Raw genomic sequence first — 110342 nt, forward strand, 5'->3', positions numbered from 1 at the left:
ACGCGGGCCTACTCGGTGACCATCACAGGATCAATCGGGAAGGTACGCCCTTCGCGTCCAACCCGAGATTGATCCACAGGTCTTGAGCATTGCTCCTGTACATGTCGAACCAGTTCGCCGACGTCCCGTTGCCGTTGTTCATCGAAGGGCGCAGCACGGTGAGATAGAGCTGGTAGGCCTTGTCGGCGTCCTTGAGCCGCGACCAGCACAGTGACCGCCAGGCGCAGGCCCAGCCGAAGCTGTCCATTCCTCTGGCCGTGAGCAAGGCGCGTACGCCGTCCACCAGTTCGCGCGGGCTGGTGTCGACGGATATCCGGTCGCCGGGGAAGAATCCGATGAGGGGCGACAGGTGGCGGTGTGTGGTCTCACCGAGGTTGTCGGGACTCATCCACTCCTCGAGCCAGCCGGTTTTCGGGCTGACCCGGGGAAGGTAGAGCTTGGCCTGCATCGCTTCCAGCTCGGCGGCCAGGTCCGCGTCGCGCTTCAGAACGCGGGCCGCGACGGCGAATTCCCGGAAGAGTTCCCACGCGAGTTCCTGCGCGTAGGTGTTTCCCTTGCCGTCCGGTCCGTGCTCCGGCGACCAGGAGGTGTCGTCGATCAGGACGTCGCGCGACGAACCGTCCGAATCGGTCACCTTGGTGGTGATCAGCCGCGCTTTCCAGAACTCGGCCGCTCCCTTCAGCACCGGATAGATCGTCTCCAGGTACTCGCGGTCCTGGGAGTACTCGTAGTGGCGCCACAGCGTGGCGCAGAGCCAGGCATTGCCCGAGGGGTGCCAGGCCCAGCCGCTGCCGCCGTAGATGTTGGTGGAGAAGGCGATGGCCCAACCGGCCACTTTGCCCGTGCTGTTGCGGAAGCGGTTGTCGGGGTTGTTGTAGAGCCGCCCGGTCACATCGGTCCAGACCGGCAACTGGGACCGGCAGTAGCGTGCGAGAGCGTGTGCGCTGTCGCCCAGTCCCCCGGGGTCGGCCAGCCAGTAGTTCATCTGCACGTTGATGTCGGTGTGGTAATCGGCGTACCAGTCAGGGTTGTTGTTGTGGATCCACAGTCCCTGGAGGTTCATGGGCAACCAGTCCCTGGACCCGGTGATGGTGAGGTAGCGGCCGTATTGGACGTAGGCGGCCTCCAACTCCGGGTCAGGGGTGGACGCGTCGGTGTATCTGACGGCGATGCGCGACCACGAGTCCAACGACCGCTGCACCGCCGAGGATCTACCGAGATCGATCGTGAAGCGGTCGTAGAGGCGCCGGTAGTCGGCCACATGAGTGGCGAGCAGCGCGGCGCCGGAGACCTTCGCCGCGGCGGCGGTCTTCGTACGGGCCACGGTGAGCGGGACCATGGACGCGTCCCGGAAGTCCTTGCCCGCGTCGGGTGAGTAGTCGGTACCCGCGCAGACGGCTATCAGCAGTTCGCGGCACCCGGAGAAGGACAGCTTTCCGTTCTCCGCCTTGATGGTTCCCGTGCTGCTCACTGCGGTGACCGAAGCCGCGTACCGCAGGCCGTTCTTGAGAGTCGCGGCGAACGAGAGCTGTTTCCCGTCCGCCGAGGTGTCCTCACCGTGCGTGCCTTCCAGCGAGATCACACCGGTGTGGGTGCCGCTTCCGGATAGTCGGACCACGATCACGTCGTCCGGGTGGCTGGCGTAGATCTCCCGGCGGAAACGGGCTCCGCGGTGTTGATAGGTCGCCGACACCACGCCGTTGCTCAGGTCGAGGCTGCGTCTGTATCCGCTGGTCTCCTGCGCGGTGTGGCCCGGCAGCGTGACCCGGAGTTTGGCCAGCAGTCCGAAACTACCGAAGTCATCGGCGCCGTAGGGAAGTTGTCCGTCGCTGGTGGGGGTGTCGTTGCGCCCGCCCGTCCAGAAGGAACCGTCCGTGATGTAGACGAAGTCGTCCGCGGGGTCACAGCCGACCAGGGCGCCCATCCTGCCGTTGCCCACGGGAAGCGCCTCTTGGATGATGTGCGACTCGTCGGCCGGCTTCCGGTACCAGAGGGTGGTGGCCTCGCTCTCCGGAACGATGTTCGCGTGAGCAGGGCGATCGGGGTCGGCGCGCGCCACGAACGGGGGCAGGCCGCCGAAGGCGGCGAGACCACCCCCGGCGACACCGGTCAGACGAAGGAAGTCACGGCGGGAGGAAGGGCGCACTGCGGGTCTCCTCGGGCGAGTCGTTCGAGATTAATTCGTAAATTAGTGAGACGCCGAGGAGCTAGGCAATGGGCATGCACGCAAAAGATCCGACCTTTGAAGCAGGCTCGTGGTCCCCTAAGAGGGCATACCCGAATATTTCGGGCCACTTGTCGGATGAATAGGCACCGTTGATCGACCGGACGGCTCCGACCTCACCGGGTCGCGGGCACACTCCAACTGGCGAGCAGCGCCAGGGTCTGGGCGGAGGAAGAGCCGGGTTCTGCGGTGTACAGACACATGGTGTGATCCGGGTCGGACGAGAAGTTCAGCGCTTCGTGGTGCACGGTCAGGTCCCCGACCACGGCATGGTGGAGCAGCTGGGTTCCGTGGCTGCAGTCGTCCAGGTGGTGACCCGCCCACCAGCCGTTGAACTCCGGCACCTTGACGCAGGCCTCGCCGATCAGTTCGTTGAGCCGGGTGTCGTCGGGATGGTGCCCCGAGGACAGCCGGAGGTTGGCCACGATGATCCGCGCGATCGCATCCCAGTCGTCGTACAACTCCTTCGCCGCGGGAGAGAAGAGCACGAAGCGCGCGAAGTTGCGCTCCCGGGTCGGCAGCGCGTCGAAGTCCGTGATGAGGGCGCGGACCAGGTGGTTGGAGGCCAGCACGTCCAGGCGGTGGTTGACGACGAAGGCCGGTGAGACGCTGCCCAGTACCTCCAGCATCTGATGCACTTCCGGCCGTACCCGCTCGGGGCGCGCGCGTTCCCGTGAAGGGTGGGTGACCCGCGGACGCGCGATGTGGAAGAGGTAGTCGCGCTCGACCGGGCCCAAGCGCAGGGCGCGGGCCACGCCGTCCAGCACGCCCTCGGAGACACGGGGATGCCGCCCCTGTTCCAGCCGGGTGTAGTAGTCGGTGCTCACGTCGGCCAGACGGGCCACCTCTTCGCGGCGCAGACCCGGCACCCGGCGGCCACGGCCGCTCGTCCCCACTCCGACCGCCTCGGGAGTCAGGCGTGCCCGGCGAGAACGGAGGAACTCCCCCAGCTCGGTGTTCTGGTCCATACACCCATTGTGTGCCCACCACGGTGTGGCTTCGGAGTCGATCGTGGCCCAGCTGGACCTATGTTCGGCTGGGCCTCCGCCGACGCCTTTTCGCCGCTCTCACGGTGCCAATCTCGATATTGCTGCTCGTCAGCCATGACTTGTCAGCCATGAAGAGAAACCGGAGCATCACATGACCACCACCTCAACGTCGAAGATCGTCCTGGTGACCGGAGCCAGCAGTGGCATCGGCGAGGCCGCCGCAAGGGCCCTCGCCGCCGGCGGGCACCACGTCGTACTCGGTGCCCGCCGGGTCGACCGCCTTGCCGAGATCGCCGACAGCATCAAGGCCGCCGGCGGCTCCGCCGACTACTCCGAGCTCGACGTCACGAGCCTCGACAGCGTGAATGCCTTTGTGAGCACGGCCCACGAGCGCCATGGGCGGATCGACGTCCTGGTCAACAACGCCGGTGTCATGCCGTTGTCGCCCCTGATCATGGGGCGCACGGACGACTGGGACCGGATGATCGATGTCAACGTACGGGGCGTGCTGCACGGCATCGCGGCGGCGCTGCCTCTGATGAAGGCCCAGGGCTCCGGTCACTTCGTCAACATCTCCTCCACGCTGGGGCACGAGGTGTCGCCCACCACGGCCGTCTACAGCGCGACCAAGTACGCGGTGCGGGCCATTTCGGAGGGCATCCGCAAGGAGAACAGCGATGTCCGGGTGACCGTCGTCAGCCCCTCCTTCGTGGAGTCGGAGCTGATCCAGGGCGGCGACCCGGGCACCATGGCGTGGGTTCAGGGAATGGCGGACAAGCTCGCGCTGCCCACGGTCGCCATCTCCGATGCCATCGTCTACGCCGTAAACCAGCCCGAGCAGGTCGACGTGGGCGAACTCGTGATCCGCTCGGTTCTCGACGCCGCCGCCTGACGATCCGCCGCCTACCGGCACCCCGCGCCCCTCTCTTTCCGGAAGACCAGCTCCGGATACCTCGGGTGGGCCCGTCCAGGAGGGGCACGATGAACTCCTGTACGGGCTTGGCCGGTACCCATGGATCGCGCCGGGTCCGGTCGACCAGCCGCAGGGTGTGGGTGCCGATCGCGTGCCGGCCCGTCGGCGCGGGCAGTACGAGGCGCTGACGTCACGACTATCTACGACAACTGTCATGACGGGCCTTCAGAGTGATCCACAGAATCGGAAGTAACGTTTCCTAACAAATCTATTGACGGTCACCTCCGCGACACCGCACGATCTCGTGTCATGTCCCCCACACGAAGCAGGACTTGGGCCGCCCTGTGCGCGGCCACCCTTGCCAGTGGTCTCATCGCCGGGTTCGGCGGAGCCTTCCCGGCCTCCGCCGACAGCGCTGCCGTCAACGCCAACATCCCGTTCGGCAGCCACACCTTCCCGTACGCCACCGGCACCATAAAGGTGTCCGGGAACCAGGCCGCCAACGACGCGAAGGTGGTCGACTACTACAAGAAGTGGAAGGCCGCGTTCGTCACCTCGAAGTGCGGAAACGGCTGGTCGGCCATCGCCTCCACCGACGCCGACCACCCCTACGTCGCCGAGGGCCAGGGCTACGGCCTGACGATCCTCGCCACGATGGCCGGCGCCGACACAGCGGCCAAGGACTCCTACGACCGGGTCCTGAAGTACGTCCTCGACCATCCGTCGGTCAACAACCCCGACCTGCACGCCGCCGAACAGAACTCCAGCTGCAAGAGCGTCAACGGCTCGGACTCGGCCACCGACGGAGACCTGGAGATCGCGTACTCCCTGCTGCTCGCCGACAAGCAGTGGGGCAGCTCGGGAACGTACAACTACAAGCAGCTCGCCGTGCGCCGGATCAACGCCATCAAGGCGAGCGAGGTGGTCTCCGGCACCAAGTTGATGAACCTCGGGGACTGGTCCGACGGCAACTACGACACCATCAGCCGCAGTTCGGACTGGCTGCCCGGCCACTTCAAGGCCTTCCGCAAGGCGACCGGTGACGCGACCTGGGACCAGATCCTTGCGGCCCACCAGAAGCTCATCGACACCCTGCAGACCAAGTACGCGTCCTCCACCGGCCTGCTCCCGGACTTCGCCGTCAACACGAACACCTCCACCCCGAAGCCGGCTCCCGGAAAGGTCCTGGAGTCGTCCTTGGACGGCGCGTACTCCTGGAACGCATGCCGTGACCCGTGGCGGCTCGGCGTGGACGCGCTGACCACCGGGGACTCCAGTCCCTCGCCTCGGTGCGGAAGATGAACTCCTGGATCAAGCAGACCACCGGCGGCGACCCCAACAAGATCGCGTCGGGCTACAAGCTCACCGGTTCAGTCGCGGAGTCCGGCGAGTCGGTCGCCTTCATCGCCCCGTTCGCGGTCGCGGCGGCCACCGACACGGGCAGCCAGGCGTGGCTGGACGCCCTGTGGAACAAGCTGAACTCCGTGCCCCTCGACTCCTCCAGCTACTACGGATCCAGCATCCAGCTCCAGGTGATGATCGCCATCACCGGCAACCACTGGCTCCCCTAACCGGTACGGGCCCCGGCGCCCGGCCCGCAGGACACGGCGCCCGTATCCCTGAACACATCGGGATACGGGCGCCGTCACGTCCGCCCGCATCAGCGCTACACCCGCCCGAATCGGCGATAACAGATAGCTGTTGCCATCGATAACACCACCTGTTATCGTCGATTGCATGGATACGAGATCAGCGCTAATCGAAGCGGCGGCGGAGCTCCTCGCCCAGTCCCCCGGCGGCGATGTGTCGACCCGCGCGATCAGCGAGGCCGCGGGCGTCCAGCAGCCGGTGCTGTACCGGCTGTTCGGCGACAAGAACGGACTGCTCACGGCCACGGTCGACTACGTGTGGGACCAGTACCTGGGCAGCAAGCGGGCCGCCGAGAAGTCCCCGGACCCGCTACAGGACCTGCGGGCGGGATGGGACAGCCACACCGCGTTCGCGCTGGCCCACCCCAACGCCTACAAGCTGATGTTCTCGTCGGCCCTGGGCGAGCAGCCCGAGGCCGCGACGGAGGCCATGCGCATCCTGCGCGGGGTCCTAGACCGGCTCGCTCAGCAGGGCCGCCTGCGCGTGGCACCCGACGTGGCCGCTCGCATGGTCATGTCGGCCAACACGGGCGTCGCCCTCGCCCTGATCACGCGTCCCGCCCTGTACCCGGACCTGAGCCTCTCCGTCATGGTCCGCGACGCGATCCACCGGGACATCCTGCTCGACCTGGCAGCGGACACCGCCACGCAAGACGCCCGGCAGGCGGCCGCCACCACGCTGCTGGCCTCGGCGGACGAGTTCACGCCCCAGCCCTTCACCCCCGCCGAGTCCGCCCTGCTCAAGCAGTGGCTGGCGCACCTGGCGGGACCCGGCCGGAGCAGCTGACCTGCCCGGACCGCACCACCCGGCCCGCCTTTCACCTCCATCGATCGACAACAACACCGAAGGAAACGTCATGAGCAACGACAGCACCAACCGTGTAGCCCTCGTCACCGGTGCCTCCGGCGGTATCGGCCGCGCGGTCGCCGAACGCCTCGCGGCGGACGGCATCGCCGTCGGCGTGCACTACGCCGGCAACAAGACCAAGGCCGACGAGACGGTCGCCGCCATCACCTCGGACGGCGGCCGGGCCATCGCGGTGGGCGGTGACGTCGCCGACGAGCACGCCATGTCCGCCGCCTTCGACACCGTGGAGCGGGAGTTCGGCGGCATCGACGTGGTCGTCAACACGGCCGGCATCATGCTGCTCTCCCCCATCGCGGACCTGGACCTCGACGACCTCGACCGCATGCACCGCACCAACATCCGCGGCACCTTCGTCGTCTCCCAGCAGGCGGCCCGGCGCGTGCGCGGCGGCGGCGCGATCATCAACTTCTCCACCTCCGTCACCCGCCTCCAGTTCCCGTCCTACGGCGCCTACGTGGCGAGCAAGGGCGCGGTCGAGGCCATGACGCTCGTCCTCGCCCGGGAGATGCGCGGCAAGGACGTCACCGTCAACGCCGTGGCACCGGGCCCGACGGCCACCCCGCTGTTCCTCGACGGCAAGGACGAGGCCACGATCGCGAACCTGTCCAAGGCGGCACCCCTGGAGCGCCTTGGCACCCCGCAGGACATCGCGGAGACGGTGGCCTTCCTCGCCGGACCGGCCCGCTGGGTCAACGGCCAGATCCTCTACACCAACGGCGGCATCGCCTGACCGCTCCTCCACACCGCCTCACACCAGCCCACCCACACATCACCCCACGCCCCTCCACGCTCCGAAGGAGACGGAAACCATGAGCAACATCGTCGTCATCACCGGCGCCTCCAGCGGATTCGGCGCCCTCACCGCCCGCGCCCTGGCGGACGCCGGCCACATCGTCTACGCCGGAATACGGCAGACCACCTCCCGCAACGCCCCGCAGGTCGCGGCCGCCGCCGAGTACAGCAAGGAACACGGAGTCGACCTGCGGTCCGTCGAACTCGACGTCACCTCACAGGAGTCCGTCGACGCGGCGATCAGGCAGATCCTCGACGAGCACGGCCGTATCGACGTCCTCATCCACAACGCCGGCCACATGGTGACCGGCCCGGCCGAGGCCTTCACTCCCGAACAGCTCGCCGACCTGTACGACGTGAACGTCCTGTCGACCCAGCGCGTCAACCGCGCCGCCCTGCCCGCGATGCGCGAGTCCGGCCGGGGCCTGGTGCTCTGGGTCTCCAGCAGCAGCGTGAAGGGCGGCACCCCGCCCTACCTCGCGCCCTACTTCGCGGCCAAGGCGGCCATGGACTCCCTCGCCGTCAGCTACGCGGCCGAACTGGCCCGTTGGGGCGTCGAGACGAGCATCGTCGTACCCGGCTCGTTCACCAGCGGCACCAACCACTTCGCCCACTCCGGCCGTCCCACGGACAAGGACGTCGAGGCCGAGTACGAGACCAAGTACGCCGGTCTCGTCGGGCAAGTCGCGGAGAAACTGGCCGCGTTGGCCCCAGAGGGCGCCGAGGCTTCTCTCGTCTCCGACGAGATCACGCGCATAGTCGGCCTCCCCGCCGGCCAACGCCCCTACCGGGTCACCATCGACCCCGCGAACGACGGATCCGAGGAGGTCTCGGACCTCGCCGACCGCATCCGGCGTGAGTTCCTCACCCGCGTCGACCTCGCCGACCTGCTCACCGTCCACCCGGTGAACAGCTGAGACCGAGGAACCGCTGACGTACGCGGACGCGACGTCACTCAGGAACGACCGGTCACCCGCGACTCACGCTGTTCAGGGTTGCGCGGAGCCGAAGAGCAGTCCCGCGAGGGAGTCCTCCCCGAGGAACTCCGACAGCTCGGCCCGGTTCGGTGCTGTGGCAGGACCGCGGCGGGTCACCGCGAAAGCCGCTACGGCGTTGGCCCCACGGGCGGCCGTCAGCGGGTCGTGGCCCTGACCGAGCAGGGCGAGAAACGCACCGACATGCGCGTCACCCGCGCCGTTGCTGTCCACGGCGTCCACCGGGAATCCGGGTACGTGGACCGGCGGCCCGCCGGAAGCGGCGAGCCAGCACCCGTCCTTGTCGGCCCGCACGAGCACACCCGCACCCGGTGACAGCCTCCCGCGCAGCGCGTCCGCCGCGGCGCCCGGCTCCGGGAGACCGCTCATCAGCCGAGCCTCCCGCGCGTTGACGCTCAGCCAGTCGGTGCGCGCGAGCACCGGAGCGAGGACCTCGTCGGGAATGTCGGCCACCAGAGGACCGGGGTCGAGGCAGAGGGTGACGTCCGCCGGGAGGTCGGCCGTGAGTCCGGCCAGCAGGGGCCCGGTGCCGGGCAACACCAGCGCGTAGCCGGAGAGTTGGAGCAAGTCACCATCGCTCAGCCCGGCGGCAATCGTCCGGGTGTCGGCGGCGGTGAGATCGGTTTCGACGCCGAAGCTGGTGACGAAGGTCCGTTCACCCCCGTCGTCGACCAGGGCGACGGTGAAGCCGGTGTCGCGGTCGGTGCGCGCGGGCAGCAGGGTCGCGATGCCTTCGGCGGCGAGGGCCGTGCGGACGAGGTCGCCGTAGGGGCCGGTGCCATGGAGACCGGCGAAGACGGCCTGGGTGCCGAGGCGCGCGGCGGCGGCCAGGGTGTTGAATCCGCCGCCCGCGGTGGTCTCGGTGCGGGTGCCGAGGACGTCACCACCGCGCTCGGGCAGCGCCGGTACCTCGATGACCAAGTCCGCGAGGACGTTTCCGGCGAGGACGAGACGGCCGCTCATCGTGCGGCCTCCTGAAGAGAGGCGGACGACGACGAGGAGGGATCGGCGACCAAAGAACCCCTGCGGGGACCGCACACCGCGTAGACAGCGCCGGCGACGACCATGGCGATGGCCCAGCCCAGCCCGTTCACACCGAGCCAGGTGTCGGACAGGGGGCCCGCGAACCAGACGTCGTCGGCGCTGGTCGACGCCTTGGTGAACAACAGCCCGGCCACGATGGCGCCGGCCCAGCCCAGCACGGCGGGCAGATGGAAGCCACCGGTGTACCAGTAGCGGCTGGTGCTGCGGGTGTCCATGATCGCTTCGGGGTCGTAGGAGCGGCCGCGCAGCGAGTCCACCGCGACCACACCGATCCACGCCGAGATGGGCACGGCCAGCAGCGTCAGGAAAGTGGAGAAGGGACCGTAGAAGTCGTCGGCGATCAGCATGAAGTAGATGCCGCCCGCGAACATGAGCACCACGTCGAAGGTGACGGCGAGGGCGCGCGGGACGCGCAGGCCCAGGGTGATCATCGTCAGTCCGGCGGAGTAGGTGGAGAGGTGGTTCGACATGAGCAGGCCGCCGAAGGCCGCGACGAGGTAGGGGATCGCCATCCAGGAGGGCAGCATGGCGTTGATCGCCGCGACCGGGTCGGAGGAGGTCGCCAGCGTCCCGTCCCCCGCGGCGAGCAGTGAGCCAAGGGAGATCAGCAGGACGAGGGGGATGCCGGCGCCGAACGCCGAGGCCACCACCAGTCGTCGGCCCGGGATGCTGCGGGGCAGGTAACGGGCGTAGTCGGCACCGGCGTTGGCCCAGCCGATGCCCGTGCCCGCGGCGATGAACCCGATGCCCGCGACGACTCCGCTCGTCGCGCCGGCCGGGGTGTCGAGCACGCGGGTCCAGTCGACGGTGGCGACGAGGAAGCCCATCACGATCAGGTTGAGGACCCCGAAGACGACGGTGGCCCACTTGTTGATCCACATGATGGTCGCGTGCCCGAGGCCGCTGATCAGCAGCGTGCAGGTGATGAAGAACAGCAGGCACACGAGCGTGAGGACCGTGCCCCGGCCGACGCCGAACGCGGTGTTCAGCAGGGCCAGCAGCGCGTATGCCGCCGTGGTGGTGGTGATGGTCTCCCAGCCGACCCGGCTGAGCCAGGTGATCAGCGTCGGACCCGCGTTGCCCCGCTGGCCGAAGACCGCACGCGAGAGAGTCAGCGCCGGCGCGCCGCCCTTCTTGCCCGCGAGGCTCAGGGCTCCCACCAGAGCGAAGGAACCGAAGGAGCCGACTACGGCGACCAGCGCCGCCTGCCAGATGTTCAGGCCCCGGAACGCCACCAGGGTGGCGCCCAGCGGCAGCCCGAGGATGCTGATGTTGGCGGCGAACCACGTCCAGAACATCTGTCCGGCGTGGCCGTGCCGCTCGCTGTCGGGGACCGGTTCGATCCCCCGGGTCTCAATGGTGCCGACGCGATCGTTCGTCTTCGAAGCGGTCATGACGGAACCTCCTTGCGGGTGCGGAAAGCGCGGATGGCAGAAGGGAGTTGGGAGAGGGGGAAGGTGATGGAGAAGGCGGCGTCGGCTCAGCGCAGGGTGAGCAGGCGGGCGGTCAGGGGTTCCAGTTCCAGGGAGTTGACGGTGCGCAGGGTGCGTACGGCGTCCGCGGGCAGGCCCGAGAGGCCGGTGACCGAGCCGGCGACGGCGCCCGCGATGGCCGCGATGGTGTCGCTGTCGCCGCCGAGGTTGGCGGCGAGCAGTGCGGCCCGCCAGGGTTCGCCGTCGGCGACGGTGAGCACCGCGAATGCCGCGGGTACCGACTCCTGGCTGGCGACGCTGGTACCGACGAGGTCGACGATCAGGTCCAGTGCCTCGGCCTCCGGCAGGTCGCGCACCAGGCCGCGTACCCACTCGATACGGGCGGCGATGTCCGCCCCCGCCACCCAGTGCCCGCGCCGGGCACCGGCCTTGGCGGCGGTCACGGCGGCGGCGACGGCCTCGTCCAGCGAGCCTCCGCCCACTCCGGTGCTGACCGCGGCGGCGACCGCTGCGGCGCCCGCGATCCCGACGTTCGTGTCGTGGGTGACCTGGCAGGACTCCACGACGTGGTCGAGGAAGGGCTCCAACGGCTCGGCGGGGAAGGCGATCCCGACCGGGGTGACCCGCATCGCGGCGCCGTTCGTCGTGCCGGTGCGGCCTGCCTCACTGACGGAGGCGCCGGCGGCCACCGCGTCGAGTGCGGCCTTGGTGGACGGGCCCAGCAGGTCGAAGGAGCCCTTGGCCTTCATCTCCTTCTCCCAGGCGAGCAGTTCGTGGGCAAGGCGCAGCGGGTCGATCCGGCCGTGGCCCTCGTCGATGAGGCGTCCGACGATGACGGCCTGGTCGGTGTCGTCGGTGACGGATCCGGCGGGCATGCCCGCGCTGACGGGGTTGTCGGGGCGGGCGGGTTCGAAGCCGGCGAGGGTGCCGTAGACGCGGACGACGTCCTGCCGGGACATCACCTGGGTGGGCATGCCGAGGGCGTCGCCGAGGGCGAGTCCGTAGAAGGCGCCGAGGGCGCGGTCGAGTCGGTCGGTCACTGTCGGCCTCCTCGACCGGAACGTACGTGCAGTTCGAATCGGGCCGGGTCGAGCAGGCTGGTGACCTGTTCGACGACCGAACCGTCGGCCGCCCGGTAGACCTGGTTCAGGCGCAGGAAGGACTCGCCGGGCGAGCGGTGCAGTGTCTGTGCCTCCGCCGCGTCGAGTCCGCGCACCGACACCACTCCCTCGCCGGAGTCGGTGATGCGCCCGGCGCCGACCAGGACCCGGCTGAGCGAGCCCTCCTCCAGGCCGCGCGCGGGCAGGCCCGCCAGGCTTCCGGTGGCCGGGACCCGGCTGCGCTCCAGCGACACGCCATGGCCGTCGGGGAGCCGCCTGACGCGGTCCAGCGCTATGAACGCGGCGGACGTGAGCCCCAGTTCGGCGGCCAGCTCCGGGTCGGTGACCTCCTCGAAGCGCAGGGTCTCGGTCGTCAGCTCGGTGCCCTGCTGCGCGAGCGCTTTGGTCCAGCCGAGCCGGTGGTCGAGCGGTGTTCCGTCGAAGGTGACGAAGGAGCCGATGCCCGCGTGGGTGGCGATGAGGCCCTCCTCACCGAGCACCTGAAGAGCCTGCCGCAAGGTGGTGCGGCTGACCCCGAACCGCTCTCTGAGGGAGTGCTCGCCGGGGAGTCTGCTGCCGTCGGCGTGCACACCCGAGCGGATCTCGTCGGCGAGAACGCGGGCGACGTGATGATGCTTGTGAACCTGTCCAGGCATGTCTAGACAGTAAGTGAACAAGTCCCCGAGGTCCATAGGCACACGGAAACCGTAAAGACCTCCCCAGCTAACTTCTATCCATCAAAGTCAGCCTGCTATTGTCCTGGCTATGCCTATACAAAGTCAGAAGTCGGCAGGCCCGGGCACTCGGACCGCCCCACCTCTCCCCGGGACCCAGGAGGGAGGCACCGTCCCTCGCCGGTGGCTCGGCCTGATGGTGGTGTGCCTCGGCGTGATGATGGCGTTCGTCAACATCACCGGCACCATCTCGGCCCTCGGCCGCATCCAGGCCGACCTGCACATCTCGTCGGCCACCCTGGTCTGGCTGACCAGCGCCTACAGCCTGGCCGTGGTCAGCCTGGTGATGTCCGCGGGGACCCTGGGCGACCTGATCGGACGGCGACTGACCTTCATCCTCGGCGCGCTCGTCTTCACCGCCGGCAGCGCGCTGGCCTTCGTCGCCGACAGCCCCGGAACGCTCATAGCCGCGCAGGCGGTCATGGGCGTGGGAGGCGCGGCCGTTCTGCCGTCCAGCCTCACGATCGTGAGCACCACGTTCACGGATCCGCACGAGCGCACCACCGCGATCAGCGCGTGGGCGGCCTGTTCGGGTCTGGGTCTGGCCGTCGGACCCCTGATCGCCGGCGTCCTGCTGGAGCACTTCTCCTGGCACTCGGTCTACCTCACCAACCTGCTCGTCGGCGCCCTCGCCGCCGCGCTGGCGCCGGTGTTCGTACACGAGAGCAAGCACCCCTCGCGCCGACTGGACCTGGCGGGCGTGGTGCTCGGCACGGTGACCCTGGCCTCCGCGACCTACGCGATCATCCAGGGCGGGGCGTCCGGCTACGCCGAGCCGTCGATCATCACCATGTACGTGGTCTTCGCCGTGTCGGCGGCCCTCTTCGTGCGGGTGGAACTGCGGCACCCGGACCCGATGCTCGACCTGCGCCTCTTCCGCAGCGCCTCGTTCAGCGCGGTGATGGGCGTGGCCGCCGCGGCCATGTTCGGTTTCGTCGGGGTGGCGCTGCTGAGCGTGCTGTACATGCAGCGCGTCCGTCAGTACACGACCCTCGGTGTCGGCGTCCGGCTACTGGTCCTGTTCGTCACCTTCATCGCCGTCAGCGCGATCGCACCGCGTCTGGTGCGCCGGTTCGGGTTCACCCCGGTGCTCACCGTGGGCCTCGTGGCCATGGGCGCCGGCGCGCTCGCCCTCCTTTCGGTGGGTCCCTTCGACGGGTACGGAGCGATGTGGCCGGGCCTCCTCGTGGCGGGCATCGGCGGCGGACTGCTGGTCGCCCCGTCGTCCGCGGCGGCCGTCAGCAGCGTGCCCGCGCTCCAGGCCGGGATGGCCGCGTCGGCCATCAACATGGCCCGTCAGCTCGGGAACGTCCTCGGCCCCAGCGTGCTGGGCACCATCGTCACCACCCGCTTCCCCGACAACCTGCACGAGCGGCTCGTCGACGCCGGGATTCCCGGCCCGGACGCCGACCGCGTCGTGGCCGGCGCGGCACACGGGGGCGGCGGGGCCGGACTGCCGGCGTCCCTCGCCCGGACCGTCGCCGAAGCCGTGCCGCAGGCCTTCACGGACGCCGTCCACCGAGGACTGCTCGTCGGCGGGATCACGCTGCTGGTCGTCGCCGTCCCGTCCGCGCTCTTCGTACGCCACCGGCTGCCGAGCGCGTCGACCCCGACCGCTGCTTCTGCCAACGGCCCTGACTCCAAGAAGCCGTGACTTCGGCCAACAATAGTCAGTGGGTAGGCTGCTCTCATGGATGACCTGTCGAAGCGCCCAGACGCGCTGTCCCTGGCCAACTGCCCGGTCTCCCGCACGCTCGACGTGGTCGGCACCCGCTCGTCGCTGCTGATCATCCGCGAGGCCTTCTTCGGAACCCGCCGGTTCCAGGACTTCACCGAGCGGGTGGGCATCGGCGAGGCCGCCACGGCAGCGCGTCTCAAGGACCTGACCGCCTCCGGATTCCTCGAGAAGGTGCCGTACCAGGAGCCCGGTCAGCGCCAGCGCTTCGAGTACCGACTCACGGACCGGGGCCGGGACTTCTTCGCCGCGATCATGTCCCTGCGCGACTGGGGCGAGACGTGGGTGTCCGAGGGACACCGGGCTCCTTGGCGGTTCATGCACCGGGACTGCGGCGCGGAGGTCCACACGGTGACGCGCTGCTCCGCCGGTCACGATGTGCACGCGGAGGACTGCGTCGCCGTACGGGAACCGAGGCCCGCGTCCGCCGAGACGGCTTCCTGACAGGGCGGACCGGCCGAGCTCAGGGCCAGGCCGACACGATGGTGCCCGTCAGGATCACGCACAGGGTCAACTGGACTGTTCCGGTGACCCGGTGACCGATCCTCAGCAGGAGCACACCCGTGACACCGGTGGCCGGCGCGAGAGTGCTCCAGCACCACACCGGCGTCCAGTCCGTCGGCGCCGGCTCCACCGTCCTCCGTCCGGCGCCGCCGTCCCCCTGGCCCAGCCCGTGCATCGCCATCACGATGACCGCCAGACACGCGCCCATCGCGTCCGCCATCAGCACGAGCAGCAGCAGGCAGCCGCCGAGGGCCGCATCGGCCCGACCTGAGATCTCCGGTTCGGCAGGTGGGGACATGCCCCTGCTGTCGTACGGAACGCACCCCTCCGAACCGGCCGCGGGCAAGTCGTCGGCAGCGCCTACACCTCGATGTGCGAGCCCATGATGACCGTGCGGTCCTGGGGAAGGCCGAAGTGCTCGGCGGCGTCGGCCGTGATGTAGGAGGTGGCGATGAACAACCGTTTGCGCCAGGGGGCCATCGTCGGCGCCTTGCCGCGCTGGAGCTCGATCTTCGACAGGAAGTAGGACGCCTGGTCGAGACGCAGCGGCCCTTCGGTCCGGGCCGGATCCACCAACGCCAGCGTGCCGGGGACGTCGGGTGTCTCCATGTATCCGAACCGGGCGGTGACGTGGATGATCCCGTCGTCGCCGTACCCGAGGCCGTCGACGACGGTCCGCTGGTCGTCCGGGACGCGGGGCACCGGCTCGGTCTCGATGGACAGGATCACGACCTGTTCGTGGCGTACGTGGTTGTGTTCCACGTTGGCGCGCATGGCCAGGGGCGCCGTCTCCTTGCCGCGGTTGAGGAAGACGGCCGTGCCGGGGACCTCGAGCACCGGCCGCTCCCCGCTGCGGAGTTGGTCGACGAACTCGCGCAAGGAGCCTTCGTGGCGTGCTCGTTCCGCGGTGACGATCGCGCGGCCGCGCTGCCAGGTCGTCATGACGGTGAACGCGGTGAGGCCGATCAGCAGCGGCAGCCACGCGCCGTGCACCAGCTTGGTCAGGTTGGCGGCCACGAACAGCAGGTCGACGGTGAACAGCAGGGTCGCGCCGGTCGCGATGAGCCAGACGGGAGTGCCCCACTTCGCGCGGGCGACGTAGAAGAACAGCAGGGTGGTGATGGTGATGGTGCCGGTGACCGCCATGCCGAAGGCGAAGGCCAGCGCCGTGGAACTGCGGAAGGCGAAGACCAGGGTGAGGACCGAGACCATCAGCAGCCAGTTGATCCAGGGGACGTAGATCTGGCCCATGGTGGATTCGGAGGTGTGCGCGATCCGCAGCCTCGGCAGATAGCCGAGCTGGGCCGCCTGGGAGGCGACCGAGTACGCGCCGGTGATCACCGCCTGGGAGGCGATCACCGTGGCCGCCGTGGCCAGCAGAACCACCGGCCACCGACCCCAGTCGGGTACGAGCAGGAAGAACGGGCTGCTGATGTTGTCCGGGTCCTCGAGGATCAGCGCGCCCTGACCGAAGTAGCTCAGGACGCAGGCGGGGAAGACCAGGAAGAGCCAGCCTCGGGTGATGGCGCGGCGGCCGAAGTGCCCCATGTCCGCGTAGAGCGCCTCCGCTCCGGTGACCGCGAGCACCACCGCCGCGAGCGCGAAGAAGGCGGTGCCGAAATGGCCGAAGAAGAAGCCCAGGGCGTAACTCGGCCACAGCGCCCGGAGGATGCCGGGGTGGTCGGCGATGCCGACCACCCCGCACGCGCCGATGACCGTGAACCAGAGGATCATGATCGGCCCGAACACCCGGCCCACCGCCGCGGTTCCCCGGCGCTGCACCAGGAACAGCAGCACGATGATCACCGCAGTGATGGGTACGACCGCACTGCCCAGCGACGGCTCGACGACCTTGAGCCCCTCGACCGCCGACAGCACCGAGATGGCCGGGGTGATCATGCTGTCGCCGAAGAACAGCGACGCGCCGAAGATGCCAAGTCCGGCCAGGACGACGGCGGTTCGCCCGCCGCGCTGTGAACTCCAGCGCCGCAGCAGGGTGATGAGCGCCATGATGCCGCCCTCGCCCTCGTTGTCGGCACGCATCGCCAGCAGGACGTAGGTGACCGTGACGATGACCGTCACCGACCAGAAGATCAGTGACACCACGCCGTACACGTTCTGCGTGCTGACCGGGACGGGGTGCGGGTCGGCCGGGTTGAAGACGGTCTGGAGGGTGTAGATCGGGCTGGTCCCGATGTCACCGAAGACCACACCGAGAGCACCGATCACCACGGCGAGCCGCACCGCGTCCCGCGCAGACGCCCGACGCCCCTCCGGCGGCCGCGTCGCGGATGCCTCGTCCGCCGCGCCTTCGTCCCCACGATCCGCCATGGTGAACCTCCTCATCGCGGACCGCGATGTCGCAGGCCCGGTGCGTCGGAGCGGACACTACCGATGCACCGACGCGATCTCCCGCAGGGGTGCGCCGTTTCGTCGCGAACATGGTCGGGGCGGCTTCACTGTGCGATCGGTCGAGACAGGGGCTTGTCGGTCAGGACAGGATCTCGTCGGCCGAGGTAGGACCTCTTCCGTCAGGACAGGATCTCGTCGGTCAAGGCAGGACTTCTTCCGTCAGGACAGGATCTCGACGTACCCGTCGCTGCCGTGCACACGGATCCGCTGCCCGTCCCGGATCCGTCGCGTAGCCCCCTCCACGCCCACGACGGCCGGCAGTCCGTACTCCCTGGCGATCACCGCGCCATGGGTCATCAGCCCGCCCACTTCCGTGACCAGGCCCGCGACGGCGACGAACAGCGGCGACCAGCTGGGGTCGGTGAAGGTCGTGACCAGGATGTCGCCCGCTTCGAGATCGGCGTCCGCCATGTCGAGGACGACCCGGGCCCTCCCCTCGATGGTCCCGGCGGACACCGCGAGTCCGACCAGGGCGTCGGCCGGCACGTCGTCGCGCCGGTGCGTGCCGCTGACTGCCACGCCGTCCGAGGTGAGCACCCGTGGCGGGGTGAGCGCGAGGTAGGACCGGAACGCGTCCTTGCGCTGCCGCACGAGCCCGTCGTCCACCTGGTGCGAGCGCACGACATCGCGCAGTTCCTGGAACGTGAGGTAGAAGATGTCCTCCCGCTCGGTCAGCACGCCTGCCTGCACGAGCCGTTCGGCCTCTCCCAACAGGGCCCGCTTGTAGACGAAGTAGCGGCAGACGATGGCGTACTTCGGGAACTCCCGGTATCCGATGAAGGTGCGGACCCGGTCGATCATCCGCTTGGTCTCGTCGGCCTTCCGCTCTCCGTCCGGGAGGGCCCGCAGGCGGGTCAGAACGTCCCGCTCCCCCTCCCGCGCCTTGCGCAGCCCCTCCTCGAAACGCCGCTCGGCGGCGCCCGGTCGGAAGTTCCTGACGTTGTCGAGGATCACCGGTACGAGCGTGCTGGGGCGCTCGCACCAGCGCGGTCGTGTGATGTCGATCTCGCCGACGCAGCGCATGCCGTACCGGTCGAGGTAGCCCTCGATGGCGTCGCGCGCCTCGGTCCCGCCCGCGAGCTTCGGCAGCTCGTCCAGGAAGTCCTCGTCCTCGACGCCCCGCAGGAACGCCACGACTTCCGGATGCGGGCGGATCGCGTCCGCGACGTCGAGCAGCGCGAGTCCCATCTCAGAGGTGATGTTGTCGGGGGCGGAGAGCGTGAGCGTGTCCGCCGCGTTCTTCTCGCCGAGCCACTCCCCCAGGTTGTCGTTGAGCCACCAGGTGGACTCCATCCCCGCCATGATCGCCTGGATGTTCAGCGGATCACCGAGGACCCTCTTGTGCTCCTCGAAGGCCTCCAGCAGGAAGTCGAACAGCGCCGGTCCGCTCTTGGTGCTGATGTCCCGCTCCAGGGCGGCGATGGAGGTCCGGCTGCGCTCGATCAGCCCGGTGACGACGGTCGGGTCGGTCTCGATCGGGGCGGGTCCACCGCCGGCGGGCGGCCCGCCGGGAACCACGTCCGGGACGGACGGGACGAAGTCGTCGCCCTCCAGGACGGTCTCCAGCGCGTCCCTGACCAGCGGATCGCCTCTCTCCATGAGGTCCAGGAGGACGCTGCGGCTCGCGGGCGAGGCCAGGCGCCGGGTGACGTCGACGAAGAGCCTCCCGCCGGCCTCGTGCATCGGCACCATGGCCGTCAGCCGCCACATGGACAGCCCCAGGGGCTTCATGGCGTCGGTCATCATCTGCTGATGCCCGACGGAGACGTAGACGTGGTTGTCGTCGTCGCCGGATTCGGGCACGGGGAACAACGTCGTGATCGGCCGGCTCTGCACGATCTGGAAGTCCCCGTCGACCAGGCACCATTCGATGTCCTGCGGGCGTCCGAAGTCCGCTTCGATGCGCCGCCCGAGGTCTACGAGTCGCACGACCTGCTCATCCGTCAGCGCCGGCTGCTCCTGGCGCTCCGCGTCGATCGCCACTTCCCGCGTACCGCCGGCCGGCAGAGCCTCCACCGCACGCTCTTTCGCGGCGATCCCCCTGGCGACGACCTCTCCGTCCCGCACCTTGAAGACGTCCGGGTTCACCAGCCCGGAGACCAGGGCCTCGCCCAGGCCGAACCCCGCGTCCACGGTGGCGACCTTCCGGTCACCCGTGACGGGATCGGCCGTGAACAGCACACCGGACGCATCCGGGAACACCATCCGCTGCACGACCACGGCCATGCGGACCGCGCGCTGATCGACACCGTTGCGCAGACGGTAGGCCACGGCCCGCTCGGTGAACAACGACGCCCAGCACCGGCTGACATGCTGCAGAATCGCCGCCGGCCCCACCACATTCAGATACGTGTCCTGCTGACCGGCGAAGGAGGCCGTCGGCAGGTCCTCCGCCGTGGCGCTGGATCGCACGGCATAGGCGTCCTGCTCCCCGAACCGGCCGAGCGCGCCGGTGATCGCCGCCGTCAGATCGCCCGGAACGGCGATCTCCTCGATGCTCCGACGGATCCGTGCGCTGAGCGCGCCGATCGCCTCCCGGTCGTCGGCGTTCAGGCGCGACAGCTCGTCGAGCAGATCGTCGACCGACGGCGCTTCCGCGACGATTCGCTGATAGGCGTCCGTCGTCACACAGAATCCGGCCGGTACACGGATGCCGTCGATCCGCGACAGATCGCCCAGGTGGGCACCCTTGCCGCCGACGACCGCGAGCTGCGTCTCGTCGACCTCCTGAAGATCCCGCACGTACCGTTCGGTCATCGCGACACCTCCGAAGCGGCCGTGTTCCGCCGCACTGCCGATCCCGCCCCTGATCCGACGTCACCGCGTCCCTCGGACGTCGCCAACACTCGCACGTCGTGCCCTCATTTCCGCAGGTTGTGGCCTTGGCGGACGATTGTGCGCTGCGACCGGGGCCTTGCCGCAAGCCCCCCACTCCGCTATAACTTGAGACAGGCGAGGAGATCCATCTCCTCGCCTTTGTCATTTCCCGTGCGCCGAACGAGACCTCTTACGGCCGGAACCCGTCGATCGCCAGCTCCATGTGGCGCTCGGCCTGGGCGGCACCTTCGGGGTTGTCCGGGGTTCGCCACAGGCAGCTCAGCAGCATGATGACGTCCATGGGGTCGAGGCCGGGACGTACCGCGCCAGCGCGTTCGCAGGCGTCGAGGAGGCGGCCGACCGTGGCGGTCACCGCGATGGACATCGTGCTGACGACCTCCTGTGCGGCGGCGGTGTTCAGCGCGTCGCCGAGGCCGTGCTTGAGGCGTACGTAAGCGGCGAGGGTGGTGAACAGCGGCTCCTCGGCTGGACGCCCCGCCCCATCGACGACACCGCGGAGAGCCTCCTCGCGCACAGCGTGGCCTCGGGAGAGTGAGAACCCCCTTGACCTGCAACGGAGTTGGCCCCTCCCGGTAGCCGGCGCGGGTGGCGGTTCAGCCGTGCAGGGTCGGACGGTAGACGAGTTCCTGAATGCCGCCTTCGAACGTCCTGTGCTCGATCAGTTCCAGGTCGAAGTCGGCCGCGCCCTGGAAGATCGGAGCCAGCCCGGTCCGGCCGGTGATGACGGGGAAGATCGTCACCTGGAGGCGGTCGACCAGGCCGGCGGCCATCAGCGCACGGTTCATGGAGAGGCTGCCGTGCGAGCGCAGCGGCACCTCGGACTCCTTCTTGAGCGCGGCGACGACGTCGACGGCGTCACCGTTCGCGACGACCGCGTCCGCCCAGTCGAGGGGCTCCTTGAGCGTGGTCGACACCACCGTGGCTGGCAGGCTCAACATCCGTGTCACCCACGGGTCGTGCACCTCGGACTCCTCGGTGCTCGCGGCCAGCATCTGCACGAACTCCCGGTGCGTGGTGGCCCCGAAGACCATCCGCTGCTCCTCGCGGTACTGGCCGAGGCGGTGGTCGAGGAACTCGGGGCCCTGCTTGCCCCAGTAGCCGGTCCAGTCGCCCTCGGCGGCGCCGAAGCCGTCGAGGCTGGAGAAGACGTCGAAGGTGTACGTGGCGGTCATGATGATCTCCCAAAGACCGAAGCCCTATGTCCGAAGTGCCGTCCAAAGCCTGTCGGGGATACAGACCGGCGATCACGTCGAGACTCATCGCTCTTCGAGGCGCCGCTTCGAGGCGCCGTTCCGAGACCGGTCCCGAGAACCGTCTCGGGAGGGGTCCCGAGCCGGGCCGTCTAGAAATGCCAAGCGGAATTCCGCCTCGGAACTGGAGGTCCATGATGAGCACGACCATGCGCCGGCGAGCCACGACGACTGCCGTAACTCTGACCATGACAGGCGCACTGGGCTTCGGCCTGATGACACCGGTGGCATCCGCGGCCGCCCACGGGCCCTGCTACGACGGACGGTGCAAGATCACCGTGACCGCGCCCAAGACCATCAAGGTCAACAGCCGCAAGTTCGGGTTCGCGAGCCTGAAGATCACGAGCGTCAGCTCCCGCTCCGTGAAGATGTCGGCCACCTCGGGCCGAGTGCACCTGAGCGGCAGCACCAGCCCGGGCGGCACCGTCCAGCTCAACAACCTGAAGGTCTGGGTGAAGTCCGTCTCCGGCCGCAAGGCCAAGCTCCAGCTGTTCCCCACGTCCCGCTGAGCCCACACAGAACAGGGTCTGTCCCGCACACCGTGCGGGACAGACCCTGTGATCGAGCGCCGGGCAGGCCTTGCACCTGCATTTCCCCACGGGAAGCGGGGCGTCTTTCCTTGGACCACCGACGCAGCACCGGCCGACCGGAGTTGATGCGGTCAGCTCAAGATCCAGTGTAGCCCATGGATGTGAGCCGAACCGCCGCCGGAGGAGATCGCGCACCTCGGAGTCAGGCCGCGAACTGGTGCGCCCCGTACGTCAGATAGCCCGCGTCGCCGCCCTGGTAGTAGGTGGCCTCGTCGACGGGGGCGATCGGGAGACCGCCCCGCAGCCGCTCGACCAGGTCGGGGTTGGCGAGGAAGGCGCGGCCGAAGCTGATGAGATCGGCGCCCAGGCCGAGCCAGTGGTCGGCGTCGTCCCGGCCCGTCTGCTTGGGGCCCATCGGAAGCGTGGGGTTCATGACGAGGGTGCCCGGCCACGACCGCCGCAGGGCCACGAGCAGTTCTTCGTCGGCGGTGGCTTCGAGGTGGACGTAGGCCGGTTCGAGAGGGGCCAGTTCCGTCAGCAGCGTCGTGTAGAGGTCGCGGACCTCCGTCTCCTCGACTCCCCAGAAGGTCCCGCCCGGTGAGAGCCGGATGCCGGTCCTGTCGCCGCCGACGGCCTCGACGGTGGCGGCGACGGCCTCGACGGCGAACCTGATCCGGTTGGCGATCGGGCCTCCGTAGCGGTCCGTGCGCAGGTTGGCGTTGGACGAGAGGAACTGCGAGATCAAGTAGCCGTTCGCGCCGTGGAGTTCCACACCGTCGAAGCCCGCGTCCACGGCCCGGCGGGCGGCTTCGGCGTACGACCGCGCGTGCTCGGGCACTTCGGCGGTGGCCAGTGCGCGTGGCATCGGAGCCGGCTGCGGCCCGGTCGGGGTGAACACGTCGCCGATCGCCGGTACCGCCGAGGGCCCGACCGGCTGGAGTCCGGTGGTGTCGGGGTGGGAGACCCGGCCGCCGTGCATGAGTTGGGCGAAGATGCGGCCGCCGTTGGCGTGGACGGCCGCCGTCACCGGGCGCCACGACTCCACCTGCTCGTCGGTGTGCAGTCCCGGTGTGCCGGGGTTGGACTGCCCGATCACGCTCGGCTGCACCCCCTCGCTCACTATCAGCCCGGCCGTGGCCCGCTGGGCGTAGTAGGTCGCCATCGACGGCGTCGCCAGACCACCGGCAGCGGCCCGGACCCGGGTCATCGGGGCCATGACCATTCGGTTGGGCAGGGTGAGTCCGCCGAGCCGGTAGCTGGTGAAGAGGGTCGTCATGTCAGGGCTCCTTCGCATGGCCGCCGTACCCGTCTCCCGGGTACGACGGCTACGCTAAAACCTCACACCGATGTCAGAGGCAAGCACCTGTGACGCAGGACTCAGTGCGGAACCAGGCAGGCAGAACCCGTCGAACAGAACCAAGCAAGGAGGGCTTCGTGCGGATCGGCGAACTCGCGTCACGCTCCGGGGTCAGCGTCCGGTCCGTGCGCTACTACGAGGAACAGGGCCTGCTCACCAGCACCCGCAGCGCCAGCGGGCAGCGGCACTACTCGGACAACGAGGTCGAGCGGGTCGCCTTCATCCAGGCGCTGTACGCCGCAGGCCTGTCCAGCCGGACGATCGCCGAGTTGCTGCCCTGCGTCGACGCACCCAGCGAGGAGAACTCCGACTCCGCGTTGGAACGGATGGCACTGGAGCGCGAGCGGCTCTCCACGCACATCGCGGACCTCGTGCAGACGAGGGACACGCTCGACAGGTTGATGGCCAGGGCCCGGGCGCACCGCGAGCAGTTGGCGGGCGCGACCACGAAAACAACGGCGGCGGCCGGCTGAAGCGCCCCTGTCACTCCTGCAGGTTCAACTGCCAGGACACCCCGAAGCGGTCGTTGACCCACCCGAACTTCGCGCTGAAGCCGTACGAGCCCAGAGGCATGAGCTCCGTGCCCTCCGCGGCGAGGGCGGCATAGAGGCGGTCGAGTTCGGCCTCGGTTTCGCAGTCCACGAACAGTGACACCGCCGGGGTGAACCCGAAGGCGTGGTTGACGTAGCTGTCGATGCACATGAACCGCTGTCCGGCGAGCGCGAACGTGGCGCGCTGGACCGTGCCCTCCTTGCCGGGGCCGTCGGCACCGTAGCGGGAGATGTCGACGATCTCGGCGTCCTCGAACAGCGACATGTAGAAGGTCAGGGCCTCCTCGGCCCTGCCCTCGAACATCAGGAATGTGGTGATCTTCTGTGGCGTCGAGGCCATCGCGCTGTCCTCCGGGGACTGGTTTCCGTTCCTTGGAGGACAACGCTAGGGCCCGCCTCTGACATCGGCGCGGGACGTCAGCCCGTCGTCGCCTCGGAGCGGCGCGGAAGCTTCCAGTTCGGGCGCGGGAAGTGGCAGGTATAGCCGTTCGGGTAGCGCTCCAGGTAGTCCTGGTGCTCCGGCTCCGCCTCCCAGAAGTCGCCCACCGGCTCGACCTCGGTGACCACCTTGCCGGGCCACAGGCCGCTCGCCTCCACGTCGGCGATCGTGTCCACAGCGACGCGGTGCTGCTCGGCGTCGGTGTAGTAGATCGCGGAACGGTAGCTGCGGCCGATGTCGTTGCCCTGGCGGTTCTTCGTGCTCGGGTCGTGGATCTGGAAGAAGAACTCCAGAATGTCCCGGTAGCTCGTGGCGGTGGGATCGAAGACGATCTCGATCGCCTCGGCGTGATCGCCGTGGTTGCGGTAGGTGGCGTTCGGGGTGTCGCCGCCGGTGTATCCGACCCGAGTGGAGACCACGCCCGGCAGCTTGCGGATCAGATCCTGCATGCCCCAGAAACAACCGCCGGCCAGCACGGCTCGTTCGGTTCCCGCTGTCATCAGACACTCCTTCGTGGTCGAACCTTCGTCGACGTTATAACCAGACCGGGTGTATGGGTGTTCCCGCGCGCGGAGGTGCCGCACGGCCATGACGACCAGGGTGCCTCCCGCGCGGCCGTGACGACGAGAGTGCCTCCCGCCCGATCGACGTCTACCGTGAAACACGGCCGTGTCGCTGCGCCACCGAGCGCTGACCCCACCATGGACATGGAGTCGTGATGGTGCTCGCCGTGCTCTTCGCCGTCCTGGGCGCCGTCAGCAATGCGGTGGGGACGGCGTTCCAGCGCAAGGCCGCCTCCACGGTGTCGCGGGGCGGCGGCGTGCGCCTGCTGCTCGCTCTCGTACGGCGTCCCGCCTGGGCCGTCGGTATCGCCGGAGTGACCGGTGCCGCCCTGTTCCAGGCGCTCGCCCTGGTCAACGGACCGATGGCCCTCGTCCAGCCCCTCTTCATGCTGGAACTGCCCTTCGCCCTGCTCATCGCGGCGCCGCTGCTGCACCGTCGACTGAGTTCGCAGGGCTGGTGGGCGGTCGTCGGCGTGGTGGCCGGGCTGGCCCTTCTCCTCGCTTCGGCGGCTCCGGCGGGGAACAGGGAGCAGGCGTCCATGCTGCGCTGGATCCCGGTCCTGATCCTCACCCTGGGCGCGATCGTCACCGCGGTGCTGCTCGCACGATCCTCGACCTCGCCGCTCTTCCGTGCCGCCACCCTGGCGACCGGTGCCGCGATCGGCAACGCGCTGACCGCCGCGCTCATGAAGTCGGCCACGAGCCGTCTCGCCGACGCGGGCCTGCCGGCCTTCCTCACCACCTGGCAGACCTACGGTTTCGCACTCACCGGCATCGCGGCACTCCTGCTCCTGGAGAACTCCCTCCAGGCCGGTCCGCTCGCCGCCTCGCAGCCCGCACTCACGATCGGCGACGCGGCGGTGAGCCTGCTGCTGGGCGTGGTCCTGTTCGACGAGACGATCCGGACCGGCTGGTGGCTCCTGCCCGAGGCGATCGGCGCGGGCCTGATCCTCTGGGGTGTGGTGCGGCTGACGCGTGTGGTGCCCCACCTCGTCGACATCGTGCGATAAGCCCCGGTCGACACGTCAACACACCCCCAGAGTCCACAACTTGAAGGATTTCTGGTTCCGAGGGGTTGTCGTACAGGCGAAGTCATCAGTTAAATCAAGTCTTGAACTAAGCCATGGACCGCTTTTATCTGGCTTTCGACCGACATGGCACCGCGTCGGCCGGTGGGCGGTCCTTCACCTCATTTCCAGAGGCACCTCACCCGCAGAGGAACATGGCATGAGACTCAGATCCTTGGGTGTCGCGCTCGCCGCCACGGCAGCGTTGATCACCCTGCCCACGATCCAGTCGCCGACGGCCTCGGCCGCCGACACCAACCTCTCCCAGGGCAGGACGGCGACGTCCTCCTCGACCGAGAACGCCGGCACTCCCGCCGCCTCCGCGGTCGACGGCGACACCGGGACGCGGTGGTCGTCCGCGGCGACCGACGACCAGTGGCTCCAGGTCGATCTCGGCACCTCCGCGACGATCAGCCAGGTCGTCGTCAACTGGGAGACGGCCTACGGCAAGGACTACAAGGTCCAGGCCTCCACCGACGGCAACACCTGGACCGACCTGCAGTCCGTCACCGGTGGGGACGGCGGCCTCGACACGCTCGCCGTCTCCGGTCAGGGCCGGTACGTGCGGTTGCAGGGTGTGCACCGGGCGACCCAATGGGGCTACTCCGTCTGGGAGTTCCAGGTCTTCGGCACCAACGGCACCACCCAGCCCGGCACCTGCTCGACCGCCAACTCGGCCCAGGGCAAAGCCGCTTCCGCCTCCTCGACGGAAAACGCCGGCACCCCGGCGTCCGCCGCGTTCGACGGCAACGACGCCACCCGCTGGTCCAGCCAGGCCTCGGACCCCCAGTGGCTGCGCGTCGACCTGGGCTCCGTCCAGGACGTCTGCAAGGTCGACCTGAACTGGGAAGCCGCGTACGCCAGGGACTTCCAGATCCAGGCCTCCACCGACGGGCAGAACTGGAACACGCTCAAGACCGTGACCGGCGCGACCGGCGGACGGGCCTCCTACGACGTCAGCGGTTCGGGACAGTACGTCCGGGTCCTGGGGACCGCGCGGGCGACCGGCTACGGCTACTCGCTGTGGGAGTTCGCCGTCCACACCGGATCCGGTGGCACTCCCCCGGTCGAGGGCGGCGGTGACCTGGGCCCGAACGTGATCGTCGTGGACCCCTCCACCCCCAACCTCCAGGCCAAGTTCGACCAGGTCTTCGCGCAGCAGGAGTCGGCGCAGTTCGGCTCCGGGCGGTACCAGTTCCTCCTCAAGCCGGGTACCTACAACGGCATCAACGCCCAACTCGGTTTCTACACCTCGATCTCCGGGCTCGGGCTGAACCCCGACGACACCCAGATCAACGGTGACATCACCGTGGACGCGGGCTGGTTCAACGGCAACGCGACGCAGAACTTCTGGCGTTCGGCGGAGAACCTCGCGATCACGCCGTCCAACGGCACCGACCGCTGGGCCGTCGCGCAGGCCGCGCCGTTCCGCCGTATCCACGTCAAGGGCGGGCTCAACCTCGCGCCCAACGGCTACGGTTGGGCCTCCGGCGGCTACATCGCCGACTCGAAGATCGACGGTACGGTCGGTCCGTACTCGCAGCAGCAGTGGTACACGCGGGACAGTTCGGTCGGCGGCTGGACCAACGGCGTGTGGAACATGACGTTCACGGGTGTCGAGGGCGCCCCTGCCACCAACTTCGACACCGGCCCGTACACCACGCTGGACACCACGCCGACCTCCCGCGAGAAGCCGTTCCTCTACCTCGACGGCAACGACTACAAGGTCTTCGTGCCCGGCAAGCGCACCAACGCGCGCGGTGTGTCCTGGCCCGCCAACGCCGGTGGGACCTCGCTGCCGCTCAGCCAGTTCTACGTCGTCAAGCCCGGCGCGACGGCCGCCACCATCAACACCGCGCTCGCCCAGGGCCTGAACCTGCTCTTCACGCCCGGCGTCTACCACCTGGACCAGACGATCAACGTCACGCGGGCCAACACGGTGGTGCTCGGGCTCGGCCTGGCCACGATCGTGCCCGACGGGGGCGTCGACGCCATGCACGTGGCGGACGTCGACGGTGTCCGGCTCGCCGGATTCCTCATCGACGCCGGTGCCGCCAACTCCGACACGCTGCTGCAGATCGGCCCCGCCGGCGCCGGTGCGGACCACTCGGCGAACCCGACCACCATGCAGGACGTGTTCGTCCGGATCGGCGGTGCCGGTCCCGGACTGGCCACCAACTCCGTGGTCGTCAACAGCGACGACGTCGTCATCGACCACACCTGGCTCTGGCGCGCCGACCACGGCGACGGCGTCGGCTGGGACACCAACCGGGCCGACTACGGCCTCAAGGTCAACGGCGACGACGTATTGGCGACCGGCCTGTTCGTGGAGCACTTCAACAAGTACGACGTGCTCTGGAGCGGCGAGCGCGGCCGCACGATCTTCTTCCAGAACGAGAAGGCCTACGACGCGCCGAACTCCGCCGCCATCACCCACGACGGCATCGTCGGCTACGCGGCCTACAAGGTCGCCGACACGGTGAACGTGCACGAGGCCTGGGGTCTGGGCAGCTACTGCAACTACACGTCCGACCCATCGATCGTGCAGCACCACGGCTTCCAGGTGCCCGTCAAGACCGGGATCAAGCTGCACGACATCCTGGTCATCTCCCTTGGCGGAAAGGGCCAGTACGCGCATGTCGTGAACGACACCGGGGCGCCGACCTCGGGCACCGACACCGTCCCCTCGAAGATCACGCAGTTCCCGTGATCCGGGACGTGTGATCCGGGACGTGTGATCCGCCGAGCCGGATCCGATCTGCTGCGGGCCGTCAGCCTCCCCTTTCGGCCCGCAGCAGCGGCAGGCATCAGAACGCGGACAACGTCAGGGTGAAACCCGTCGGGGCGGTGTCCTGGATGTAGGAGGCGAAGTCCGCCACGTCGTCGAAGGCGAAGCCGTAGGCCTTGCCGTCCTCGGTGGCCGCGTGGATCGCCTTCGCGTAGTGGTTGGTCAGGTCGCCCTGGTAGAAGGCGGCGGGGTCGGTGGTGGGCTGGTCACCGCTGCTGAGCAGCGTCGACCGGTTGAAGCCCGCCCCCAGGACCGCGGCGACCGGTCCGGTGGTGCCGTCGTTGGGTGCGGCGAGATTGCCGTCGCAGAAGAGGACGTCACGGGTGGTGGGCCTGGCGAAGGACACCGACGCCGGGCCGTCGAAGGTGAGGCGGTCGCCGCGCACCCGGCCGGTGAACGTACCCGCGTTGGTGGTGACCTTGAGGTCCTTGCCCGTGTACGTGCTCCACACCTCGTCGATGTAGGGCGCGAAGTAGTCCTTGGCGAAGATGCCGGCGTCCAGGCCGTGGCCGGGAGCGATGATACGCGTGTCGTCGACGATCAGCGGAGCGAACTCCTCGATCTGCTTGACGGCGGCGAAGGCGGCGGCCCGGCCGCCCGCGCGCAGGGTGCCTGTCGTCTGGTCCTTGTCGCCGGTGAGCCGGATGCTCATCGGCACACTGAACATGTCGACCATGGTGGTGTTGCAGAACATGCCGTCCGCGTTGTGCGTGAACTCCGCGCAGTCGTGCAGCACTCCGTAGTTGGGGTCCGACTCGACCCACCCTGCCGGGTACTGCAGGGCCGCGGCGCCGTTGCCGTCGGTCACGGCCTTGAACTTGAGCTTCTGGCCCAGTGCCACATAGACGCGGCCCGACATGTACGGCAGGGACAGCGTGGTGCTGCCGCTGCCCGCGAGCGGGATCGCGTAGTCGGTGAATCCGTCGGCGCCGTTGTCGGAGACCGCGATGGGGACGGCCTCGCCCTCGGGGGTGAGCCTGACCTGCCGGCCGCCCAGGTTGCCCACGACGTACAGGTGCACGGAGGCGTTGTCGAACGAGCCGCTGTTGTTGACGACGGTCACGGGCAGCGGTCCCGCTGCCGCTGCGGCCTCACCCGCCGCCTGGTCGGCGAACGCGTGCGGAGCGATGGCGGCGATCGCCGGAGCGGCCACGGCCGCACCTCCGAGGGCGAAGATCATCTTGCGTCGGGTCAGGTTGCGCTGGTGACGGGGTGTCATGGCGGGAACTCACCTTGTCTGTGGGGGGCGTTCAGGCCGAGCCGTGACGGCGCGCCGCCCGCGTGTGTGCGCACCGCGACCTGAGAGCGCTCTCAACCGCACGCCGTGCGCCGTCGACGGGGCCCGACGATACGCACGATCGTTGCTCCCGCCAACCGGAACGCGAAGGCACCAAACTCCCCTGACCTGCGGCTACTTGAGGAGCGGGCGGAAGTCCACAAACACATAAGGCGCGTTTAACGCGCGCTTAAGCACCCAGCTTCGCATCCCTCCTGGTGAGCCGGGCCGTGAGAGATCAAGAAGGCGACCTCCTCTCACGGAATCTCACCGAGCGCCCCCATGGAAGTCACCCCACTTCTCTGCAGCCTCACGCATGTCTTCCACGTCGACGTGGACGTACTTCTTCTTCGTGAAGGCCGCATTCGTGTGGCCGGCCCACGCTGCCAGGATGTGGTCCGGGACGCCGTTGTTGGCCAGGTAGCTCAGACATGAGTGGCGCGCGTCATAAAGGCGCACCTTGCGCATGCCGAGCCTCTCCATGACGCGGTAGACGTAGCGGCGCAGCTGCTTGGTGCTGAGAGGAAGCCCGAGCTCGTCGACCACCACCCATCCGGTGTCGGCGTAGGCCTCTCCTGCAGCGAGTTTCTCGCGGGCCTGGGCGAGCTTGAGCCTCTTCAGCGCGGACCCGACCGGCCCGGGCAGCGGCAGTACGCGCTCGCCGGCTTCCGTCTTCGGATCCTTCTCCACGGTCTCGTTGCCCACCATCGGCCGCGTGATGACGATCTCCAGAGTGGCGAGGGGCAGATCCAGGTACTCCCACTGCAGGCCTACGACCTCGGCCGGCCTGAGGCCCATGAGGCTCATCAGCAGGGGCGCCTCGAGACGGTCGTTCTCGATGCCCGCGATGAAGAACTGGACCTCGCTCACCGACCACGGCTTAACCTTCGGCCTCAGACGCCTGTCAGCCTTCTTGTCGGCCAAGCTGACCCGTACACCCTGAGCCGGGTTGGTGGTGCGCAACCGGCACACGACGGCAGAAGAAAGAACCTCCCGGAAGCGGTTCAGCGCATATTCCGCCGTTGAGGCGGCCAACCGCGTGCCCTTGGGCCCCCTCGAGCGTCGGCCACGCGCAACGATGTCGTCAACACAGTCGCGCACCTGGTCGGTGGTGAGGTCCTGAAGTTTGGTCCCTCCGAGGCGGTCGACGATGTGCACGAGGGTGTTGCGGTAGGTGATGATGCTCGTCAGTTCGACGTCGCGCTCTTTCATCTTGAGCCACTCGTCGATCCACTGCGCGACCGTGATGTTGCTGGGGAGAACCAGAGTCCCGTTCTCCTTCTGGGCGATGATGCGACCGTACTCAGCCCGCGCCTCGGTCTCAGATTCTCTGGTGACAGTCAGCTGGCGGCGGTCGCCGTTCGGGTGCCTCCCTACATCGACGACGAAGCGGTAGCGGATCTTGCCACTCGCTAGCCGAACCTCCTTGACCGGGTCAGGCACGAGGTCCCCCCGCGAGCCAACGGCGCACCAAGGCTGCCGTGAGAGACCGCAGCGGTACTCCGGCAAGTTCCCACAAGAGAAGCCGGGTCCGCAGGCCCTCAAGCCCGGGCCGCGCCGGCGTCATGGTGGCGCGTGGATCGACGTAGGAGTGACGGACGTATCTGCGCCGCGCTGCGCAGGCCTTTGACATGGACCCCCCTATTCGGGTCGGGCCCGACCAGTTGGTCGCCCCAGCGACCGCTGGTCATCTGCGGTTCTGGGCGACGCCTCACCGGTATCGGGACTGGATCTTGAGCGGACCGGAGCAGCCTGTTGGACTGCGCTCGGGCGGAGCCCGGTCCGCAACTTGCACGCATGGGAGTTAGTTGCACGCTTCCCGTATGGTGCCTTACTGTCCGGTGACGTCCAAATTGTGACGGGCCTTTCCAGCCCCGTCCGGACTTTCCATGACCTCGAGGATCGGAGCAGCAGATGGCAGCCAAGAGACCAGCGCCCACTCTCGAGGAGATCCGAACCTGGGGTGCGACCGTCGACGTCACCACCGCAGCACCCGCCCTCGGAATCTCCCGGACAAAGCTGTACGCACTCATCGGGAAGGGGCAGTCACCTGTCCGCATCCTTCGCGTCGGCGAGCGGCACCGCGTGGTGACGGCGTCTTTGGTACGGGTCCTCGAAGGTGCCCAGGCGTAGCTCCCGGCCTGGGCCCGGCGGCGCGGCCGCCGGGCCCAGATGCACGGCTCCTCCGGGCTTTTGCGGAGCATGGGGAGGAGTCGCTCACCATCCGCTGTCGCAGAATGGCAAGTTTTGCGCCAAGCGCAGATCTTGGCGGAATTCAGCATTTAAGCACCTTTGAGACCGGCTGAAAAGTGCCCAGCTGGGCACTGACTCTTGATCTTTTAGCCACCACGTTTGTGGGGTGCCTGAGCAAGAACCGGTCTGGAGCCTTCTCCGCCGCCGCGATATCGGAGAGCGAATCCGCACGGTTCGCCTTCACCGACGCCTGACGCAGGAGCAGTTGGCGCATCTCATCGGGATCGACCGGCGCACCATCCACCGCTACGAGACAGCACAGAGGGACCCGTCGCTGTCGATGCTGCTGCGGATCGCGGACGCACTGGACGTCTCACTGTCGCTCCTGCTGTCCGGTTCGCTCGAGCTGGACCTGCGCAACGCCAAGCGGGATGAGCGGCCCGCAGGGTAGTTAGATCTTGCGGAGAAACGCTCGTTGGCCGTTGTGGAAACGCACGGTCAGACCGAGGTGGCCCGGCTGCGCGCGGGGCGACGCCGACCACACCTTGATCTGCTGGATCTCCGGTGACTCGCCTGCGGCGATTACAGCCGCGAGCCAGTCATCGTCCCTCCCGGTGGGGCCGGCCGGGGTGTAGGGCACGGGCCGCCCTTCCACTGGCCGTGCGGGGGCGTCGTGATCTTCGCCTTCCGTGATTTGACCGACGATCTGCCACCGCGCCTCGCAGCCGCCGACGGTGACAACGAGCCCGTACGGATGACGGATGTCTCCCGCTTCCTCAAGGCTCTGCGCGCGCTGTACGGCTGGCGTGCGCTGGCAGCGCTGGATCACGAAGGCCTGGAAGGTCTCAGGGCGCACCGCTTCTCGGTCCTCTCGCAACACCCTTGCCGCTCCCTACACGACCCTGGGGTCTCGTCTCTGCTGCCCTCATGGCGCGCCTGATCCGGTATCCGGCATCGCAGTACGCCTCGGTTGTGCAGGGGTGGTAGACGTTGCGGTGTCTGCGCCAGCCCTCTTCGAGGTCGCCGGCCTGGGTCATGGACACTCCGCAGGCATCAGGTGATTCAGGCCGGTGGCGATGAGCTCGCGGACGGACTGGGGGCGGCAGAGGTCGCCCTCGTAGTGGGGCGGGACAGCCCAGTGGGGGCCCGGCGGCTGAACCCGATGTAGCGCCGGGACGCCGAGGTAGACGCCCTTGCCGAGACAGGGCGCGTCGGCTTCGAGGTCCCACACGAGGCCGGCGTGCTGCTGGATGAGGGCGTAGTAGGTGACGTCCGCGGCGAGTGAACGGTCGCGAATCACCGCGCCGTTCAGGCATGCGCCGAGGGCGCCCGCGACAACTTCGCGTTCGTCGGTGCCGACTGCGGCGTGGACGAGTGCGCCGCTGAGGCGGATCGCACTCATGGTGACGCCCAGGGGCAGCAGGGCGATGCCGTCTGAGTCCCACTCTGCGATGGCACGGCGGGGGGTGTCGTGGGTCCGGGCGAGCCACTGGACGATCAGGTGCGTTGGGGCGGTCATTGCTCGGTGCCTTTCGTCAGGTGCCTGTGCCTGCCGACGGCGGCGAGCTGCAGGGCGGCGTCCAGTTGGCAGAGGTTTCCGGGTTCGAGCATCGGAACGGCCCAATAGGAGGCGTGCCCGTGGAGGCGCGGGTCGGTGAGGTCGGGACGCGGCACCATGAGGAGCGCGGACTGGCCGAGGTACTCGATCCCGGCCGGGAGTTGCCGTACAGGCCCGGCTGATGGGGTCAGGGCGAAGTAGGAGGTGCCGTCCGTACTCACCACGACCGGGCCTCCGAGCAGAGCGTCGACCAGGCGCTCGGCGATCGCGGCCGGCTCGCGTCGGTTGGCGGCGGCTTGGACAACAGCTGCCGGAATGCGGACGGCTGAAAACGAGTCACCGCACGGCAGGACGGTCGTACCAGTGAGTCGCCAGTCCTGCAGTGCCTGCGAGGTGTCCGGCGCTGCGAACAGGAGCCATTCCGCGACGGCGACCGACGACAGCGCCTCAGCTCCATGTGCCCCCGTTACAGGCTCAAGGTCTCTCGGCTCCGTCATCGTGAGCTCGGGATGAGTGCGTCGGCTAGTTGCCTGCTGGCGTCTTCGAGAGCGGCCCGAAGAGCGGGGGTATCGGTGAGCCAGCGATGCTCACCGGGGCAGACGCGCCAGTGGGCGGCGGGGCCGGTCGTGACTCGATGCGGCGGGATGATGACCTGGTTCCGCGAGCTGGTCAGGAGCCGCGTGGAGGGCACGTTCCAGCCCTCGGCGGATCCCGGTTCAACGAACCAGATGAGCTCCCCGCCGTCGTTGATCGCGGCGCCGCAGCGGGTGCCGAGAATGGCAATCGCTGGAAGGCCGAGGTTCAACGGCGCGAGAATGAGGTGGGGCTCGCGGCTGCTTGGAATGGGTAACGGGTCGCAGATGGTGGGCATGTTGGCAGTCCTCCGTCGAACAGCAGGGCCGCGCCTTCGCGGTGACTCAACCTTGGCCCTGCAAATGTCCTGATTCCAGGACTTCAAGAGGACTTTCTAAGCAACCAAAGCGGACTTTCAGCGCATCTATCGGGCGATTGATAACCTCTAAGAGGACTCGCCTTGACCACTGGCGAGCGCCTCGACCCTGGGAGAACCGCCGTGGCCGCACGCTCCTCCGGCAACCAACTCTTCAAGGCCGCCCGCATCGCGGCCGGCTATGCGAGCCAGGACGCGTTCGCCGACGCCGCCGGCGTAAACGTGCGGCAGGTGCGCCGCTGGGAATCGGACAACCCGCCCTGGCCCCAGCCCTCTGTGGGACAGAAGATCGAGCGCCTTCTCGGCCAAGGCCTCAGGGCTCTCGGCTTCACTCCGCCCGCCGGCGTCGCCGACGAAAGCTCTCCACGGGCGCTGCCAGGGGCACTGCCTGTGACCGCCTCCGCGGTCGGTCTCGCCTCCGTTCCCACCCAGGTGGCCGGGAACCTCCAGCCCGCCACTGCTGCGATCGACTTCGCCACCATCACTCGCGCGCAGCGCAGGCTCTACTGGTCCGTGGCGCCCGCCACCCTGCACCCCACGATCGTCGAGCACTCCAAGCTGGGCTGCGCCCTGCTCGTGGACACAGCAGGCCAGACCCGGCGGTCTGTGGCCGCAGCCCTCGCCGAGACGTATCTCCTCGCTGCCCGGATCGAGTTCTTCGACCTACGAAACGACAAGGCGACGCAGACATTGGTCCTGGCCCTCCAGGCCGCCGCAGAGGCCGACGACCCGCTCATGGCCACAGCCGTCCTCGCCCACATGGCGTTCCCTCCCGCCTGGTCGGGGCATCGGGAAGAGGCGATCGAGCGGATGGTCGCGGCGCGGACCTACGCACGCCGCGGAGCGGCGCCGGCCCTGCTCATGGCCTGGCTGGACTCGGTGGAAGCGGAGTGCGAGACGCGGTGCGGCAACACCCGCACCGCGCTCAACCTGCTCAATCACGCCGAGGACCTCCTCGCCGACGGCCCGCAGCACGCCGTTCCCGAGTGGCTCGACTGGTTCACGCCGGTCAGGCTGGCCGCTTTCAAGGGCAACACGGAGCTCAAGGCCGGGCATCTGCCTCAGGCGCGCGCAACCCTCCTCCGGGTCCTTGAGGACCTCGACCCGAGCGAAGTGAAGCAGGCCTCGGTCATCCTCGGTGACCTGGGAGCCGTGGAAGCTGAGGCAGGCCACCCGGAGGAAGCGTGCGTGTATGTGCTGCGGGCGCTCGACCAGCTGGAGCGGACCTGGTACGCGATGGGCATGGACCGCGTCCGGGAAGTGCGGCGCGCGCTCGCGCCGCACCAGCATGAGCGATGCGTGCGCGAGCTAGACGACCGGCTGTACGGGTGGGCCTCGACGGTCAGCGCGTTCAGCGGTTGAACTGGCTGATGAGCGGGGCCAGTTCGAGAAGGCTGTCGACCCGGAAGGTCGGGATCTTCTGTGCTGCCTCGCTCCGCCACTGGATGGTCGCCCATGGTCCGCGGTGGACGAGCGCTGTGTGCATGCCTGCCTCGCGGGCGGGGCGGATGTCGTTGTCGACGCGGTCGCCGACGTAGAGCATCTCGTCGACGTCGAACGGAACGACCTCCGCCACGCGGTGGAAGAACGCCGGGTCAGGCTTGCTGGCGCCCCAGTCGTCCGATGTGCCGATCAAGTCCACGTCGGAGGAGAACAGTTCGCGCAGGAGCTTGCCAGCTCGCACGGTCTGATTGCCGGCGATCCCGAGCCAGAGTCCGTCGCCGCGCAGTTCGGCGAGGGCCTGGCGGACGTCCACGTAGAGGTCGCTCTCGCCGAAGTGCTCCGGTTTCCCGGCTTCGGCGCGGGCGTCTCGCTCGGCGTAGAGGTCGAAGCCGGGCCGGAACTCCTGGAACACGTCCCGGTAGTCGCGGCCTTGGGCGATGACGGCGCCGAACATGGAGTGGAAGGTGTGGCGCGGGACGCCGAGCCAGTCGGCCCAGGTGCCGTACTCGGTCGTCTCGTCCACGAGGCACTCGCCGACGTCGAAGATCACTGCGCGAATCATGATGGAAGGCTACCCGCCCAGGGGAAACGGGAGTTGGGCCCCTCTCCGCTGTGCGGAGAGGGGCCCAACTTGCTTTCGGAGACGCCAGACGGGCGGCTTCCTTAGATGCGCGTTACAGGTGTGCCCATGCGCCTTGGTGCTATCGGTTGTCGCGGGCTGCGATGAGTTCCGGGTCCATCGGGACAGGAGGGATGCCAGCCTCGCGGAGGAGTTCGTCCTGGCGGCCGATGTGGACCAGCGCCAGGCTCAGGAGCCGGTCCGTGCGGTCGCCGCGGGACCGGGCGGTCGCGAGGTCTGACCGAGCGGTCCGCAGGTCGTCCTCCAGGGTTCGCATCCGCTGGTGGAGCCCCGTCATCTGATCGGTGAACCACCGGTACATCTCCGGGGACACCGTCCATGTGCCCTCTGGCTGCTGCGGTGCCACCGGGAGTGCGTCGGCCGGCATGTCCTGCTCGGTCGTGCGGGTACGGCCCATCCAGGCCCCGTACGCGGATCCGAGGGTGGAGACGAGGACTGCGAGGAGTCCCAGCCAGCTAGTCGGCTCCACTCGGCACCGCCTTCGGGACGATCAGGCGTGGGCTGGTCAGGTAGGCCACGATCTGGATGAGGAGTGCGTGGGAGGCCCAGGGTGCGACGGCGCCCCACGCGGTCGACGAGGTGCCCGTGATCGCGCCGAGCGCGTACGCCACGGCCCACAGGAGCGGCGGGGCCATGGCGGCGCCGATGCCGGGCAGGTCTCGTCCTGGGCGGACGAGTGCGTAGGCGACCGCGACGGTGCCGGAGGTGATCCAGAGCCAGCCCCACGCGGTCATGGGCAGCAGGTCCAGGAGGACGCTGATGCCCCGCACGGTGCCGTAGCGGGGCTGGACGGTCAGCGATGCGCCGTAGCTGACCCAGGAGAGGCCAGAGGCGAGCAGTGCGAAGCCGCGCCATCCAAGGCGCGTCCACAGCCAGCAGATGAGGTGCCTCATCCTGCGTCGGCGGCCGGGCGACGGTTGGGCTCGCACTATGCGGCCCGGGGCGGTGATCCGGCATCGGGGCGGCCGGTGGTGGAGGTGGCGGCCTCGATTCGGGGTGCGATTCCCGAGGGGCGCCAGAGAGTTCGGTAGGCGACGCCGATCGCCACGGCGGCAGTCAGGATGCCGGTCACGATCGGACGACCGGTGAACTCGTCGTTGAAGTAGGCGGTCCCGACGCCGTCGCCGGCGGCGACCAGGAGCATGAAGATGCCCTTGGCCGGGCCGGACCAGCGGGGCTGGATGACGATGGCGATGACGGGGGGCAGCAGGTAGCCGAGAGCTGCGGCCCACAGTTGTGCGTCGGTGGGGTGCATCGAGTTCCCTTTCGTCGGGCGACGTCGGCGCGGCGGGTACCGGGCCGGTGGGACTGTCTGCGGGCGGTACGGGGTTAGTTGGTGGGCCAGGTGAGCGCGGTCAGGACGGCGCTGCGGACCGTGACTGGGCCGGGGGCGTTGTTGAGGAGGCGGACGCGCATGGTCCGGCCTCGGGCGAGGTGTTTGACGAGCGGGGTGATGTGGTGGCTGCCGCCCTTGGTGCCGATGACCTCGTCGATCGGGTGGTCTGCGATGTGCCGGGTGCCGGCGTACTCGGACATCCGGACCTGGACCGTCTCGCCGACGGGCAGGCCCTCGACGTAGAGGCTGAGGGACCCGGTGAACCGGCAGGCGCCGGCCGCGAAGATGGCACTGGCGGGCGGGTGCTGGGCCTCGGTGTCGGTCCACTCGGTCGTCAGCGCCACGTCTTCCCAGGCGCCTGGTGCGAGGGTGTACGGCTTGGCGATGCCGAGGTTCACTTCGCCGGGCACGAGGTCCTCCTTGATGGTGGTGGTCTCGCCGACGGCCCAGGCGCGCAGGGCGGGCTCGGAGAGGTACGCGATGGACCGGTCCAGTGGGGTGTCGGTGAACTGCCAGATCAGAGGCCGGTATGTGCTCTGCGGGGCCGCCTCGGCACGCGCGTAGTCAGCGGCGCCCCAGGGGTAGGCGGGGTACCAGAGCGGCAGTCCTGCGGGGACGCGGCCGGCGTCCAGGTCGCTGCCCGAGGTGTAGATCCCGACCCTCTGCGTGGGGAACGCGGCCTGAACAGTGGTGACCCATGTCTGCACCCAGCCGTGAATCTGGTCGGCTGTCCGACCGCGGTAGTTCCGGCTGTCCGGGTACGCCTCGAGGTCCAGCCAGTGCACGAACGAACGGATGCTGCCGGCGGGTCCGGCGACGGCGCTGATGTAGTTCGCGGCCTCCGCCAGCGGGTCCTGGTTGGGCCAGGCGAAGTGGTAGGCGCCGACGAGGAGCCCGGCCGCGGCAGCTCCGCGTAGGTGCGCGCCGAATGCCGGGTCGTGGGTGTGTTCACCCTCGCTGGCCTTGACGAAGGCAAATACGACGCCGCCGCGTCGGTGGGCCGCCCAGTCCTGGGTGCCCTGGTGGGCCGAGACGTCGATTCCGCGGCAGTTGGTCTCGGACATCAGACACCGCCGTTCGCAGCGCGAGCGGCCTCGAGCTGGATGGCATCCGCAAGATTGCTGGGCGGGGGCTGGGGCATCGTCGTCTCCCTGTGTGGTGCACCGCATTTGGATCTTGGCTTGAGAGCTTCTTGAGCGGTCACTGCGCCGGAGGCGTGTTCCCGCGCCCTCTCCGTCAGGCCGGTCACGAATGCAGCCCGGGTAGTCCTCAGCCACAGAAAGCACGCCACGGCGATAGCGGCAGATGACTGGGCTGGCGCGCGTGTGTCTCGGGCAACCCCCGCCGGTCTCAGCCACGCTGCTGATCTTTTGAAGACCTCGGCCGTCGAACGCCCGCGCGCGAGGGGGTTGCTGTGGTCGCGGGGAGCCGCGGGGTGGGGGTTGCTCAGCCAGGTACTAGTGCAGGCCCGGTGGACCCCCCGGCGGGAACGGGTTCCGGAACCCGTCGCAGAACGGGTTCCGGGGTCGTCCGGGGTTCGGAACCCGTTGCGGAACGGGTTCCGGAACCACCGGCGGGAACGGGTTCCGGACGGTCTGGAACCACCGGCGGGAACGGGTTCCGGAACCCGGTGCAGAACGGGTTCCGGGGTCATGGGCTGCGGACGGCGGAACCCGTTCCGCGACGGGTTCCGGAACTGGAGGTGCGCGGCGTCAGCCGCCGAGCCACCACACACCCATGGCGCAGGCGACGTCGGTCGCTGAACTCGTGTTGAGCGCCCCGCCCGAGGTCTGGAGGCCCTGGAGCTCGATGTAGTCGCCGACTGCGAGAACCGCCTGGGCGTGGAACGCGGCGCCGCTGGAGTGCGTGGCGGTCGCGGCGAGGCCCTTGACGAAGCTGCCAGGCACCGCGGTGCCGTTGACGGTGATGCGGCCGGCCCTGTTCCCGGTCGCGTTCGCCGCGAAGGAAACCATCCCGGTGATCGCGTACGTTCCGGCGACCTGGATGGTGTAGCGGCTGGTGTTGGTGGACGTGGAGTGACCGTTGTCGCTGTCGAAATCCTCCGTGTCGAGGGTCAGGGGGGTCCAGGTGTTGTCGGCGATGGACTGCACACTGGCCTGGCGGCCGCGGAACCGAGGCACGCCGTTGGTTCCAGATCCCAGGAGCCAGTCGCTCATCGCCTTGACGGACGCGGTCCACAGCGCTCCCGTCAGGTAGTTGCCGGGGCTCTGGGTGCCGATGACCGGGACCACGCGAGGCATAGGGACCCTCCTGTCAGTAGGCGAAGACGATGGAGTCGAACTGGCAGACGGAGTCCCACGTCGTCGGGTCCGTGACTCCGGCGGGCAGTGGCTCGCACACCGTGTCGTTCGTGGTGTGGGCCTTGGTGGTTGCGGCGGTGAGGGTGAGGGTGGCGGTGGTCCATCCCGGGCTCGTCGCCCCCACCGACAGGACGGTGACGGTCTCCTGGTTGGCGGTGCCCTGCCCGAGGACGAGCTGCTGCCCGGGCGCGATCTGCGCGGCGAGGAGGTTGGTGTTGTCCTGGCCGTTGCGGATGGTGACCGAGGTGACGCCCGCTGACGGGGATGTGGCGAGCGTGGTGTGCCAGGCGGCGAAGATGCCGTACGGGCTGAGGTCGACCGGGGAGCACTGGAGCGTCTGCGTGACCTCCAGGTCCTCGCTCCACGACCATTCGATGTTCTCCACGAACATCTCCACCGTCGTGGCCGGTACGCCGGGGGGCCTGCGCATCGCGCGTGCCCGTGTGCCGAGTTCGAGTCCGAGGCAGACCGGCCACAGGGCCGGATTCGCGGAGGGGTGGAGGACGAGCGAGTTGATGCGGGTGGCGGGGCGTCGGTAGCGGGAGATCAGGTAGCCGGCGGCGTCCTGGCACTCGCCCGAGTCGGTCGAGTTGACGGTGCGCGTGATCGGCCGCTTGAAGAAGGCGGTCTGGCTGGCGCTGTCGTTGTCGTAGAAGACCTGGCCGGTGGACTCCTGGGTCACCTCGGCTGAGTTGGACAGGTGGGTCGAGTCGAAGTCGGTCTCAAGCGACTCGTACGGCCACTCGCCCGGGGCCTCCAGCTCGCCGAACACGTACGCCGGAGTGAGGGAGTTGTAGCGGTCCGAGCGGGCCTTGAAGTTGACCGTGCCGTCGCGGGCGACGAAGTGGGCGCCGTTCTCCGTCGCGACAACCGCTTCCAGAGCGCTGACCGCGTCCTGGCCGTCGAGCGCCGCGGGACCCATGGAAGTGGTCAGCCCGGGCTGGATGCTGGTGGGGCCGGTGTATCCGGCGTAGCGCAGGATCCGCCGGTAGCGGTCGTCCGTCGACTCCCCGGTGCACGATGACTTCCACGCCTGGTAGAGGTTCGTCCGGGCGCTGGCGCTGAGGTAGGACGGGAATTCCGCGCAGAAGCTGACGTCGCCCTTCCAGTTGCGGATGGTCCCGTTGCCGACGGTGGGGTCGACGTAGGCGCCGATGTTGTCGCTGATCAGGCCCGAGGGCGCGGTGCTGGCGCTCGGGACGGTGTCGAGGTTGACTCCGTCGACGTTGATGAAGGCGATGGAGTTCGCGATGTCGAGGCCGAAGATGGCCAGGTGCCAGTTGCCGTCGGCCACGTTGACGGAACTGATGCGCGCGCCGGCCACGCCGGTCGGGCCGGCCGAGGACCACTGGAGGGTGCCGGAGGTGTTGACGACCACCAGGATGTTCGACCCCGACGGAGCGCCGTTGGCTCGCTGGTTGTCGAAGCAGGACCAGAGATTTGCCGCCGCGCCGGCTCCCGGGACGGGCCCCGTGTACCGGAACGCGATCATCCGGGTGAAGGGGGCTGTGGCCGGGCCGAGGATCCCTGCGGTTCCCAGGCGGATGAACGTGGCCGGGCTGATGAGGTTCGTGCCGGGGTTCGGGTTGTCGAACGTCGCCACGGTCCCGGAGCCGCCGGTGTAGATGCCGTTCACGAGGTCGGTGGCTGTGATCTCGGTGCCCAGTACCAGGCTGCCCACGCCGTACTTGCTGTTGGCGAACGTCGCCGCGCGCTGGTTGCCGGTCCAGTCCGCCACGCTCAAGGAGCCCGCCGGGTCGTCCATCTTGTAGACGAACCGGGGGTTGTTGGCGTTGATCTCCTGGGTGAGCGGGTCGGCCAGGGTCTGCTGCGAGAGCAGGCTGAAGGAGTCGACCATGTTCGGGCTGACCTTGCCGTACGTGCCGTCCCCGTCCCATTTCGACGGCCAGCGCTCCGTGTAGCCGGCGTACACGGGGTACCAGATGCCGGGGCACTGCCACGTCGTGGCGGTCGCGCCCTTCTCGAGCTGGCAGCCGTCGACCTGCACGCTGCACGTGGCTGCCGCCGTGGCGGCCGTGGCCACTCCGACGTCCATGCCGGCGGCGTTGGCCGGGGCCGTCGCTGTCACGACCACCGTGGTCCATCCGGCTGTTGTCGACCCGGTCAGGACGCTGGTCGTTCCGTAGACGAAGGTCGTAGGTGTCGGGCCTCCGCCGGCGGTGTACCAGCCGATGAAGGCCGCCACGGACAGGCTCGTGGAGGCGGTGACGTCCCTCACCCGGAGAGCGATGGTGTACGTGCGGCCCGGAGCAACCGAGTAGCGGGGGGTGTGGCAGATCCGCGTCTGGGTCGCGGTGGCGGAGGGCACCGCGAACTGCATGACGGACGAGCCCATCCACGCCGACGCAGAGTTGACGAACTGGCCGCCGCTGCTGTCGGTGTTGGAGAAGATGTCGCTGGTCGCCGGGCTGATGGTGCCGGAGAATCCGCCCAGGTCTCCGCCGGTCGCCATGACCTGGTCGAGGAGATTGCGCGCGGGCGGCCACTGCGCGCGGCGCCGGTAGGGCTGGTAGGGGTTGATGTATCCGGACCAGGGGCCGGAGGTGTTGGTGGGGTCCAGGAGTGCGTCGGAGTTGGCGAGCTCGAGCTGGGCTTCAGCCGAGCGGACCTGGTCGGTTTCGTACTGGCGTCCCCGGCTGAAGGTGGTGGCGTTGCGGGGGCGGTCGGAGATGTCGACGTAGCGGTCGAGCGGGACCGTGCCGCCGTTGCTGTCCCAGTACGGGGCCCACGCGTCCTCGACCTGGGGGAAGTTGAGGTTGAGCTGGTCCTTGGCCGCGATGGTGGTGCTGACCTGGTCGACGTAGGCCGTGAGCCCGGCAGCCTCGGTGCCGTAGAACCCGGACATCCACAGGACCTGGACCGCGGTCGCGGACCAGGTGTGCGCGATGGTGGCGCGCAGTGTCCAGTTCCAGCCGTCCGGGGACGTGTCGAACAGGATGCTGCCGGCCTGTTCGCGCAGGCGCCACCAGGCGTGCAGGTAGGGGTTGTAGGCGCCGATGCTGACGGTGGTCGTGACGCCGGCGTTGACGACGGATGCGGACATGGCACCGCCGCCGTCGAACAGCAGGGTGGCGCGGTTGCTGGCGTCGACGGCCATCCGCATGAGGAGCTGGGTGGTTCCGGTGCCGAGCGGCGGCGGGGTGACGCGGGCGTAGACGGCGCTGTTGGTGGCGTCCCAGGGACCGGTGCTGCCGAGCTGGGGGTAGGAGGCGGTGCAGGCGATCTGGACGCGGTCCAGGACGGTGTCGAGGACGATGTTGGGGCTGCCGCTGGAGGCGTTCCAGATCGACGGGTTGAGGACCGGGGATCCGAAGTAGTCCTGCAGGACGTCCAGTTTGGGCATGCCGCCTCCCTCTGTCCGGTGGTGGGGCGAGTGCGGGTCAGGTGTAGAGGCGCAGTACGTCGCCGACCGGGAGCACGGGGATTCCGCGGGAGTTGATGCCGTCCATGATCGAGTTGAAGTCGGTCAGGGAGCACTGGTTCGAGGTGGTGACCGAGCCGGTGACGATGTCGTGGAAGACGAGGATGACCCAGTTGCCGTCGAGCTGGCAGCGGTCGAGGGAGCCGCCGGCGCCGGTCAAGTTGGCAGGCAGGCCGCGGGATGCGCCACCCGCGAGCGCGCCGATTCCGCTGATGGCGTGCATCCGGTAGGGCATCGGGGGCGGGAACGGCTCGAGGGTGTCTGCCGACGAGATGCTGCGGCCGTTGCTGAAGTAGCGGCAGGTGAGAGCTTCGATGGAGGCGCCGTCGGTCGTGCTGCTGAGCCAGCCGCCCGGATACGCGAAGCTACCGCCCGGGAAACCCTGGGCCGCCATCCACGCGCGCGTGCGGCGGATGTCGTCCTCCACCACCGCCGCGGACAAGGCGTTGTACTTCGTGTTGTGGTTCGCCGCGTAGTAGGCGTGCCCGGCGGCCTCCCATCCACACTGGTCCTGCAGAGAGCGCAGCTGTGCCAGGGTCAGGTAGCCGCCGGACCCCAGGTTCTCCACGATCGTGTAGGCGGTCCCCCGGAACCCGAGTGAGTCCATCTTCGGGCGGGCGTTGGTGTACTGGCTGGCGTAGGAGTCGTCGAAGGTGATGCTGATGACGCCGCCCGCGAAGGTGGCCTTCGTATCGGCGATGACCTCGACGGACTGCAGGTTCACGACGACCGGGTTACCGGTGTTGTCGTCGACGACCTGGAACAGCAGGTCTGTGAAGCCGTTGGTGACGCTCGGTACGCCGTTCGCGGAGATCGAGTAGGTGCCCGTCGCGGACCGCACATCCGCCCAGGACAGGACGAGGGTGACCCATTCACCGCTCAGGACGAGGTTCTCGGCACTCGCGGCGTGGGTGTGGACACGCCACGAGAAGGTGTTCGCGATCGTGCTTGTGCCGACCTGAAAGTTGATCTGGTTCAGGTGGGTCACGTCCGACACTCTGAAGACCAGGCGCAGCGCCTTGCCCGTGAGGTCGGGAACGCTGCCGGCGAGCTTGCGGATGTTCGCGACGGCCCCGGTTCCGGTCGTGGTGACTTGGAACGACTGGCTGCCCCTGCAGAAATTGGCGGTGTCGTTGACGTTCGACGAGCCGACCCCGGACCCGGACGCTGTCCAGCCGTGACCGGACTGGAACTGCTGCGAGAACGACGCCGGCCGCCACGCGGGCCGCGGACTCGACGGCACCATCAGCGGCACCGCGACCCCGGCGCTGCTCAGGCGTCCGTTCACGGCCAGGTCACCGCTGACCGTGCCGCCGGACAGCGGGACGCTGCTCGCGAGCGGGATCCCGCTCGCCGGCCAGTTCCCGGACAGCCGCGGCCCCCACAGGGTGCTGGAGTCGACGTCGACCCAGTACTGACCGTCTTGGCCCAGCCTGGCGGGCGGGCTGCCGTGGCCCGAGAGAATGGCCGACCCGGCCGCGATGAGGGACGAGGTGTCGGGCTGGTTCCCGGAACCGCCGTTGTCGGCCTGCTGGTTGACCGGTGACGCCGTGGTCTTCCATCGGCCGTCTGCAGGGGCGCTGGGCCAGTCCCAGATGGTCGGCGTGCCGCCGGTGCCCCGGGCGGGGCCCGCGGTGAGCGGGATGCCCGTGTAGACGGTGTCGTAGAGGGCCGTGTAGACGTAGGTGGCCACGCTCGTCCTTTCGTTGTTCGTCCAGCCCGGCGGCAGTGAGGTGGCGGGCAGCCTCCATCTCTGCCGCCGGGCGGCTGCCCTCAGCGCTTGTAGTTGGGGTAGGTCTTCGGGTTGCGCATCCCCTTCTTGAGGAAGCCCTCCTCGACGACCTTCACGAGCTCGCGCTCGGTCATGACGTGACCCTTGACCTCGACCTGGACGGTCCGCCGGTCGACGTAGGTGTACTGGCCGCCGCGCTGCGCCGGGATGCGGTAGCTGGAGGCGTTCGCGGAGAACGCGCCCTGGCTGACCGAGCCGGCCGTGGTGACCTGAGCCGACAGTTTCCGGGCGGCGGTCACGGCGTGACGGGCCGCGCTGGTGATGCCGACAGCGAGGCCCTGGGGGATGTAGCCGCCGATGTCCGCGAACACCTGCGACGGCGACTTGATCCTGAGGGCGTGCTTGATCGCCGCAGCCATCTTCTTGGCGATCGTGACCATCTGCTTCTCGATGGCCTTCTGCTGCTTCTGCAAGCCCTTGACCAGGCCCTGCGCGGCTTTGATGCCGGCCCCGTACATCGCGTCCGCGACGACGGTCCCGGTCTTCTTGGCCTGCGTTTTCATGCTGGCCTGGAGGGAGTTGACCTCCTTGATCTGCCCCGCCGAGGCCGCCGCGTACGCCCGGGCGGTATCACCTCCGCCCTCCACGCCGGCCGCAGCGATCTGCTCGATCAGATCGCTGCGGACGCCCTTCTTCTTCAGGGCAGCCAGGTTCCGGGTGAACTCGGCGACCTTCTGCGCCTGGGCGCGCATGTTCGCCACGATGTCGAAGGAGTTGACGGCGCGGCCCTCGTCGGGTGACGCGGTGACCACCGACATGCCCTGCATCACGCTGGAGGCGATCTCGTCGCGTTTCGACGTCCACGACTTCTGGAGGTCGGCCAGCGTCTTCTGGGCGGCCTTCAGCTTCTTCGCGGTCGCGTCCCGCTTCGCCGCCAGTGACCGCATGACGCGGTCTTCCCGCTTCACGTACCGCTCGACGCCTGCGAGCGCCCGCAGCTTCTGGGCCACCCAGGCGTTGGTACGCCGACCGCCCCGGGTGCGGTTGCTGGTGCGCTGGTCGACGAGGCGGTTGCGGGTCTGGAGGATCAGGGTCTCGATCCGCCTCGTGGCGGCCTTCACCCGGGCGGTGCTGCTGGTGAGGCCTTCGACCAGGCCCTGGTTGATGTAGATGCCCAGGGACCGGAAGACCTTCGACGGGCTCGAGATGCCGAGGGCGGACTTGAAGGCGTTCTTGGCGCTGTTGGCGATCCCGGACATGACCGAGCTGACGCCGATGGACTTCAGTCCGCTGAGGAGGCCGCGGATCATGTCACGGCCCGCGGAGACCAGCAGGCTCCCGAGGTTGCCGAGTGCCTTGCGCGCCCGGCCGGGAAGACTCCGCACCCAGGCGATCGCCTCGAGGGCCTTCTTGACCGAGGCGATCTTGAAACGGGCCCAGGCGTCCAGCGCCGTCGCGGCGACCCTCCCCGCCAGGGAAGACAGAGCCGACTTCGCCCGTCCCGGGAGGCCCGTGATCCAACTGATCAGGGAACGGCCGACGTTGACCGTGCTGTGGTAGGCGTCGGAGAAGCCCTTGCTGATCTTCTTCCAGTGGGTGGTGATGTAGGCGACGGCGATGCCGATGGGGCCGGTGAGAAGCCCCAGGAGCATCGGCCAGTTCGCCTTCACGAAGTTGACGACCCAGCCGATGGCGTCGCTGATGGCCTTGAAAGCGCCGTTGCAGAAGTCCCGGAACCAGCCGATCTTGTTGTACGCCAGGATTAGCCCGCCGACCAGGGCGGCGATGGCCAGGACGATCAGCATGATCGGGTTGGCGTTCATCGCCGTGTTCAGGATCCACTGCGCTACCGCGGCGGACCGCGTGGCGATCGCGGACGCGATGAGCTTGGTCTTCTGGATGGTCCAGGCGATCGCAGACCGTGCGGCAGCCAGAGTGGCCCTACCCACGTTCCGCGCGAGAGTGAGCGCGGCACTTCCGGCGGAGCGCATGGCCCGCCCGGCGCCCTTCACTCCCGTCACGAAGCCGGTCCACGCCGACTTACCAGCCCGTCCAGCGGCTCGGGCCGCGTTACGGCCGAACGTGGCCGCCGCGCTCCCGGCGCTCTTCATCGCCCGGCCGGCAGCCTTGGCCCCGTTGATGGTCCCGGTCCAGGCAGCCTTTCCGGCATTGCCGATCGACCGGGCAGCGGTACGGCCGAACGACGCTGCTGCGCTGCCGGCGCTCTTCATCGCCCGGCCGGCGGCCTTGGCGCCGTTGATGGATCCGTTCCACATTTTCCGCAGTGCGCCGCCGAAGGTGCCGGCGCGGCCGGAGAACGCGGAGCCTGCGACCTGGGCGGAGCGGAATCCCTGGACGACGCGGCCGCCGGCTTTGACGCCGGCCACGCCCAGCTTGGCGAGTGAGCCGATGGGCTTGACCACGGCCATGGTGAGCTTGGCCGCGTAGGCGACCACGGACAGGGCCAGGACGCCGCCGATCACGCTGGCAAGGGCGACCGCGACCTTCTGGTGCCGGGAGAACCAGTCGACGACCCGGGTGACGACCGGGATGAGTTTGGTGCCGATCTGGATCGCGAGGACGCTGACGGCCTGCTTGGCCTTGGCGAGGCGGACGTTGAAAAGCTTCTGGGTCGCGTCCCAGCCTTCGACGTCTTTCGTCGCATGTTTGTAGGACTCGCGGACTTTCTTGACGCGCTCGTTGTATGACTCGGTGTTCTCGCCGGTGAGCTGGAGCGATGTATTGAGGCCGATTGCCCCGCCGAGCATTTTTCGCATGGCCTCGGTGTAGGTCTGCGCTGCCGGTCCGCCCTTTTTGAGTTCGTCCGCGAACCCGTGGGAGTTCTTGAAGAGCGTTTTGAACTGTGCTCCGAGAACCTGCTGATCGGCAGGCATTTTACCGATGGCCTTGGAGAATTGATTAGAGGTGAGACTTCCCTTTTCTAGCCCGTGTGCGAGTTCCTGGAGTTTGGGCGGCATCAGGGAAATCATTTTGCGCATGTTCTGCGCAGCGAACTTCGTGTTGTTGAAGGACGACAGTAGGACTGTGCCCGATTTGCCCATCTTGCCGAGGACGGTCTTGGACAGCAGGTCGAACGTGCCGGTGAGGCCGCGCCCGCCCTTGTCGACGTCCTTCATCTTGGTAGCGACGTCGGTCGAGGAGAGGCCCAGCCTGGCCATTTCCTTCACTGCGACGGCGTTCGGCGAGGCGAGCGAGCGGATCGTGGAGGACAGTTCCTGCGTGCCCTCGCGGGCGCTGGTGCCGTGCTGAGTCAGCGTGGCGAGCGCGCCGGAAACCTCAGCGAAGGAAATCTTGTTGGCGGACGCGATCGGGAGGACAGTTGACAGAGAGGAGGCGAACTCCTCCATTGTCATCTTGCCTTCACCCGCGGCGGTTTTCATGGCGTTCATCACTTGGACGCTTTTGTTCGCGCCCAGGTGATATGAGGCCATGACCGAGGTCATCGCGTTGGTGACCGACTCCAGCGAGGCGTTTTCTTCACGCGCTCCCTGAGCCGCAGCCTTGAGGACTTTCAGGCCGTTCGCGCCACGGATACCGGCTTTCTCGACCTGGTACATTCCCTCGGTGAGGTTGTGCCAGTCGGTACCCGTATCCTTGGCAATATCGAGGATGCCTTTTCGGACCGTTTTCAGGCCGGAAAGTGTTTCTCCCGCAGCAGTGTGCAGGACCATCGTGTTCGCCTCGAAATCGCCCGCCATTTTCATGGAGGCGACCGCCGCGCCGGCGCCGATCAGGCTGACGGAACGGCCCATCCGGGCCATCCCCGCGAACACCGTGGCCCCCGCGGCCTGCATGCCCGCGGCGGTGCCGTTGACCTGTGCGCGTGCCTCGCGCATCGTGGCCCGGAGCTGAGTGATGTCGCCCATGAACCGCGCGACCACAGGGGGCAACAGGCCCCCGCCTCCTCCACCGCCGCCGCTCATACCGCGAACCGCCCTCCGGGCACAGCGAGCAGCCCCGTCCACCGCGCGCCCGGGGTGCGTGCGGTGTCAGGGGCTGCTCAGGGGGTCAGTGGGCGGCGAGGGCGGTTCGCCAGGCGTGGTGGTAGACGGTCCAGATCTGACCGGTGGTCACGAGGCGCTCGTACGCAGGCTGGACGTACGGGCGGGGCGGGAGCTCGGCGCCGCGGCCGGCGGGACCGCCGAGCTCCTGGACGCGTCCGTAGACGGCCGTGGGGCCGACCTCGGCGAGCCAGCGGCCCCAGCCGACGGGCACGGGCCCGACCACCTTGATCGACCTGCGCAGCGTGCCGGTCACGAGCGAGGGCGGATCCCCCGGCGCGGATGGTGTCGGGGTGCCCTTGGGATGGCTGCTCGTGGTGAGCATTTCCTTGATCGCGGCCTCGGCCAGGTGAGCGGCGTGGGCGGTCGCGATACGGGTGGCGCGCTGGATGTCCCTCTCCAGCGCGATCATCTGGGCGTTGAACTGGGAGAGCCCGACGATCTGTACGGCGCCGGACACGCGGGCTCACCCCCTCTCCGCGTCCCTCTGTGCCTTCTCCTGGGCGTCCGCGTGGATCTCGTCGATGATCTCGGCGAGGTCGGGGAGGCTGTTGAAGACCTCCAGGGGCAGGGCGTCTACCTGGTCGGGGGTCCAGTGGTAGCGCTCGGCGAACCATAGGTAGTCGAGCGTGCGGTGCCAGCGGGTCTCCGGATAGCGCTTCTGCTTCTCGCGGCCGGCCGCGTTCTTGGGGTCCTCCAGCAGGCCTTTCAGCCGTCGGAGGGTTCGGTAGGGGACGTCGGGTCAGCCGCCTGCTCCGGGGTCGCCTCCGGCTGCTGGGGGAAGAGCAGCTTGTGCGCGGCCTGGATCTCGGGGAGGCCCTCCAGGACGGTGCCGTCTGCCAGTGGCAGGAGCCCGATCGCCTCGAGACTGACCGGGTACTCGAAGGACCAGGAGGAGATCATGACGACGAACATGCCGTCTGTCATCTGCATGTCGGTGGCGAGGGTGAGCTCGATGTCCTCGTCGATCGGTACCAGGCCCAGGGCCTTCTTCTTGTCGCCGCGGCGGAGTGTGTCGGGGTCGCGGAGTTCGACCCAGTTCCCGGAAGGAAGGGCGTGACGTGGCAAGGGGACTCCTTGGGTGAGGGTGTGAGGGTGGGGATGGACAGCGCCTGTGCCGGTCAGTAGGTGCCGGGGGTGACGTTGCAGGTGACGGAGATCTTGCAGGGGCTGAACGAGCCGCTTCCGCCCGCGTTCGTGGTGTTTAGGACGGCCTTGAAGCTGTTGGAGTACTCGACGGCGGTCTTCGATCCGTCCGGCTCCGCCTCGACGAACGCCGCCTTCGCGAAGTCGAACTGCACCGCGCCAGCATTGAGGCCGGACAGGCCGTTGGAGATGAGCAACTGCAGCTGCGGCTGGTTGTTGTTGAGCATGTACAGCAGCGGAGATTCGTCGGCGGCGACGAAGTTCAGCTTGCCCTCGACCGTGAGGCCGGCGCGCTGGATGATGTACGGCGACTGGGCGCCGTTGCCGGTGAAGTAGGGGTTGATCTCCCGCTTGAGGCTGATCTCGCCGTCGGTGACGGTCGAGATGAGCGTGCCGCCGGTGGCCGGTCCTGCGATGCCGACGGCCATGCGCCAGGACGCGATCGGCGCCACCGTGCCGGGGTTCGCGGTCGGCGCGGATCCGAGGATCACTGACGGCCAGGACGTCGCCTTCGCGTCGAACGTGAACAGGTCCGACTCGGAGTTCCACTTGAAACCCATCTCGGAGAAGACGGCGCCCGGATACTGTCGCGCGCCGCTCGTCGATGTGGGTCCCAGCATGTGGGTCAGGGTGTGGCTGATCGGTTGCCCGGTGCCGGAGTTGAGGAGCGCCCAGGCGTACGTGTACGGCCCGGTCACCGGCTGGACGGCCTGCGCGGAGGCGTGCTGGTAGACGAGTCCCCCGGACGGCGACGAGAGCGGGATGGTGTACGGGCCCGATCCCGTGGGCGTCCCGGTCGTGAAGACCTCGGCAGTGGCCCCGGTGCCGATCTGGATCACGGTGCCGTTGGGGATCGTCGCGACGGTCGAGATGGTGGCCGCGCCGGGGTTGGCGGTCGCGGACAGCGTGGTGCCGCCCGAGCCGGTGGACGTGCCCGTGACGCTGAGGTCGCCCATGATGTTCCGCAGCAGATAGCCCAGGCCGTCCAGGAAGACCGGGCCGCCGAGGTCGAGGTCGGCGGTGGCAACGCCGGGGATCTGCGCGAACGAGTCGGTGCCCATGGCGCCGCGCCAGGCCTTGTCCTCCAGGAACTTCGGCTGGTCCTTGGGCTTGAAGTTGTCGAGGAGAAGGGTCGCGGTCATCGCGACGGGCGAGCCCTGGGTGACCTCATTGGCCACGCCCACGAACTGCTTCGCGGGCGCATAGGTGGTGGGGGTGGGCACCGGGTTACTCCTTGCCGTTCAGAAGGCCGCCGGCGTTGTCCGCGGCCTGGTTGGGCTTCTTGCGGGTGGAGGCCCAGCGCCCGTCCGCCGGCGGTCCCTCCGGCCAGTTGAAGACCGTGGCCAGCTGCTCCGGGATGTCCGGGGTTGTGTCCGTGGCGGGTACGGCCGGGTGGTGGGCGTGGCAGGTGAGCGGGACGTGCGGGTACACGCAGCCGATGCTGTGGGTGTACTCGTAGACGCCCGGCGCCAGTTCGGAGCCGTCGCTGCCGGACGCAGTACCCGCCGAAGGCTCAAGGGCCGGTGAGGTGGCGCTGTTGTCCTCGGCAGGGGTCGGTGGAGCTGACGGGGCAGCCGGGGCGGCCTCTTCGGCCTCCTGGCGATCCGGGTCGCTGCTGGTGGTGGTCCTGGCCATGCGTGGAGGCCTCCGGTTCGTGAAGGGGAAACGAAAGGCCCCCGCGAACAGGGGGCCGACAAGAGCAGTGGGTTAGGCCTCGATGTACTCGACAGCCGCGAAGCGCATCTCGAAGTAGCCCTTGGTCAGGCCCGCCTTGGAGGCCGCTTCCGAGTACTCGACATCGATGCCGTCACCGCCTGCCTCGGTGACGTGCTCACCCGCCTGGAACACGCACCCGCCCAGCGTCCGGTCCTTGCGCATGTGGGCGACGAGGGCATCGCGCAGCGTGTAGGCGTCATCCTGGGCGTCCTCCGCGTACGGGGTGTTGCTCCGCAGGAACACCCGCAGGATCGTGTCGTAGACGATCAGCTTCATCCCGCTGTGCTCGCCGCCGACTGCGACCCGGCGTTCGTGCTGGCGGGGAATGGTCGCCAGGACGACGCTGCCGGTGCGGGTGCCCGGGTCCATGCCGACGAAGTAGTCCGCGGCCTTGTCGTCGGTGGGTGCGCCGCGGCGTACGACGCCGACGCCGGACACGGGTGAGCTGCGGTAGGTGCGTGTGGCTGGGTCGTAGTCGCCGCCGAAGTAGCGGCAGATGCCGTCGAGGATTTCGGTGATCGCCACGGTCAGCTCACCACCGTTTCCGACTTCAGGATGCGGCGGGCTTCCTTGACGAGGCCGAGGCCGGTGGGGCGGGAGTCCTTGGACCGGGTGGAGGAGGCGTTGTTGTCCGGGAACTCGTCCTCGCCAGCAGTGTCCGGGCGCAGGAGGACGCTGGCCGCGTAGGAGGTGATCGCCAGCCGCACGTCGGCCGACATGCCCGTGAAGCTGAAGCCTAGAAGATGGTCGTTGCGGGTGGGGGCCGCCAGGGGGATCGCTGTGGGCTGGGGTGCTGGCGTCGGTGCGGGAGGCTCGTAGTCGTCGGCCACGACGACGATCTCCTCCGCGCCGGGCTCCCAGAGCCGGTACGCCTCGCCCGGCAGGATCCCAGTCGGGTCGGCGACGGTGAGCGCGGTCGCTCCCGAGGTTGCGTCGGCGTTGATGAGGGTGGTGGCGCGGCCGGCGATGAACGTCCAGCGAACGTAGTAGCCGGGTCCGGACATGCTCCGGGCGCCGCCGATCGGCAGCCGCACCAGCCGGCGCTCCTCGGTCCATGCTCCGGACAGGTCGGCGACGTCGGCGAGGTCGGTGGGGCGGGGACCGTACGCGACGGCGAGCACTGACAGGACCGGGAAGTGGTTGGCGACGAGCAGCAGGTTGCCGTCCCGGTCGCAGCGCGCTCGCTGGGACCGGGTCACGACGTGGGCGCCGAGCGGCTGGTTGCATTCGCCGTCTGCCCATTCCGAGGCCATGAGCAGGATGTTGGTCAGCACTGCGGTCTGTGCGGCCGGGTCGCTGGTGTCCTGGCGGAGGTTGTCCAGGGCGAGGTAGGTGGGGTGGGCCGCGAACTCGGCTGCGGTCACGTACGGGGTGGCAGGCACGGCCGTCTCCTTTCGGCGCGCCCTACTTGGCCGGCTTGGCGGCCGTCTTCTTCGCGGTGGCCTTCTTCGCGGGAGCCTTCTCGGCAGCGCCCTGGTCGCCTTCCCCCTGGCCGTCGGAGGTCTGCGGGCTGCCGCCGTCTCCGTCGCCCGAGGGGGCACCGTCGCTCGCGGGGCTGCCGTCGGGGTTCTCGGCCGCGCCCTGGTCGCCTTCCCCCTGGCCGTCGGAGGTCTGGGGGCCGCTGCTGTCTCCGTCGCCCGAAGGGGCGCCGGTCTGCTCGTGCCTTGCATCCGCGCTGCCGGCAGGCGGCGGCGTCTGAAGGGCTGCTGTGGTGGTGCCGGCGGCTGCGACGAGCATCTCCACAGCTCCGAGGAGGGTGGCCGGGTCCTTGCGGCGTTCGAGCTCCTCATTGAGGAGGCGCCGCTGCCGCTCGATGTCGTCCTCCCAGGCTGGCCTGCCGTCGACGTGGAAGCCGTGCAGGCGGCTGGAGAGCTCGTTGGGGAAGTCGAATCCCCCCTGCTCGTCGGCCTCGAAGAGGCCGTACTCGGGGTCCTCGAGCGCGTTGGCGCCCGTGAGGGTGTACAGACGCATGTCTGCTGCTCCTGGTGTTGGTGGCGCGCGGGGCCGGTGCAGACCCCGGGGCGGGGTCTGCACCGGAGGGGGATGGATCAGGCGACGTTCTGCAGGGTCGCCATGGCGACCGGGGCGCGGTTGAGGAAGGCGCCCACGGACCGGATTTCGAACTCCTTGCGGGGGCCGCCGCCCGAGGTGTTGGCGACGCGGCTGATGCCGTAGTCGAACTGGGCGGTGTCCCGCAGTGCCCTGTACTCGAGCACCGAGTCGATGTTGGCCTGCGGGAACGGGACCCTGTCGGTCCTGGCCACGATGGTCCCCGGGGGCAGGGAGACGTGGACCTCGATCGGCACTGTCACACCGCCTGCGGGGGCGTTGACGACTTCGCCGACCCGGCCGCCCGCGGTGACGTTGATGCGGCCCTGGGAGTCGGTGTTGAGGAAGGTGGTGGCCGAGGTGGAGCCGAGGATCAGGTTGGCGATCTCCTGCGCCTGGACCGCGTTCATCATCAGCGCGGTGGGGGACGCCTTGATCTGCTGCCACAGCGGCAGGAACAGCTTGTCCTGGATCTCGGAGATGTTGCCGCCGGCGAGCGTGAGGGCGGCGCCGTCGAGGGAGTTGTTGATGGACGGGTTGGCGGTGCCGGAGCCGGGCTGGACCCACTGGCCGGTGCCGTTGTAGTCGCCGGCGAGGCTGGCGAGGAAGCCGTCGTAGTCGTTCGCGTTGCCGGAGCCGTTGTCTGCGGCCGCGTTGAACGTGGGGACGACGGTGGAGATGTCCGGCAGCGCGGTGCCGGCCGGGACCGCGTTGTTGGAGCTGATGGTCGCGGTGATCGAGACCGTGTTCGTCGTGGTGGTGCTGTAGTAGTACCAGGTCGAGCCGTTGGCGCTGTAGAACCAGTCGTAGGCGACGGCGCCGCGCACGGACGGGACCGTCGCGGTGACCTTGTTGGCGGACCCGGAGCCGAACGTGGTGGTCGCGGAGTTGCCGCGGCTGTTGCCCGAGCCGTAGTAGTAGCCGGAGCCGGTGCGCGCTGCGACGCCGACGTAGACCTGGACGGCGCCGATGGTGCCGCCGGACGCGACCTGCGTGAGCGTGGGGGCCGCCGGCCTTGCGAGGGCGAAGCTCTGGCCGCCCAGGAGCTTGCGGTCGTCGCCGATCAGGACCTGGTTGAGGACCTGGAAGGTGGAGATCGCGTACGGGTCGCCGTAGCCCTTTGCCAGGTCGTACGCGTCCTGGGTGACGAGGCCTGCGTAGCCGGTGGGCTTGTAGCGGGCCTGGAAGTCCTGCTCCGCGAAGACCGTCTCGTTCGCGGCGTAGTCGAAACCCATAGCCGGGTCGGGCTGTGAGCTCGTGACGTTCATGATCGCGCGCCATACCGCGTAGGGGTTGCCGTCCGGGGACTGGCGGCGCGAGACGATGTCGCGGAACGGAGTGACCACCGGGATCAGACTGACGAGCCCGGAGAGGTCGTAGCTGTAGATGCCGGTGCCGGTGAGGATGCCGGTGGTCTGGGCCTTCTGAATGGCTTCCAGGCCGGCGAGCGTCTCTTCCGTGACGCCCTGCATGGTGTTCATGGGGGCTCTTTTCTACGCATGCGAAAGCCCCGGCACGCGGCACGTGGCGGGGCTGCTGGTGGAGTGGGGGCGGCCGTGCGCCCGGGCGGTCAGTTGCCGCTGTGGATTCGCGAGAGCTCCGCGATCGCCAGGCCCTGCATGTCGGTGGCGATCTGGTTCTGCGCGGTCGCGTCGCTCGCGCCGTACAGCGACTTCTTGAGCTGCGTGCCCTGGGCGGCGGCGCCTGTGGCGGGAGCGCCGCGGTCCTGTCCGCGCAGTGCGGTGGGCGGCGGGACGGCTCCCTGAGTGAACACCTTGGGTGCGGCCGGCTGCTCTTCCAGCGTCTTGACCAGTCCTTCCAGCGTCTCGACGCTCTTCGTCAGCTCACCGATCTCCTCTGCCTGCTTGGCAAGGAGTTCGGTCTGGCTGGCACTGCGCTCGTCGACCGCTGCGGTGATCATGGCCTCGACGTCGCTGCGCTTGAGCAGGGCGTCCTCGGGTGCGGTGTCGGTTGTCGGGGTGGTGGTCTTGGCGACGTCCTCGTCGTCGACGGCGTCGCTGGGGGTTCCGACCTCGGCCGGCGGTGCCGGTGCGAGGTCGGGGGTCTCGGGTGCCGCAGGCGCGGCAGGGGCGTCCTCGGCCGCGGGGGTCTCGGGCTCGGCGTCGGCGATCTGTGTGATGTCGCCGGGATCCACGATGCCGACCAGCTTGCCGTTCTTGTCGTACACGGCGACCTGCGGCGTCTTCGCCTTCGCGACCGGCTCCTGGACGGCAGGGGCGCTGTCGGCCTTGGTGATTCCGTCGGCGGCCGTCGCCGGTGTCTGGGTGCCGGCTGCGGTGAAGGCGTCGCCGGTGGTGACGGCGGGGGGCGTCTGGGGCATGGGGGCCTCCTGCTTGGTGACCGGCTGGCCGTCGTCGGATGCGGTGGGTGCCTGGGGCAGCGAGGCGAGGACCTTCTGGAGGCTGTCGACGGCGCCGCGGATCGCGTTCTCGTTGGCCGTGGAGAGGACGCGGCCGGCCTTCGCGACCTGGTCGAGGGCCTCGATGGTGTCGAGCGCGGCCGGGTCCCAGCCGGCGAGGGCCTTGCCGACGGCAGCCATGCGGTCGTCGCGGGTGAGGGCGTCGGCCTGCTCCGAAACGGCGAACGGCGCTAGGAGGCTGATGGCGTAGTCGATGGCGCAGGCGGCGTCACCGAGGTCCATGACGTTGTCGAGGTCGTCCGGGCAGCCGGCGGCGGGCTCGAGGAGTTCGCGCTCGACGAGGACGTCCAGGGCGCGGCGGGCGCGGGCGAGGATGGCCGTCCACTTGGTGGCGGTCGCCGCGTCGACGGCTTCCCAGGCGGCCGAGCCGGGGACGTTCGGGTCGCCGTCGACGGTCTCGTCCGGCTCGGCCAGGGCCACGGTGGGGTCGAGGTCGCCCGGCGGGCTGGCCTCGGCTCCGTCCTTGACGACGTCGGCCGGCGCTGCGTCGGTGGTCTCGGGGGTGTTGGCGCGGACGGCGGCGCCGTGGATGACCTTGGCGATCGCGGCGGGGCTCCCCGTCATCGTCACCATCTCCTCGGGTGGGGGTGCGGATTTGGACAGCAGGGTGCGGACGTAGTCAGGGCTGAACAGGCCTTGTGCGCCGTCCTGTTGCTTGGCGATCAGGAAGCGCATGCCGTTGGCCGCCTTGTCCACGAGGTCGACTCGCGGGATGGACGCGTCGACGAGCTCGGTGAACTCCTCGCCGTCCTGGATCGGGGTAGTCATGCCGCATCACTCCTGCGCGCGGGGGTCGGTGGATGCCGACTGCGCGGGGCGCCGGCGGGCTGTGCCCTGGAGAGACCAGCCGGTGACCCGGCCGGACTTGACGAGGTTCCAGGCGGTGTCGTCGAGGATTGCGCCGATGAGCCAGTCCCCCTTACGGACGGTGACGCCGTCACCGAGGTCCCATGGGTCGGCGCGCCAGATGTAGGACTCGACGACGGTGGCGTGGCCGACCGTGTTGTCCGGGCCATGGAAGAGGCCGACCTGGGCTCCGGACGGCAGGAAAGTCCAGGCGGCCTTCTCGAGTTCCTCGGGGCTGAAGTAGTCGCGGGCGCCGTCCAGCCCTCTCTGGATCTTCGGGTCCGGACCGGCCTGGTGGGCCACGCCGAGGACGTAGCGCTGCTCGGGAACTGTCACGGTGATGTCACCTCCCTGCTGTGACGGGCATGAGTGCGCAGCGGCAGAACGGGTGTGCCGGCGGCATGTAGACGCCGGAGGGGAACTGGGTTTCCAGACGGAGCGCGCCGGCCTCGGTGTTGGACATGCACAGCGGGCAGACGCGTTCGTCGACCGCGGTGATCCATTCCACGTACTCGATGCCGTTGACGCGGTACGTGGACAGGCTCGCGGCGGAGACTGCGCGGGCCAGCTCGGTGGTGGCGATCATCTCGGCGCGGGCCGGGTTGCTGAGGATGCCGCTGATGTTCCGGGCGATCGTGTCGGCGCTGTCGCCCCGTGCCGCGCCCGCGGCCAGGGCCCGGCCGAGTTCGTTCAGCCGGGTGTTGGCGACGGAGCGGATGATGATGCCGCGGTCGCGCAGGAGCGCGTCGAGGCCTCCTCCGTTGGCGTTGCGGCCCAGGAGGAGCCGAGCGGCTTCGACGTCGCCGGGGCGCCAGTTGCTCCAGTCGACGGGCCGGCCGAGGAGGACGGAATCGGCCGAGGCGCTCCCGATGACGATGCCGTCGCGGTAGAGGTTGTCCATCGTCTGCCGGATGGAGTCCGGCAGGTTGACGGGCTGGCCGCGCAGCCAGGTGCGGGCCAGTTCCTCGAGCTGGTCGTTGTGGCTGGCGGCCGGGACGACGTCCATCCACGCGTGGGAGAGGGCGACGGGGTCGGCGCCGGCTTCGAACGCGGCGGCGATCAGGGGCGCCCAGTGGGCGACGGCTGCCCTGTCCATGGTCCAGCCTGGCCACTCTCGTGCCGGACGGTCGCCGTCCTCCTCGTCGCCTGTGCCGCCGTTGCCGTCGGCGGCCTTGGCGACGGCCGCCATCTTGTCGCTGACGGTTTCCCCGTCGTCGTGCCCGTGGGACCCGTCGACGTGCTGCCAGCCGTCCATCGGGTCGTAGACCGCGCGCCAGCCGCAGGGGCAGGGCGCCTCGTAGACGCCGTCCGCCGAGATGGTGACGTCCTCGAGGGAGCCTTCGCACGGGACTGGGCCGCTTCCTCCGGCGGACAGGCCCGAGGCGTCGCAGTGCAGGCATTCGCTGCCGTTGCTGTGCTCGCCGCTGCCGGAGCAGCAGGGGCACGGTGCGAGGAGCCGCAGTACCTGGTCGAGGGAGTCGGCGAGCTCCGGGCGCAGTGCCGGGTTGCCCGGCAGTTGGGCCGGGTCCCACCAGGCGATGCTCTCCACGCAGTCGCCGTCGGGGTCATCGGGGTTGGTGACCTGGTCCCGGGTGTTGAGGTTCAGGAGGGACTCGGCCGCGATGTCGTAGACGAAGCCTTGGTAGATGCCGTGCACCCAGGTCGGTGCGGTGCGGAATGCCAGAGCGGCCGCGGTTTCAGGGGCGTACGGCAGGACGATGCCGGTTTCCTCAGACCACTCACGGGTGGCGGCGGCGAGCGGTGTCTCGCCTTCTTCGATGTGGCCGCCGGGGAACTCCCAGGTCCCGGCGGCGGGGTCGGTCGGGTCGAGGCCACGCTGCAGCATGAGGACGCGGCCGGAGTCCGCGGCGCGCACGGCCAGGCCGGCGACCGCGACCTGTCCGGCGGCCTTGCGGACTGCGAGGCGGCCGGCGTCGTTGAGGCGGTGCGCGAGGAGCGGGTCGGCGGTCCTGAACTCGAAGTCGCGCCAGGTGCCGGAGCGGCGGCGGCCCTGGCGGAAGCGGCGGAAGGCGGCGATCTCCCGCTTCAGCAGCTCCTGTTCTCCTCCCCTGTCGTTGGCCTGCTCGCTGTCCTCGTCGTCCTCGTCCTGGTCGGTGCGGTGGCTGCGGCCGGCGAGGTCGACGCCGTGGATGCCGGTGTCCACGGTGATGCCCTCGGTCGAGCCGGCGGGTGCCTCCTTCGAGACTTCGTCGTCGGTGACTGCCTCGCGGAACTGCTGCTGGTAGGCGTCCTCGGCCGTGCGGGCGGTGGCTGCGTCCGTCGTGCCCGGCTTGGGTACGACGCCGGGCGCGGCGATGTACGGCTGGGGCACGACCGGTTGGTCTTCGGCCGGGGCGTGGGTGTCGGGGTCGGTCTTGCCCGAGATCCCTTCGATGGCCAGTAGCGGGACCGGGCCCGAGCGGGCGGCGAAGAAGCGGGGCGTGGGCCGGCGCGGGTCGGTGGGCAGGCCGACGAGTTCCTCACGGCCCTCGTCGGCGCTCGCCATGCCGGACTCGATGTAAATCTGCCAGGTCTGGGCGAGGGCGAGTCGGTCTTCCTTCTCCTGGCCGGTGTCGAAGGCGAACTCGACGGGGAGGCCGACGTCGTCGCGGAGGAACGAGGTGAGTACTCCCTCGATGTGGGAGACGAGCGGGAGGTCGCCGACCCGGTGCTGGACGTCGGCCTGGGTCTCGCCGCTGCTCTTGTTGACGGACTCGGTGAACCCCAGGTCGGAGGGGACGATGTGGTAGGAGGCGCAGGTCTTGCGCATCAGGAACAGGCTGAAGGAGTCGTCGAAGTCCTTCTCGCTGGACCAGGCGATCTTCCCGCCGCCCGGGATCCACTTGATCTGCGACTGGATCTCCTGGTTGCCCTGCATGAGCGCGTCCCAGGCCAATTGGAACTGTGCGATCTGTTCCGGGGTCCATGATTCCGGAGCGGAGGCTAGGGCCTTGGGGATGTTGCCCTCGGTGAACCGCTGCAGGAAGTGCGCCTGGAACCGCAGATCCGTGTTCGCGTTTAGGAGGATCGTCTCGAGCGGGGCCTGTCCGTACGGGGAGTTGGAGCGGGGCCGGAACGGCTCGTAGATCAGGTCGCCGCGGGTGAGCCAGTTCCAGGCCAGCCCGTTGACGTACTGCACGTAGGCCTCGGCCGGTTCTTCCGGACTGTTGCCCCAGTAGTCCAGCAGCGGGGCGATGGTCGTCCCGTCGACCACGCTCAGCCCGATGACCCGCTTGCCGCGGTTCCGCAGCCGGTACAGGGTGCCGGCGTCGTAGGCGAGGATGTCGTACAGCCACTTCGCCAGCCACGCCGCGAACGGGGTCTGCCGGTCCGGCTTCCGCAGGATCTGCATGCCGATCTTGATCGCGTCGGACGCGTCCCCGGTGAAGCCGCGCGCGGGTACGAGTGACCAGTCCAGGGCCCGGATCGAGTCGATGCGGTGCCAGATGCACATCTGCGCCACGTCGTACGCCTCGACGAGGCCGCGGAGCGTGTCGAAGGAGACGCGCTCGTTGGACTTCGGGCGGGCGGCGATGTTGTAGCCGGTGGTGAAGTCGTGCGAGCGGGGCTGGCGGCTGAATCCGTCGTACGGGGCGATCGGAGTGCCCGGGGAGAACGTCGTCGCCGAGGTCATGCCTGCTGCGGCTGCCGCTTCCTGCATGGCAGCCGGTTCGCGGCCGCCGAAGACCTTGGCCAGTCGGGAGCGCCAACTCACGCCAGGACACCCCCTGTTGTTCTATCGGTTCTGGTTGCGGTATGCCTGGTCACGTAGCCGCTTTCGGAGAGCGACCGGGTCCTCAGGCTCGGGTTCGGTCGCTGGTGCTGCAGGCTCGGATTCGTCGGCACGGTCGGTGTCGGGCAGGTTCGAGACGACGGCGTGCGCCTGCGCCTCGTAGGGATCGGCGCCGCGGGCGCGTGCCTCGGCGGCGCTCTGAGCGAGCCGTGTGACGTAGTCGATCCAGGCTTGGGCGCCGGTCCCGTCGAGGAGCATCTGGGAGAGGGCCTGGCTGGTGGCGTCGACCTGGTCGTCGTGAGCCCCGTTGGGGAACTCCGCGGCCTCGTTGATGAGCTCGTCGGGCTCGAACAGGGCGATTTCCCCCGTCGGCAGGAAGACGTTGCCGGCCTCGATCACCGGGGCGACCGCGTTGGCCCTCCCGTACTTGCTCTCGGTCGGGGTGACCTCGACGATGCCGGGGATCTTCGACTTGAGCGTGTTGATGACCGCGGTCCCGTTGGCCTTGTCCTCGACGTACTTGGCCGTCGCCTGTGGCCAGCGCGCCACCATCGCCTTGAACGCCGTCAGCGTCTCCGTGAAGGTGAGGCGCTTGCGGACCTGGTCGAGGAGGTAGACGTTGGCGCCTCGCCTGGCCCAGACCTGGCCCACGACGAAGTCCGAGCTCTTGGTGTCCTTGAAGGCCATGTCCCACGACATGACGAGCCCATCGGACTCCTCGACGCGGTAGGCGCCCGGGACGGTTGGGTGCTGGGACCACAGTGGCACGCTGTAACGGCGCCACCACTGGCGTCGCCACACGTCGCCGGAGTCGGGCGAAGGGCGCCCCTGGTAAAGGGCGTTGAAGACGCGCGTACCCGCTGTGATCCGGATGGCTTCCCATTGCGCAGTGGTGCGGCCTCGGGCCGACTTGAGCCACTCCCCCGGCGACCGGCCGAGTGCGTCGGTCTGTCCCTTGGCGGGGTCGTGGTCGGCGAGGGCGGGGATGTTGATGACCCGCCAGCGGTGCCCGTCCTCGGCGGCGATGAGGCGGCCGGCGAGGTCGTCCTCGTGCCACCGGGTCAGGATCACAATCACGGGCGCGCCGCTTGAGAGGCGGGTTGATCCGACGCTCTGCCACCAGCCCCAGACGCGATCGCGGTAGTACGCGCTGTCTGCCTGCTCCGCATCGGCGAACGGGTCGTCGATCACGAGTGCGTCGACTCGACGGCCCGTCAGGGACCCCTTGAGGCCGACACAGATGACGCCGCCGCGGTGGCCGGCGAGTTGCCAGCGGGACGCGGCGCCGTTGTCCCGCGCGATCCGCAGGCCCAGGTCGAGGCTGCCTTCTTCGCCGTTGTAGGTGGTGACCCAGTTGCGGATGTCCCGTCCGAAGGACTCTGCCAGCGGCTTGTTGTAGGAGACGATCCCGATCTTCAGGTCACGGTTGCGGTGCAGAGCCCACAGCGACCCGGTCTTGGTGACTCGCTGGCTCTTTCCCTCCTGCGGAGGCATGGAGACGATCAACCGGGAGTCGGGCGTGCTGTACGCCCACGCGACCGCCTCGTCGACCAGGTCGAGCGCCACGGTCTGCATCGTGTCCGGCTCGACAACCTTGGCCAGCGCGCCGGGAGTTGGCCAGCGGTCGGCGTCTGGCCGAGGTTCAAAGGAGCGGGCTGCGTATTCGGCCCATTCGAGCGTGGCGGCCATGGGCAGCCGCCTCCCTCAGCTCACGAGGCCAGAGCGCGAAGATGCCGTGGCACGACCTCGGGCACCCGGTCCTGCTGCTCCTGCGTGAGTTGCAGGTCGGCGAGGATCGCCCGGATCACCTGCGCCACGAGCGCGCCGTGCTGCTCGGCCATACGGACCTTGCGCTCCTCGATGCCCGCGCTGATCGCCGCCGCACACACCTTGACCAGGTGGGTGCGCTCGGTCTGGTAGAGACGCAGCCAGATGTTCGGAGCGGTCTCCCAGGTCGTGCCCCGGTCTTCGCCTCCGATTTTCTGACGGGTGACGCCCCAGACGAGCGAGGACTCCCGTCGACGGCCGCGACCGTACGCCTCCTCGTCGGCGCCGTCCGCTTCCTCGTCGTGGTCGTCAGAGTCAGCGGCAGCCTGGGCCTCAATCTCCTGGACGCGGTCGCGGAGCCATGCAACGTGGCCGGCCGTCCACTGCACCTCTTCGAGGAGTGCCTCGGCCGCCGTGGTCTCGACCCTCCGGCCGTAGGTCTCCACGAGCTGGAGGGCCCGCTCCTCGGCGACGCGTCGACGGCCGGCCTCCAGGTTCTGCGGGGCGCTCCCGCCGTGAACGCGGCACACCGTCTGCCCCTTGAGAGCCCACGCGCGGCAGCGATCGCCCTTCGCGCCGTCCTTACCCTTCTTGTGCGCGGTGCAGCGGCGCCTCTCGGTGGGTTCGGCCAAATTCCCGGTGCGGTTGGCCATCACGCGCCTGCCGACAGCCAGTGCGCCGGAAGCAGCACTCTCGGCACCTCTTCTTCCAGGGGCGCCTCGCGGAGGGATTCGGGGGTGCAGTCGCAGCCGGGCAAGTCGGCCTCGTTGGGCGCGGTGCAGCTGCTCAGGTGGAAGAGGGTCGCGCCGTCGAGGCTGATGGCGTGCGCGGCGCACGCGTACACGGCCCGCAGGACGTCTCCGGCGGTCGGCAACGGCGGGAAAACCGGGGCCGGTTGCTGCATGTCGGCGAGCTTGAGCGCCTGGACGCGCCGCTTCTCCTCGGTCTGCCGGACCTCGGCGAGTTCCTCGTCGGTCGGTCGGCGCTGCCAGTGCACTGCGGCGGGCTCGCCGCATGCGACGCAGGCCGGTCCTGCCGGCAGAACCGGCGGATCGGCAGACTCTGCGACCGCCGGAGGAAGCGCGGCAGTGGCGGTGGCGGGGTGGATCGGGTCGGGGTTGGGCGAGGTGAGGGTGTCCACGCCGGTCCTCCGTTCTGTCAGGTCACAGTGAGCTGTCCGACGGGGATGACGGGCTGCTCGGGGTTGTCGGTGATGCGGATGGAGACCGCGTACTTCCCCTTGGCGAGGGTGGGGCCGGGGCTGCCGGGGCCGACGAGGACCTGCGCCCGGTAGCTGTTCGTGCCGGGGATGGGGTTCTGGCCGTCCCAGCCGCCCTCGTACCAGGTGACCGGCCGGCCGCCGATGGCGGTGAAGGCGAACTCGACCGGATCGCTGGTGGGGTCGTAAGGCTGGCCCTGGACCGTGGCGGTCACCTCGGCGCCGACGAACTCCCTGCTGTCGCGGTCAATCGTCTGCACCCCAACACCCCCTGTTCTACTCGTCGGCGTTCCAGCGGGAGCCCGTCAGCCAGGAGCGCCAGCGCCGGGTGCCCTGGCTGGTCTGCCAGCGGCTGAACGGGCCGGTCGCGGTGGCGACGAGTCGGCGCAGGTTGCCGCGTACAGCCGTCACCACCCCGGTCAGCCCGGCGAGGGCCTCCAGTGCCATCTCGAAGTGGCGCCCGCTGACCGCGTCGGCCACGGCCTGGGCAACGGCCGTGTGGACGACTGTGGTTCGGCGTCGGGCCTGACGTGCCAGCGCGACGCCGGCCGTACGGCGGAGGCTGCTCCAGCGGCTGAGCGCGGCGCCGGCGGACAGTGTCGCGTGCAGGACGAGCCCGGGCACGGCCCGGGCCGCTGCGCTCGCGCTGGTGGTCGCGGCGCTGGTTTTGCTGATCAGTCGCCGCCCGTCGGCGGCCACGGACAGCGCACCCGTGCGGGCGAGGGCCAGCCACCGGCGGGCTGAGGCGTTGAGGGCCAGGGCCGCTTGGAGCGTGATCTGGGCCGCGCCCTGGATGACGGCGGACGCGCTCGTGCCCAGCGTGGACGCAGCAGCCTGCCCGATCAGTCGCCGCGCTCCCCCCGCGGCGGCTACGGCCGCGGCGCGCGCGGCCTCGAGGCGTCGGCCGGCGGTTGCCGTACAGGCGGTAGTGGCCGCTGCGTACAGGTGCGGGATGCGGGCGAGTTGGGCGCCGGCGGAGGCCACTGCAGATCGGCCGATGCTGATGGTCCGTCGGGCCGCGCCGCTCGTAGCCGCTACTGCCGCGCGTGGCAGTGCGGCCGTGCGCCGCGCGGCGGCGGTCACGGACAGGGCCGTACCGCTCGCCAGTTGGCCGGCTCGGGCCGCTGTGCCCTGAACGACCAACAGTGCAGGGGCTGTGAGGGCTCCTGCTCTGCGCAGGCTGCTGGTCAGGGCTGCGGTGGCGGTCGTGCGCAGGGCGGTGGCCCGGGCGAGCGTGCTGGTGGTGGCGAGGGTCGCGGCGAGGATGACGCCGTGCGCGATCTGCCCGATGCTCGCGGCCGCGGTGGTGGCGACGGTGGCCGCGAGGACCTGGAGGAAGGCCTGCCCTCGCGCGGTCGTGCCAGTCAGTGCCGCGGTGGCGGTGCGGGCCAGGAGGCTGCCACGCAGCGTGCTGCCGCTCGTGGCGGTGACCGTGTCACGGGCCAGCCTGGCCTGGCGCTGGACGGCGCTGACGGTGGCCGCGGTCGTGGTGAGGAGAGTACTCATCGTGCGGCGGGCGCCGGAGGAGACGGTCACGATGCAGGAGCGGGCGAGCGCGATGCTCCTGGAGCAGGCTGCCGACGTCACAGCCGCTACGGCCCGGGTCAGGGTCGACGCCCGGGTCACGGCCGTGGACAACGCGACGCTGGCCGTACGGGCGAGGCCTGCGGCACGGGCGGTGCCCGGTGTGACGACGCTGACGGCGGCGCGGGCCAGCATGCCCAACGAGGTCCGGCCGCCGGCGACGAGCACGCTGCTGGCGCGCGGGAGTCCGGCCGTGCGGGCGATGCCGGAGGCGACGGCGATCGTGGCCTGCACCGCGAGGGCTACGAGTTGGCCCAGGGAGAGGGTGCTGTCGGTGGTGACCGTGCCGGACGCGGTGAGCGCGGCGCGGCGCTGGTCGCCGGCGAGGGTGGCGAGGATCGCGCGGAACGCGGTCAGCGCACTCGCGCGGGCCGAGCCGGCGGCGGTCGCCGCGGTGGTCGCGCGGGCAAGTCCAGTGGCTCGGTTGCAGGTCGTGGTCGTCGCGGCGACGGCAGCTGCAGCGACCGCCATGAAACGGGCCCCTACGCCGACGGTGGCCAGGACGGCCGCGGTGATCAGTTGCGCAGCTCGGCCGGTCCTGCCAGTCGTGTTCACCGTGGCCGAGTTGGGGAGGGAGCTGGCCCGCGCGCCCGTGGCGGCCGTGCCTGCGGTTGTGGTTCGTTGAAGGACTGCGGTCCGGCTGCTGCCGCTGGTCAGTGAGAGAGCGGCGCCGAGCGCGGCCAGGACGAGGAGGCGCATCGACAGGGCGGTGGTGGTGAGTGTCGTGGCGCGGGGCAGTGCTGCGGCTCGCCCGGTTCCGCTGCTCGTTGCGATGGTCGCGCCGGCACTGACGTTGTAGACGATGGGACCGGTGCTGGGGGCGAGTGCGATCGTGCACATCACCGCGGTGTTGGTCGACGCGGAAGCGGTGCTGGAGTAGCTGTAGCTGCCGGTGACCTTGTCGGCGGCGGTGTCGAAGGTGGCGAGGCTGTTGTTGTTCGTGCCGGTCGCAACCAGGCTCCCGGAGCGGGACGTCAGCCCGCTCGGTGTGGACCAGGTCGACGCGGTGATGCTGCCGCGGTCGACGTACCCGGTGACGATCCAGCAGTTCGCGATCGTGGTGGTGACCGAGGGGCTGGCATGCGCGGCACGGTTGGTCGTGTCGTTGGCCGCCGCGCTCTGGTGGATCGGGGTCGTCGTGTCCACGCCGCGGTAGCTGGAGATCGCGATGATCGCTTTGCCGGTGGAGAACGCAACCGTGTACGAGGCGGGCTCGCTGGAGGCGACGCGGTAGAAACCGGCGAGCGCGGTGCCGTTGGTGTTCGTGACCGGGAAGTTCGGGATCACGGTCCAGCCGGACGGCGTGGTGACCGTGGCTGTGCCCGACGCCCGCGACACCAGCATGATCATCACGTCGGTGTCGGCTGTCCCCGCGGGGACGTTGCAGGCGAGGCTGGTCGCGGTGGGGGTCGAGGTGACCGCGGTCGCTGTGGCGACGTAGGAGATCGACATCCGGCCCCCTCCCCTGCCTCACAGCGAGCTGGTACGGCAGGCGCCCGAGGCTGGCTCGCCCCGGCTGTGGGGATCAGGTGTGCTTGACGGTGAGGGTGTAGGAGACCTGGTCACCGGACGCGAGGTTCTGCGCGCCGTGGTCCGCGTGGAAGTACAGGGACCCGTTGGTGACGTTCGAGACGCCGGGGATGTTCCCGCCGGTCACGGTGTCGCTGGACGCGATGGTGGAGATCGCCGTGGAGCCGTTCTGCGCACGCGTCACGGTCAGGGTGTTCGTCGAGATCGCCGTGATCTTGAGGATCTCGGTGCGGATCTGGATGTACTGGTTGACTGAGAAGTTCGCCCCGTTCGCGACGACCAGGTTGGTCGAGGAGTTGGAGCCGATGACACCGGATCCGCCCTGGACCGTGTCGACCGCGGTGGGTTTGGACGCGCTGTCGGACAGGGCGACCTCGGCGATCGACTGCGTGGAGCCCGACGTGAAGGTCCCCACCACCTGGTAGGTGTCGTTCGGGGTCGTCGTCGTCACGACGGACGACGTCCCCGCAACCCTCGCCTCCGTGGCCTCCTTGAACAGGCCGACGTCGGGGACCGCGGCGGTGAGGCCGGCGGGGTTGTTGCCCCAGGCGAGGTTGAGCGGTTCGGCCTGTGTCGGCGAGCTGCCGCGCATCCGGCCCGCGATGATCTCCCGCCCCTTGGCGGTGACAACTGCCCCCATCATGTCCTCCTGTTGCTTCGTCTGTTGGAGCGGGCGATACGAAGATTCGCGAGCGGCCGGCCCACGATCTGCCACCAGGCGCTCCGCCATGGGCTGGCGTAGTGCGCGGCGACGACTCCGTGGTCCTCGACACGGCCGTCGGCGCGGGTGATGACCATGCGGAGCTCGCTGGAGTGGGGCACATCCGCCCTCGACCGGCTCACCGCCCGGCCCCGCCATCGGCCTCGCGGTCATCTCGTCCGGCGTGCTCGGCGCGGACCTCGGCCAGACACACGGTGTACGAACGTCCGGTCGCGGCCTGCCTCTGCCGAGCGAGCTGCTGGGCCTCGCTCTTGGGCAGTTTCGGCGCCTGAGGCTCGGTTGTCCGTGCGCGGGCTCGGGCGGCAGCCTTGGCCTGCCCGCACACCCTGTCCTTTGGAGGACCGTCCAAGAGCCGCTTGACCACAGCGCGCTGCCGATTGCGGCGGTCTCTGCGACCCATCACAGCCTCCCGATCCCGAGTGGACCCACCTTCGCTTCACTGCGGGCGATGCTGCGAGCGAGTGTGGCGGCGTCGTCGTGAGAGGCCCGGTGGATGTGGACGGTGACGCCCCCTGACGCATGCACCCCGGCCGATGTACCTTCGCCCTCAGGCTTGTTGGGCGCGTTGTCCGGGTGCTCGGTCCGGCAGTGGTCGACCAGCGGCGCGGTGTCGAAGGCCAGGTTGACCTCGTACCGCCCCTCGCCGTTGACCTTATGTTTCTCGGCCGTGAGCGTGAGGACGACGGGCAACTGGCATATCGGGCACGGGAAGGGCATCGTGCGCGGGAGGGCGACCATCAGGCACCCGCCGGCTGCGCTGGCCACGCCCAGGTGCCGTCACTGTCACCGCAGACGACTTTCTCCGCCCAGTACGTGTCGGGACCGTCGAGGAGGACGTGGAGGTTGCACGGATCGGACACCGTGCCGCTCGCGCGGACGACGGTCGCGGGAAGCACCATGCCGGCCCGCACGTGCGGGGCACGGGTGTTGGCTGCTACGCGCTGGCGGGCGATCGCGCGGACGTCCGTGCCGGAGAGGCGGTAGAAGACGCGGTGGCCGATCTGCGGCGCCCTCGGCGGCCAGAACACGCTCGGCCCGGGCAGAGGAACCGGTGAGGACCCAGCGGGCTCGACGTCGTTGAGGCCGGGGTGGGACATGGACACTCCTACGGGCGGATCGGGTGGACGGCGATCAGGTCGGTGACGTTGAGGAGACCTGCGCGGGAGGGATGGGGATCGTGGGACATGCGCCCGTCGGCCCAACATACGGAGTGGCGCACACCGCGCGGTGAGACGCCCCAGGCCATGCCGTACGCGCAGTAGGCGTCGACCGGCAGGACGTCCAGGGAGTGGCCCTGCACGCGGCAGAACGCATCCATCAGCTCGAACCAGCCGGCGCCTTCGGCGATGAAGTGCGGCACGGACAGCAGCGGCAGCTCCAGCAGCGACGCGACCGTCGCCTGGAGGCAGTTGCCGGGCCTGCCCCGGGGATCGTCGTGGAGGATCGACTGAGTGACCGGCCGCATCGCCATCCCCTCTCGGCGCGGTGAAATCTCCCGCGGTCAGGGGGTGTTCGGGGCGCAGCGCCTGTTGATGCAGCGGCTTTCGCCCTCGGTGACGTAGTGGACGTGCTTCCCCTCTGCCACGAGCCGATGCGCTGCCTCCAGCGCGGTGCGCGGCGCGCTCTCGGCGGAGGATGTGGGTGTCACCATGAGCCGCTCCAGTCGCCGGGGCCGTCCCACATGGCCTCGACGGTCTCCCGGGTTCGATGTTCGTCACACAACGGGCGTCGGAAGTAGCTGGGCCGGATCGCGGCGAACCGTTTGGTCGGGACGTCACAGATTCCGTCGCCGACCGGTGCGGTGCAGCCCGACCAGTCCGCGTGCCGGCCGTCGATGGTGAGCCGCTCCAGGAGGTGCTCGCGCATGTGCGCGTAGGCCTCGTCTGCGGTGTCGTGGCCGATCCGGGACCAGGCGGGCGAGGCGCCACGGTCGCTGACCGGTGTACGGATGATCTCCAGCCAGGCGTCGGTGCAGCACTCGACGTACCTGCCGATCCGGTCGTTGCCGCCGGTGTAGACGAACGCTCCGGCCCTCGGGCCGCTGTCGAGCTGCTGCACGGTGTGGCGCTGCACGACGCCCCCCTTTCCTGCCCGCGACCGGCCACCGACGAGATGCCCGGTCGGCGGAGTACGGGATGAGCTGGCCCGCGCGTCCGCAGGGTGGTCACCGTGGGCGCGGCGGGAATTCGAGGCCGGCCCGGGCGGAGCACGTGGCGCCCGGGCCGGTGCGGTCCTCGCGGATACCGCGTGTCGAGCCCGGCCACCGCGGTATTCGGCCCTCGCCCTCCCGTCGGGGGGGCGCGTCCGGATGCTGGCCGGTGACTGGCGTACGACACACAGGTCCTCGCCGTGTCCCCGGAGGTGGACTCCGGTCGTGCGGCGAGGAGATGAAGGGTCCGCTGCCCGGGGGCGCGCCACAGTCCCGGGTGGCGCGGCCGGCGGATCCGCCCGATCGCCTTCCGGGCAGCGGAGATTGGGTGGGCCGCCGCGCGGACAGCGACCCTCAGCGCCGCCCGGCGACGGTCCGACTCCCCACGCCCACAGCTGGCGTGCCGCAGAGGCAGGGAGGACTCAAGGGCGGCGGCGCGGCAGTGTCAGACCGCGACGGCGTCGGCCGGCACGGTGTAGGTGCGGCGAGCGCGCTGACGGGTTGCCCGCTCCGCTCTGATCACGTCGACCGGATTGAAGAGCGGTTGTCCGGCCGCGTTGGTCATGGGCCGTCCGCTCGCTGTGCGGGCCTGGGCGAGGTGTCCCCGGTGCTTCCAGTTGCGGACGGTGTTGGGCGTGACCCCGGCGGCGTCCGCTGCCTCCTGCGTGGTCCAGAACCGGTTCTGGAGGTCCGTGAGATCCATGGCGCCCTCCGACCGGCGGTGCTGGAAACGGCGAAAGGCCCCGCGTCAGCGAGGCCTCTTCGTGGACAGAGTGATCCGCGATCAGCATCACGCGCGATGGGCAGCGCGTCAAGCAGGGGTTTCTTCCGGCGCGCCGTCCGGGTGTACCGGCGTGCGCCGCGCGGCGATCTCCTGGGCGGCGAGGTCTTTCACGTGGTGGGCGTACTCGGCGTGGGTGAGGAGGCTGCGGCAGTCGGGGTCCTGGCACTCGATGTACGGCTCGTCGTTGACGAGGCGGAGGTCGCGGGACTCGGCGAGCCAGGGGCCGCCGCAGCGCTTGCAGGGGGCGAATCGTTTCGTCTCCGGGGCCTTGTCGCGACCGGTGAAGCGGGTCGCGGCGCGGTGCCACGCGGCGACCTGGGCTGCTGGGTTGCCGGACGGGATGAGAGCGCGGCCGAGGCGGGCCGGCTCGTGGGACTCGGCGGCGCAGGGGTGTTCCTGGAGGAGCCAGTCGATGTGGGCGACGAGCAGTCGGATCGTGCGGCTGATCCACTGACCTTCCCGTACGCCGGGTTCGCGGACGGGGTGGTCTCCGAGCCTGCGGAGGCCTCGCAGGTCGGCTGTGACTTCGGCAAGCCCGCCCGCGATGTGATCGGTCATCAGCCGCGCGGCCTGGCCGGGCCACGGCGTGGTGTCGGTGGGCGCGCTGTTCATCGTCACGGTGGGAACGCCGCGCTGACCGTGGAGGGGCTCGAGGCTGATGGCCACCAGGAGTTCGGGAAGTTCGGCTAGGTGACGGCGTGCACGGTCGACGCAGGCCGCGCAGTGCAGCGGGATGCCCCAGGTGACGGGGATGTCGTGCGGGGTGCCGTCGGTGCGGCGGAGGTGTTCGGCGCGGCGCCAGGCGGTGTTACAGGGCCCGAGGCAGGGGGCGGGAGTTGGCATGTGGGGGCCTCCCCGATGAGTGGGCGGTATCAGGGGTGGAGAAACTCGAGCGGCTCCGCCTTAGTCCAAGGAGGGCAGAGCCGTTCGGTGTGAAAGCGACCCAACAAGTGGCGTGGCACGCCGTGTACGCTTCGATCTTGCATCAACCGCCCGACGGGCCGCAAGAAACCACCTCAAAACGGCCACAACGAAGCGCGGTTTCGGCCCGCTCGGACTCGAGCCACCTACAAGGGTGGTGCTCCGCTGCGCGCGAACGAGACACCTCTCGCGCCGTCATGACGCCCAGAGACGATCGGCGCTTCCTTGCCGTCCGGCATACGGAGGCGGGGGAAGCATGCGGGTTTCGTACTCGTTCATCGGCACGGCTTTCATCGCGGTCGCGTTCTTCTCCTTCATCGATCGTCTACGGGGCGACCCTTAGTCAGTCCGTGAGGAATACACGACTGACAACAACTTCGGGGCATCCCAGAATGCGCAGGGCGTGTCCGCGCACGATGAACTCTAGGATTTCCACAACCTTTTGCAGGAGATAGAAATCATAGCCACGATTCCCGTGAGCGAGGTCGTTACGGACCGTTCGCAAGGCTCCAGCAGTTGTCAGGGAAACGGTCGTACTCGCAGCCTGCACTTCCTTGACGAGTTCTGTTGCACTCAAACGGTCCATAACGTTGACAGGTAGACCCATCACCAGGGCATCGAGAGCTTTGTCGAGGCTCTCCGGTCGCTTCTTTGAAAGGTACTTTTTCACGAACTGGAAGGTCTTAGCATCTAGATCCTCCTTCGCCCGCGCCAAAGCCTCTTCGTAGCTTGCAGTGTGCTTTATCTGACGTTCCGCAGCGGTGGCCTTGTTCTCGTATCCGTACAGCCCCTCCAAGGCTTGGATCAGCAAAAGAAAGCGTGAGCGTGGGTGCTGGTCGCGGGCATGCAGCATCGTCCCGTACGTCTCAACTAGGGGGTGGTGCGCAGCGGCGTACTGGGACCATCGCATGACCAGTTCAAGAAGGGAAAGGTCGTCAGGGAGCGCCCGTACCGCACTTTTGTGCGCCCGGGCTGCCGCAGTAGAGCTGGCGAAAGGATCTTGGGTGATGCCAGATCCCACCACCTGGTACTTGCCTTCTCTGCCTTCGAGTTCGACGTGAAGGTAAGACAATTCCTGAGACTTACCAGTCGCGATCGAGAGGATCTTACGCAACGGCTCAACGTACTGATCAACTACGTTTTCGAAAGATTTGGGTTGAGTCAGAGTCACCTTGGCCACGGGACTGAACGCCAGGTTGAACTCGAATGGGTCCAATGCACGCATGAGTTGGTGGTAGCTCACGGTGAGTTGAGCATCATCGGTCGACCATTTACCAACGGCACTTTCATTGACTGTGGCTGCCCATCGCCCCTCTTCTCCACCTGGTGCATGAGGATTGGAGACATTCTTGATAGGCGAAACACCAAGCGCCGAGTCCAAGGCGGTGATCTGGAATGTTGCCGAGGTGACTAGCGGTGGGTCAGCATCCCGACCAGGTGCCGGTACCTCAGGAAATCCGAAGAAGGCGGCTTTGTTCAGCAGAGCCGCAGCGCCCGTGACGCGACCGACCCTGTCCCAGAGTTCGATGCGCGCATCCAGCAGGGTGACTGTTCCGCCGTTGTCCAATCTCCCATACAGGACGGAGACGTTGATGAACTGCGGGAAGTCCATTCCAACAACGCCTGGGAAGTGCTCCGTCTGCTTCAAAGGCACGTTGCCATACACCCTGCCCATTGGCTGAAGCAGGGGTCGCAGTACCAAATTTCCTGGAACTTCGACATAGCCGTCAGCATCATCAGGGATGAGCCATGAGCACAGGTACGTGTCGGGTTCGTACATCAGGCTCAGAGGTAGCTTCCGCTTTTCGGACATGGCACAGCCCTCGTCTCGGCTCTACACCAGGTTGAGCGGCCCTGTTCGCCGCAGTACTGCTCATGTTGCCTGGTCCGCCGAGTTGTCCGCAGACGTTATTAGGCATGGACCGGCAAGACGACCGCAGAGGCAACGGACCCGCCGGGGAGCACCTCTCGTACCAGACCGACCAGCACAGCACTCCAGCAGAAGACATCAACTCACCGAGGGCCCGCCGCTAGACGACCAGATCGAACCCACTGGTCAGTGTCGTGCTCGGCCGCTACGGCAGCTGGTCCTTTTGCTCCGGGCAGTACACGAGCACCGCAGCCGAGATGAGTGCCGAGGCCTCTTTGTCCGAGAAGCCGCTCTTCGCGTACGCGGCAGCGTCCTCGAAGGAGCCCTGCTTCAGCTTGTCGCAGAGGTCGGTACCTTCGGAGCCGAGTGTCTCAGCGAGCTCGTCGGTGGGGATGCCGCCGAAATCGGCCGGGTCCGCGGCGGCGACCGCGTCTGCGTACTTCTTGTCGTCGGCGGACGGCCCGCTGTTGGAACAGCCGGCGCAAATCAGCGCGGTAAGGACGGCAGCCGTGGCCGCGAGCGTGCGTCTCATGCGGGTGATGGTGAGCGGCAAGGCGCACGGGCGACGGCGATGTGGCCGTGTTGTGACGGTGTGTTCGACCGCTGTCAGGTGTTACGGCTGCGCTCCTCGGAGGCCGTGCGGAACGCCTTCTCGTGCTCACGAACCAGCTCGACGATCTTCTCGGCGATGCGCGCGCCGACCATCCCCCGGAATCGCCCCGCTTCTGCCGCAGTCCGGCCTCGACGCCTCACCCTTCTTCACGTGGCTCCTGCGCATTCAGTGAAGTCTGCTCCAACCACGCTTGCATGAACGTTGCGCGACCAGCCTCCGCTACGCCTGCCCTCTCTGCCAGGGCGTGGATCGTAAGGGTGTTCAGCTCAAGCAGCCCGAGGATGGCAGCCCAGAGGTCCTCCTCGTTGGCTATAACCGTGCGGATGTGCCCGAGGCGATCAACCAGCGGTTCGGGTCCGACGTAGACCGTCATCAGTTCAACAGCTGTCGGCAGCACAGGGGTCCAGCCGGAATCTGTCATGGATCTGACGCTACGCCGCGTCGGTGTGCGGGGCGATAGCGGTGAGCCGGTCCCGGATGGTCCGGGCGTAGGTGGGCGACTGCTCGATACCGACGAAGGCGCGGTCCTCCAGGAGCGCGGCCGCGCCGGTGGTGCCGGCGCCAGCGAACATGTCGAGGATGGTGCCGCCCTTGGGGACGATGCGCACCAGCTGCCGCATGACGTCCTCGGGCTTCTGAGTGATGTGCACGCGGGCGCTGCCGCGGGGCTGGCTGCCGGTGAAGTGCCCGGGGAGGTAGACCGGCTGGTTGCCGGGGATCATGGCGCCATTGCTGCCCCAGACGATGAACTCGCAGTCCTGACGCAGTCGGCCGGGCTGGGGCCGGGCGATGGGCTTGTGCCAGACGGCGACGCCGCGCCAGGTGAAGCCGGCGGCCTGAAGGGCGTCGGTGGTCGCGGGGAGCTGGCGCCAGTCGGTGAACACGAGGGCCGCTCCCCCGGGGCGGGTCAGGCGGTAGGCGTGGGCGAGGATGAGGGCGAGCCAGGCGGTGTAGGAGCGTTGGTCGCGGTTCTCGCCGGTGAAGTCGCCGAGGTCGAAGCCGTGTTCGCGGCCGCCGCTGGTGAGGTACTTCTGGCGTGCGGTGCGGCTGGTGCGTTCGTTCATGGTGCGGCCCCCGGAGTTGTACGGCGGGTCGCAGATGACGGCGTCGACTGGCTGGTCGAGGGTGGGGAGGATGGTCAGGGCGTCGCCATGGTGGAGTGTCCAGGTGGGCATGCGGGAGCGCCTTTCGTGCGGTCGCGTACGCCAGTTGGCGAGCGAGTCGGTGCACAGCCCCTGGGGCGGGGCCTCTCCAGGTGTTCCCCGTGATGATCTTGCTCATGGTGCCCAGCCGGACACTTCCGATCCGCCCCCGACGGCACGGGCGCCTCTCGCCACCGGCGTCATGTGACCCCGAAGGGGGGCATCGCAACCGGTAATCGAAGTACTTCCCTCGGTGACCCTCCCTCCTTGAGCAGGTCTTTTGCAGGCGATTCGTTACCGTCCAATCGCCAAAATGACTCTCTGTATCGCAGCAGTTTGAACATCAGGCTCCCGCAGGCTCATATGCTTAGCGTGCTTCGCCTGTTCTTCCTCCAAAACCCCCGTCCGAGCTGCCCCGGCGCTTGGCGGGATGTCCCTTGATGGTCAGGGGACTTGGGAGAAGAGGAGGAAGCGTCTGATGGATTCGAAGGAGCGGAAGCCGCGCAGGCGTTGGACTGGTGCTGAACGTTGGCAGGTCTGGCTGACTGCGGCAGGGCTGCTGCTCGGCGCCATCGGAACGTGGGGGCAGTTGGTCCGCTAGGACCGCCCACGGACGAGCGGGTCGGACAAGACCGGGGCTGCACACGCAGCGAGCCCGGTCGGCTTCTGGACGACCGGGCTCGTGAACTGCGGCGCGGGGGGCTCACTCGGGAAGGAGTGGGTCCTCCGCTGCCGCCCCCTCATGATGGGAATTACATGTTGGCGCGGCGATTCCAATGTACCTGCCCCGCGCACACCGCCGATACCGTATTGGGCTGCGATTACGTCGGGGGCAATACCGGCAGTGACATTACGTCGGCGAATTACCTCGCTCGGATTCGCAGCCCGTTGTCCGGTGCGAGGCAATTGGGTACATCTGTCCTGTCATGCTTCCGTGACCGCGACGGGGTTCTCCCCGAGCCATCCGATGCGCGCGTCGACGTTCGCCTCGGCCTCGCGCTGGCGCGAGGTGTGCGCCTGCTCCGCGGCGCGCCCGTTCTTCGTACGACAGGGCTCGCCGCTCCCGGCCGAGCAGCGTTCGCAGGCGATCCGCAGGACCTCCTGAGCGACGGCCGCATCCCGTTCCTGGGCACGTCGCTGCTGGGCGGTCTTCGACTCCCAGGACAGCAGCAGCGAGTTCGGGACGCCGTCCATGCCCTGCGGGTAGGTCAGGGTGCTGTCGGAGTACGGGGCGATGCTCGCCAGGTGCAGCAGCTGGTTCGCTGTGGGGATGACTGCCGGGCCGCCGTAGTCCTCCCGGTCGGTGTTCAGGGCCGCCGCGCCCCACCCGTCGCCGGCATCCTTGAATCCGGTGGCAAGGGGGATGTCGCCCTCGATGATGCGGGCCACCTTGTGGAGGCGATCGGCGCGTTCCCGCAGCGAGCGGGCCTCACGGCGCAATGAGTCGATGTCGTCGGCGAGTTCAACGGGGGTGGCGGGGGTTTCGGCGGCGCGGGCGAGCTGGTCGAGCCAGACGGCGGCCGCGGAGCAGTGGACGGCGAGTTCGTCGACGGTGATGCGAGGGCCGGCCATGAGGTGGGCGTTGGAGTCTTCGGCCGCGTCCTGCTGGCCGGGCAGCGGGCGCTCGGGGGCCGTGACGATGCCGTACAGCCGTACGCCACCCTTCTCGCGGGTGGGGCGCGTGATGGGGCGTGCTGTGTGGCCGAGCGCGGCCATGGCCCGTTTCCAGACCATCTCGGTGGCGTCGGGGTCTGCGGACGTGATGCGGACTTCGACCTGGCCGTCGTCGGGCAGGACGGTGTCGGTGCTCGTGCTCAAGGGTGCTCCTGTTGGTGGGGCGGCCGTCTGGCCGGCGAGGAAGAGAGATGGGGCCGAGCTTGGGGCGGTTCCGCCCGAAGCTGGGCGGACGGTGCCTGGGGTCAGTCGTCCGGGGCTGTGTTGCCCGCGTCGAGCTGGAGGTAGGTCCGGCCGCCGTCGTACGGGCGCGGGTCGGTGGTGTGGAAGGCGCCTTGGAGTACATCCAGGACTGCCTGGGTGGTGGCCTCGTCGGCCGTGATCCGGATCTCCGCGATACCGGGAAGGAAGGTGCGCGGCGCACGCGGGCGCGCAGAACGGGGCATCGAGCTGCTCCTTGCCGGGTTGAGGGTGGTCAGGCCGGGCGGTTCGGGTTGTCGACGGTGACGCCGGCGAGCCAAACGACGAGTGAGGCCTCGTCCACGGCGTCGAGCGCGGTGAGGAGTACGGCCAGGGACTGCCGGTGCGTGGCCTCCTTGGCCGTCATCCCGGCCGGAACCACGCTCATCCGCAGCTGCTCCAGCACCGCCTCCGCGTCCGGCCGCACGCCCCCCTCCACGGGCGCGTTGGCCCAAGGCTGTCCGTGGAGGGCGCCCCAGGCCGCACGGGCGAGACCGGTACGCATGTGGTGAACGTCAGCGCGCATCGCGCCGACCAGTTCCTGGAGTTCGGCGGCCGTACGGACCGTGTTGCCGTCGTCGACCCAGTAGGTCAGCGCCTCTCCCCCGCTCACCACTGCTCCCTCCGGAACGGGTCAGCGATGTCGCCCTTGAGGATCCCCTTGACGATCCCGGCCACCTCGCGTGCGCCGTCCTTCGTGGTGGGTGCGTGGATCGACAAGACAGTGCCGCGGGCCTGGTTGGTCAGGAGTTCCCAGCCGCTGTCGGAGTACACGGCGACAGCGAGGCCTGTACGACCGTCGAGGCCCCAGTGGGGCCCGGCGGAGAGCGCCTCGACTGCGACCCCAAGGCGGACCTGACAGCCGGTGACGGTCAAGCCTTCACCCTGGAGACCGTCCCTCAGCGCCATGAGGAGGGCCGCGATTTGGTCGCCGGTGCGCTCGACGGCCGGCCGGCCGTACTTCCCGGACGACGCCTCCGCGGCCGCGGTGATGAGGCCGCCCAGCCGACCGAGGCGGTCTTCTCGGGAATGGCCGTGTTCGCCGGCGGTCGCGTACAGGGCGTCAAGGAGGAGGGCGGCTTCGGTGATGACGCTGGGCGCGTAGAGGGCGCGCAGGCCGCTGTAGTGGCGGGTGATCTGGGTGATGGACTGCTCGGTGGGTGGTGCTTCCACGGTGGGCTCTCCGGGTCAGAACGCCTTGATGATCAAGGCGAGGAGGACGAGTACGACGACCGCAGCGAGAATCCGGGCCTGTGCCAGGTCGATCTGGTACGGCACTGTCTGGATGGTCTCGCCGTGCGGGTGGTCGCCACCGTGGTTCTCATCCCGGTGCCGCTGCCCTTTGCGCTGCGCGGCCTCCTCGAGCGCGTACGGACGCGACTCGATTCGGCAGACGGGGCAGTGGTAGAGGTGCGGCATCGGGGCCTGCTCTCAGGTTCGGTGCAGGTGGTAGATGGACCACGGTAGACGGCCGGTAGATGGGGGCGGTAGATGGCGTCTGAGCTGGGCGTCTACCCCCTTCCACGGGAGGTTGGAGCGGGGCCGGGAAGAGGGGTGTGACTGGGGGTGCTGGTGGGGCTGTACTGGGCGGCCAGCCAGGCCGCCAGCACGAGGGGGTAGGGCCGCCCCTTCTGCGGGGTGGTGGTGGCCTCCGCCGGGGCGGTCGACAGCACCTCCTCCGAGGGGTCGGACGGGGCCCCTTCGGGGCTCTCGGGGAGGGCGGCCTGGGGGTGTGGGGTGAGGCGGTCGTTGAGCGCGGTGATGGCGTCGTCCAAGGGCATGCCGAGCGCGGCCGTGAGGTCGTCGACGTGGACTCCGTGCGTGGGTCCCCGGGTCCCGCTGCCCCGGATCCGGATCGCCTTCACGGGGATACCCAGGCGCTCGCAGTGCTCGCGGAGCGTCGTAACGTCCCACGCGTCGGGGATGCCAGGCTCGTTGAGGAGCGTCCTCAAGTGCACGCCCTTGCGGCCGTGGCCGACGGCGGCGGCGACCTGGACGGCGACGAGGCGCCACAGCCAGTGGCCGGCGCCGCGCACCGCGTCCGGGTCCGGAGCGCCCGGCCGACCGTGGTCCGGGCTGGAGACTGCGCTGGCGTCGTGCCTGGCGTAGAGGGCGGTCAGCCATGCGGCGACGATCCACAACGCGACCCCCCACGGGGCAGCGCGCGCGAGGAAGGGGGCCATCGCGTACCAGCCGGTCGCGACGGGCCGGTGACCGAAGCACCACACGGCCCAGCCGATGAAGGCCAGCCCGGCGAGGCGATCCAGCGTCCACGCCTTGCGCTTCCGGCGCGCGCCGTCCTTGCCGTGCGTCTTGTCGTCGGCTTTCGCAGTCGCCGCGTCGGCCGCGGGCGCGCCCTTCCCATCCGGGCCGCTGGCACTGGCGTCAACCGGCTTCTTCTCGCTGCTCGGCGGGTCCTGCTTGCTGGCGCTCTTCTTGGCCACAGCCGCAAGCCTGGACAGGTCGCGCGCCTTCCCGTGCAGGCGTGTGCTGGTGGCGTGGATCTGGCATAGGAGCAGGACGCTTCCTTGCAGGACGTCCGTCACGAAGAGGAACAGGGCACGCCCGGCGGTGCGTACGTGGGTCATCAGTGGGCGCCCATCTGTCCGATGGTCATCCGGGCGGCGTTGAGGACGACGGCTCCGATGCCGCCGGCTTCGATGAGGAACTTCGCGGCCATGAGCGCGAATACGGCGTGGAGCCACTTCCGCTTGTAGCTCTTGGCGATGGAGATGATGACCAGGAGGCCGCCGATCGCGCCGGGCCCGAAGGCGGGCAGCCCTGACTGTTCGACGACCGAGGACGGGACGGAGCTGAGGCCGGTGATCAGGTCGACCCAGTTCCCGCCGGCCGCCAGGCACATGGAGCCGGTGAGGAGGCCCCAGACGGTGATCCGCTCCTTCGTGTTGATCTTGATGGTGTCGGAGCCGAGCACACCGTAGATCAGGGCGGCGAGCATCATGGCCGCGATCCCGCTCAGGTACATCGTCCCGAGCCAGGGGCCTGCCAGGGCGCCAGTGGCGGCGAGGGTGGTCATCAACAGGCCTTTCAGCGCGGTCCGGGCGAGTACAGAACGACGGCGACGAGGGCGGACGCGAGCGGGACCCTGACGAGCCACCGCACGGGCAGCGGCATGGCCTTGAACCGGCGGTCGACGAGCCAGTAGAGGCCCCCGACCATGGCGGACGCGGCGGCCAGGAGCGCCACGGCTGAGGAGTCCAGGCCGATGTAGGCGCCGTAGTGATCGAGGACCTGCACCAGGTCCGGAGTGAGCCCGGGCATGACGGATGCAACGAACACGGTCGCGATCGCGCGGCCGACGATCCCGGCCGGGACGATGCTGGCGACGCCAGGCAGGCTCAGGACGCGCCAGGTCCCGTATCCGCCGCCGAGGGCGAGGGCAGCGCCCACGGCTCCCGGCGCGCCGTGATCAGCTGCCGGGAGGAGCGCGCCCATGGCGTCGACGAGGCCGACGCTCCACCCGAACAGGCCGGCGGACAGCGTGAACAGGATTGGCCGCACGTAGCTACGGCCGACCGCGGCCGGGCGGCGTGGCTGCGCTGGCCTCGACGTAGGCACGCGCCCCTGCGCCCTCGGGGAGGCGTCGGCGGGCGCCTGCTCTCCCGGAGGGTCACCGTCGTCCTGCGGTTCGGGAGCTGGAAGTTGTTCGTCGCAGACCAGGCAGATCATCGCGACGAAGTCACCGAACGGCTGGGCGTGGACGGGCACGGTGCGCGGATGCGGGCACGGAGGCTGCGTTGGAGGATTGGCCCGGCGCCGCGGCCACCCGATGAGATCGCGGAGCCGGAGGGCTGCCTCCTCACTTCCCTCGTCCACCTGGTCCTGCCCGCTCGGTGTCGGCGCTGCGGAAACCCCTGGGGGCGCCGGCTGCGGCTCTTCGGGCTCGGACGCGGAAGCGGGGGCGGAGGCGGGGGCCCGTATGTCCTCCGAGGTCGTCGCGGCTTCCGTTTCTGGCCCTCCCGGAGGAGTTGTCGGCGTGGAGCGCACGGCTGCGGGCGTCGTGTTCTCCGAGGCGGGCTCGCCGGGTGGTTGAGGCCGCGTCACAGCAGACCCCCGGAGTCCAGAAGGTAGGTGGCCAGAGCCGCCAGTGAGAGTGTCAGGGTCACCGCCGCGAGGATCCTTGCGGCGTTCGGTGCTTCTCCCTTGCGTCGTGCGTGGCCCAGGAGCGCGATGCCGCCGGCCATGCAGCAGACAGATGCCGCGATGAGGAGGAGACGAGCGAGGAACATTGGGTGTCCTTAGTGCAGAAGGGCTAGGGCGGTGGCGCTCACGGTGACCGTCGCGGAGAGGGCAGCTCCGGTGGAGGCACGACCGCGGGCGCAGGAGTACAGGGCCAGCAGGAGGCCGATCCCGTCGGTGCAGAGCGCTGCTTGAGGGGTCGTCAGGCCGACCAGCACGCACACGTGCCAGCCTTCGGCGATCGCGGCCAGCTGGTCTTCACTCGGCGCGGGGTGGACGGTGCCCTTCATCGCTGCGTCCAGCAGACGGTCTCGAGCAGGGCGACACCGATGACCGCGGCAAGGGCGTACTGACGCGTTGCGGAGTGCCGGGTGAGGATCGCGGTCGCGACGGCGACCAGGCCGAAGGGGACGAAGATGTAGGGCATCGGGTTGCTCCAGGTGGGCCTCGTGGCAGGCACGGGCGTGGTCAGACCAGGCAGTGCGTGTCGAGGGAGGGGGCGGGCAGCGTGTAGCCGCCGGCGATCAGGTCGGCGGCTTCGCGGCGTCGGTCGGAGGCGGTGGAGACGGAAACTCCGAGGGCGCCGGCGATGACGGCGAGTTCGACGGTCTCGGGGTCGCCGCCGTTGGTGAGGATCATCCGGGCGACCCGTCGGGCGTCCCGTTCGCGCGGGCTGAGGCGTGCGAGGTCTTCCGCTTCGAGCGCGCGGGTCTCCGTTTCGGCAGCGCGCCTGCGTGCTTCGGCTGCAGAGAGACGCCTCGTCTCGGCGGCCTCCAGTTCGTCGGCCGCGCGCCTCTCGGCCGCTGCCGTTTCCTCGTTGATCTGTGCCGTGCGGCGACGCGCGCTGGCGTTGGCTTCTTCCATTTCGAGTGCGCGGGCGTCCGTTACGGCCGCAGCCGCGCGCGTTTCGGCGGCGCGCTTCTCGGCTTCGGCTGCTTCTTCCAGGCGCCGACTGTTCTCGGCGGCCCGGTTCGCAGCCTGGCGTTGTTCTGCGGTGAGCGTCTGCTCGGTTTCGAGGGCGCGAGTCCGCGTTTCGAGGGCGGCCTCGCGGGCCTCAGCAGCCTCCTGGTCGCGCTGCGCAGCGACACGTTCGAGGCGCTTCGTTTCGGCCAGCGCGGTGGCCGCGTCCTGTTCGGCGAGCGCGGTCGCGCGCCGGTCAGCGGCGGCCTGTGCCTCGAGGCGATCGGCTTCGGCGATGGCGGCTGCGGCGGTGCGGCGGTCCTCGGAGGCTTGCAGCAGCGCTGCGGCGGCAGTGGCCGACTCAAGGGCCTCGGCCTCCTGGACGGCTACGCGCTCCTCTGCCTCCGCTACCGCGTTGGCCTTGGCGTACGCGGAGCGCGAAGCGACTGACGCGACCGACTTCCGAGCATCCAGCCGCTCGCGAGCCTCGACGACCTCGGCCTCCTTCTCCAGGCGCAGGATCTCTGCGTCGGCGGCGCGCAGCTCGGCGTCAAGAGCCTCATGCCCGGCCTGCTCGAGCGCCTCGCGCTCGCGCTGCGCCTCGGCTGCGCGGGCCTGCTCCGGGATGGCCAGGGCCTCGTCGACGGTCAGCCCGTACGGCGCCATGATCATGGGGAGACGCGCTTCCATCGGCGCGCTCTTCCAGCCCCTCGGGTACTCCTTCCCCTTGGGGTACGCGCGATCGAGTGCAGCCCGGTAGATGAGCTGGTCACGGCGCATATCTACCGCCTCGAGATACGAGTTGATCCCGAGCAGGGACATGCGCCGGAAGAGCAGGAAGGAGCCGATCGGGTTGAGGAGCCAGCGCTCGAGCGGGATGGAGTCGCGGGCTTCGCCGGCGGCGACCGCTTCGGCACGGGTTACCTGGACGATCACTCGCCGGGCGGCCTCGACGGACATCACGAACATCACGGGGATGACCGCGTGCATGCCGACCCCGATGGGATCGTCGCTCAGCGACTGGCCGCCCGACGCCGCGTTGAAGGTGATCGTCGCCACGGTGAAGCCGTGGGCGGTCAGGCGGAGCAGGGGCCAGCGGATCCTGCGGTGCGTGAGGACGAGGTCGAGGGCGTAGAGGACGACGATGCCGACGTCGACGCCGATCGGGAAGACCTGCGCGAATTCGCCGAAGTGGTGTGCCTGCCCGAGGCGTACTAGGGCGCGGTAGGAGCCGGTGAAGCCGATCGTGGCGAGGACCAGGCCGCCGAGGACCGCGAAGCCGTTGAGGCCTCGCCGGGCTGCCGTCGGAACGACATGCGGTGCCGTCGGAAGGCCGGGAGTTGTCCTCGGAACGGACTCCTGTGTCCTCGGAACTGGGCCTGGGCGGCGGTGTCCTCCACGCGTGCTGGATCCCGGCGCGCGGACCTTCAGTCGGGCCGCGTCCGGCGCGCTCGGAATCGAGGCGGGCGCGCTCGGAACGCTGGGCGGTGTGGTCGGAATGGCGCCCTGCGTCCTCGGAACGGTACTGCGGCGCCAGTGTGTGAGGCGGTCGAGGAGAGTCATGGAGAGGCCCTTCCGATGGACGGGACGAGGGTGGAGCAGCCGGTTCGTCAGCTGTGTTCGGAACGCGGTCGGGCGGGGTCGGAACGGAGCGGAGTGGACGGCGTCCCCTGTGCGCCGGCTGGGTCGCCGGTGGGGATGTCCTTCTGCGCGGCCGTCAGGGCGTGCTGTCGAGGGGAGAGTTCACAGGCCGCCGTCCATGGCGGCCTGGTGGTCGACGGCGGCGAGTTCGTCGCCTGCGCGGGCGAGCGCGTTGGAGACGCACTGAGGGGTGCAGTACCAGCGGTAGATCTCGTCCGTGCCGGCCACCTTGAGTCGGGTCCAGCCCCACACGTCGGTGGTGTCCAGGTCCTCGGGGGAACCGCACCCCGGGGTGGAGCAGGTGGCGTAGGGGTCGCGGAGCTCCATGTCGAGGAGGGAGGCGAACCGGATCCGGTCGTCGCCCTGGACGGTCAGCTCGACACGGATGCCCTCGGTGGCCGTGCAGGGGATCACGGCAGGCCTGGTGAGCTCGGTGCCTTCCGGGTACTCCACGCTCCCTGCCCAGGCCAGGGGGATCGTGAGAGCGTCGGTCTCCTGGGCCCACTGGCGCAGGTGCTCGACGGCGTCACCACGGCCCGGGTCCAGCTCCCAGTCCTGGGACAGTGCTGCGATTCGGTCGGCGGCGTTGCCGAGGACGCCGGTCCGGAGGGCGATGCCGAGGGCGTGGCCCAACGACTTTTGTTGCTCAGCGGTGAGTTCGTTGTCTGGTGTGGTGGTCATGGGTGCGGTGATCCCTACTCGCCGAACAGGTCAGCGACCCGCGGTCCGACGTAGACGTTGATGAGCCGGGCAGCGGTCTCCACCGCCTCCTGCGCGTCCGCAACCCGCCGCTCAGCGCCGCCGGAGGGGACGTACAGGTCCCAGTCCTTCGCGGGCTCGAGCAGCGTGGCGGACGTCAGGACAGCCGTGCGTTTGACGAATGAGGGCCCGTACAGCTGGCTGTACCTCTCGCCGCGGCCGTACGGGGCCTCCCAGTCGCTCACCTCATAGCCGGGGCGGTGCTGGCGGGCGAGGACGCTGTGGGGCAGCGGCACGACGACCTTCACGAGCGGGTCGCCGTCCTCGTCGCGGTCGAAGGTGACCGACAGGTCGGGGCGGATCTCGACGTAGCCGGGCGACATCACCGGCGGAGTGGCGATGTGCCAGGCCCACGCGGTGAAGCGGGAACGGTCGGTGCGCTCCTCCTCGTTGAGTTCGTTCTCGCGGGCGCTGATGTACGAGCCGAAGCGGCCGGTGCTGGGGCGGCTGGCGTTGCGGCGGTCGTACTCGTGGTCGATGCGGGCCAGCGTGGTCGGGGTCCAGTCGGGCATGGCAGTGCTTCCTTGGTCGTGGGGTGGTTCAGCGGCGGGTGGCCAGCTGGAGCGTGGTCTCGGGGTCCAGGGCCTCGGCGGTGGGCAGCTCCCGGGTGGCGTGGCCACCGGCGGGAGGCGCCGCGATGGTGAGGCTGCTGGGGGTGGCGCGGCGTTGGCCGCTGCCGGAGATCCGGATCATGGCCAGCGGGATCAGGCAGGACGCGGCCATGCCGGTCGTCCACAGGAGCGAGCTGCCGAGGTAGCCGCCCCAGATCGCGGTCGCGGTCCCGGCGATGGCGCCGGCACAGCCGAGGCCGAAGCGGCGGGACGGGGTCATGGGGGTGATGACGGTCTTGCGGCCCGAGCGGCCGGTCCAGGCGGCGTAGTGCCGGCCGAGGAGCCACTCGCGGAACATCGACCGCGTGTACAGGTACTTGTTGTAGAAGTTGAGGAGCGTGTACGGCGCGAAGCCGATCAGGGCTTTCTTCCAGCCGACGACGCGGGAGACTAGGTACATGGTCAGCGCGGTGTGTCCGGCGAACCAGTACCCCATGTACCGGAACATCGAGAGGTGCTGCCAGGTCGTCAGGTTGTAGATCACGACGACGAGCCACCACCACAGCGTCACCAGGTCGAACATGGCGGTGCCCACGGTGAGCAGGGACCGCCAGTTCCACATCAGGCGCCGGTAGCGGAGGACGTTCTGGAAGTAGCCGGCGGCCCAGCGGGGCATCTGCGCCGTGTACTCGGCCCAGGTCTCGGGGTCGATGGTGAGGGTGAGCGCGTCGGCCGTGTACCAGGTCTTGTAGCCGCCCTCGTGGAGCTTCCAGGTGATGTCCATGTCGGCGCTGATGAGGCCGTTAGGGAAGCCTCCGACGGCGCGGACGACATCCGTGCGGAACGCGTACGAGGCGCCGGTGAGGACCTGGAGGCGGCCGACCTGGCGCTGGCAGAGCCTCCACCACTGGCTGCCGAGGCTGTACGCGAACCTGCGCGCCTCGATGAAGAATCCGGTGCGCTGGATGGGGAGGATCGACGAGCAGGTCGCGTCGTAGCCGCGGGCGATGTCGGCGACCATGAGCGAGATGCAGGACGGCTCGGGGCGGGAGTCGCCGTCGAAGCCCACGATCACGTCCGCGGTGACGTACGGGAGGGCGTGGTTCTGGTTCGCCGCCTTGTCCGCGAAGTTGGTCTCCAGCACGAGCGTTGCGCCGGCGTCGCGGGCGACCTGGGCGGTGCGGTCGTTGCAGGAGTCCGCGACGACGATGAGCTGCTCGACGGGGTAGGGCTGGTCCAGGCACGCCTGGACCAGCTCCCCGATCGTCGTCTCCTCGTTGTGCGCGGGGATGAGGACGGCGATCGTCAGGCCCGTCAGCCCTGGCTGCCCCTGGTGGCCAAGCGCAGAGCCGCGCCGGCCACGCCCAGCACCAATGCGACTCCGGTCAGCAGCAGCGCTCCCAGGCCGGTGTGGGCCATCGATCCCGTGTACATGCGTTCTCCCTTTTCTCATGGCGGTCACAGCCGCTCGATGTGCGGGGCGACGGGCATGACGCCCCGCGTGTCCAGCACGTAGTTCGCCTGGTCGGCGATCTGCTGGAGGTCGAATTCGTCGTGCGGGGTGAGCAGCACGACGGCGTCGTAGTCCGCGTAGGGCCGGGGCGGCTCGGTGTGGGCGCCGAAGACCTTCGGGCTGTCACCCAGGCCGGCGGGTGCGACGTGGGGGTCGAGGCAGTCGACGAGGGCGCCCTTGCTTTCGAGGAGGCTGATCACCTGAGCAGCGGGCGATTCGCGGTGGTCGCCGGTGCCGGGCTTGTAGGCGAGGCCGAGGGCCAGGAACCGCGCTCCGTATACGCCGCGGTGGTAGCGGGTGTTGAGGGTGTCCTGGAGACGCTGGACGACGTATGCGGGCTGGCTCTCGTTGATGTCCTGCGCGAGCTCGACGAGGCGGAACGGCTGCCCGTGGGCGGTCCGTAGGTGGTGGGAGAGGTAGACCGGGTCGACGGGCAGGCAGTGGCCGCCGACGCCCGGGCCCGGCTGAAACTGCGTGAAGCCGAACGGCTTCGTCCCGGCCAAGTCGAGGGTGCGCCACACATCGACGCTCAACACGTGCGCGAGGCGGGCGAGTTCGTTGACGAGGGCAACGTTGACGTGGCGGAAGGTGTTCTCGAACACCTTGGCCAGCTCCGCTTCCTCCAGCGTGGCGGCTAGGACGAGCTCGCCGGCGATGCCCGTGTAGAACCGCTCGACCTCCTTCAGGCATGCCTGCGTGAGCCCCGAGACGATCTTCGGCGTGGTGCTCAGGCACCACTGCCGATTGCCGGGGTCGATGCGCTCCGGGCTGAAGCCGACGTGGAAGTCGTGGCCGGCCGTCCAGCCGGTCGCGTTCTCCAGGATCGGGACGACGACTTCGCGTGTCGTGCCCGGGTGGGTGGTCGACTCCAGCACCACCAGGGCGCCCGCCTTGAGGTGTGCGGCGAGGGTCTCGGCGGCAGCCCGGACGTAGGACAGGTCGGGCTGCCGGTCCTTGAGCGGGGTCGGCACGGTGATGACGGCGACGTCGAAGTCGGTCAGCGCGGCCGACTGCCGGGTGGGCAGATACCGGCCCGAATCCAGGACGTGGGCCAGGACGTCCGAGGAGACGTCCTCGATGTACGACTTGCCGTTCATGAGGTGCAGCAGGCGGTCCTCATCGGGCTCGTACCCGGTGACGGTGTGGCCGTTGGCGACAGCGGCCATGGCGAGGGGCAGGCCGACGTAGCCCTGCCCCATGATCACGATTTGCACGGGCGGTGTGCCTCTCTCCGAAATGGCAGTCAGGTGTGGTTGTGAGCCGGGCCCGCGGTCGGGGGGAGGCACGCGGGCCCGGCGGTCTGTGGGCGGCCTAGAACGACCAGGGCGGCTTCGAGCCCGAGCCCCGGAGGCTGCTGCGGTAGCCGGCGCGCTCGAGGGCGTCCGCGACGGCGGCGAAGTCCATCAGAAGCTCGCCTTCGAGGTGATGGCGCCCCGCTGCGCGGCGGCGTCTCCCGCCTTGATGGCCTGCTTCTTCCGGCTACGGAGGTCGGACGCGCAGGCCTCGACGGTGGCGGCCACCAGGGCGATGGGGCTCGCCTTGGGCTTCAGGTCAGGCTGCTCGGACTGCTCGGTCATGACTTCACCGCCGGGATGCGCAACGCCTTCGAGTACTCGCGGACCTGGTCCTCGGTGAACCCGTGGGCGCGTGCGGCCGACTGGAAACGGGTGAAGACGACCTGCTCGTCGCTGGTCAGCCAGCGGCCCTGGCGCTCGCGCTCGGTGGCCAGCCTCAGCGCGTACGCGGCCCAGTGCAGCGCCGTGCTGGGGTCGCTGTCCGGGGAGCCCGTGTCGTGCGTCAGACCGGGCCTCGCGTAGCACTGGGCCGCGTGGGTGCGGAGCCGGTCCTGGAAGTAAGGGAGCAGCGCGCGGATCTTCTCGTCCCGGACGGCTTCGGTGTCGTCGTGCTCCAAGCCGATCGAGTGGATGAGCGTCCAGTCGCAGGCTTCGCCGTCGCATGTGGCCCGCAGTGTCGCCAGGCGGTACTGGACGCCGGTGGCCGCGCCGCCGGCGGTGAGGTACCGGGCGAGGAAGACGTCGCCATCGACCAGCACCGGGCGACCGCCGGGCGGGTCGTGGGGTGTGCCGACGAGGAGTGCGGCCAGCACGGCCCGCAGCGCACCGAGGGCCTCCGCCATCGCGGCGGAGTCCGACGTGCCGCCGCGTACGTCGGCGAACTGCTCGAGGAAGGTGCGGGCCACGCTCTCCGCCGGGGCGACCGCGAGCTGCTCGGCACGGCGGGAGTCGCAGAGCTGCTCGACGGCCACCTTGAAGCTGGCGACCGCCTCGCTCACGACGGAGGAGCTGTCGCCGCCCCGTACGGCGATGTACGCGTCGAGGATCTCGCGAGCGGTCGTCGTGGTCGCCACGAGCGGATGGATGGCGTCGCGGATACGCGATGGGGGCCGCGGCGGCTGCTGGCCGACCTGTGCAGGGTGGGTAGTGTCGGGCATTGCCTGCCCTTTCGTCGCAGTCAGGGTGGGTGCCCTCGCCCCAAAGGCGTTCCAGCGCCGGGGCGAGGGCTTATTTCGATGTATCGCGGGCTCTCGCCCGAGACTGTAAGGTGACCATACACCCATGGCGTACGGTCACCATACGCCTCTGGCAGAAAAGCCCGCCCGAGCAGGACGAAGAAGGGTGCGGGCGTGACATCCGAGGAGGTGCAGCGCGTGAACGAGGCGCTCGACGCCGTTGAAGCCATCGAGGATCCCGAGGCGAGATCTCGCGCACAGAGCCAGATCACAGCCGAGGTGAGGAAGCGCAGCTCCAGATGGGCAGAGGAGCGCGGCGTGCTCGCCAATCAGCTCAAGGACCAGGACGAGAAAGTCAGCATCCGCGACATCGCCAAGCGCCTCGGCGTCTCACCCGGCACGGTCCAGGACCTGCTCCGCGGCTACAAGGGATCCGGGCAGCACAGACCCCGGACAACCGACACGGCGAACAGCAACGACGCGTAGCCGAACCGCCGCAGCTCCCGCCGACGGCAACCCGCCGGCGGGAGCTCCACCCGGCCGAGTCGAGATACGCCGTTCACCAGCCGCCACCCCACCGGACGCGCAACACTTCCCCATCACGCGCGTCACCTGGGGGGACCATGGACGGCAAGCCGGTACGACCACCACGCCCGGACGAGGAAGAGCTCCTGCGCTTCCACAACGGCGACACCCTCAACAGCATCCCGGTCATCCGCCTACCCGGGCACCAGCCACCCCCGCCACCACGCGTGCAGCCGAACTGGTGGGTCCTGGGCGCCACCGCCGTCGCGGTTGCCGCACTGGGTGCGCTCGCAACGGTGGGCGCCCTGGAGTTGGCTCACGGAGACGACCCCAGGCGCCAAACCTCGGCCGCCGGCACAGCACCGCAGCCGCAGAGCACGTCGCCCGCGCCGGCCCAATCCGCGTCCACGCCGACATCCGGAACGTCGCTCCCCGTCCAGGCGCCGCCTTCACCGTCGGCAAGCGAGTCGCCGCAGATCGCCGCGGCGAGCGGTCCCGAGGAAGTGCGGATCATCCAGGCACCGGCCACCGGCGGCGACATCGCCACGACCTACTGCCTGGTCTACCCGGGCTCGGAGAGCGACGGGGTGAAAGACGCGGTCCTCCTCGCGAACGCGCCGGCCTATCAGTGCGCGGACCTGCTGTCTTACGACCCCGTGCACGGCTCGCTGCACGACATGCTGCCCGTTTGCGAGCCGACGGCGCGTGCGGCGATGCTCGTCTTCGATCCGTCCTCGAGCTGGGGCGACGCCCTGTACTTCGCCTGCCTGACGCAGCACCACGGGGCGTAGACCCACACGCCTTGTCCGGGTGGCGAGCTCGTACGGATGATGGGTCCGCCGGGTTTGCGGGCGAACCTTGAGGTCGAGCCGGCCGCGCCGCTGGAGCGAGAGACTCACCGGAGCTCTGCCGGCAACGCGAGGCGGTCGCCTGGGCGGCCGAATTGGTCCGCATCCCGCGTGGGATGGCTGAGTTCTGCACGTCCGGGTCATGAGGCGTGCGGGAAGGCGGCGGCGGGTCCGATGACACCGGGACCGAACTTGTTGCGGACGCGATCGACGGCTGCTTCCGTCGCCAGCCGGGTCTCGCGGACGCCGTCGAGGCTGAGCTGCTGGGCTACCTGGTCGGCGGAGACCAGGTCTTCGCCGACCAGGGCGAGCGCGATCAGTCGGCCGCGCTGCAGGCCGGCCGCGTCCATCAGCTGGTAGGCGAGGAGACGCAGGTCGTCCTCGTGCGCGGAAGGTGTCCGCAGGCGGCGGCTCTTCTCCCATCGCGCATCGCCGGCGAAACGCAGCTGGAGCGTGATGGCCCTGGCCGCCTGGTCCCGGCGGCGCAGTGTCACGCCGAGCCGTACGACCAACTCCAGTAGCCGGGCCCGTACTTCTGCTCCGTCCAGCAGGTCATGCTCGAAGCGGGTCACGACGCTTGCGGAGTCCGGCAGTGACTTGGGGGTGACAGGGCGGGGGTCCCAGCCGCGGGCCCGCTCTGAGGCGGTCCGCCCTGCTCGTGCCCCCAGGATCCGCTGCACGGTTCCCGTCGGCACCGTGGCGAGCAGCGCTACGGTGCCGATGCCGTAGCGGCGCAGAACCGCTGCGTTCCGGGGGCCGATCCCGTGCAGTGCCTCCACGTCCAGCGTGCCGAGCCACTGCCCGGTGGTCTCTGGGTCCACGGAGATGAGGCCGCCCGTGGCGGGTGCTTGGGCTGACGCGGTCGCCGCGACCGTCCAGGAGGTCCCGATACCGATCCGTAGATCCACACCCAGCTGCGCCACCGACCGCAGCCGAGCTGTCGCTCCCAGTCGGCGTCCGTCGACTCCGTGATAGGGCAGCGCCCCCTTGAGTTCAACCAGGGCGGCCGTCGGTGGCAGGGCCTGCACGACTGCGGACAGGTCCGCGAGCAGCTCCAGGACCTGCCGGTATGTGTGTTCTGGCAACCGGTCGGGGCAGCGCACATGCATGACTACGTTCTGCCTGGACCTTGTCGTTCCCGTGCTCATCGGGCTCACCTCCCCCGACACAATATCGAACGCATATTCGAACTGTCTTGCACCGGCGAACCTTGATCGACGGGAGGCGTCCGTCAGGTTCGCCGGCATGCGCTCAACCGACTCGAGTGCGGGACGTCTGCCCCCTGCCATCGAAGGTTGAATGTGTGCCGCCGGCGGTCGAGCGTGGGCACCACCTGGCCGCACCCATACCCCTCGGGTTCCGCGGGCCTGGCAACGACCTACGGTGAGCCAGTGACTCGAACGCTGTACCACTTCACAAAGCCCGAGTTCTGGGAGCAGATCCTCGCCTCCGAGATCCTCGAAGCCCGTTGGCCGGGGGACGGCTCCGCGCCCAAGACCGTACACATGATGGAGTCCATCGACCCCGACGATCTTCCATGGGCCTTCCGAGAGGGTCGAACCATCCGCATCGAGTTGCGGATACCCGAAACCGAGACCCGCCACTGGTTCGGCTGGGCGAGAAACAACGTGCCGCCGAACGCGTTCCAGTCGCTCGGCGTGCCAGTTTGGACTCCGGACGATCCTGCCTATGTCAATGACCGGAATCTCGGAAGCAAGCACTGGTACGTGGTCGAGCGGGACATCCCTGCAGCCGAGTGGGTCTCGGTCGTGGACATCGAAACTGGCACGGTGCTGTGGCGTGCTCCGGTGCAGTAGCCAGAAGACCCCGGACAGCACGACGAACCTGACTACCCAGTATTCGATGGCACGTGCTCGACCTCCGCTGGCACAGGACAACGGCCGCTGGCGGGGCTGCACAGTTGCGGCCGCACCCTATTATCGAACGTGTGAACGATCCCGCTCCAGCTACCCGTCTCGACATGCTGCGCTTCGCCCGTCGCGTCGTGGAGCAGCAGGCTGTGCGGCAGCTCGCGCTCATCGACCGGTGGATCGCTGACGAGGAGCGCCTGGCGGAGAGCCAGCGGCGGGCAGTGGAGCGGCGGCCGCCCCCGCCTGAGTGGGTGGTCCAGCGCGGGGGCGTGCATGTGGGCTCGTGTTGGGCGGTGACGAAGGGCTCCTGGCGGAGTGTTGCGGCGACGAGGGAGCAGGCCCTGGATGCGCTGCGGAACGGGGTGCCGCCTTGCGAGGCGTGCCGACCGGACCGGGAGCTGGGCTTTCTGGAGTAGGCCCTCGTGCGGTGTGGTGCGGAGGAGGCACAGGGTGGTGGTGTGGAGTTTCCCGTCGATGTCGCGCTGGCCCAGCTGGTCCCTGTGCTGCCGGCAGGACCGGACTGGTGGTACGAGGTCAAGCTGGACGGCCACAGAACGATCATGTGGCGTACTGGGGATTCGGTGCGGCTGCAGGCGCGGTCGGGGCGGGACGTGACGTCGGCCTGGATGGACATCGCGCTGGCGGGGATGGAGCTGCCGCCGGGGGTGGTCCTCGACGGCGAGGCGGTCGTCGTGGTCGACGGGCGCATCAGTTTCGAGGCGGCGCAGTCCAGGGCGGCGTCGGGGCCGGCGCGGGCCCGGAAGCTGGCCGAGGTGCATCCGGCGCTGTACATCGTCTGGGACGCCCTGGCCGTCTCCTCCGGAGATCTGCGGGGGCGCCCGTACACGGAGCGGCGCCAGGTCCTCCTCGATGTCCTGGGCGAGCTGCCGCCGGCGACGCCGATCCAGGCCGTGTCCGCGACGGACGACCGCGAGGTCGCTCAGGTCTGGTACGCCACGCTCCGGGGCACCGGAGTCGAAGGGGTGGTCGCGAAGCTCGGCAGGTCCGCCTACCGGGCCGGCCGGTCCAGCTCGTGGCGGAAGGTCCGGCATGCGGAGACCGTGGACGTCGACGTCGTCGGCTACACGGGGCAGGCCGCGCACCCTCACGCACTCGCCGTGCGGATGCCCGAGGGACGCGTCGTGCTCTCGCAGCGGCTCGGGGCGCGCCTCGCCGTGCGGGCCGCGGCCTGGGCGGGTGCTTCGCCGGCGTCCGGACGGGCTCGGACGGACGCCGGCGAAGCCTATTCCGCGGTCGCATCCGGATTGGTCGCTGAGGTCCTGGCGGGGACCACGCGGCACGCGGTGGTGACGATCAAGAGATTCCGCTGAGCTGCGCGGCGACGGGCCCATGGGCGACGACCACGGGCTGGTGGCCGCCGGTCTCCGCGAGGCTGCGAGGTGGTCTGGCGGCATGGTCGCTCGCCCCCGCTGCCCGCGAGGGCCACAGTCAGGGCCTGGCGGACTGGATCGCCTCCTGCAGGTTGCTCACCGCCAGCTCAGCGTGCGCGCGGACGCTGTCCCAGGCAGCCGTGAAGTCGCGCACCGGGAAGCGCAGCCCCAGTGCATGGTGGGCGGCGGCGAGTTCCGGCCGCGGCTTCGGGTGGACGGCAGAGTTGCGGATGACACGGACCTGATCCAGGAGCTGGACGGCCTGGTGGACCGCGTCACGGTCGAGCGCGGGCAGCTTGCCGACGAGATGATCTTCCAGGCGCAGGAGGCCCGAGCCCGGAGTACGGCCGGGGACCTTGAAGTCGCGCAGGATGTCGGTCAGGACGACCAGCCCGGAGTTGTAGGACGCTTCGTCGCCGACGTCCAGGGCGAGGAGGCTGGAGCGGTCCATGGGCGGCGGGACGACCAGGGTTTCACCGAGGACCAGCTCGTAGGTGACGTCGAGGAAGTTCAGCGCGCGCAGCAGGGCGCGCGGCTCGGTGAAGGACAGTGCCTCCGGCGGCGCGGGCGGCGAAAGATGGGCGGCGACGTCGGCGAGGTAGGCGTCAAGCGTGTCGTAGTCCGCGGCCAGCAACTCGCCGAGCCGACCGCTAAGAGTGCTTTTGCTGAACTGCATGCCGGGCCACTCGCGTTCGGCGATCTTCGTCGTGCGCTCCAGGAGAGGCATCGCGCCGTCGATCTCCTTCAACACGTCGCGGAGGTCCACGTCGACGTTGGGCTGGTCGAAGGGGCTGTCAAGGATCTTGTCCTGCTCTAAGGCCATCTGGCGCATGTACGCCAGCAGGCCGCGGGAAAGGTCGCGAGCCATCTGGTCGTGCTGCAGGTGGTAGAGCCCGGCCATGGTCACGTGCACCGGCCCGTTGGGCTGCGGTGTACTGCCTTGCGCCCACCATCCAACGGCCCGGTAGCCCTGTGCGACCTGGTCTTGGCCGATTGCGGGGAAGCTGTAGAGCACCTCGGCAGCGTCGTGGCCGTCCTTGCGCATGACGTATTCGACGTGGAAAAAGTGGGGGAAGCGCTGGTGTTCGACGAACGTCTTCCATGCGATGTCGAGCAGCAGCCGCTGCTCCTCGGTGAGCGGGTCTGTCAGGGCAGTCATGGCCTCGATCTCCAGGTGGGCAACAGATCAGGATAGATGGGTGGCCCAACTGGCGCACGCGCGTTTCGGGTTGACGCAGGCCCCACCGGATACCGGTGGGGCCTGCTCGTGTAAGGGGCTGTCGCTGGCCGGTCAGGATCGGCAGCATTCTGCGCGCCAGCCGGCCGGCGTCTCGAGCCGGATCTGCGTGCCTGCCTGGTAGAGGGTGCCGCAGGCGGCGCACCGTCCGTCGTACAGGGCTGTGAACCAGGGGCGCTGTCGTCGGGCGGTGGTCCTGGCTGGAGTTGCCGCGGGCTGCCGGCGGCGATCGCCGGCTGTTGGCTGTGGTTCGGGGAGGGTGCAGTGGGCGCACATGCTGGCGTCGAGGTCGGTGAACTCGCAGCGCACGATCATCCGGATCTCAGGACCGATGCTGAGGCGGTGGCGACTGCGACCCGCCACCGTTGCGGAGTCGGGCAGGCGTGAATGTTGCTTGTCCAGTAGGTGTCACTCTCCGCTCTCCGTGGTGGGCGGCGTTCCGAAGATCAGGGTGTGCAGGACGTCGAGGTGCTCTTCGCGTTCGCGGTCTCTCCGGTCCGCGTGGTGTCCGGGTGCTACGCACTGGTCGCGTCCGCAGGAGATCAGGGCGTTGCCCTCGGGGTCTCGGCCGGTGGCGATACGGAAGGCCAGACGGTACGCGGTGTAGTACTTTCCTGCGTGCCGCAGTCCAGGCACGCCCCTGGCGCAGTAGCCGGTCCACTCCATGTGGCCGTCATCCAGCCGGTTGACGCGCTGCCAGAACAGGTCCTCGGCGGTGGCAGCGGCCTGCTGGCCACGCTGGTACTTCGGGAGACCGAGTGCAGTACGGGCCTTGGCCACGACGGCGTGGCAGACGTGCGTCTCGCGGGCAATGGCAGCGTTGGAGAGTCCGTCGTGCAGCAGCGCGGCGATGTCTGCGCGGACCTGGTCGCACGGCGGTGTGTGGCCGGTCACGGTCTTACGGCTTCGTGGAGCTCGGCGAGGCGTGCGTCCCACCAGCGCGCGATCGGCGTGCCGAGCGGCGGAGGGCCAGCCTGCACCCACCGGCTGTACAGGTCCAGGACCCTCTCTGCAGCGGTCGCGTGTGCCTGGGCAATGGGCACTGATCCTGGGGCGGCGGGCACGTTCCGGTGCGGAGGCTCCGCCCGGTGCAGGGCGGTTGTGTGCTCCTCCATCCGCTCGTGCTTCTTGTCGGTGGTGTGGCCGTCCCAGACCGCTCGCGGGTGGCCGACGCTTACGTGCTCGACGTCTGTGAAGAGGTCGGCGTCGCGGGGATGGATGTGCCAGCTCGCCTGGTGGGTGCCGATGTAGAGGTAGAGGATCTGCCAGCCCGGCTCGTCCAGGTCCTCCGCGGGGGCGATCACCGATCCAGGGAGCAGTCCGGCGAGGAGCGCGAGGAGGCGGGCGCGCTCTGCCTGAGCCTGCTCGAGGCGGCAGGCGTAGCACCAGTCCGCGCATGGGAGTTGCTCTGTCGTGCCGTCCTGGTTGAGCACGCTGAACTGGACGTGGGTGTCCATGCCCCGGTTGATGAAGGCGATCCAGTGCCGTACGGCGGCCTCGGCGATCCGAGCCCGCGCGGCCCAGCGCTGGGCCTGCCGTACGGCCGCTGCCCGGGCGCGGGCCTGGTATCGCACCTGGTCCGCGCTCTCGGCTCTGGCTGCTGCTGTGCGTTTGTGCAGGTCGATGGCCTGCTCGTTCATCTCGCCCACGACTTCAACGTGGCGGTCGAGGTCGTCGTAGAGCTGCGCCAGGTCCTCCTCAGTGAGGTCGGCGAGCAGGATGCGGTCCTCACGGTCCGCGTTGGGCGTGCGGTCCACAGCGCGTACCGCGCGGAGGGCCTGGAGGACGTTGAACGCGGTGTGGGTTGGGATGCCGGGGCGGGCGGCGTGGATGCGCTGCGCTGTGACCTTGTCGGCGGTGGCGCCGTCGGCGAGTTCCTGTGGAGTGGGCAGTGGTACGGGCAGTCGGCTGAGGAGGATGGCGAGTTGGTCACGAACGTAGCCAGCCCGCCTCACCGTTTTCGCAGCCGCGGCGTAGGCGACTTCGCTGGTGGACTGGTCGGATGGCGTTTCCTCCTCGGCCGCCTTGCCGCCCGGTGTGTCGTCGTTGATGGGAGGTGCGTTGCCGGCCTGGAAGGTCTCGTGCGGTGAGGGTTGATCGGGGCGAGGCTGGATGCTGTCGGGGGCGATGAGGATGCTGTTGTGCGTCCAGTGCGGGGCGCCGCGGCCTTGGGTGACCTTGTGCCACGCGGATCCGTCCTCGTCGTCGAGGTAGAACGTGGCGCCGCCGTCGTACGCGACCTCCACGACCTTGCGGCGGGTACCGACGAGGTGGCGGGCCCAGTACAGAGGGAATCGGCCGTCGTCGGCTACCACTGCGGTGACGCGGCGTGCGGCGCAGGGCTCGCCGTTCCAGCGGGTCTCGGGCACGGTCAGCTTCCCTGCGGGGTTTCGTCGGGGGCTTCGGGGGCCTGGGGTTCGTCGGCCCAGTGCACGTGGGTGCCGTCCGGGGCTTGAGAGATCATTTCGGTCATGGAGATCGCGGCTACGAGCCCGCTGTCGGGGTCGTGCGCGATCACCCAGCCGGAGGGGAATTCGATGCCGTGGACGTCCGGCCGGTCGGGGTGTCTGATCACGAAACGCCGTGCGCGCTCGACGGTCTCGGACTCTGCTGCGGGGTCGATGGCGGCGAGAAAAGCGGGAAGCCGCTGGTCGAATGCGGCGTGTACGACACCGTTCCGGGTCAGGAGTTGGTGGCGCATGAAGAACGCAGTCTTCGTCCAGCTGTCCCGAGTGGTGTCGGGAAGGGCTGTGTTCTGGGCGCACTGTTCGGCACGGTCCACGGCTTCCTGGACTCCCGTACGGGCCCAGGCGAGTGCGTGGGGGTCGCGGTCGAACCGTTCCTGGAACACGTGTCGGGCGGCCGTGGCTCCTGCGGTGGCGTCAGGGGTGCGCAGGGGGCATTCGGGGTGCGGGTGGACTTCTTCCCCCCATTCCTCGTGGCAGAGGCCGCATGCCAGGAGCCTGGGTTCCACGTTCAGGTGGCGCAGGGCTTGAGGCCAGTCGGTAAACCGAACGGCGCGGTCGTCGAGGTAGGCGTCGGCGGGAAGCTTGCGGTTGGTGACGAGGAGCTGCCCACGAAGGTTCCAGAAGGCGAGGGTTCCGGAGCCGTCGCAGTCGGGGCACTCCCATGCGGGCTGGGTCGGACGGTCGTCCGCGTCTACTTCCTGGCCGCCGCCTTCTCCATGGCAGGTTCCGCAGCGGTCGTCGATGGTGACGTTGAGTCCTTGCTGCTCGAGCCAGGGCATGACCTGTTCGGGTTCGCGGCTCGTGAAGACGAACACGGCGTCGTGTTCCAGGAGCCGGTGCAGGCCGTCGATGGCTCCGGGTGTGGGTGGGTCGTAGATGGAGCCGTCCCGCCAGCCGCGGGAGTAGGTGTGGATGGGGCCGTCGAAGTCGATGGCGAGGGTCATGACTGGTCCTTGGTCTGGCTGGTGGTGGGGTCTGTGAGGATCTTCGCGGTGTGGCCCCAGCGGGCTTCGACCTGGTCTTCGGTGATCGGGATCTCCCGGTACGGGCGTGCGGGCAGGGGTTCTCCGGTCTGTGCGGCCCACCAGCCGGCGCAGACCATCGCGCCGAGCGGCAGGCCGCGGAACGTGGCAACGGGCGTGTACGCGCCGTAGGCGTTGACGGGGAGGCCCTGGTGGCAGAAGAAGGGCTCTGCCTCGGGGAGTTGGGCGCCGTTGGCTTCGAGTTCCGGTGAGCCGGGCCGGAAGGCGCAGTCGCCGCAGGGGGTGCGCATGACGGCGGGTGGGCGGGGTGCCCGGTCGGCGTCACCGCAGGGGTCGTCGGTGAGGCCGCTTCCGGAGCAGTGAAGGCAGCGCTCGCGGGCCTCGCCGCCAGTGCTGGGTTCGATGCCGCCGACGCAGAAGGGGCACTTCCACGGTGTGATGGAGAGGTCGGTCACGGTCAGTCCGCCCTCTGGAGTCCGGCGGCCTTCAGCTGCGCCTCGTGGGCGTCTCGGGAACGGCGCCTGGCTTCACGGGACTTGTAGTAGTGGACGGCGTCGCGCAGGTCGGTGAGTTCGCTCTGCTCGAGGACCGCGGCGACCGGTACCACGGAGAACAGGACGAACACCGTGGCGACGAGGACGTTGCCGTAGAAGGCCTGCTGGGTGGCGCACCAGGCGGACCACAGGGCGTGGAGGGCGTAGAGGAGGACGAGGATGCGGGAGCGGCGGGTCATCGGTCGGGCTCGCTCTCGGTGCATGTGCCGCCAGCGGCCGGAGTGCGGTCCGCGGCAGGGGTGGGTGCGGTGGTGGCTCCGATGAGGTCGGATTCGTCGTCGGCGGGGGCCGGGCGGCCGAGGGAAGCCACTGAGACGCCGACGGAGCGGAGTGTCTTGATGCCGGCCGCGGCGCGTGCGAGGGTCGCGGCGGCGGTGTGGTCGGATGGTGAGGCGGTGTCGTAACCGCGGGGGTGGTGGGCGATTCCGAGGGCGTGCCGGATGCCCGGGTAGAGGTGGTTGGCGTCGCTCAGCCGCTGGATCTGGAAATCGATCGGGAGCCCTGTGCGCTGGCGGCCGAGTTCGGCGATCGCCACGCAGAGGAAGGACCAGAGGTCGTCGCTGGCGTCGGGCTCGGTGTGTTCGGGGAAGAGCCGGTCGAAGTGGGCGTCGGGGAGGATGAGGCGCACGTCGACGTCCCGCCACACCTTTCCGCGTGCCGCGGACCCTACGAGGTACGGGGTCTCGCCGAAGGCGTCGGTGAGTTCACGGGCGAAGGCGTTGAGGTGGAGCACGGCGGGCATTCCGACGCCGATCGCGCCGGTCTCGCTACAGGGGTTGTCGGTCATCGGTTGGCGCTCCGGTGGATGTTGCGGCCGAGGAGGAACAGCTCGGCGGGGATCGCGGTGCGGGGATGGCGGTGTTCGAGGGTCTGGGCGAGGAGGCGTGCGTTGGCCGGGGTGAGCAGGCCTGCGAGGACTCCGGCGGGGCCGCCGACCGCGCAGTCGATGCCGTTCGCGAACCAGTGCTCCCGCGCGGTGTGCTGGGTGTGCCAGTACGGGTTGTCGGCGATGTCCTCGTCGACGGCCGTGGCTAGGGCACGCAGGCGCTGCGCAGCCGAGGTGAGGATCTCGAGCGGTGTCGGCTCCTGGTCCCCTTTGCCGCCGCCGTCGGCGGTCGCGTGGGCGTGGAGCTGCACAACGTCCGCTACGGGGCCCGGTGTGGGGTTGCCGGAGTGGGTGGGGCAGTAGTCGAGGCCGCCCGGGTGGGTGCGCCAGCCGAGCCAGCGTGCGACGCCGCGGGCCTCGTCGAGGGTGACGGCGTCGGTGTAGAGGCGGTGCGCGCAGGCGCCGTCGGCCCACTGCCGGTTGCAGTGGACAGTGACACTGGCGCTCACCGGCTGGGCTCCTCGCTGCGGAGGATGCCCTCGAGCGTGGCGCGCACGTTGTCGATGACGGCACCTGGCTGTCCGGGCTCGGGGCGGCCGGTGATCGGAGTGAGGAGCGCCCGGGCGACGAGGACCGCGTGTTCTCCGGACAGGTCGGTGCCGATGGGCGTGAGGGCGAGGCGTTCGGCCTCCGCTTCGAGCCAGGCGGCGACGGGCCCGCTGATCCGCATGAGGCCAGCGACGTGCTGGAGCATCGCCTCGCTGCTGCTGTCGACGCGACCGCGCGGCGGGGCGGCCTCGAGCGTGCTGATAGCCGTACGGATGTCGTCGAGCGGGTGGGGCACGTCGGCTCCTGCGCGATCGGGTTGGGGGTCGGGCTGTCGGGTCACCGTGTCCCTCGCTCGCTGGCCGCTACGACGGACGGCGTCCGCTCGAGCCTGCGCGCTGCCGGGCTGGCTGCCCTGCGTACGCCTAGTTGCCAGGCGCGTGCCACGGCGTGAGGCGGGTACTCGGTGCCGAGCTGGGCGAGCAGCCGGCGCCGGTACTCACGGACGGTGTTCCTGCTGATGCCGAGCTCGAGGGCGATGTCGCTGGTCGAGAGGCTGCGGGCCATGCAGTCCAGGGTCCGGACGAGGCAGCGCGCCAACTGCACTGCCGGTGCTGTGGATTGGCGTTTTACGGCCAGGTCCGGGATGCCTTCGAACGCGCCGGAGGCGTAGGCGTGGTCGACGAGGGCTGCGAGGGAACGGCCGCGCGGCACTCGTTTCGCGGCGCGGCTCGTGTGGCTGCGGACTGCTCGCGGTGAGATGCCGAGCGAGGTGGCGATGGCCTCGGCCTTCTGTCCGCGGGCGTAGCCGGCGATGACGAGGACCTGCACAGGCGTGAAAGGCCTGTCGGGAGCGGGAGCGTTCAAGAGGAGTCCTTGCTTGATGTGCTGTCGGTCGGTTGCGTGCGACGCTTCACCGCTTGCGCGATCGCGCGGGCGAGCACGAGGACGGCGGCGGTGCCGGCGAGAACGGCCAGGACCACCCAGGCGGCTGCCGCGCCGACGAAGAGGAAGAGGTCGGAGATGAACCTGTTCACGTGCCGCCCTCGGAGGAAATGCCGGGCCTGGCCGCTTCGCCGCCGTGGTGCGTCCCGGCCGTGCCGCTGGCGGCGACGAGCGCGGCGACCGCGATACATCCCTTGTGCCAGGACTGATCCATCAAGTAGGCGGCGTGGGGGTCGCGTTGGAGCCAGCTGCTCTTCCCCATGGCCGCGGCGAGCCGGACGATGCCCCGGGGATCCTCGTCCCGCCAGTGGTCGGCCTGACGGTCCGCGACGTAGTGCGTGACCGCTGAAACAGCGAGGCCCAGCGCGGCGCGCTTCCACGACAGACGCATGCCGGTGACGCGCTGCACGACGGCGAGAGCGGCAGCCTGGGTGACGGTGTAGGTGAAAACGTGCTCCGAGCAGGCGATCGCGCCGTCGCGGTTGCGGTTGCCCTTGCTGACGGCTTGATCGTCGGTCTGAACCCAGTGGTCAGCGACCTCGTGGGCAGCGGTGAGCACGGCGTAGACGGCAGCGAAGCGAGCGTGTGCGGTCATCACGAGGTCTCCCGGTTCTGGGCAGAGCGCCGGTGGTTGCGCCTGTGTCGGATGCACGAGCAGCGCGGCGGGCAGGGCCATCGCACGTGCCGGTTCGAGTGCTTGCCCCATCGGTGCCGGCCTCGGCTGCAGGCGATCTCGCGCAGAATGCCGTCCGGGGTGCACACCTCGGCTTGCGACCAGCAGGACGTGGAGTTGCGAGGGTCGGAGACGGACGGATGCACGCGGTCGACGTGCTCGTCGAACTCACCGACGGGAATGCGGCGTCGGTCGGGGCACCAGATGCAGACGGTGGTGAGCTCAGCCATCGGTCAGGCCCCCTCGTCCGCGCCGAGCGGTTCGTCGCACTCGCAGCGCTCCCCGTACCGCACGACCGGGCACTCGCGCGCGGGATGTTCCGGGTGGCCGCAGCCGTCGCAATGTGGGACGGCGGGAGGGGACTCCGTGTTCGTGCCGGGCGCGTGGATCGGGCAGTCGGGGTGCGGGAGGCTGCCGCCGCACTCGCACTCCCGCAGAAGCCGCCCTTGGTCCGGTGTCGGGTCCTGCCGCGCCTCGCCAGCCAGTTCGTCTGCCCATCTGCGGACCTGCCGCGCGGCGGACCGGCGGTAGATCCGCGTGAGGCCCTCCTTGTCGCCCTGCTCGGCGTCGACGGCGAGGCGGTCGGCGACCTCCGTGTACACGGTGGCCCTGTCGGTCGCGGGCAGCACCGACAGCAGGTCCGTAAACGCGAACTCCTCCGTGGCTGTCGGATCGTTCACCTCGTCGAGCAGGCCCCAGCGACGCAGCACCTCGCCGAACTGGCGGCGGAGCGGGGTCTGGTCGGCGAGCGGCACGACAGCAGCCGCCGCAGCACCCTCGGGGGTCGTCTTCAACACGTCCGGAGTGACCGGCCCGTCGGCACTCGACAGCGTGTGCCCGCGCTGGAGGAACCAGATGTCGGAGTAGCCGAGCTTGCCGCCCCGGCAGTCCATCAGTAGGTGGCATGTGCCGCCGAGGAACGGCTTGTTGAGGCACAGGCAGCAGTGCCAGTGCTTCGGCCCGTGGTCGACACCGCCCTCGCATTCGGCGCCAGGGCTGTGTTCCGGGTGCGGGCAGTACGGGCAGGCGGGGGTCTCGGCGGGTTCGGATGGCACGTGCGTCTCCTGGGGCGAGGGATGATCGCGGCAGCGGCCGTCCCGCGCGACACCAGCGCGCGGGACGGCCGCCTTGACGTGAGTCATGGAGTGGCAGCCGCAGCAGCGCGGAGCATCGCCGCAACGTCAGCGCGGGTCCGTCCGGGGCGCCGTTCCCAGGCGTCGGTCATCTCCTCGTTGAGGTGTGTGACGACCGCATCCCACAGGTCGGTCTCGTCGGGACGCTCGCCGTTCGCGGGTGCGGCCATGGCGAGCAGGGAGCAGATGCCGGGGCCATCCGGGTCCGGGGTCCAGTGGGCTTCAGCGAGGTCGGCGGCGGCACGGAGCTTGGCGGGGATGGCAGCGTGCTGCTGCTCGGTGAGCGAAGGATCGTCGGTCATTAGAGCCGTGCCTTTCGTGGTGGGTGTGGTCGGGGCTGTCGGCAGGGGTCAGGCGGTAGCCGGTGTGCTCACGTGCTGGCAGGGCCACGGCACGGCGCGCGCGATGGCACCGTCGACGGCGACCGTGGAGTGGGTGAGGCAGATGGTCTGCTCGGTGACCTTGTCGCAGTACGAGACCGGCGAAGTGCCATAGGAGTCGCCGCCACCTGCGTGGTCGCACTCCATCTCCCCACAGCGCCGGTCGCCCCAGACGACGGCGATCGGCAGGCACTTCGGCTCGGGCGCGGCGGGCGCGCAGGCGGTGCATTCGCGGCGGACGTCGGGCAGGGGCAGGCCGTTGATGCCGCAGGCCATCTCCTGGTCGGTGACGTCGCCGAGTTGGGTGCCGCAGCCGTTGCAGCCCCGTTTCATGACGATGGTCGTCGAGGTGCTCGGAGTCCACGGGCGGTTCACGACTCCACCTCGACGGCATTCAGGTCCGCGGTGCGGTTGAGGTCATGGCAGGCCTTGCAGTAGGCGACGCCGTTCGGCTGGAGACGTCCATGCTCGGCCTGGTCGTGGTCGCGCCGGCAGCGAGCCGGCCGCTCGCCCTTGCCCAGGAGGTAACGCAGCTGCTCGCGCAGCCGGTCCCGGCCGAGCTCGTCCTCAACATGGCTCGGCTCGACGCACTGGTGCATGCCGCACTCGGCCTTGGCCTGACCGACCGGGTCACGGCCCATACGCCGCCGGAACGCGACCGCCGCCGCGGTGTAGTACTTCTCCCGGTACCGCAGCAGAGGCGTACCACTGGCCTTGTTGCGTTCGCCGGTCCACTCCAGGTGACCGCCTTCCGCCTCCTGGACGCACGCCAACCACTTGTCCTCGAGCGTGTGGGTGGTGTAGCAGTCCATGTCGAACGGCTTGGCCTGCTGGATCCTGCGCCATCGGCCGTTGCCGAAGTAGTGCTCCTGGTACTCCTCGATGAAGGAGGCGATCTGCTGGGCCTCGGTGTCGGTGGGTCGGGCTTCGGAGTCACGGTCGAAGCAGGCCGTGTACGTGTGCCCGGGGTGGGTGCCGGTGACGGGGATGCGGAGGGCGGTGAGGGGGTCGTGTTGGTCGGCGTCGTACGGCCAGTCGGCGGTCTTCATCCGGCGGTCGCCTCCTGGCCGGTCGAGGCCGCATTCCTGACGGCCGTCACGAGTTCGGGTGGTGCCTTGCGGAGCCCGAGTGCGCCCTTCTGCGGAACGGCCTCGCGCAGCGCGTGGACGTCGGTGATCTCCCAGTGCCATTGGTCGGGGAAGCCCCAGGGCCCGCAGCAGTCGTCGGCCTGGTGGCAGCCCGTCAGCTGCGCGGTCGCGATGACGGCGGAGAGGGCGAGCGTCGCGTGGGGAGCCGGTGCCACGCTGCTGGGGATGTGTGCGCGGGCGTCCCAGAGGTTCTGTGAGCCGCCGAGCTCGTCGAGACGGATCGCAGCGTCATCGCTGTACCGGACGATGGCCACGCTCCTCAGAGGCAGCCGGCTTGCATGGATGAAGATCGGGCCGCGATGGTGGGTGCGCTGGGAGCGGTTCTCGATGGGCTTGAAGCCCTCGGCCACAGCGAACGCCCACGGCTGCCGGATGGACAGGACACGAGGGACTTCCTGCGGCACCGGGGCGAGGCGGAAGGACCGCCTGGTGCGGCCCTCGGACAGGTGGATCGTCCAGGGTCCCGGGATGAGGCCGTAGGCGGCCCATGTGCATCCGCGGCCGGTGTAGCCGGGGTTGAGGGCCCCGAGGGTGCGGCCGATGCACTCCTGGCCGGCAATCTGCTCGGCCCGGACCGGTGTCCCGTCGCGGCGGGTGCTGGGGAAGTCGGCGAGCGCCTTCGCGAGATCGGCGGTGCTTGCGATGTCGCCGCAGTTCGGGCAGACAAACGCCCAGTCGAGAGGGTTCTTGCCGAAGCGGGCGGTGGCTTCAGCGGTCAGCTCGTCATGGGTGAGGGTTCGGGGAGACTGTTCAGGGCTCACGGCGTCCGCCGGTTCAGGAGGCTGGGGCCGACGCCCGTCCAGCGCGGGATGCCGGGACGTGGGGTCTGGCCGGTTGTCTCGGCGGCGCAGGCGATGACGCGACGGATGCCGTCGCGGCGGAGCTCGGGGCAGCGGGTGACGTGCTGGACGTCGGCGAGGAGCGGGCGGAGGGCGTAGGCGCTGATGGCGATCCGGCCGCGGGTGCTCTGCTGGCAGTGGAGGTCGGTGATGTGGAGCCAGTCCGCGCAGTCCAGGCCCATGGCGAGGGCGAGGTGGTCGATGCGGTCGCCGAGGACGGCGCCGTTGCCGGTCCAGGCGTGGTGGATGGTGGCGCCGCCGTCGGGCCGGTAGAAGACGATCCAGAGGAAGGTCTCCGGCTCCTGCTGCGAAGCGATGCTGTCGATGACGGCCAGCTCCACCGGCTTCCGGCTCGTCACGGGCACGAGCGGCACGGTGTCCGCAAGCCGCGAGTAGGCGCTCAAGTCGACTGGCGTGTATAGGGAGTTACGGATGGTTTGCTGCATGGATGCGGCGAGTTTCCGCATCGCATGGTCCAGAGGGCCGGTGCTCACGTGCAGACCTTTCAGAGCCGAGTGGTCAGAGTTGGGAGATGAGGCGGGCGGCGTCGCTGTCCGTGGTGTGGCCGTATCCGCCGGCCCATTCCGCGACGTCCAGGGCGTAGCGCGCGTCGAAGTAGGAGATGACGACGACCGCGCCGTCCTGGCGGACGGTGTGGTGGAGGTCGCCGGGCCGGGTGGCTTCGGCGATGACCGCGGCGGCGTGGTGCTCGTCAAGGCAGGTGAGGCGCAGTTCGGGCATGTGCAGGTGCTCTTTCGGGATGGAGAGTTGCCCGTCCGGAACCGGTGCCGGGCGGCCGAGGCGGCGCCGTACGGCGGCGGCTGCGCTTCCGGCCGGTGTGGCGCGCCAGCGGTCGCGGCGCTTGGCCCGGCAGCGCGGGCCGAGTCCGTCGCGACTTGGCTGGAGCATGCGGTGATGGCAATCCGTGCACCGCAGGTCCGCGCCGTTCACGTCGCGTCGACCACGCTCTCGTCGAGGGAGTCGACGTGCTCCAGGAACGCGATCAGCCCCGCTCCCGTGGCGAGGAGTTCCTGGCGGAGGTTGGCGCGGCAGGCACTGGGGTTGTCCGTGTCCTGACCGGCGGCGAGGACAGCGGTCGCGACCGCGCCGGCGTGCTCGCACAGGGCGAGCGCCCACTCGTCCAGCGTGTGGTGCTCGGCCCCCAGACGGCCCTTCTGCTCCTCACGTTCGGCGTGGAGTTCGAGGTAGGGGCCGGTGAGGCGCGGGGTGTCGTAGTCGGGGTACACGGGGGTTGCTCCGTTCCTGGTGTGCGGGTCAGCGGACGGTTTGGGCGATGGCGTGGAGGGTGTCGATGCCGGTCGGGCTCGTACGGGCGAGCTGGACGGCCGCGACGAGAGGCGGGTAACTGCGGTACAGCGCAAGGCGGTTGGCGGCATCGGCCTCAGCGATGAGGGCGACGACTCGCCCCCGGAACGTGCTCGTGCGGTCCGGGCCGGAGGCGGGGTGTCCGTAGTGCTGGAGGACGATGCGGGCGTCCTCCGCCGTGATCAGCGGTTGCTCGTCGGCGGCCGGGGCGGACGGCGGGACGGGACAGGAGGCGGTGAGGTTCATGGACGGGGGGCTCCGAACAGGGCGGCGAGGGATTCGGCGATGTACACGCGGGCGGGGTGATCGAGGAGGTGCTCGGGCTCGACGCAGCCCTCGCCGCCGCAGCCCGCCGTGACCGCGCCCACGGCCTCGCGTCCGTGGCCGAGGAGAAAGCCGATGCGGAGCACGGAGTGCAGCTGGCTGCCGACCTGGAGTACAGGGGTGCCCGAGTCGTAGGCGGCACCGACCCAGAGGAGATGGCCGTCGGGCATGTGCCGTGCCGAACCCCAGAAGACGTCGGCGAACGCTGCGTGCTTCCGGTCGCGTACGCCGCACAGCGGCGCGTTCCCGAGCTGCCGGCGGACGGACTGCACTGATCGAGCGGGTACTCGGAGGAGCCGCTGGATATCTCGGTCGGCGCGCCCGAAGCGGATGTGCGCGGCGATGTCCGCGCGGACGAGGACCTGCATGCGGGCACGGGCGTGGTCGTCGTTCACCTCGGGCACCGCCAGTCCAGGAGGTTCTCGGTGACTCGTCGGAGGGCGCCGTTGGCGGTGGTGAGGTCCCTCCTGGTCGTGGCGAGCGCGGTCAGGGCCCGGTCCAGGCGGCGCCGCAGAGCGGCGGTCTCCCGGGCCTTCGCATTGCCGAGCCGTCGCTGCTCCCTCTCTGCGATGGCGCAGGCAGCGGTGAGCTGGGCGTGGAGTTCGGCGGTGACCTGGCGCATGTGTCTGGTGGTGGTGAGTCCGAGCACGGGGATGTCCTTCTGTCAGGTCCGCCGGCGGCGGTGGTCGTCGAGCCGGATCACGCCGTCAGGCAGCGCGCACTGCTGCGGGCGCGGCGGGGGCGGTGAGGGGGTGGCGGTGTCGAGCGGCAGGGCCTGCTGTTGGGCCGGGCAGGTGGCCGGGTGGGGCATGTGGAGGCGCTCGTAGCCCATGAGCGGCTGCTGCTCGGTGACTCGGCGGGAGACCCAGGCGGTGGTGCCGTCGCGGCGCACGGCCGTGTTCCCGGCCGGGTCCGGCTCGCGGTCGACCGCGAGGCGTTTCCCGCCGGGCGTGGTGGCGCCTGGCAGAGTCCGCGTCCACAGCACCGCTCGGTGGCAGTCGGGGCAGCGGCCGGGCCCGTTCACCGCGGGCCCCCGCCCATGTCCCGGGACACCGCCTCGACGGCTGCCGCGTACGCGGCCTCGGCGGCATGGGTGCGTTCGATGTGGACGTGCGTCGTCATGGGCTGCCCGCCGGCCGCCACGCAGAAATGGCCCGGGGAGGCACCGCAGTTGGGGCAGTCGGTGTGGGCGCGGATCCAGGCGTCCTTGCGGGATCCGTGGGACTCGTCGCGGGGCTCACCGCGGCGGTTCGTGCAGGGCCGGTCGGGCTGCGCGAGGCATGGCTCCCAGGGGCAGCGCTGCTCGATCTCGGGATGTCGTCGCTCGGCGCGTGAGGTCATGGTCTGGTCCCCCGATCAGGTTCCTGTGCTGGTGTGCTGCGGTCTGTCGGCCGCCGCACGAAACTCGGCGCCGAGCTGGACCCGTTGTGCATGGATGCCGTCGTACGGAGTGCCGTCACGCTCGGTGCAGGCGCCGTTGGCCGGAGCCGCGCAGTTGGGGCAGGAGGTGTGGACGGTTGCCCAGGTGTCCAGGCGCTCGGTGTGGGCGAGGGCGCGCAGCCCGCGGTCGTTGCGGCACGGGCTGCCGACGGAGACCTCGCAGTAGCCGCAGGGCACGGTCAGTTCCGGCGGGAGGTATGGGGCGCGGGTGCCGCCCGGGCCGTCGCGGCTGAGCAGCCGCATCACCGGATCCCGTCCGTATGCGCGCAGTGCCGCAGGCACGCCCTGTTCGGCGAGGGTCTGGAGGATCTCCTCCGGGATGGGCGTGTCCAGTCTGTTGACAGCCATCAGGAGCGGTGGCTGTGTGGCGGCAGGTGGCGCTGCCGTCCGCCGGCCCCGGCCTCGCGCCAGTACGGGTGCCAGCGCCAGCGGCCCTGTACCGGGCCCGGTTGGTACGGCGGGTACGGCCCGGACCGTCGACGGGGTCGACGTCGGTGAGGCACGGGATTCCTGGTCATCGTCTGGCGGCAGGTTCTGCACGGCGGGCGCGGTGGCGGTCTCGAGCTGCTTGGCCTTGAGGCGCTTCTTGCGCCGCGCCTGGGGCGTGTCGGTGTAGAGGGTCATGTGCGCGTCCCAGTCCAACGGTCCATCGCATAGGCGGAGTTGGTAGGCGGAGTTGGTGTTCGGGCGTCGTCTCTCCACGAGTACACCGAGGGCTTTGAGTACCTTCTTGGCGCGGGACACGGTCTCCTCGCTGCTGCCGACGATGGCCGCGATGACGTCGGTCCCCGGGTCGGCGTTCGTCCCGTCGGAGTCGGCGTAGGACGCGATGACCTGGCCGACGTGCACGATCTTCGAGATCTCCGGACGGTCCATCCGCAGGGCCTCGTCCCGCATCGCGGTCATCCACGCCATCTGGGGGGTCACGGGCTCGCGAGCGGTCACGAGAGTGCGCTCCTGGTGGCTGCGTGGGGCACCGTGGCTCCGATCGACCGAAGGGGGGCATGCCCGGGCTACTCC

122 protein-coding genes are annotated in these 110342 nt (G+C 69.4%); 19 read left to right on the top strand and 103 right to left on the bottom strand.

Annotated features, from left to right (window positions below; genetic code table 11):
• Positions 1 to 22 precede the first annotated feature (22 nt).
• Complete coding sequence (locus ACIP6U_RS29635; protein WP_401723922.1) at positions 23 to 2146, bottom strand: glycosyl hydrolase family 95 catalytic domain-containing protein; 2124 nt, start codon at positions 2144 to 2146, stop codon at positions 23 to 25.
• A 194-nt stretch (positions 2147 to 2340) separates the two neighbouring features.
• Positions 2341 to 3192: a helix-turn-helix transcriptional regulator gene (locus tag ACIP6U_RS29640; protein WP_401723925.1), complete on the bottom strand. Its 852-nt coding sequence runs from the start codon at positions 3190 to 3192 to the stop codon at positions 2341 to 2343.
• 172 nt (positions 3193 to 3364) lie between these two features.
• Between ACIP6U_RS29640 and ACIP6U_RS29645 the strand changes: the two genes are divergently transcribed.
• From ACIP6U_RS29645 to ACIP6U_RS29670, 6 genes are all read left to right on the top strand, one after another.
• The gene (locus ACIP6U_RS29645; RefSeq protein ID WP_401723928.1) at positions 3365 to 4105 is read left to right on the top strand and encodes an SDR family oxidoreductase; all 741 of its coding nucleotides are present in this window, start codon (positions 3365 to 3367) and stop codon (positions 4103 to 4105) included.
• A gap of 330 nt (positions 4106 to 4435) precedes the next feature.
• Entirely contained in the window at positions 4436 to 5428 is a 993-nt protein-coding gene (locus ACIP6U_RS29650) for a glycosyl hydrolase family 8 (RefSeq protein WP_401723930.1), read from the top strand.
• Positions 5425 to 5697, top strand: coding sequence for a hypothetical protein (locus ACIP6U_RS29655; protein WP_401723933.1), 273 nt, complete (start codon positions 5425 to 5427; stop codon positions 5695 to 5697). Before ACIP6U_RS29650 ends, ACIP6U_RS29655 begins: the two co-directional genes overlap by 4 nt.
• Before the next feature lie 166 nt (positions 5698 to 5863).
• Positions 5864 to 6562: a TetR/AcrR family transcriptional regulator gene (locus ACIP6U_RS29660; protein ID WP_401723935.1), complete on the top strand. Its 699-nt coding sequence runs from the start codon at positions 5864 to 5866 to the stop codon at positions 6560 to 6562.
• 70 nt (positions 6563 to 6632) lie between these two features.
• The gene (locus ACIP6U_RS29665) at positions 6633 to 7373 is read left to right on the top strand and encodes an SDR family oxidoreductase (protein WP_401723938.1); all 741 of its coding nucleotides are present in this window, start codon (positions 6633 to 6635) and stop codon (positions 7371 to 7373) included.
• 79 nt (positions 7374 to 7452) lie between these two features.
• Positions 7453 to 8352 carry an SDR family oxidoreductase gene (locus ACIP6U_RS29670; protein WP_401723940.1) on the top strand — a complete coding sequence of 300 codons (900 nt, stop codon included), beginning with the start codon at positions 7453 to 7455 and terminating at the stop codon, positions 8350 to 8352.
• A 72-nt stretch (positions 8353 to 8424) separates the two neighbouring features.
• On the opposite strand, the gene ACIP6U_RS29675 is transcribed toward ACIP6U_RS29670, so the two are convergent.
• From ACIP6U_RS29675 to ACIP6U_RS29690, 4 genes are all read right to left on the bottom strand, one after another.
• Positions 8425 to 9393 carry a PfkB family carbohydrate kinase gene (locus ACIP6U_RS29675; RefSeq protein ID WP_401723942.1) on the bottom strand — a complete coding sequence of 323 codons (969 nt, stop codon included), beginning with the start codon at positions 9391 to 9393 and terminating at the stop codon, positions 8425 to 8427.
• Positions 9390 to 10868 (bottom strand): purine-cytosine permease family protein, encoded by a 1479-nt coding sequence (locus ACIP6U_RS29680; RefSeq protein ID WP_401723945.1) that lies wholly within the window; start codon positions 10866 to 10868, stop codon positions 9390 to 9392. Before ACIP6U_RS29680 ends, ACIP6U_RS29675 begins: the two co-directional genes overlap by 4 nt.
• Before the next feature lie 86 nt (positions 10869 to 10954).
• On the bottom strand, positions 10955 to 11947 hold the full coding sequence (locus tag ACIP6U_RS29685) for an ADP-ribosylglycohydrolase family protein (RefSeq protein WP_401723947.1): 993 nt from the start codon (positions 11945 to 11947) through the stop codon (positions 10955 to 10957).
• Positions 11944 to 12663, bottom strand: a complete 720-nt coding sequence (locus ACIP6U_RS29690; protein WP_401723949.1) for a GntR family transcriptional regulator — start codon at positions 12661 to 12663, stop codon at positions 11944 to 11946. Before ACIP6U_RS29690 ends, ACIP6U_RS29685 begins: the two co-directional genes overlap by 4 nt.
• A 214-nt stretch (positions 12664 to 12877) precedes the next feature.
• On the opposite strand from ACIP6U_RS29690, the gene ACIP6U_RS29695 reads away from it, so the two are divergent.
• The gene (locus ACIP6U_RS29695; RefSeq protein WP_401723952.1) at positions 12878 to 14395 is read left to right on the top strand and encodes an MFS transporter; all 1518 of its coding nucleotides are present in this window, start codon (positions 12878 to 12880) and stop codon (positions 14393 to 14395) included.
• A 36-nt stretch (positions 14396 to 14431) separates the two neighbouring features.
• Complete coding sequence (locus ACIP6U_RS29700) at positions 14432 to 14920, top strand: winged helix-turn-helix transcriptional regulator (protein WP_401723955.1); 489 nt, start codon at positions 14432 to 14434, stop codon at positions 14918 to 14920.
• 19 nt (positions 14921 to 14939) lie between these two features.
• Here the strand turns inward: ACIP6U_RS29700 and ACIP6U_RS29705 are convergent, their stop codons facing one another.
• The 5 genes from ACIP6U_RS29705 to ACIP6U_RS29725 form a co-directional block, all read right to left on the bottom strand.
• Positions 14940 to 15278 carry an inner-membrane translocator gene (locus ACIP6U_RS29705; protein ID WP_401723958.1) on the bottom strand — a complete coding sequence of 113 codons (339 nt, stop codon included), beginning with the start codon at positions 15276 to 15278 and terminating at the stop codon, positions 14940 to 14942.
• Positions 15279 to 15340: 62 nt separating this feature from the next.
• Positions 15341 to 17311, bottom strand: a complete 1971-nt coding sequence (locus ACIP6U_RS29710; protein ID WP_401723960.1) for a potassium transporter Kup — start codon at positions 17309 to 17311, stop codon at positions 15341 to 15343.
• A 240-nt stretch (positions 17312 to 17551) separates the two neighbouring features.
• Positions 17552 to 20149 carry a rifamycin-inactivating phosphotransferase gene (gene rph / locus ACIP6U_RS29715; protein ID WP_401723961.1) on the bottom strand — a complete coding sequence of 866 codons (2598 nt, stop codon included), beginning with the start codon at positions 20147 to 20149 and terminating at the stop codon, positions 17552 to 17554.
• 250 nt (positions 20150 to 20399) lie between these two features.
• Entirely contained in the window at positions 20400 to 20744 is a 345-nt protein-coding gene (locus tag ACIP6U_RS29720; RefSeq protein WP_401723962.1) for a hypothetical protein, read from the bottom strand.
• Positions 20745 to 20823: 79 nt separating this feature from the next.
• Positions 20824 to 21402 carry a dihydrofolate reductase family protein gene (locus ACIP6U_RS29725; protein WP_401723964.1) on the bottom strand — a complete coding sequence of 193 codons (579 nt, stop codon included), beginning with the start codon at positions 21400 to 21402 and terminating at the stop codon, positions 20824 to 20826.
• Positions 21403 to 21668: 266 nt separating this feature from the next.
• Here ACIP6U_RS29725 and ACIP6U_RS29730 point away from each other — a divergent pair, with 266 nt between their 5' ends.
• Positions 21669 to 21989 carry a hypothetical protein gene (locus ACIP6U_RS29730; protein WP_401723966.1) on the top strand — a complete coding sequence of 107 codons (321 nt, stop codon included), beginning with the start codon at positions 21669 to 21671 and terminating at the stop codon, positions 21987 to 21989.
• A 223-nt stretch (positions 21990 to 22212) separates the two neighbouring features.
• Here ACIP6U_RS29730 and ACIP6U_RS29735 read toward each other — a convergent pair whose 3' ends face one another.
• Entirely contained in the window at positions 22213 to 23286 is a 1074-nt protein-coding gene (locus ACIP6U_RS29735; protein ID WP_401723969.1) for an alkene reductase, read from the bottom strand.
• 158 nt (positions 23287 to 23444) lie between these two features.
• Here ACIP6U_RS29735 and ACIP6U_RS29740 point away from each other — a divergent pair, with 158 nt between their 5' ends.
• Positions 23445 to 23840: a MerR family transcriptional regulator gene (locus ACIP6U_RS29740; protein ID WP_401723971.1), complete on the top strand. Its 396-nt coding sequence runs from the start codon at positions 23445 to 23447 to the stop codon at positions 23838 to 23840.
• A gap of 10 nt (positions 23841 to 23850) precedes the next feature.
• On the opposite strand, the gene ACIP6U_RS29745 is transcribed toward ACIP6U_RS29740, so the two are convergent.
• Positions 23851 to 24258, bottom strand: coding sequence for a VOC family protein (locus tag ACIP6U_RS29745; RefSeq protein WP_401723973.1), 408 nt, complete (start codon positions 24256 to 24258; stop codon positions 23851 to 23853).
• A 77-nt stretch (positions 24259 to 24335) separates the two neighbouring features.
• The gene (gene msrA, locus ACIP6U_RS29750; RefSeq protein ID WP_401723975.1) at positions 24336 to 24857 is read right to left on the bottom strand and encodes a peptide-methionine (S)-S-oxide reductase MsrA; all 522 of its coding nucleotides are present in this window, start codon (positions 24855 to 24857) and stop codon (positions 24336 to 24338) included.
• Positions 24858 to 25072: 215 nt separating this feature from the next.
• On the opposite strand from msrA, the gene ACIP6U_RS29755 reads away from it, so the two are divergent.
• The gene (locus tag ACIP6U_RS29755) at positions 25073 to 25930 is read left to right on the top strand and encodes a DMT family transporter (RefSeq protein WP_401723978.1); all 858 of its coding nucleotides are present in this window, start codon (positions 25073 to 25075) and stop codon (positions 25928 to 25930) included.
• Positions 25931 to 26147: 217 nt separating this feature from the next.
• A complete protein-coding gene (locus ACIP6U_RS29760) occupies positions 26148 to 28697 on the top strand; it encodes a discoidin domain-containing protein (RefSeq protein ID WP_401723981.1) in 2550 nt (849 codons plus the stop codon).
• Positions 28698 to 28794: 97 nt separating this feature from the next.
• Here ACIP6U_RS29760 and ACIP6U_RS29765 read toward each other — a convergent pair whose 3' ends face one another.
• Together ACIP6U_RS29765 and ACIP6U_RS29770 are read right to left on the bottom strand one after the other, a co-directional pair.
• Positions 28795 to 29994, bottom strand: coding sequence for a beta-1,3-glucanase family protein (locus ACIP6U_RS29765; protein ID WP_401723984.1), 1200 nt, complete (start codon positions 29992 to 29994; stop codon positions 28795 to 28797).
• A 324-nt stretch (positions 29995 to 30318) separates the two neighbouring features.
• On the bottom strand, positions 30319 to 31494 hold the full coding sequence (locus ACIP6U_RS29770) for a tyrosine-type recombinase/integrase (RefSeq protein ID WP_401723987.1): 1176 nt from the start codon (positions 31492 to 31494) through the stop codon (positions 30319 to 30321).
• A 916-nt stretch (positions 31495 to 32410) separates the two neighbouring features.
• Here ACIP6U_RS29770 and ACIP6U_RS29775 point away from each other — a divergent pair.
• The gene (locus tag ACIP6U_RS29775; protein ID WP_401723990.1) at positions 32411 to 32695 is read left to right on the top strand and encodes a helix-turn-helix transcriptional regulator; all 285 of its coding nucleotides are present in this window, start codon (positions 32411 to 32413) and stop codon (positions 32693 to 32695) included.
• Here the strand turns inward: ACIP6U_RS29775 and ACIP6U_RS29780 are convergent, their stop codons facing one another.
• From ACIP6U_RS29780 to ACIP6U_RS29795, 4 genes are all read right to left on the bottom strand, one after another.
• Positions 32696 to 33124 carry a hypothetical protein gene (locus ACIP6U_RS29780; protein ID WP_401723992.1) on the bottom strand — a complete coding sequence of 143 codons (429 nt, stop codon included), beginning with the start codon at positions 33122 to 33124 and terminating at the stop codon, positions 32696 to 32698.
• Between the two features lie 153 nt (positions 33125 to 33277).
• On the bottom strand, positions 33278 to 33763 hold the full coding sequence (locus ACIP6U_RS29785) for a hypothetical protein (protein WP_401723995.1): 486 nt from the start codon (positions 33761 to 33763) through the stop codon (positions 33278 to 33280).
• On the bottom strand, positions 33760 to 34299 hold the full coding sequence (locus tag ACIP6U_RS29790; protein ID WP_401723997.1) for a hypothetical protein: 540 nt from the start codon (positions 34297 to 34299) through the stop codon (positions 33760 to 33762). Before ACIP6U_RS29790 ends, ACIP6U_RS29785 begins: the two co-directional genes overlap by 4 nt.
• Entirely contained in the window at positions 34296 to 34673 is a 378-nt protein-coding gene (locus ACIP6U_RS29795; protein WP_401723999.1) for a hypothetical protein, read from the bottom strand. The genes ACIP6U_RS29790 and ACIP6U_RS29795 overlap by 4 nt, the downstream gene beginning before the upstream one ends.
• A 201-nt stretch (positions 34674 to 34874) precedes the next feature.
• Between ACIP6U_RS29795 and ACIP6U_RS29800 the strand changes: the two genes are divergently transcribed.
• Positions 34875 to 36113 carry a multiprotein-bridging factor 1 family protein gene (locus ACIP6U_RS29800; RefSeq protein WP_401724001.1) on the top strand — a complete coding sequence of 413 codons (1239 nt, stop codon included), beginning with the start codon at positions 34875 to 34877 and terminating at the stop codon, positions 36111 to 36113.
• Here ACIP6U_RS29800 and ACIP6U_RS29805 read toward each other — a convergent pair.
• The 56 genes from ACIP6U_RS29805 to ACIP6U_RS30080 form a co-directional block, all read right to left on the bottom strand.
• Complete coding sequence (locus tag ACIP6U_RS29805; protein WP_401724003.1) at positions 36103 to 36756, bottom strand: HAD family hydrolase; 654 nt, start codon at positions 36754 to 36756, stop codon at positions 36103 to 36105. The genes ACIP6U_RS29800 and ACIP6U_RS29805 overlap by 11 nt on opposite strands.
• Positions 36757 to 36895: 139 nt before the next feature.
• Entirely contained in the window at positions 36896 to 37303 is a 408-nt protein-coding gene (locus ACIP6U_RS29810; protein ID WP_401724006.1) for a hypothetical protein, read from the bottom strand.
• Complete coding sequence (locus tag ACIP6U_RS29815; protein ID WP_401724009.1) at positions 37290 to 37727, bottom strand: hypothetical protein; 438 nt, start codon at positions 37725 to 37727, stop codon at positions 37290 to 37292. Before ACIP6U_RS29815 ends, ACIP6U_RS29810 begins: the two co-directional genes overlap by 14 nt.
• Positions 37728 to 37762: 35 nt before the next feature.
• On the bottom strand, positions 37763 to 38089 hold the full coding sequence (locus ACIP6U_RS29820; protein WP_401724011.1) for a hypothetical protein: 327 nt from the start codon (positions 38087 to 38089) through the stop codon (positions 37763 to 37765).
• Between the two features lie 74 nt (positions 38090 to 38163).
• Positions 38164 to 39234, bottom strand: a complete 1071-nt coding sequence (locus ACIP6U_RS29825) for a glycoside hydrolase family 25 protein (protein WP_401724014.1) — start codon at positions 39232 to 39234, stop codon at positions 38164 to 38166.
• Between the two features lie 648 nt (positions 39235 to 39882).
• Entirely contained in the window at positions 39883 to 40431 is a 549-nt protein-coding gene (locus ACIP6U_RS29830; RefSeq protein ID WP_401724017.1) for a hypothetical protein, read from the bottom strand.
• Between the two features lie 13 nt (positions 40432 to 40444).
• A complete protein-coding gene (locus tag ACIP6U_RS29835) occupies positions 40445 to 43855 on the bottom strand; it encodes a hypothetical protein (protein WP_401724020.1) in 3411 nt (1136 codons plus the stop codon).
• Positions 43856 to 43892: 37 nt separating this feature from the next.
• On the bottom strand, positions 43893 to 45626 hold the full coding sequence (locus tag ACIP6U_RS29840; protein WP_401724022.1) for a polysaccharide deacetylase family protein: 1734 nt from the start codon (positions 45624 to 45626) through the stop codon (positions 43893 to 43895).
• Positions 45627 to 45706: 80 nt separating this feature from the next.
• Positions 45707 to 49567 (bottom strand): phage tail tape measure protein, encoded by a 3861-nt coding sequence (locus ACIP6U_RS29845; protein WP_401724810.1) that lies wholly within the window; start codon positions 49565 to 49567, stop codon positions 45707 to 45709.
• Positions 49568 to 49694: 127 nt separating this feature from the next.
• The gene (locus ACIP6U_RS29850) at positions 49695 to 50147 is read right to left on the bottom strand and encodes a hypothetical protein (protein WP_401724025.1); all 453 of its coding nucleotides are present in this window, start codon (positions 50145 to 50147) and stop codon (positions 49695 to 49697) included.
• Positions 50148 to 50395: 248 nt separating this feature from the next.
• On the bottom strand, positions 50396 to 50755 hold the full coding sequence (locus ACIP6U_RS29855) for a hypothetical protein (RefSeq protein ID WP_401724028.1): 360 nt from the start codon (positions 50753 to 50755) through the stop codon (positions 50396 to 50398).
• 53 nt (positions 50756 to 50808) lie between these two features.
• A complete protein-coding gene (locus tag ACIP6U_RS29860) occupies positions 50809 to 52056 on the bottom strand; it encodes a hypothetical protein (RefSeq protein ID WP_401724031.1) in 1248 nt (415 codons plus the stop codon).
• 4 nt (positions 52057 to 52060) lie between these two features.
• Positions 52061 to 52468 carry a hypothetical protein gene (locus tag ACIP6U_RS29865; RefSeq protein ID WP_401724034.1) on the bottom strand — a complete coding sequence of 136 codons (408 nt, stop codon included), beginning with the start codon at positions 52466 to 52468 and terminating at the stop codon, positions 52061 to 52063.
• A 72-nt stretch (positions 52469 to 52540) separates the two neighbouring features.
• Positions 52541 to 53074 carry a hypothetical protein gene (locus tag ACIP6U_RS29870; RefSeq protein ID WP_401724037.1) on the bottom strand — a complete coding sequence of 178 codons (534 nt, stop codon included), beginning with the start codon at positions 53072 to 53074 and terminating at the stop codon, positions 52541 to 52543.
• A gap of 2 nt (positions 53075 to 53076) precedes the next feature.
• Positions 53077 to 53931, bottom strand: a complete 855-nt coding sequence (locus ACIP6U_RS29875; RefSeq protein WP_401724038.1) for a hypothetical protein — start codon at positions 53929 to 53931, stop codon at positions 53077 to 53079.
• 22 nt (positions 53932 to 53953) lie between these two features.
• Positions 53954 to 54520: a hypothetical protein gene (locus ACIP6U_RS29880; protein WP_401724041.1), complete on the bottom strand. Its 567-nt coding sequence runs from the start codon at positions 54518 to 54520 to the stop codon at positions 53954 to 53956.
• A 77-nt stretch (positions 54521 to 54597) separates the two neighbouring features.
• On the bottom strand, positions 54598 to 56079 hold the full coding sequence (locus tag ACIP6U_RS29885) for a hypothetical protein (RefSeq protein WP_401724044.1): 1482 nt from the start codon (positions 56077 to 56079) through the stop codon (positions 54598 to 54600).
• An 89-nt stretch (positions 56080 to 56168) separates the two neighbouring features.
• Entirely contained in the window at positions 56169 to 57806 is a 1638-nt protein-coding gene (locus ACIP6U_RS29890; RefSeq protein WP_401724047.1) for a hypothetical protein, read from the bottom strand.
• Between the two features lie 6 nt (positions 57807 to 57812).
• Positions 57813 to 58220, bottom strand: a complete 408-nt coding sequence (locus ACIP6U_RS29895; RefSeq protein ID WP_401724049.1) for an XkdF-like putative serine protease domain-containing protein — start codon at positions 58218 to 58220, stop codon at positions 57813 to 57815.
• 7 nt (positions 58221 to 58227) lie between these two features.
• Positions 58228 to 61599 (bottom strand): phage portal protein, encoded by a 3372-nt coding sequence (locus tag ACIP6U_RS29900; protein WP_401724052.1) that lies wholly within the window; start codon positions 61597 to 61599, stop codon positions 58228 to 58230.
• Positions 61600 to 61620: 21 nt separating this feature from the next.
• Positions 61621 to 63306, bottom strand: a complete 1686-nt coding sequence (gene terL, locus ACIP6U_RS29905) for a phage terminase large subunit (protein WP_401724055.1) — start codon at positions 63304 to 63306, stop codon at positions 61621 to 61623.
• A gap of 20 nt (positions 63307 to 63326) precedes the next feature.
• Positions 63327 to 63914 (bottom strand): hypothetical protein, encoded by a 588-nt coding sequence (locus ACIP6U_RS29910; protein WP_401724058.1) that lies wholly within the window; start codon positions 63912 to 63914, stop codon positions 63327 to 63329.
• Between the two features lie 122 nt (positions 63915 to 64036).
• On the bottom strand, positions 64037 to 64525 hold the full coding sequence (locus ACIP6U_RS29915; protein ID WP_401724059.1) for a hypothetical protein: 489 nt from the start codon (positions 64523 to 64525) through the stop codon (positions 64037 to 64039).
• Positions 64526 to 64542: 17 nt separating this feature from the next.
• On the bottom strand, positions 64543 to 64863 hold the full coding sequence (locus ACIP6U_RS29920) for a hypothetical protein (RefSeq protein ID WP_401724061.1): 321 nt from the start codon (positions 64861 to 64863) through the stop codon (positions 64543 to 64545).
• 16 nt (positions 64864 to 64879) lie between these two features.
• Positions 64880 to 67639: a hypothetical protein gene (locus ACIP6U_RS29925; RefSeq protein WP_401724064.1), complete on the bottom strand. Its 2760-nt coding sequence runs from the start codon at positions 67637 to 67639 to the stop codon at positions 64880 to 64882.
• A 73-nt stretch (positions 67640 to 67712) separates the two neighbouring features.
• Positions 67713 to 68357, bottom strand: coding sequence for a hypothetical protein (locus ACIP6U_RS29930; protein ID WP_401724066.1), 645 nt, complete (start codon positions 68355 to 68357; stop codon positions 67713 to 67715).
• Entirely contained in the window at positions 68357 to 68515 is a 159-nt protein-coding gene (locus tag ACIP6U_RS29935) for a hypothetical protein (RefSeq protein WP_401724069.1), read from the bottom strand. Before ACIP6U_RS29935 ends, ACIP6U_RS29930 begins: the two co-directional genes overlap by 1 nt.
• A 322-nt stretch (positions 68516 to 68837) precedes the next feature.
• Complete coding sequence (locus ACIP6U_RS29940) at positions 68838 to 69128, bottom strand: hypothetical protein (protein WP_401724072.1); 291 nt, start codon at positions 69126 to 69128, stop codon at positions 68838 to 68840.
• Between the two features lie 47 nt (positions 69129 to 69175).
• The gene (locus ACIP6U_RS29945) at positions 69176 to 69535 is read right to left on the bottom strand and encodes a hypothetical protein (RefSeq protein ID WP_401724075.1); all 360 of its coding nucleotides are present in this window, start codon (positions 69533 to 69535) and stop codon (positions 69176 to 69178) included.
• An 8-nt stretch (positions 69536 to 69543) separates the two neighbouring features.
• On the bottom strand, positions 69544 to 69903 hold the full coding sequence (locus ACIP6U_RS29950) for a hypothetical protein (RefSeq protein WP_401724078.1): 360 nt from the start codon (positions 69901 to 69903) through the stop codon (positions 69544 to 69546).
• 36 nt (positions 69904 to 69939) lie between these two features.
• Complete coding sequence (locus ACIP6U_RS29955; protein WP_401724080.1) at positions 69940 to 70089, bottom strand: hypothetical protein; 150 nt, start codon at positions 70087 to 70089, stop codon at positions 69940 to 69942.
• The gene (locus ACIP6U_RS29960; protein WP_401724083.1) at positions 70083 to 70511 is read right to left on the bottom strand and encodes a hypothetical protein; all 429 of its coding nucleotides are present in this window, start codon (positions 70509 to 70511) and stop codon (positions 70083 to 70085) included. The genes ACIP6U_RS29955 and ACIP6U_RS29960 overlap by 7 nt, the downstream gene beginning before the upstream one ends.
• A gap of 521 nt (positions 70512 to 71032) precedes the next feature.
• The gene (locus ACIP6U_RS29965) at positions 71033 to 71290 is read right to left on the bottom strand and encodes a MerR family DNA-binding transcriptional regulator (protein ID WP_401724086.1); all 258 of its coding nucleotides are present in this window, start codon (positions 71288 to 71290) and stop codon (positions 71033 to 71035) included.
• A gap of 108 nt (positions 71291 to 71398) precedes the next feature.
• Complete coding sequence (locus ACIP6U_RS29970; protein WP_401724088.1) at positions 71399 to 72214, bottom strand: hypothetical protein; 816 nt, start codon at positions 72212 to 72214, stop codon at positions 71399 to 71401.
• 421 nt (positions 72215 to 72635) lie between these two features.
• On the bottom strand, positions 72636 to 74105 hold the full coding sequence (locus ACIP6U_RS29975) for a hypothetical protein (RefSeq protein ID WP_401724091.1): 1470 nt from the start codon (positions 74103 to 74105) through the stop codon (positions 72636 to 72638).
• 262 nt (positions 74106 to 74367) lie between these two features.
• Complete coding sequence (locus ACIP6U_RS29980) at positions 74368 to 74694, bottom strand: DUF732 domain-containing protein (protein ID WP_401724093.1); 327 nt, start codon at positions 74692 to 74694, stop codon at positions 74368 to 74370.
• Between the two features lie 217 nt (positions 74695 to 74911).
• Positions 74912 to 75196 (bottom strand): hypothetical protein, encoded by a 285-nt coding sequence (locus tag ACIP6U_RS29985; RefSeq protein WP_401724096.1) that lies wholly within the window; start codon positions 75194 to 75196, stop codon positions 74912 to 74914.
• 10 nt (positions 75197 to 75206) lie between these two features.
• Positions 75207 to 75950, bottom strand: coding sequence for a DNA-methyltransferase (locus tag ACIP6U_RS29990; RefSeq protein ID WP_401724098.1), 744 nt, complete (start codon positions 75948 to 75950; stop codon positions 75207 to 75209).
• 891 nt (positions 75951 to 76841) lie between these two features.
• On the bottom strand, positions 76842 to 77735 hold the full coding sequence (locus tag ACIP6U_RS29995; protein ID WP_401724101.1) for a hypothetical protein: 894 nt from the start codon (positions 77733 to 77735) through the stop codon (positions 76842 to 76844).
• A gap of 101 nt (positions 77736 to 77836) precedes the next feature.
• Entirely contained in the window at positions 77837 to 78037 is a 201-nt protein-coding gene (locus ACIP6U_RS30000) for a hypothetical protein (RefSeq protein WP_401724104.1), read from the bottom strand.
• A 29-nt stretch (positions 78038 to 78066) separates the two neighbouring features.
• Positions 78067 to 78444, bottom strand: coding sequence for a hypothetical protein (locus ACIP6U_RS30005; RefSeq protein WP_401724107.1), 378 nt, complete (start codon positions 78442 to 78444; stop codon positions 78067 to 78069).
• The gene (locus ACIP6U_RS30010; protein ID WP_401724110.1) at positions 78441 to 79004 is read right to left on the bottom strand and encodes a hypothetical protein; all 564 of its coding nucleotides are present in this window, start codon (positions 79002 to 79004) and stop codon (positions 78441 to 78443) included. Before ACIP6U_RS30010 ends, ACIP6U_RS30005 begins: the two co-directional genes overlap by 4 nt.
• Positions 79005 to 79019: 15 nt before the next feature.
• Positions 79020 to 79250, bottom strand: a complete 231-nt coding sequence (locus tag ACIP6U_RS30015) for a hypothetical protein (RefSeq protein ID WP_401724112.1) — start codon at positions 79248 to 79250, stop codon at positions 79020 to 79022.
• A 92-nt stretch (positions 79251 to 79342) separates the two neighbouring features.
• Positions 79343 to 80419 carry a hypothetical protein gene (locus tag ACIP6U_RS30020; protein ID WP_401724115.1) on the bottom strand — a complete coding sequence of 359 codons (1077 nt, stop codon included), beginning with the start codon at positions 80417 to 80419 and terminating at the stop codon, positions 79343 to 79345.
• Positions 80419 to 80868 (bottom strand): hypothetical protein, encoded by a 450-nt coding sequence (locus ACIP6U_RS30025; protein ID WP_401724117.1) that lies wholly within the window; start codon positions 80866 to 80868, stop codon positions 80419 to 80421. Before ACIP6U_RS30025 ends, ACIP6U_RS30020 begins: the two co-directional genes overlap by 1 nt.
• Positions 80869 to 80879: 11 nt before the next feature.
• The gene (locus ACIP6U_RS30030) at positions 80880 to 81560 is read right to left on the bottom strand and encodes a hypothetical protein (RefSeq protein WP_401724118.1); all 681 of its coding nucleotides are present in this window, start codon (positions 81558 to 81560) and stop codon (positions 80880 to 80882) included.
• A gap of 332 nt (positions 81561 to 81892) precedes the next feature.
• The gene (locus tag ACIP6U_RS30035; protein WP_401724120.1) at positions 81893 to 82081 is read right to left on the bottom strand and encodes a hypothetical protein; all 189 of its coding nucleotides are present in this window, start codon (positions 82079 to 82081) and stop codon (positions 81893 to 81895) included.
• Between the two features lie 9 nt (positions 82082 to 82090).
• Positions 82091 to 82321: a hypothetical protein gene (locus tag ACIP6U_RS30040; protein WP_401724122.1), complete on the bottom strand. Its 231-nt coding sequence runs from the start codon at positions 82319 to 82321 to the stop codon at positions 82091 to 82093.
• Complete coding sequence (locus tag ACIP6U_RS30045) at positions 82318 to 82458, bottom strand: hypothetical protein (RefSeq protein ID WP_401724124.1); 141 nt, start codon at positions 82456 to 82458, stop codon at positions 82318 to 82320. Before ACIP6U_RS30045 ends, ACIP6U_RS30040 begins: the two co-directional genes overlap by 4 nt.
• A 41-nt stretch (positions 82459 to 82499) precedes the next feature.
• A complete protein-coding gene (locus ACIP6U_RS30050; RefSeq protein ID WP_401724125.1) occupies positions 82500 to 84494 on the bottom strand; it encodes a DUF2637 domain-containing protein in 1995 nt (664 codons plus the stop codon).
• 180 nt (positions 84495 to 84674) lie between these two features.
• Positions 84675 to 85253, bottom strand: coding sequence for a hypothetical protein (locus ACIP6U_RS30055; protein ID WP_401724128.1), 579 nt, complete (start codon positions 85251 to 85253; stop codon positions 84675 to 84677).
• 14 nt (positions 85254 to 85267) lie between these two features.
• Entirely contained in the window at positions 85268 to 85843 is a 576-nt protein-coding gene (locus ACIP6U_RS30060; RefSeq protein ID WP_401724131.1) for a hypothetical protein, read from the bottom strand.
• A gap of 28 nt (positions 85844 to 85871) precedes the next feature.
• Complete coding sequence (locus tag ACIP6U_RS30065) at positions 85872 to 87200, bottom strand: glycosyltransferase (RefSeq protein WP_401724812.1); 1329 nt, start codon at positions 87198 to 87200, stop codon at positions 85872 to 85874.
• A gap of 140 nt (positions 87201 to 87340) precedes the next feature.
• Positions 87341 to 88609, bottom strand: a complete 1269-nt coding sequence (locus tag ACIP6U_RS30070; RefSeq protein WP_401724132.1) for a nucleotide sugar dehydrogenase — start codon at positions 88607 to 88609, stop codon at positions 87341 to 87343.
• Between the two features lie 189 nt (positions 88610 to 88798).
• The gene (locus ACIP6U_RS30075; protein WP_401724135.1) at positions 88799 to 88972 is read right to left on the bottom strand and encodes a hypothetical protein; all 174 of its coding nucleotides are present in this window, start codon (positions 88970 to 88972) and stop codon (positions 88799 to 88801) included.
• Positions 88969 to 89763: a hypothetical protein gene (locus ACIP6U_RS30080; protein ID WP_401724137.1), complete on the bottom strand. Its 795-nt coding sequence runs from the start codon at positions 89761 to 89763 to the stop codon at positions 88969 to 88971. The genes ACIP6U_RS30075 and ACIP6U_RS30080 overlap by 4 nt, the downstream gene beginning before the upstream one ends.
• Before the next feature lie 276 nt (positions 89764 to 90039).
• On the opposite strand from ACIP6U_RS30080, the gene ACIP6U_RS30085 reads away from it, so the two are divergent.
• Together ACIP6U_RS30085 and ACIP6U_RS30090 are read left to right on the top strand one after the other, a co-directional pair.
• A complete protein-coding gene (locus ACIP6U_RS30085) occupies positions 90040 to 90351 on the top strand; it encodes a helix-turn-helix domain-containing protein (protein ID WP_401724139.1) in 312 nt (103 codons plus the stop codon).
• 137 nt (positions 90352 to 90488) lie between these two features.
• Positions 90489 to 91181 carry a hypothetical protein gene (locus ACIP6U_RS30090; RefSeq protein WP_401724141.1) on the top strand — a complete coding sequence of 231 codons (693 nt, stop codon included), beginning with the start codon at positions 90489 to 90491 and terminating at the stop codon, positions 91179 to 91181.
• 197 nt (positions 91182 to 91378) lie between these two features.
• On the opposite strand, the gene ACIP6U_RS30095 is transcribed toward ACIP6U_RS30090, so the two are convergent.
• Entirely contained in the window at positions 91379 to 92323 is a 945-nt protein-coding gene (locus tag ACIP6U_RS30095; protein WP_401724142.1) for a hypothetical protein, read from the bottom strand.
• A gap of 306 nt (positions 92324 to 92629) precedes the next feature.
• Between ACIP6U_RS30095 and ACIP6U_RS30100 the strand changes: the two genes are divergently transcribed.
• The 3 genes from ACIP6U_RS30100 to ACIP6U_RS30110 all read left to right on the top strand — a co-directional run bounded on the left by ACIP6U_RS30100 (position 92630) and on the right by ACIP6U_RS30110 (position 94440).
• Positions 92630 to 93055: a hypothetical protein gene (locus ACIP6U_RS30100; protein ID WP_401724144.1), complete on the top strand. Its 426-nt coding sequence runs from the start codon at positions 92630 to 92632 to the stop codon at positions 93053 to 93055.
• A gap of 131 nt (positions 93056 to 93186) precedes the next feature.
• Complete coding sequence (locus ACIP6U_RS30105) at positions 93187 to 93525, top strand: DUF6233 domain-containing protein (protein ID WP_401724146.1); 339 nt, start codon at positions 93187 to 93189, stop codon at positions 93523 to 93525.
• Between the two features lie 42 nt (positions 93526 to 93567).
• Positions 93568 to 94440 (top strand): DNA ligase, encoded by an 873-nt coding sequence (locus tag ACIP6U_RS30110; protein ID WP_401724148.1) that lies wholly within the window; start codon positions 93568 to 93570, stop codon positions 94438 to 94440.
• A 118-nt stretch (positions 94441 to 94558) separates the two neighbouring features.
• On the opposite strand, the gene ACIP6U_RS30115 is transcribed toward ACIP6U_RS30110, so the two are convergent.
• From ACIP6U_RS30115 to ACIP6U_RS30240, 26 genes are all read right to left on the bottom strand, one after another.
• Positions 94559 to 95659, bottom strand: a complete 1101-nt coding sequence (locus tag ACIP6U_RS30115; protein ID WP_401724150.1) for a hypothetical protein — start codon at positions 95657 to 95659, stop codon at positions 94559 to 94561.
• A 486-nt stretch (positions 95660 to 96145) separates the two neighbouring features.
• A complete protein-coding gene (locus ACIP6U_RS30120; RefSeq protein ID WP_401724152.1) occupies positions 96146 to 96631 on the bottom strand; it encodes a hypothetical protein in 486 nt (161 codons plus the stop codon).
• Positions 96628 to 98106, bottom strand: coding sequence for a hypothetical protein (locus ACIP6U_RS30125; RefSeq protein WP_401724154.1), 1479 nt, complete (start codon positions 98104 to 98106; stop codon positions 96628 to 96630). The genes ACIP6U_RS30120 and ACIP6U_RS30125 overlap by 4 nt, the downstream gene beginning before the upstream one ends.
• Positions 98107 to 98108: 2 nt before the next feature.
• Positions 98109 to 99149 carry a hypothetical protein gene (locus ACIP6U_RS30130; protein WP_401724157.1) on the bottom strand — a complete coding sequence of 347 codons (1041 nt, stop codon included), beginning with the start codon at positions 99147 to 99149 and terminating at the stop codon, positions 98109 to 98111.
• Positions 99146 to 99643, bottom strand: a complete 498-nt coding sequence (locus tag ACIP6U_RS30135) for a hypothetical protein (RefSeq protein WP_401724159.1) — start codon at positions 99641 to 99643, stop codon at positions 99146 to 99148. The genes ACIP6U_RS30130 and ACIP6U_RS30135 overlap by 4 nt, the downstream gene beginning before the upstream one ends.
• Positions 99644 to 99645: 2 nt before the next feature.
• Positions 99646 to 99921: a hypothetical protein gene (locus ACIP6U_RS30140; RefSeq protein WP_401724162.1), complete on the bottom strand. Its 276-nt coding sequence runs from the start codon at positions 99919 to 99921 to the stop codon at positions 99646 to 99648.
• Entirely contained in the window at positions 99918 to 100529 is a 612-nt protein-coding gene (locus ACIP6U_RS30145) for a hypothetical protein (RefSeq protein WP_401724163.1), read from the bottom strand. The genes ACIP6U_RS30140 and ACIP6U_RS30145 overlap by 4 nt, the downstream gene beginning before the upstream one ends.
• Positions 100526 to 101077 carry a hypothetical protein gene (locus ACIP6U_RS30150; RefSeq protein ID WP_401724165.1) on the bottom strand — a complete coding sequence of 184 codons (552 nt, stop codon included), beginning with the start codon at positions 101075 to 101077 and terminating at the stop codon, positions 100526 to 100528. Before ACIP6U_RS30150 ends, ACIP6U_RS30145 begins: the two co-directional genes overlap by 4 nt.
• Positions 101074 to 101412, bottom strand: coding sequence for a hypothetical protein (locus ACIP6U_RS30155; RefSeq protein ID WP_401724168.1), 339 nt, complete (start codon positions 101410 to 101412; stop codon positions 101074 to 101076). Before ACIP6U_RS30155 ends, ACIP6U_RS30150 begins: the two co-directional genes overlap by 4 nt.
• A 41-nt stretch (positions 101413 to 101453) precedes the next feature.
• The gene (locus ACIP6U_RS30160) at positions 101454 to 101981 is read right to left on the bottom strand and encodes a LuxR C-terminal-related transcriptional regulator (protein WP_401724170.1); all 528 of its coding nucleotides are present in this window, start codon (positions 101979 to 101981) and stop codon (positions 101454 to 101456) included.
• Positions 101978 to 102151: a hypothetical protein gene (locus ACIP6U_RS30165; protein ID WP_401724172.1), complete on the bottom strand. Its 174-nt coding sequence runs from the start codon at positions 102149 to 102151 to the stop codon at positions 101978 to 101980. The genes ACIP6U_RS30160 and ACIP6U_RS30165 overlap by 4 nt, the downstream gene beginning before the upstream one ends.
• A complete protein-coding gene (locus ACIP6U_RS30170; protein ID WP_401724174.1) occupies positions 102148 to 102654 on the bottom strand; it encodes a DUF3307 domain-containing protein in 507 nt (168 codons plus the stop codon). Before ACIP6U_RS30170 ends, ACIP6U_RS30165 begins: the two co-directional genes overlap by 4 nt.
• A gap of 311 nt (positions 102655 to 102965) precedes the next feature.
• Positions 102966 to 103787 carry a hypothetical protein gene (locus ACIP6U_RS30175; RefSeq protein ID WP_401724176.1) on the bottom strand — a complete coding sequence of 274 codons (822 nt, stop codon included), beginning with the start codon at positions 103785 to 103787 and terminating at the stop codon, positions 102966 to 102968.
• Between the two features lie 83 nt (positions 103788 to 103870).
• Entirely contained in the window at positions 103871 to 104167 is a 297-nt protein-coding gene (locus ACIP6U_RS30180; protein WP_401724178.1) for a hypothetical protein, read from the bottom strand.
• 48 nt (positions 104168 to 104215) lie between these two features.
• Positions 104216 to 104620, bottom strand: coding sequence for a hypothetical protein (locus ACIP6U_RS30185; protein ID WP_401724180.1), 405 nt, complete (start codon positions 104618 to 104620; stop codon positions 104216 to 104218).
• Positions 104617 to 105294, bottom strand: a complete 678-nt coding sequence (locus ACIP6U_RS30190) for a hypothetical protein (protein WP_401724183.1) — start codon at positions 105292 to 105294, stop codon at positions 104617 to 104619. Before ACIP6U_RS30190 ends, ACIP6U_RS30185 begins: the two co-directional genes overlap by 4 nt.
• Positions 105291 to 106154: a VVA0879 family protein gene (locus ACIP6U_RS30195; protein WP_401724185.1), complete on the bottom strand. Its 864-nt coding sequence runs from the start codon at positions 106152 to 106154 to the stop codon at positions 105291 to 105293. Before ACIP6U_RS30195 ends, ACIP6U_RS30190 begins: the two co-directional genes overlap by 4 nt.
• Positions 106151 to 106597, bottom strand: coding sequence for a hypothetical protein (locus ACIP6U_RS30200; RefSeq protein ID WP_401724188.1), 447 nt, complete (start codon positions 106595 to 106597; stop codon positions 106151 to 106153). The genes ACIP6U_RS30195 and ACIP6U_RS30200 overlap by 4 nt, the downstream gene beginning before the upstream one ends.
• A 154-nt stretch (positions 106598 to 106751) precedes the next feature.
• Positions 106752 to 107141 (bottom strand): hypothetical protein, encoded by a 390-nt coding sequence (locus ACIP6U_RS30205; protein ID WP_401724190.1) that lies wholly within the window; start codon positions 107139 to 107141, stop codon positions 106752 to 106754.
• 38 nt (positions 107142 to 107179) lie between these two features.
• Positions 107180 to 107479, bottom strand: coding sequence for a hypothetical protein (locus ACIP6U_RS30210; RefSeq protein WP_401724192.1), 300 nt, complete (start codon positions 107477 to 107479; stop codon positions 107180 to 107182).
• 28 nt (positions 107480 to 107507) lie between these two features.
• On the bottom strand, positions 107508 to 107804 hold the full coding sequence (locus ACIP6U_RS30215) for a hypothetical protein (RefSeq protein WP_401724193.1): 297 nt from the start codon (positions 107802 to 107804) through the stop codon (positions 107508 to 107510).
• Complete coding sequence (locus ACIP6U_RS30220) at positions 107801 to 108277, bottom strand: hypothetical protein (protein ID WP_401724196.1); 477 nt, start codon at positions 108275 to 108277, stop codon at positions 107801 to 107803. The genes ACIP6U_RS30215 and ACIP6U_RS30220 overlap by 4 nt, the downstream gene beginning before the upstream one ends.
• The gene (locus tag ACIP6U_RS30225; protein ID WP_401724198.1) at positions 108274 to 108531 is read right to left on the bottom strand and encodes a hypothetical protein; all 258 of its coding nucleotides are present in this window, start codon (positions 108529 to 108531) and stop codon (positions 108274 to 108276) included. The genes ACIP6U_RS30220 and ACIP6U_RS30225 overlap by 4 nt, the downstream gene beginning before the upstream one ends.
• Before the next feature lie 15 nt (positions 108532 to 108546).
• Positions 108547 to 108906: a hypothetical protein gene (locus ACIP6U_RS30230; RefSeq protein WP_401724200.1), complete on the bottom strand. Its 360-nt coding sequence runs from the start codon at positions 108904 to 108906 to the stop codon at positions 108547 to 108549.
• Positions 108903 to 109223, bottom strand: a complete 321-nt coding sequence (locus ACIP6U_RS30235) for a hypothetical protein (protein WP_401724202.1) — start codon at positions 109221 to 109223, stop codon at positions 108903 to 108905. The genes ACIP6U_RS30230 and ACIP6U_RS30235 overlap by 4 nt, the downstream gene beginning before the upstream one ends.
• A 15-nt stretch (positions 109224 to 109238) precedes the next feature.
• Positions 109239 to 110267 carry a hypothetical protein gene (locus ACIP6U_RS30240; protein WP_401724205.1) on the bottom strand — a complete coding sequence of 343 codons (1029 nt, stop codon included), beginning with the start codon at positions 110265 to 110267 and terminating at the stop codon, positions 109239 to 109241.
• Positions 110268 to 110342: the final 75 nt, after the last annotated feature.

Origin of the sequence: Streptomyces sp. NPDC088794, assembly GCF_044750545.1 — a bacterium.
GTDB lineage: Bacteria > Actinomycetota > Actinomycetes > Streptomycetales > Streptomycetaceae > Streptomyces.

What these genes read in the sequence shown, in the direction of transcription:
- ACIP6U_RS29665 (WP_401723938.1), top strand. Translation starts at nt 6,633, where the DNA reads ATGAGCAACGACAGCACCAACCGTGTAGCCCTCGTCACCGGTGCCTCC.
- ACIP6U_RS30040 (WP_401724122.1), bottom strand. Translation starts at nt 82,321, where the DNA reads ATGAAGGGCACCGTCCACCCCGCGCCGAGTGAAGACCAGCTGGCCGCG.
- ACIP6U_RS29880 (WP_401724041.1), bottom strand. Translation starts at nt 54,520, where the DNA reads ATGCGTCTGTACACCCTCACGGGCGCCAACGCGCTCGAGGACCCCGAG.
- ACIP6U_RS30045 (WP_401724124.1), bottom strand. Translation starts at nt 82,458, where the DNA reads ATGCCCTACATCTTCGTCCCCTTCGGCCTGGTCGCCGTCGCGACCGCG.
- ACIP6U_RS29695 (WP_401723952.1), top strand. Translation starts at nt 12,878, where the DNA reads ATGGTGGTGTGCCTCGGCGTGATGATGGCGTTCGTCAACATCACCGGC.
- ACIP6U_RS30115 (WP_401724150.1), bottom strand. Translation starts at nt 95,659, where the DNA reads ATGACTGCCCTGACAGACCCGCTCACCGAGGAGCAGCGGCTGCTGCTC.
- ACIP6U_RS29660 (WP_401723935.1), top strand. Translation starts at nt 5,864, where the DNA reads ATGGATACGAGATCAGCGCTAATCGAAGCGGCGGCGGAGCTCCTCGCC.
- ACIP6U_RS29670 (WP_401723940.1), top strand. Translation starts at nt 7,453, where the DNA reads ATGAGCAACATCGTCGTCATCACCGGCGCCTCCAGCGGATTCGGCGCC.
- terL (WP_401724055.1), bottom strand. Translation starts at nt 63,306, where the DNA reads ATGGCCGCCACGCTCGAATGGGCCGAATACGCAGCCCGCTCCTTTGAA.
- ACIP6U_RS29975 (WP_401724091.1), bottom strand. Translation starts at nt 74,105, where the DNA reads ATGTCCGAAAAGCGGAAGCTACCTCTGAGCCTGATGTACGAACCCGAC.
- ACIP6U_RS30145 (WP_401724163.1), bottom strand. Translation starts at nt 100,529, where the DNA reads ATGACCGACAACCCCTGTAGCGAGACCGGCGCGATCGGCGTCGGAATG.
- ACIP6U_RS30130 (WP_401724157.1), bottom strand. Translation starts at nt 99,149, where the DNA reads ATGACCCTCGCCATCGACTTCGACGGCCCCATCCACACCTACTCCCGC.
- ACIP6U_RS30075 (WP_401724135.1), bottom strand. Translation starts at nt 88,972, where the DNA reads ATGACCGAGCAGTCCGAGCAGCCTGACCTGAAGCCCAAGGCGAGCCCC.
- ACIP6U_RS29815 (WP_401724009.1), bottom strand. Translation starts at nt 37,727, where the DNA reads ATGAGGCACCTCATCTGCTGGCTGTGGACGCGCCTTGGATGGCGCGGC.
- ACIP6U_RS29885 (WP_401724044.1), bottom strand. Translation starts at nt 56,079, where the DNA reads ATGAACACCATGCAGGGCGTCACGGAAGAGACGCTCGCCGGCCTGGAA.
- ACIP6U_RS29980 (WP_401724093.1), bottom strand. Translation starts at nt 74,694, where the DNA reads ATGAGACGCACGCTCGCGGCCACGGCTGCCGTCCTTACCGCGCTGATT.
- ACIP6U_RS30235 (WP_401724202.1), bottom strand. Translation starts at nt 109,223, where the DNA reads ATGACCTCACGCGCCGAGCGACGACATCCCGAGATCGAGCAGCGCTGC.
- ACIP6U_RS29830 (WP_401724017.1), bottom strand. Translation starts at nt 40,431, where the DNA reads ATGCCTCGCGTGGTCCCGGTCATCGGCACCCAGAGCCCCGGCAACTAC.
- ACIP6U_RS30000 (WP_401724104.1), bottom strand. Translation starts at nt 78,037, where the DNA reads ATGCCCCGTTCTGCGCGCCCGCGTGCGCCGCGCACCTTCCTTCCCGGT.
- ACIP6U_RS30060 (WP_401724131.1), bottom strand. Translation starts at nt 85,843, where the DNA reads ATGCCCGACTGGACCCCGACCACGCTGGCCCGCATCGACCACGAGTAC.
- ACIP6U_RS29655 (WP_401723933.1), top strand. Translation starts at nt 5,425, where the DNA reads ATGAACTCCTGGATCAAGCAGACCACCGGCGGCGACCCCAACAAGATC.
- ACIP6U_RS29645 (WP_401723928.1), top strand. Translation starts at nt 3,365, where the DNA reads ATGACCACCACCTCAACGTCGAAGATCGTCCTGGTGACCGGAGCCAGC.
- ACIP6U_RS29935 (WP_401724069.1), bottom strand. Translation starts at nt 68,515, where the DNA reads ATGGTCATCACCCGCGCCGACGGCCGTGTCGAGGACCACGGAGTCGTC.
- ACIP6U_RS29745 (WP_401723973.1), bottom strand. Translation starts at nt 24,258, where the DNA reads ATGGCCTCGACGCCACAGAAGATCACCACATTCCTGATGTTCGAGGGC.
- ACIP6U_RS30055 (WP_401724128.1), bottom strand. Translation starts at nt 85,253, where the DNA reads ATGACCACCACACCAGACAACGAACTCACCGCTGAGCAACAAAAGTCG.
- ACIP6U_RS30205 (WP_401724190.1), bottom strand. Translation starts at nt 107,141, where the DNA reads ATGCTCCAGCCAAGTCGCGACGGACTCGGCCCGCGCTGCCGGGCCAAG.
- ACIP6U_RS30090 (WP_401724141.1), top strand. Translation starts at nt 90,489, where the DNA reads ATGGACGGCAAGCCGGTACGACCACCACGCCCGGACGAGGAAGAGCTC.
- ACIP6U_RS29675 (WP_401723942.1), bottom strand. Translation starts at nt 9,393, where the DNA reads ATGAGCGGCCGTCTCGTCCTCGCCGGAAACGTCCTCGCGGACTTGGTC.
- rph (WP_401723961.1), bottom strand. Translation starts at nt 20,149, where the DNA reads ATGACCGAACGGTACGTGCGGGATCTTCAGGAGGTCGACGAGACGCAG.
- ACIP6U_RS29925 (WP_401724064.1), bottom strand. Translation starts at nt 67,639, where the DNA reads ATGTCGATCTCCTACGTCGCCACAGCGACCGCGGTCACCTCGACCCCC.
- ACIP6U_RS29950 (WP_401724078.1), bottom strand. Translation starts at nt 69,903, where the DNA reads ATGCGGCCGGTCACTCAGTCGATCCTCCACGACGATCCCCGGGGCAGG.
- ACIP6U_RS30140 (WP_401724162.1), bottom strand. Translation starts at nt 99,921, where the DNA reads ATGACCCGCCGCTCCCGCATCCTCGTCCTCCTCTACGCCCTCCACGCC.
- ACIP6U_RS30180 (WP_401724178.1), bottom strand. Translation starts at nt 104,167, where the DNA reads ATGACCGACGATCCTTCGCTCACCGAGCAGCAGCACGCTGCCATCCCC.
- ACIP6U_RS29865 (WP_401724034.1), bottom strand. Translation starts at nt 52,468, where the DNA reads ATGGCCAGGACCACCACCAGCAGCGACCCGGATCGCCAGGAGGCCGAA.
- ACIP6U_RS29640 (WP_401723925.1), bottom strand. Translation starts at nt 3,192, where the DNA reads ATGGACCAGAACACCGAGCTGGGGGAGTTCCTCCGTTCTCGCCGGGCA.
- ACIP6U_RS30035 (WP_401724120.1), bottom strand. Translation starts at nt 82,081, where the DNA reads ATGTTCCTCGCTCGTCTCCTCCTCATCGCGGCATCTGTCTGCTGCATG.
- ACIP6U_RS30190 (WP_401724183.1), bottom strand. Translation starts at nt 105,294, where the DNA reads ATGAAGACCGCCGACTGGCCGTACGACGCCGACCAACACGACCCCCTC.
- ACIP6U_RS30020 (WP_401724115.1), bottom strand. Translation starts at nt 80,419, where the DNA reads ATGACCCACGTACGCACCGCCGGGCGTGCCCTGTTCCTCTTCGTGACG.
- ACIP6U_RS30170 (WP_401724174.1), bottom strand. Translation starts at nt 102,654, where the DNA reads ATGACCGCACACGCTCGCTTCGCTGCCGTCTACGCCGTGCTCACCGCT.
- ACIP6U_RS29820 (WP_401724011.1), bottom strand. Translation starts at nt 38,089, where the DNA reads ATGCACCCCACCGACGCACAACTGTGGGCCGCAGCTCTCGGCTACCTG.
- ACIP6U_RS29890 (WP_401724047.1), bottom strand. Translation starts at nt 57,806, where the DNA reads ATGACTACCCCGATCCAGGACGGCGAGGAGTTCACCGAGCTCGTCGAC.
- ACIP6U_RS30015 (WP_401724112.1), bottom strand. Translation starts at nt 79,250, where the DNA reads ATGCCGCACCTCTACCACTGCCCCGTCTGCCGAATCGAGTCGCGTCCG.
- ACIP6U_RS30050 (WP_401724125.1), bottom strand. Translation starts at nt 84,494, where the DNA reads ATGACTCTCCTCGACCGCCTCACACACTGGCGCCGCAGTACCGTTCCG.
- ACIP6U_RS29680 (WP_401723945.1), bottom strand. Translation starts at nt 10,868, where the DNA reads ATGACCGCTTCGAAGACGAACGATCGCGTCGGCACCATTGAGACCCGG.
- ACIP6U_RS29945 (WP_401724075.1), bottom strand. Translation starts at nt 69,535, where the DNA reads ATGTCCCACCCCGGCCTCAACGACGTCGAGCCCGCTGGGTCCTCACCG.
- ACIP6U_RS29825 (WP_401724014.1), bottom strand. Translation starts at nt 39,234, where the DNA reads ATGTCCGAGACCAACTGCCGCGGAATCGACGTCTCGGCCCACCAGGGC.
- ACIP6U_RS29725 (WP_401723964.1), bottom strand. Translation starts at nt 21,402, where the DNA reads ATGACCGCCACGTACACCTTCGACGTCTTCTCCAGCCTCGACGGCTTC.
- msrA (WP_401723975.1), bottom strand. Translation starts at nt 24,857, where the DNA reads ATGACAGCGGGAACCGAACGAGCCGTGCTGGCCGGCGGTTGTTTCTGG.
- ACIP6U_RS29700 (WP_401723955.1), top strand. Translation starts at nt 14,432, where the DNA reads ATGGATGACCTGTCGAAGCGCCCAGACGCGCTGTCCCTGGCCAACTGC.
- ACIP6U_RS29785 (WP_401723995.1), bottom strand. Translation starts at nt 33,763, where the DNA reads ATGACCGCCCCAACGCACCTGATCGTCCAGTGGCTCGCCCGGACCCAC.
- ACIP6U_RS29805 (WP_401724003.1), bottom strand. Translation starts at nt 36,756, where the DNA reads ATGATTCGCGCAGTGATCTTCGACGTCGGCGAGTGCCTCGTGGACGAG.
- ACIP6U_RS29710 (WP_401723960.1), bottom strand. Translation starts at nt 17,311, where the DNA reads ATGGCGGATCGTGGGGACGAAGGCGCGGCGGACGAGGCATCCGCGACG.
- ACIP6U_RS29730 (WP_401723966.1), top strand. Translation starts at nt 21,669, where the DNA reads ATGACAGGCGCACTGGGCTTCGGCCTGATGACACCGGTGGCATCCGCG.
- ACIP6U_RS29765 (WP_401723984.1), bottom strand. Translation starts at nt 29,994, where the DNA reads ATGACACCCCGTCACCAGCGCAACCTGACCCGACGCAAGATGATCTTC.
- ACIP6U_RS29760 (WP_401723981.1), top strand. Translation starts at nt 26,148, where the DNA reads ATGAGACTCAGATCCTTGGGTGTCGCGCTCGCCGCCACGGCAGCGTTG.
- ACIP6U_RS29690 (WP_401723949.1), bottom strand. Translation starts at nt 12,663, where the DNA reads ATGCCTGGACAGGTTCACAAGCATCATCACGTCGCCCGCGTTCTCGCC.
- ACIP6U_RS29930 (WP_401724066.1), bottom strand. Translation starts at nt 68,357, where the DNA reads ATGGGGGCAGTTGTCACCGCCAAGGGGCGGGAGATCATCGCGGGCCGG.
- ACIP6U_RS29965 (WP_401724086.1), bottom strand. Translation starts at nt 71,290, where the DNA reads ATGGATCTCACGGACCTCCAGAACCGGTTCTGGACCACGCAGGAGGCA.
- ACIP6U_RS29835 (WP_401724020.1), bottom strand. Translation starts at nt 43,855, where the DNA reads ATGCCCAAACTGGACGTCCTGCAGGACTACTTCGGATCCCCGGTCCTC.
- ACIP6U_RS29955 (WP_401724080.1), bottom strand. Translation starts at nt 70,089, where the DNA reads ATGGTGACACCCACATCCTCCGCCGAGAGCGCGCCGCGCACCGCGCTG.
- ACIP6U_RS29705 (WP_401723958.1), bottom strand. Translation starts at nt 15,278, where the DNA reads ATGTCCCCACCTGCCGAACCGGAGATCTCAGGTCGGGCCGATGCGGCC.
- ACIP6U_RS29735 (WP_401723969.1), bottom strand. Translation starts at nt 23,286, where the DNA reads ATGACGACCCTCTTCACCAGCTACCGGCTCGGCGGACTCACCCTGCCC.
- ACIP6U_RS29985 (WP_401724096.1), bottom strand. Translation starts at nt 75,196, where the DNA reads ATGACAGATTCCGGCTGGACCCCTGTGCTGCCGACAGCTGTTGAACTG.
- ACIP6U_RS29990 (WP_401724098.1), bottom strand. Translation starts at nt 75,950, where the DNA reads ATGCCCACCTGGACACTCCACCATGGCGACGCCCTGACCATCCTCCCC.
- ACIP6U_RS29795 (WP_401723999.1), bottom strand. Translation starts at nt 34,673, where the DNA reads ATGCCCACCATCTGCGACCCGTTACCCATTCCAAGCAGCCGCGAGCCC.
- ACIP6U_RS30025 (WP_401724117.1), bottom strand. Translation starts at nt 80,868, where the DNA reads ATGACCACCCTCGCCGCCACTGGCGCCCTGGCAGGCCCCTGGCTCGGG.
- ACIP6U_RS29650 (WP_401723930.1), top strand. Translation starts at nt 4,436, where the DNA reads ATGTCCCCCACACGAAGCAGGACTTGGGCCGCCCTGTGCGCGGCCACC.
- ACIP6U_RS30215 (WP_401724193.1), bottom strand. Translation starts at nt 107,804, where the DNA reads ATGAACCTCACCGCCTCCTGTCCCGTCCCGCCGTCCGCCCCGGCCGCC.
- ACIP6U_RS29970 (WP_401724088.1), bottom strand. Translation starts at nt 72,214, where the DNA reads ATGCCAACTCCCGCCCCCTGCCTCGGGCCCTGTAACACCGCCTGGCGC.
- ACIP6U_RS29790 (WP_401723997.1), bottom strand. Translation starts at nt 34,299, where the DNA reads ATGACGGAGCCGAGAGACCTTGAGCCTGTAACGGGGGCACATGGAGCT.